Annotated in this window: 73 protein-coding genes (1 of these 73 only partly in view); 29 read left to right on the top strand and 44 right to left on the bottom strand. The window is 37.2% G+C overall.

Annotated features, from left to right (window positions below; all coding sequences use genetic code 11):
* The coding region (locus QUH73_RS14045; RefSeq protein ID WP_289531068.1) for a hypothetical protein at positions 1–455 on the top strand (455 nt) is incomplete at its 5' end.
* Here QUH73_RS14045 and QUH73_RS14040 read toward each other — a convergent pair.
* The 3 genes from QUH73_RS14040 to trhO form a co-directional block, all read right to left on the bottom strand.
* Complete coding sequence (locus tag QUH73_RS14040; RefSeq protein WP_289531067.1) at positions 442–714, bottom strand: hypothetical protein; 273 nt, start codon at positions 712–714, stop codon at positions 442–444. The two genes, QUH73_RS14045 and QUH73_RS14040, sit on opposite strands and share 14 nt — an antisense overlap.
* A gap of 105 nt (positions 715–819) precedes the next feature.
* Entirely contained in the window at positions 820–1770 is a 951-nt protein-coding gene (locus tag QUH73_RS14035) for a tRNA dihydrouridine synthase (RefSeq protein ID WP_289531066.1), read from the bottom strand.
* A gap of 368 nt (positions 1771–2138) precedes the next feature.
* Complete coding sequence (gene trhO / locus QUH73_RS14030) at positions 2139–3191, bottom strand: oxygen-dependent tRNA uridine(34) hydroxylase TrhO (RefSeq protein ID WP_289531065.1); 1053 nt, start codon at positions 3189–3191, stop codon at positions 2139–2141.
* Positions 3192–3336: 145 nt separating this feature from the next.
* Here trhO and QUH73_RS14025 point away from each other — a divergent pair, with 145 nt between their 5' ends.
* Positions 3337–4380: an NAD(P)/FAD-dependent oxidoreductase gene (locus QUH73_RS14025; RefSeq protein WP_124993728.1), complete on the top strand. Its 1044-nt coding sequence runs from the start codon at positions 3337–3339 to the stop codon at positions 4378–4380.
* A 147-nt stretch (positions 4381–4527) separates the two neighbouring features.
* On the opposite strand, the gene QUH73_RS14020 is transcribed toward QUH73_RS14025, so the two are convergent.
* The 3 genes from QUH73_RS14020 to QUH73_RS14010 all read right to left on the bottom strand — a co-directional run bounded on the left by QUH73_RS14020 (position 4528) and on the right by QUH73_RS14010 (position 6960).
* Complete coding sequence (locus QUH73_RS14020; RefSeq protein ID WP_124993727.1) at positions 4528–4974, bottom strand: YhcH/YjgK/YiaL family protein; 447 nt, start codon at positions 4972–4974, stop codon at positions 4528–4530.
* 337 nt (positions 4975–5311) lie between these two features.
* Positions 5312–5470 carry a hypothetical protein gene (locus QUH73_RS14015; protein ID WP_180327202.1) on the bottom strand — a complete coding sequence of 53 codons (159 nt, stop codon included), beginning with the start codon at positions 5468–5470 and terminating at the stop codon, positions 5312–5314.
* Between the two features lie 32 nt (positions 5471–5502).
* Complete coding sequence (locus QUH73_RS14010) at positions 5503–6960, bottom strand: NAD(P)/FAD-dependent oxidoreductase (RefSeq protein ID WP_124993726.1); 1458 nt, start codon at positions 6958–6960, stop codon at positions 5503–5505.
* 589 nt (positions 6961–7549) lie between these two features.
* On the opposite strand from QUH73_RS14010, the gene QUH73_RS14005 reads away from it, so the two are divergent.
* Positions 7550–8596 (top strand): 3-deoxy-7-phosphoheptulonate synthase, encoded by a 1047-nt coding sequence (locus QUH73_RS14005; RefSeq protein WP_289531064.1) that lies wholly within the window; start codon positions 7550–7552, stop codon positions 8594–8596.
* Positions 8597–8655: 59 nt separating this feature from the next.
* Here the strand turns inward: QUH73_RS14005 and QUH73_RS14000 are convergent, their stop codons facing one another.
* From QUH73_RS14000 to QUH73_RS13950, 11 genes are all read right to left on the bottom strand, one after another.
* Positions 8656–8868: a hypothetical protein gene (locus QUH73_RS14000; protein WP_289531063.1), complete on the bottom strand. Its 213-nt coding sequence runs from the start codon at positions 8866–8868 to the stop codon at positions 8656–8658.
* Positions 8869–8889: 21 nt separating this feature from the next.
* Entirely contained in the window at positions 8890–11400 is a 2511-nt protein-coding gene (locus tag QUH73_RS13995; protein ID WP_289531062.1) for a S9 family peptidase, read from the bottom strand.
* 139 nt (positions 11401–11539) lie between these two features.
* A complete protein-coding gene (locus QUH73_RS13990; RefSeq protein WP_289531061.1) occupies positions 11540–12091 on the bottom strand; it encodes a DUF1697 domain-containing protein in 552 nt (183 codons plus the stop codon).
* 40 nt (positions 12092–12131) lie between these two features.
* The gene (locus QUH73_RS13985; protein WP_289531060.1) at positions 12132–12560 is read right to left on the bottom strand and encodes an acyl-CoA thioesterase; all 429 of its coding nucleotides are present in this window, start codon (positions 12558–12560) and stop codon (positions 12132–12134) included.
* Between the two features lie 93 nt (positions 12561–12653).
* Positions 12654–13310, bottom strand: coding sequence for a tetratricopeptide repeat protein (locus QUH73_RS13980; protein ID WP_289531059.1), 657 nt, complete (start codon positions 13308–13310; stop codon positions 12654–12656).
* Complete coding sequence (locus QUH73_RS13975) at positions 13298–14677, bottom strand: hypothetical protein (RefSeq protein WP_289531058.1); 1380 nt, start codon at positions 14675–14677, stop codon at positions 13298–13300. The genes QUH73_RS13980 and QUH73_RS13975 overlap by 13 nt, the downstream gene beginning before the upstream one ends.
* Positions 14653–16875 carry an urea transporter gene (locus QUH73_RS13970; RefSeq protein WP_289531057.1) on the bottom strand — a complete coding sequence of 741 codons (2223 nt, stop codon included), beginning with the start codon at positions 16873–16875 and terminating at the stop codon, positions 14653–14655. Before QUH73_RS13970 ends, QUH73_RS13975 begins: the two co-directional genes overlap by 25 nt.
* Before the next feature lie 2 nt (positions 16876–16877).
* Positions 16878–18224 (bottom strand): alanine racemase, encoded by a 1347-nt coding sequence (locus tag QUH73_RS13965; protein ID WP_289531056.1) that lies wholly within the window; start codon positions 18222–18224, stop codon positions 16878–16880.
* A gap of 59 nt (positions 18225–18283) precedes the next feature.
* A complete protein-coding gene (locus QUH73_RS13960; RefSeq protein WP_289531055.1) occupies positions 18284–19330 on the bottom strand; it encodes an ATP-grasp domain-containing protein in 1047 nt (348 codons plus the stop codon).
* Positions 19331–19492: 162 nt separating this feature from the next.
* Complete coding sequence (locus QUH73_RS13955; protein ID WP_124993719.1) at positions 19493–19735, bottom strand: PqqD family protein; 243 nt, start codon at positions 19733–19735, stop codon at positions 19493–19495.
* Positions 19736–19921: 186 nt separating this feature from the next.
* Positions 19922–20518 (bottom strand): helix-turn-helix domain-containing protein, encoded by a 597-nt coding sequence (locus QUH73_RS13950; protein ID WP_289531054.1) that lies wholly within the window; start codon positions 20516–20518, stop codon positions 19922–19924.
* A 787-nt stretch (positions 20519–21305) separates the two neighbouring features.
* Here QUH73_RS13950 and QUH73_RS13945 point away from each other — a divergent pair.
* Both QUH73_RS13945 and QUH73_RS13940 read left to right on the top strand, forming a co-directional pair.
* Positions 21306–21935 carry an NUDIX hydrolase gene (locus QUH73_RS13945; RefSeq protein ID WP_156196452.1) on the top strand — a complete coding sequence of 210 codons (630 nt, stop codon included), beginning with the start codon at positions 21306–21308 and terminating at the stop codon, positions 21933–21935.
* Between the two features lie 101 nt (positions 21936–22036).
* Positions 22037–22378, top strand: a complete 342-nt coding sequence (locus QUH73_RS13940; protein WP_289531053.1) for a hypothetical protein — start codon at positions 22037–22039, stop codon at positions 22376–22378.
* Between the two features lie 73 nt (positions 22379–22451).
* Here the strand turns inward: QUH73_RS13940 and QUH73_RS13935 are convergent, their stop codons facing one another.
* From QUH73_RS13935 to QUH73_RS13900, 8 genes are all read right to left on the bottom strand, one after another.
* Complete coding sequence (locus QUH73_RS13935; RefSeq protein WP_289531052.1) at positions 22452–22646, bottom strand: hypothetical protein; 195 nt, start codon at positions 22644–22646, stop codon at positions 22452–22454.
* 160 nt (positions 22647–22806) lie between these two features.
* Positions 22807–23787 (bottom strand): chorismate synthase, encoded by a 981-nt coding sequence (locus QUH73_RS13930; RefSeq protein ID WP_289531051.1) that lies wholly within the window; start codon positions 23785–23787, stop codon positions 22807–22809.
* Positions 23788–23840: 53 nt separating this feature from the next.
* The gene (locus QUH73_RS13925) at positions 23841–24290 is read right to left on the bottom strand and encodes a DUF523 domain-containing protein (RefSeq protein WP_289531050.1); all 450 of its coding nucleotides are present in this window, start codon (positions 24288–24290) and stop codon (positions 23841–23843) included.
* Positions 24291–24333: 43 nt separating this feature from the next.
* Entirely contained in the window at positions 24334–25611 is a 1278-nt protein-coding gene (aroA, locus tag QUH73_RS13920; protein WP_289531049.1) for a 3-phosphoshikimate 1-carboxyvinyltransferase, read from the bottom strand.
* A gap of 24 nt (positions 25612–25635) precedes the next feature.
* On the bottom strand, positions 25636–26667 hold the full coding sequence (gene aroB, locus QUH73_RS13915) for a 3-dehydroquinate synthase (protein ID WP_289531048.1): 1032 nt from the start codon (positions 26665–26667) through the stop codon (positions 25636–25638).
* An 82-nt stretch (positions 26668–26749) separates the two neighbouring features.
* Positions 26750–27835, bottom strand: a complete 1086-nt coding sequence (locus tag QUH73_RS13910) for a bifunctional 3-deoxy-7-phosphoheptulonate synthase/chorismate mutase type II (RefSeq protein ID WP_289531047.1) — start codon at positions 27833–27835, stop codon at positions 26750–26752.
* Positions 27836–27905: 70 nt separating this feature from the next.
* The gene (locus QUH73_RS13905) at positions 27906–28790 is read right to left on the bottom strand and encodes a prephenate dehydrogenase (protein WP_289531046.1); all 885 of its coding nucleotides are present in this window, start codon (positions 28788–28790) and stop codon (positions 27906–27908) included.
* Positions 28791–28809: 19 nt separating this feature from the next.
* On the bottom strand, positions 28810–29964 hold the full coding sequence (locus QUH73_RS13900) for a pyridoxal phosphate-dependent aminotransferase (RefSeq protein WP_289531045.1): 1155 nt from the start codon (positions 29962–29964) through the stop codon (positions 28810–28812).
* 945 nt (positions 29965–30909) lie between these two features.
* On the opposite strand from QUH73_RS13900, the gene QUH73_RS13895 reads away from it, so the two are divergent.
* From QUH73_RS13895 to trpA, 7 genes are all read left to right on the top strand, one after another.
* Complete coding sequence (locus tag QUH73_RS13895) at positions 30910–32310, top strand: anthranilate synthase component I family protein (RefSeq protein ID WP_289531044.1); 1401 nt, start codon at positions 30910–30912, stop codon at positions 32308–32310.
* 3 nt (positions 32311–32313) lie between these two features.
* Positions 32314–32883, top strand: coding sequence for an anthranilate synthase component II (locus QUH73_RS13890; protein WP_289531043.1), 570 nt, complete (start codon positions 32314–32316; stop codon positions 32881–32883).
* Between the two features lie 34 nt (positions 32884–32917).
* Positions 32918–33910, top strand: coding sequence for an anthranilate phosphoribosyltransferase (gene trpD / locus QUH73_RS13885; RefSeq protein ID WP_289531042.1), 993 nt, complete (start codon positions 32918–32920; stop codon positions 33908–33910).
* A 2-nt stretch (positions 33911–33912) separates the two neighbouring features.
* On the top strand, positions 33913–34704 hold the full coding sequence (gene trpC / locus QUH73_RS13880; RefSeq protein WP_289531041.1) for an indole-3-glycerol phosphate synthase TrpC: 792 nt from the start codon (positions 33913–33915) through the stop codon (positions 34702–34704).
* Positions 34705–34872: 168 nt separating this feature from the next.
* Positions 34873–35514 carry a phosphoribosylanthranilate isomerase gene (locus QUH73_RS13875; protein WP_289531040.1) on the top strand — a complete coding sequence of 214 codons (642 nt, stop codon included), beginning with the start codon at positions 34873–34875 and terminating at the stop codon, positions 35512–35514.
* Positions 35501–36682, top strand: coding sequence for a tryptophan synthase subunit beta (gene trpB / locus QUH73_RS13870; protein ID WP_289531039.1), 1182 nt, complete (start codon positions 35501–35503; stop codon positions 36680–36682). Before QUH73_RS13875 ends, trpB begins: the two co-directional genes overlap by 14 nt.
* Positions 36683–36793: 111 nt before the next feature.
* Positions 36794–37543 (top strand): tryptophan synthase subunit alpha, encoded by a 750-nt coding sequence (trpA, locus tag QUH73_RS13865; protein WP_289531038.1) that lies wholly within the window; start codon positions 36794–36796, stop codon positions 37541–37543.
* 197 nt (positions 37544–37740) lie between these two features.
* On the opposite strand, the gene nhaD is transcribed toward trpA, so the two are convergent.
* The 11 genes from nhaD to QUH73_RS13810 all read right to left on the bottom strand — a co-directional run bounded on the left by nhaD (position 37741) and on the right by QUH73_RS13810 (position 46281).
* Positions 37741–38997, bottom strand: a complete 1257-nt coding sequence (gene nhaD / locus QUH73_RS13860; protein WP_289531037.1) for a sodium:proton antiporter NhaD — start codon at positions 38995–38997, stop codon at positions 37741–37743.
* A gap of 344 nt (positions 38998–39341) precedes the next feature.
* Entirely contained in the window at positions 39342–40019 is a 678-nt protein-coding gene (locus tag QUH73_RS13855; RefSeq protein WP_289531036.1) for a DUF3575 domain-containing protein, read from the bottom strand.
* Positions 40020–40032: 13 nt separating this feature from the next.
* Positions 40033–40362 (bottom strand): hypothetical protein, encoded by a 330-nt coding sequence (locus tag QUH73_RS13850; RefSeq protein WP_289531035.1) that lies wholly within the window; start codon positions 40360–40362, stop codon positions 40033–40035.
* 42 nt (positions 40363–40404) lie between these two features.
* On the bottom strand, positions 40405–40983 hold the full coding sequence (locus tag QUH73_RS13845) for a hypothetical protein (RefSeq protein ID WP_289531034.1): 579 nt from the start codon (positions 40981–40983) through the stop codon (positions 40405–40407).
* 436 nt (positions 40984–41419) lie between these two features.
* Positions 41420–42754, bottom strand: coding sequence for a MutS-related protein (locus QUH73_RS13840; RefSeq protein ID WP_289531033.1), 1335 nt, complete (start codon positions 42752–42754; stop codon positions 41420–41422).
* A gap of 5 nt (positions 42755–42759) precedes the next feature.
* Positions 42760–43128 carry a hypothetical protein gene (locus tag QUH73_RS13835; RefSeq protein WP_289531032.1) on the bottom strand — a complete coding sequence of 123 codons (369 nt, stop codon included), beginning with the start codon at positions 43126–43128 and terminating at the stop codon, positions 42760–42762.
* A gap of 482 nt (positions 43129–43610) precedes the next feature.
* Positions 43611–43814: a hypothetical protein gene (locus QUH73_RS13830; RefSeq protein ID WP_289531031.1), complete on the bottom strand. Its 204-nt coding sequence runs from the start codon at positions 43812–43814 to the stop codon at positions 43611–43613.
* A 74-nt stretch (positions 43815–43888) separates the two neighbouring features.
* A complete protein-coding gene (locus QUH73_RS13825; protein ID WP_289531030.1) occupies positions 43889–44110 on the bottom strand; it encodes a hypothetical protein in 222 nt (73 codons plus the stop codon).
* Positions 44111–44260: 150 nt separating this feature from the next.
* Positions 44261–44479 carry a hypothetical protein gene (locus QUH73_RS13820; protein WP_289531029.1) on the bottom strand — a complete coding sequence of 73 codons (219 nt, stop codon included), beginning with the start codon at positions 44477–44479 and terminating at the stop codon, positions 44261–44263.
* Between the two features lie 36 nt (positions 44480–44515).
* The gene (locus QUH73_RS13815) at positions 44516–45175 is read right to left on the bottom strand and encodes a hypothetical protein (RefSeq protein WP_124993691.1); all 660 of its coding nucleotides are present in this window, start codon (positions 45173–45175) and stop codon (positions 44516–44518) included.
* A gap of 869 nt (positions 45176–46044) precedes the next feature.
* The gene (locus QUH73_RS13810) at positions 46045–46281 is read right to left on the bottom strand and encodes a hypothetical protein (RefSeq protein ID WP_289531028.1); all 237 of its coding nucleotides are present in this window, start codon (positions 46279–46281) and stop codon (positions 46045–46047) included.
* Positions 46282–46633: 352 nt separating this feature from the next.
* On the opposite strand from QUH73_RS13810, the gene QUH73_RS13805 reads away from it, so the two are divergent.
* The 4 genes from QUH73_RS13805 to glgP all read left to right on the top strand — a co-directional run bounded on the left by QUH73_RS13805 (position 46634) and on the right by glgP (position 55565).
* Positions 46634–48568, top strand: coding sequence for a glycogen debranching enzyme N-terminal domain-containing protein (locus QUH73_RS13805; RefSeq protein WP_289531027.1), 1935 nt, complete (start codon positions 46634–46636; stop codon positions 48566–48568).
* A 6-nt stretch (positions 48569–48574) separates the two neighbouring features.
* Positions 48575–49885 carry a glycosyltransferase gene (locus QUH73_RS13800; protein WP_156196472.1) on the top strand — a complete coding sequence of 437 codons (1311 nt, stop codon included), beginning with the start codon at positions 48575–48577 and terminating at the stop codon, positions 49883–49885.
* 4 nt (positions 49886–49889) lie between these two features.
* Entirely contained in the window at positions 49890–51176 is a 1287-nt protein-coding gene (locus tag QUH73_RS13795; RefSeq protein ID WP_156196473.1) for a glycoside hydrolase family 57 protein, read from the top strand.
* 153 nt (positions 51177–51329) lie between these two features.
* Complete coding sequence (glgP, locus tag QUH73_RS13790; RefSeq protein ID WP_289531026.1) at positions 51330–55565, top strand: alpha-glucan family phosphorylase; 4236 nt, start codon at positions 51330–51332, stop codon at positions 55563–55565.
* Between the two features lie 274 nt (positions 55566–55839).
* Here glgP and QUH73_RS13785 read toward each other — a convergent pair whose 3' ends face one another.
* From QUH73_RS13785 to QUH73_RS13775, 3 genes are all read right to left on the bottom strand, one after another.
* On the bottom strand, positions 55840–56937 hold the full coding sequence (locus QUH73_RS13785) for a methyltransferase (RefSeq protein ID WP_289531025.1): 1098 nt from the start codon (positions 56935–56937) through the stop codon (positions 55840–55842).
* Between the two features lie 165 nt (positions 56938–57102).
* Entirely contained in the window at positions 57103–58803 is a 1701-nt protein-coding gene (locus tag QUH73_RS13780; RefSeq protein ID WP_289531024.1) for an alpha-amylase family glycosyl hydrolase, read from the bottom strand.
* A gap of 2 nt (positions 58804–58805) precedes the next feature.
* A complete protein-coding gene (locus tag QUH73_RS13775) occupies positions 58806–60818 on the bottom strand; it encodes an alpha amylase C-terminal domain-containing protein (RefSeq protein WP_289531023.1) in 2013 nt (670 codons plus the stop codon).
* A 269-nt stretch (positions 60819–61087) separates the two neighbouring features.
* On the opposite strand from QUH73_RS13775, the gene QUH73_RS13770 reads away from it, so the two are divergent.
* The 7 genes from QUH73_RS13770 to modC all read left to right on the top strand — a co-directional run bounded on the left by QUH73_RS13770 (position 61088) and on the right by modC (position 69259).
* A complete protein-coding gene (locus QUH73_RS13770; protein ID WP_289531022.1) occupies positions 61088–63637 on the top strand; it encodes a phosphoenolpyruvate carboxylase in 2550 nt (849 codons plus the stop codon).
* Positions 63638–63732: 95 nt separating this feature from the next.
* The gene (locus QUH73_RS13765; protein ID WP_289531021.1) at positions 63733–64425 is read left to right on the top strand and encodes a hypothetical protein; all 693 of its coding nucleotides are present in this window, start codon (positions 63733–63735) and stop codon (positions 64423–64425) included.
* A gap of 456 nt (positions 64426–64881) precedes the next feature.
* Complete coding sequence (locus QUH73_RS13760) at positions 64882–65514, top strand: Crp/Fnr family transcriptional regulator (RefSeq protein ID WP_289531020.1); 633 nt, start codon at positions 64882–64884, stop codon at positions 65512–65514.
* A gap of 159 nt (positions 65515–65673) precedes the next feature.
* A complete protein-coding gene (locus tag QUH73_RS13755) occupies positions 65674–66327 on the top strand; it encodes a ferric reductase-like transmembrane domain-containing protein (RefSeq protein WP_289531019.1) in 654 nt (217 codons plus the stop codon).
* A 308-nt stretch (positions 66328–66635) separates the two neighbouring features.
* Positions 66636–67415, top strand: coding sequence for a molybdate ABC transporter substrate-binding protein (gene modA / locus QUH73_RS13750; protein ID WP_289531018.1), 780 nt, complete (start codon positions 66636–66638; stop codon positions 67413–67415).
* A gap of 2 nt (positions 67416–67417) precedes the next feature.
* Positions 67418–68113: a molybdate ABC transporter permease subunit gene (modB, locus tag QUH73_RS13745; protein ID WP_289531017.1), complete on the top strand. Its 696-nt coding sequence runs from the start codon at positions 67418–67420 to the stop codon at positions 68111–68113.
* Positions 68114–68164: 51 nt separating this feature from the next.
* Positions 68165–69259 (top strand): molybdenum ABC transporter ATP-binding protein, encoded by a 1095-nt coding sequence (gene modC, locus QUH73_RS13740; protein ID WP_289531016.1) that lies wholly within the window; start codon positions 68165–68167, stop codon positions 69257–69259.
* A 48-nt stretch (positions 69260–69307) separates the two neighbouring features.
* On the opposite strand, the gene QUH73_RS13735 is transcribed toward modC, so the two are convergent.
* Positions 69308–69571 (bottom strand): DUF3820 family protein, encoded by a 264-nt coding sequence (locus QUH73_RS13735; RefSeq protein WP_289531015.1) that lies wholly within the window; start codon positions 69569–69571, stop codon positions 69308–69310.
* Between the two features lie 108 nt (positions 69572–69679).
* Here QUH73_RS13735 and QUH73_RS13730 point away from each other — a divergent pair, with 108 nt between their 5' ends.
* Positions 69680–70174 (top strand): GAF domain-containing protein, encoded by a 495-nt coding sequence (locus QUH73_RS13730; protein ID WP_289531014.1) that lies wholly within the window; start codon positions 69680–69682, stop codon positions 70172–70174.
* Positions 70175–70180: 6 nt separating this feature from the next.
* Here the strand turns inward: QUH73_RS13730 and mnmA are convergent, their stop codons facing one another.
* On the bottom strand, positions 70181–71284 hold the full coding sequence (mnmA, locus tag QUH73_RS13725; RefSeq protein WP_289531013.1) for a tRNA 2-thiouridine(34) synthase MnmA: 1104 nt from the start codon (positions 71282–71284) through the stop codon (positions 70181–70183).
* A 155-nt stretch (positions 71285–71439) separates the two neighbouring features.
* Here mnmA and QUH73_RS13720 point away from each other — a divergent pair, with 155 nt between their 5' ends.
* A complete protein-coding gene (locus tag QUH73_RS13720; RefSeq protein ID WP_289531012.1) occupies positions 71440–73485 on the top strand; it encodes a M13 family metallopeptidase in 2046 nt (681 codons plus the stop codon).
* 302 nt (positions 73486–73787) lie between these two features.
* On the opposite strand, the gene QUH73_RS13715 is transcribed toward QUH73_RS13720, so the two are convergent.
* The gene (locus tag QUH73_RS13715; protein ID WP_289531010.1) at positions 73788–73952 is read right to left on the bottom strand and encodes a hypothetical protein; all 165 of its coding nucleotides are present in this window, start codon (positions 73950–73952) and stop codon (positions 73788–73790) included.
* Positions 73953–74453: 501 nt separating this feature from the next.
* On the opposite strand from QUH73_RS13715, the gene QUH73_RS13710 reads away from it, so the two are divergent.
* From QUH73_RS13710 to QUH73_RS13695, 4 genes are all read left to right on the top strand, one after another.
* Positions 74454–76052 (top strand): MutS-related protein, encoded by a 1599-nt coding sequence (locus QUH73_RS13710; RefSeq protein ID WP_289531009.1) that lies wholly within the window; start codon positions 74454–74456, stop codon positions 76050–76052.
* A 121-nt stretch (positions 76053–76173) separates the two neighbouring features.
* Positions 76174–77193, top strand: a complete 1020-nt coding sequence (locus QUH73_RS13705) for a hypothetical protein (protein ID WP_289531008.1) — start codon at positions 76174–76176, stop codon at positions 77191–77193.
* Positions 77190–79493: a hypothetical protein gene (locus QUH73_RS13700; protein ID WP_289531007.1), complete on the top strand. Its 2304-nt coding sequence runs from the start codon at positions 77190–77192 to the stop codon at positions 79491–79493. Before QUH73_RS13705 ends, QUH73_RS13700 begins: the two co-directional genes overlap by 4 nt.
* Positions 79494–79700: 207 nt before the next feature.
* Entirely contained in the window at positions 79701–80126 is a 426-nt protein-coding gene (locus QUH73_RS13695) for a DUF3859 domain-containing protein (RefSeq protein ID WP_289531006.1), read from the top strand.
* Positions 80127–80238: 112 nt separating this feature from the next.
* Here the strand turns inward: QUH73_RS13695 and purU are convergent, their stop codons facing one another.
* Both purU and QUH73_RS13685 read right to left on the bottom strand, forming a co-directional pair.
* Complete coding sequence (gene purU / locus QUH73_RS13690) at positions 80239–81099, bottom strand: formyltetrahydrofolate deformylase (RefSeq protein WP_289531005.1); 861 nt, start codon at positions 81097–81099, stop codon at positions 80239–80241.
* A gap of 672 nt (positions 81100–81771) precedes the next feature.
* Positions 81772–82280: the final stretch of a 6-phosphofructokinase gene (locus tag QUH73_RS13685; protein WP_289531004.1), read on the bottom strand. Its footprint extends 712 nt past the window's final position; 509 of the gene's 1221 nt are visible here — the last part of the coding sequence; the start codon falls outside the window, past its right edge; it ends in the stop codon at positions 81772–81774.

The raw sequence follows: 82280 nt of genomic DNA, 5'->3' as shown, positions 1-82280 counted from the left end.
CTCCATTAAAATTTCAATACGGATTTAAGTTCTTACAGCTTTTTTTGCCATTTCCGTGCCGAAAGAAACGTTTCGTTGGGAGTACTCTCTGTTTTCCAACCCAACTCCTCATTTGCCGGGTTGTAATTTTATGGAGCACCCTTTCGTCTGTTGGCACTTTGTTCACAATATTATTTTCAAATGGCGTTCATAAGTACCCGCAAGAAGGGAAGATTCTGTTTGTGAACGATTCTCCCATTTTAAGTGGAGATATTCGAAGAACAGAGGGATGCTTAGGTTTATACTATTGCTTGGGAAAACGAATATTTGGGTATAAAGAGTTGTTTTTAGGGGAAGGAGTACTTTTTAGTGTTATTGGGAAGAAATCCAGAAAATCAACAGCGTTTGGTGAGGAGAGAAAAGGATACTGGAAAAAATCCTTCAGATTTCGAAGAGCGGAACTCATTCGAAAATAAAATCAGCAAGACTGAAATTATTTAGTTCAGATCGTCGTAAATTTCTGCTGGTAAGGGAGTAATAAACAGTGTCGGTGCGCAAGGATTCAATGACAGTTTTTTCGTATTCGATGTTGTTAAATGTTTTGCTCTCTATTGCCGGGCGATTGTTCTTTTGGCTGTTTTCTGTTGTGTAATCGGAGTTCTTTCTACTTTCAATGTCGACAAAATGGCAAAGGGTTAATAGAAGAATAATCATTGCTGTGGTAAATGGCTTCATAACTAACTGTTGTATTTTTTGGGCGAATAACTAAGTCTAATTTATTGGTGCTGAAAGGAGCAATGGGTTGCGTAACAAATTAGAATAATTATTCCACTTTACTTTTTAGCTGTTTATTTTGCCAGCCGTAAACTGATTAAGCGCCTCGTAAACTTCTTCTGCATTATTGGTATTCATTAATTCATTACGAAGGGCCGAAGCGCCGGTAAATCCGCTGGTGTAAATCTTAAAGAAACGCCGCAGAATGGCGAAATTCTTCTCACTTCCCCAGGTTGTATCGAAAACGCGGGTGTGCTCTTTCAGTAGGGCCAGCTTTTCGTCCCTGCTCACTTCTCCCTTATCGGGATAAAAGAACCAGGGATTTTTAAAAATGCCACGGCCTGCCATCACGCCATCAACGCCATACTGCGCCACTTTTTGCAGTCCTTCTTCGTACGACTCCACGTCGCCGTTGCCAATTATTTTGATCTGCGGAGCAAGTTGATTTCTTAATTGCACCGCTTTCGCGATTTCGTTCCAATCGGCCAGTCCGTTTGACAGTTGCTTTTGTATGCGTCCGTGAATGGTGAGTGCATCTATCGGCATTCCCAAAAGGTGAGAGATCCACGATTCGGTAACCACCTGCTTAAAACCAATTCGGGTTTTCACGCTCAAAGGCAGATTGGTGGCCTCTTTGGTGGCCAATATAATTTCTTTGGCCAGATCGGGCTGAGCAATCAGAGCTGAACAGCAGCCGTTTTTCACCACATTCTTAACCGGACAGCCCATGTTGATGTCAATGCCGTCAAAGTCGGTTTCCCGGGCAATGTATTGAGCAGTTTTGTAGTATTTCTCCGGATCTTTTCCCCAAATCTGTGCAATTATCTTCACGTTTTTCTGCTTTAGCAAGGCTTTCTCCGAACCGTTAATCCGCAGGCGGTGCTTTACCTTCTCGTGTCCTACGGGATGGCACATGCCGTCAACCGAAGTAAATTCTGAGAATAGAATGTTCAGTTTCCCTTCCTGCGAAGTTTGTAAAACGATCTCGCGAAACGAGGTATCGGTCACGTCTTCCATAGGAGCGAGTGAGAAGCTGGGAGTTGGTATGTTGTGCCAAAAATTCATTCTTGTGATATCAATTATCGACCTGTAAGCGTTCGAAGAACCTGACAGCGTCTTTGTTTTTACTACTTCATCCCGAGGAATCTGTTTCTAACGAAGAGATCCTTCACTTCGTTCAGGATGACGCTTTTTGCTTTCCTTATATTTCGCCGAGCTAACGCACGGCTCAGATGATGGTTTCTTATTACTTGTTGCTTTTTTTGTCATCCCGAGGAATCGAGGAATCTGTTTCTAACGAAGAGATCCTTCACTTCGTTTAGGATGATGCTTTTTGCTTTCCTTATATTTCGCCGAGCTAACGCATGGCTCAGATGATGGTTTCTTTAAACTTGTCCCTTGGAGCTTAATTGCGAAAGTTTCGGTCTGATCCGCTGTCTGTAAATCTGACTTTTACTGTATTTATCGTGAAATTTCGATCGCAAAAGGATGCGCTCTTCCAAGGGCAATTGAATAATTTCAGCACACTCATCGGTACAGCACCCTTTATAATGATCGCGGCATTCGTTGCACTGAATAAAGAGCAAATGGCAATCGTTGTTGGCACAATTGGTGTGAGTATCGCAGGCTTTTCCGCATTGGTGGCACTTGGCAATAACTTCTTCGTTGATGCTTTCGCCCAACCGCTCATCAAACACAAAATTCTTTCCTCTGAATTTAGATTCCAGCCCAAGCTGTTTTATTTCCTGTGCATAGGCAATTATGCCGCCATGCAATTGGTTTACATCTTCGAAACCGTGATGCTTTAAGTAGGCGCTGGCTTTTTCGCAGCGAATTCCTCCGGTGCAGTAAAGTAAAACTTTCCGATCTTTTTTATCCTTCAAATCATCAACCACAATGTCTATTTCCTCGCGAAAGGTGTCGGCATCGGGGCAAATCGCATTTTCGAAATGGCCAACTTCACTTTCGTAATGGTTGCGCATATCTACCACGATAGTATCGGGATGACTTACCTGCTCGTGAAACTCAAGCGGAGAGAGGTGATTTCCCACATTGGTAACATCAAATGCATTGTCGTTCAACCCATCGGCAACAATTTTCGGACGCAGTTTTACTATTAACTTGTAAAACGATTTCCCATCATCTTCAACAGCCCATTTTATGGGCATATCCTGCAATTCCGGCAAGCTGTTTAAGTGAGAAAAGAACTCTTCCAGATGGTGTTCGGGCATGCTCATTTGCGCATTAATCCCTTCGCGGGCAATGTATATTCTACCCTTACCCTTTAATTCGAACCATTTCTGATACAGTTTATCGCGAAACTCTTGTGGATTTTCAATGATCACGTACCGGTAAAATGAAAACGTTTTTCTGCTAAAGTTTTCGTTTTCAAGTTGTTTCTTTAGTTCTTCTTTGCTAAGTTTATTGTGAAGCAGCATTTTGTTATTCTAATTTAGAATTAATAAACTTTGCAAAAGTAATGGTTTTTTACATTCAAACAAGCATGAAAAAGACTGGCAGGGTATAAATAGGACATGTTAGTCTTAAATTACTATGTTTGCAGAATCATTTTAACAAGAATTTATGGAAAAGAAATTTCTGATTGTAGGACAGGGAATAGCAGGATCTTTACTTGCATATGATATGTACAGGGCCGGACTTAATTTTACGATTGTTGCGAGTCCCGATAAAAGTGCTGCTTCCAATGTTGCTGCGGGAATGTATAATCCGGTTGTTTTTAAGCGGCTTACCAAAAGCTGGATGGTGGATGATGTGTTGCCTGTTATGACAAAAATGTATCAGGATTTGGAGAATGACCTGGGACACCGGTTCTTGTTCCCGATGGATATTATAAAGCCTTTAGCGGATAATGAAATCAAAATGTGGGAAGAACGGATGGCAGACGGCAGCTTCTCCGATTATCTTGTGGGGATGGGAAGCAATTCGATTGGGAAAGGCTTTAAGGATTTTGATTCTTATGGACGGGTAACCAACTCCGGCTATCTCCTTTTGGGCAAATTGCTGAAAAAGCTGCATAAGTTTTTTAAATCGAAAGGACTTTTAGTAGAGACAAACTTTAAGTATAAGGATATTGGGTTTATTGATGGGGGGATTACCTGGCATGGATTTTCAGCTGAGACCATTGTTTTTTGTGAAGGACATCACGCTGTTGAAAATCCTTATTTTAAGGGTGTTGGTTTTAACCCGACCAAAGGGGAATTGTTGGAAATTGAGTGCGAAGGTTTATCCGAAGATTATATTTTTAATAAAAACCTATTTGTTATGCCACTTGGGGAGAATCGGTTTAAAATAGGAGCAACCTACGATTGGAAAAATCAGAACGAGGAGATTACCCTCGAAGGCAGAAAGGACTTGATGGGGCGTTTGGATAATTTAATTTCATTGCCCTACACGGTTGTAAATCATTGGGCTGGGATACGTCCAACCGTAATCGATCGTCGTCCGGTTTTAGGAACACATCCGTTTCACAAACATGTGGCAATTTTTAATGGATTGGGTACCAAAGGAGTGATGCTGGCACCTTATTTTGCCCGCGAAATGGTTCGCTTTCTTTCGGTTAACGATTATCCTCTTGCCAAAGAGGTTGATATTAGGCGGTTTTTATAAAATAGAAATCACTTGATCTCAGTTTTGTTTAGTAATCTCTTTGTCAATTTATTTTCCCAGGGAAGAGCCGAAAACAGTTCCATGAAAATGAAATAGCTGTAAGCAGAGATGATATTCTTGCCTACAGCTGCAGATTTTTTCTAAAGATTAGATGCGAATTTTCACAACCAGTTTTTTAACCTTTGAGTTTTCAACATTCTTAATGCAAGGGCAATGAAGATCATCTGGAAAAAAGATGGCAAACATTCCTTCTGTTAGTTCGAAAAGAGTTGAATCGTTTTTATAAAATGCAACATCTTTCTCATTGTTTACTGTATGAGGAATTTGGTTACTTAAAATACTAACACCCATTAATTCTGTTCCCGAAATTACATACTGAATGTCGATGTGTTCGAAATGACTTTCCAATTTGCAATCTTCCAGATTTTTTGTGTTGTACTCCTGAACAAGAGCAAAAACATTTTCTCCGTCAATTTCATATTTCCCCACCTCGGTAGTTAGCAGGTCTGTACTGTTGATGTATTCAAATGCCTTGGCAATTCGCTCACTTACTCCAGCGTAAAGCTGCGAGTTTTCAATTTTATCTATTATCATTTTTCAATTTTTTTCCAAAGTTCGAAATAATCTTGTAATGTAAGTGTTGAATAGAAGTTTTTTTGATGCAGATTTTTTCGCGAATTGGTGCAGATGGAGTAGGCAGAATTGTTTGGAATACAAGATTCTGATAACTGAGATTATGCTTTGTAATGATGATTGATCTGTTGAAATGTGTTTACTGAGAAAAAGAGGGTGTCCGAAAAGTAAAGTTTCCCTTGGAAATGTCATGCTGAGCGAAGTCGAAACATCTGTTATTCAAACATAAAGATTCTTCGGCAAGCTCAGAATGACAATAAAATTGAACTTTTCGGACACCCTCTTTGTACATTTATTGTCAGGAATGCCCCATCACAACAATCCGGATAATCTTCATATTAAGAACAAGGAACCGATAGGTTTGATAGAAGATTTCTTTGCGCCAAAATTTGGTGGTTTTGGTTGGCATTGGGGGATAGGCTTCTTCGTAATAACCCCTTCTTTTTGTAGTATTCATGGTATATCTGTTTTAACAAATTCGACTTTATTTTACTCAGGTAACAACCACCAAAACGGGTATCCTTTAGCTTTGTGCAGAAACATATAATGCATGGTCCATTTTAACCAATGCCCGGCTAATCCGGGTTCTCCCATGGTATATTTAATACTTCGTCCCCATTCAGGATATTTGTCCCAATCCTGCACAATAGGATAAACGGTCATGGTTGCAGCGGAACCTTTGGTCATGCCAAATCCTGCCGATACAATACAAGCAGCACCCATTTTAGCCATCGAAGCTCTGTGTTTTAATTCGTGTTCGCCTTTTTTCACCAAGTTTACAATGTTCAGGGCAACCACTTTACCCGATACGCCCGACGGCATTCCGGTGCGTGGCGGAGCAGGGAAAATGGCCGTTCCGTTTTTGCTCTTCATTGGTTTAGAAATGGAGTGAGGAGGAGCAAATGCAATTCCCGGGGCAAATATGTTTGGATAAGTAGGATTGCGGTATGTTTCGGGCCAATCGGCAGCTTTCCATTCCTCAAAATCTTTTGCGGTGTAATCGGCATCAACTTTGGTGAAGCCGTTGGGAGCAAAAATAGTGGAGGTGATGTCCTCGTTGTTTTTATCGAAGGCTTTTAACCCAACCCCCGAAAAGCCGGGAATCAGCATCGAGAAATCGAATGCAACGGAATTTTTTTCACCATCGAGAGTTTCGTAATTTGCTTTTCCGGGTTCAATTTCAAATACGCCAGCACGTTTAATCCATCTGATTCCGTTTTCAATTAAGAAGGACTCAGCAAACACTTTGGTTGAAGTGATGTAACCGCCACGTTTAATAAAGGCGCCACCCATTCCAAAATCGCCCAATTCGTATTCGTTGGTGATCCAAATCAATTCTGCCAAATGTTCCAGTTTCCGTTTTCTTATTTCGTAGGAAACATTTAAAATGTACTCGAAGGCAGCTCCTTGGCAGGTTGCCATCGAATGGCCTGTTCCAATAAGAAAGGTTTGTTTTTCGCCGGCCTCCATTTTTTTGAAGCAAGCTTGTAGTTTTTCCCATGCATGAATGGCATGATCGCAGGAGCAAACAGATTCTGTATTTTTACCGGGACCTAATCCCGGAGTGCCTTCAAAATTAAGTTTCGGTCCGGTAGCATTTACCAGATAGTCGTAATCCACTTGTTCCGTTTCTCCTTTTTTTTCTGGATCGGTGTATTCAATGCTTACAAATCCTTTGGTAATTTCCTGATTGCCTTCCGGATGAATTGATACTGCTTTGGCTTGCTTAAAGTCGATTTTCCATTTGTCGTATACTTTTTTGAGCTTGAACCTAACCTGATCAACTTTCATTCGTCCGACACCAACCCAAATGTTGGAAGGTATCCACTGGTAATAACTGTTTGGAGAAACAACAACAACTTCGTGTTGTTTTCCAAGCTTTTTTCTGATAAAGGCGGCAGCGGTATGTCCGGAAATACCTGCTCCTAAAACAACGATTTTGGCCATAATTTATTTGAATTTAGGGTGTATTTTGGTAGTATATGATTCAAATACAATTTGTCTAAGAAAAGGAAATGTCAAACATTCAGTTTTCTTTTGTTAATTATCTAATTTAAAGAATAATATTCAGATATCTAGATGTGTTTAGCATTGTTTTAAGTCATTATATGCTGATATATATCAACTTGCATTGCAGAATGTATGAGATGCCTTGCTTTTATTGGGGTTTTATGTCGGATAAATTTTGTTTAGAATCTTTATAAACTTGTGATTGTCTAAAGTAATACCAATTTAATTTCCAAAGTATCTTTAAATAAAATGGTATAATTTCCAGCTTGATCAAGGCAAAAAGTAAAAGATACCTGAGTTAGCTGGTATCTTAGTAAAACAGGATGGAAAAAATCAAGATTCTCATAATTTTTAAATTAAATGCATTACAAATTGACAGGAATTTTGTATCGATAAAATTCTTAATTACATAATATTTCTTCATCTGATTGTATTGTCACACTAAAAATTCACATTCAAAGAAATAAAGCTTATTTTCACAAGCTGTAAGATAATTTTACGATTACTATATAAAAGAGCAAAGAACATGATGGACCCCAGAATAGAGAATCTGAATGTGAGTGAAGAGCAGTCTATTATTACTCCAATAGAACTTAAAGAATTATATCCGCTTAGCGAAAAACACATCGAAACCGTTAATAACGGACAGACTACGATTAAAAATATACTAAATGGCAGTGATAAGAGAATACTTGCTATTGTTGGACCTTGCTCTATTCATGATATTAAATCGGCAAAAGAGTACGCTCAAAAACTGAAAGTGCTGGCTGATGATTTACAAGAGGATTTGTTTATTGTGATGCGGGTTTATTTTGAGAAACCCAGAACCACTGTTGGATGGAAGGGTTTGGTGAATGATCCTTACATGGATAATTCCTGCAGGATTCAGGAGGGTTTAAAGCAGGCTCGGGAGCTTCTGGTGTACATTGCAGAACTTGGACTGCCGGCTGCCGGCGAAGCATTGGATATTGTTACTCCTCAGTATATTCAGGATCTATTTTCGTGGACCGCGATTGGTGCCCGAACTACCGAATCGCAAAGTCACCGAAACATGTCAAGTGGCTTGTCTTCGGTTGTTGGCTTTAAAAACGGTACCGATGGGAATATTGATATTGCCATAAATGCAATACAGGCTGTTGCATCTCCTCATAATTTTGTGAGTGTCAATCCTGAAGGAAAAGTGGCTGTGATTCGTACCTTAGGAAATCCAAACACCCATATCATACTTAGAGGAGGTAAAAAGCCTAATTTTGAAGCAGAATACATTGCTGCGATTGAAAAAAAACTGTCTGATCTGCAAATTGTGCCAAGAATAATGGTCGATTGCAGTCATGCAAACTCTTCTAAAAAAGCCCAAAAACAGGAAATTGTTTTAGCCAGTCTGGCTGAGCAAATTGCCAGAGGGAATGAATCCATTATGGGATTTATGATCGAGAGTCATTTGAATTTTGGCAAACAGAGTATTCCTGATGATCAATCTAAATTAAAATATGGGGTTTCGGTGACTGATGAATGTCTTGATTTTGAATCGACCGAGAGGATATTAAGAGAATTTTGCAGGAAAATAAAATAGTGAATGATGAGCTTATAAAAATCCCGGTATGCAAACTCATACCGGGATTTTTGTTGTTATTAACTTTTAACCCGTTGTTTTATCGGGTTTTGCTTTTTAAAGGCACACCATGTCAGGTAAACTGCACCGGTAAGAATGCATACAACAGATAAACCTTCAAGAAATCCCAATTCGAAATCTGTGAATTGATCCTTCAATTTTCTGCTGATTAAAAGTAATATATTACCAATTCCGAAAAGTGAAAATAGTAGTATTCGTAATGTATTGTTCATTTTGTATGGTTTATGTAATTTCTATTTTTTAGGTTTATCATTTTGCATTTCGATATAATCGGCACTGTTTCTGAAATCGCCAAGTAAATATTTGCAGAAATATTCACCGCGCAGCCAGAAGGAGTATTCGCTCATGTCACCAAATCCGTGACGTTGACCGGGATAAATGAAGAAATCGAATCGTTTGTTTGCTTTTATCAAGGCATTGGCCATTCTAATTGTATTGCCCGGATGCACATTGTTATCGATATCACCGGTAACAATCATCAGTTTTCCTTTCAGGTTTTTAGCCAGGCTTGGATTATCATCAATTTTATAGGTGAAAGTAGTATCTCCCTTTTCAGATATTTCCTCTTTTACACCATGATGAGTTTCACTCCACCAGCGATTGTAGATGTTATTGTCGTGATTTCCGGCAGCGGAAACAGCTACTTTAAAGAAATCAGGGTAAACCAACATGGCAGCTGTAGACATGAATCCACCGCCTGAGTGACCGAAAATTCCCACTTTAGTAATATCAATAAAGTCAAATCTGTCGGCCAATTGTTCCAAACCAACTTTCTTATCTTCCAAACCATAATCTCTTAGGTTGCCATAACCATAGTTGTGGTACCATTTCGAACGGGCAGGGTGACCACCGCGATTGCCGAGAGTTACTACAATAAATCCCAACTGAGCCATACGATCGGCTCTATCCATGCGGGTCGAGAAGCTTTTGTAAACGGCTTCGGTTTGCGGTCCCGGATAAACATAGGTTAAAATTGGATATTTCTTGTTCGGATCAAAATCGAATGGCTTGTACATCACTCCATAAATATCGGTTACACCATCACCGGCTTTTACTTTAAACAGCTCGGGGAATTGATAACCGGTTTCAAATAATCGGGAAAGATCAGTGGCTTCCAAATCGATTAATTTGCTTCCTTTCGAGTTGTATAGTGCCGAAACCGGAGCTGTATTTACTCTTGATGAGTTGTTTACAAAGTAGTGGTTTTGATCATTCAGACTTACATCGTGCGAGAAATTTCCCTTGTTCAAAAGTTTCAATCCTGTACCATCAAAGTTTACACTGTAAAGGTGAGTGTAATATGGATCTTCGTCTTTTTCCCGGGCATTTCCAGTAAAGTAAAGAACTCTGTTTTTTTCATCAATTCCCTGAATTCTATCGCAATGCCAAGGGCCTGATGTAATTTGATTTTTTAGATTTCCTTCCCCGTCGTAAAGGTAAAAATGTGCCCATCCGTCGCGTTCAGACCAATGGATCAGTTCCCTGCCGTTATTTACAAATCCCAATGGTCTGGTTTCGATATAGGTATTTAAACGCTCTTCAATCAAAACTTTCACTTCACCGGTTGAAGTGTTGGCAGTGCAGATATCAACACGTTTCATATCGCGGCTCTGACGCTCGAAATACAATAGATCGCTGCCGGCAGATAACCATTTCGAAAATTGCAAATCATCATCTGCATCCATTTTTTTACGGGGAGCTCTAAGAATCGAAAGAGTCTGATCTTTAAATGCCGAAGCTTTTACTTTAACAGATTTTTTGCTTTCCCAGTCGAAAATCAGAATTTCATATTGAGGAGCTTCTTTTTCTCCCGGCATATGATATTTGTAACTTTCTAGGGTAGGTCGGGGAGAAGCAACCGAGTTGATTACCCAAAGATCTTTTACTTCGCGCTCATCTTCTCTAGTTAGTGCAAACTTTTTTGAGTCTGCCGAGAAAGTTACATAAGCAGCTTTGCGTTTGTCTTTTTCTTCTTCTATTTCTTTATTGGTTTTGCCATAAGTACCACTGCCATAGCTGTAATATTTTACACCATCTGTAGTTAGTTCATGTTCAATAATGGTAGAATCTTTTTCATTCTTTTGAGCTTTTTTATAGTTCTCTGCATCCATCCAGTACAAATTGTGATGTTTTGCAAAAACCACATACTCCTGATTTGGAGCTACCGAAGCCCAATCTTTTTGCTCCAAAGGCTTTTCGAACTCACTCAGTAAATTTAGCTGTTTAGAAGCAATTTGATATTCGAAATGCCAAACTTTGGCAACCATTTTCTTTTTGGCTTTTTGCTTTTTTTCGCCCTCTTTTTCCTCTTCCTGCTTATCACCGTTTTCGTCGTCTTTTTCTTCCTCTTCCACCAGTTTACTTTTCACCTCAAATTGAATCGTTTTTTCATTGTTGATAAATTTCAATTTACTGATATCCAAATGCTCTGCATCGAAAGGATCTGCCGTTAAACGACTCATGTCAGCGGCCATTTTTACTGCATTAAACAGCTCTGATTTTGTGCTGCTTACAGGATCGACCAAATAGTAGAAGTTTCCTTCGGAGGTTTTGTAGTTGTACCAGAATTTTTCACCGTTCTTTAACCAGTGAGGAGTAACACTGGTAGAGAATACGATTTTTTTTAGTCGGTTAGGCGAGAATTTTGCTGCCAATTCATAATTTGCTTTTGCAACAGGAATTTCCTGCGCAAATAAGCCTATTCCTATTGTTAAGAATAGGAGAGTCAATAAATTTCTTTTCATGTTGTTGAGTTATGCTTGTGTTGTTTTAAGACAACGAAAATAGAAATAGGAGCAAGAATAATTGTGATTTTTTCACACTTTTCGATGAGGTGGGTGATTTGCGGGATGTATGATCGAGATCTTGCCGTTTTGTTTAAGGCTATTCCTCCTCTGCCGATAGTTCCAGAAGCTTAAGAGCAGTATTCCAGTTTCGTGTAGTTGCTTTCACTTTTAGTTTCGATTCGAAAAACTGATTGCTGAGTTTCGTTTTGTGATACTGCCCCAGGCAGTAAATAAATACATCTTTATCGATAATTTGAAAACGATCCGGTTCAAAGTTGAACTCACTAAGCGCTTCGCTTAATTCTGCTTTTGGAGTTTCATTGAGGAAGGTGATAAAAAGACTCTCTTTTTCATAAGAATCAGTATACGGATTTGACAGAACTGATTGTTCCCATTCACTTTGCGTTCTCACGATTACAGGAACTTCGAAACCGTATTTCTCCAAAATGGCATCTTCTAATTTTGCTTCAAGTATAGAATTGGAGACGTTTTGATATTCAAAAATTACATTTCCGCTCTGTATGTAGCTGATACAATCTGTAAATCCCAATTCAGAATACAGTTTTTTAAGATCTGCCATCAGAATTTTACGTTTTCCACCCACATTTATTCCTCTTAAAACAGAAATGTATTTTACTCTTTCACTCATAGGGTTTCAGGTTTTTATAGACGACGACTGGATCATGGTGTTATTCGTCATGCATTTGTAATTTAGCCTCTTCGTAAGCTTCCAAAAGGCGCTCCGGAACCAATGAAGGTCTCTGTTTTTCAAGATTGTAAAAGCAACCTGTCTGCTTTCCTTTGCAATGAATTATATCACCGGAAAAGATCTCAAAATCCATTTCCCATTTGCTGGATCCCAGATTTTTAATTTTGCATGTTCCCCGCGGATGATCCTGAATGGTTAACGGAACTTTGTAATGTACTTCGGTTTTAATTAAAATAGGGGAAATATTGGTAGCTATCATTTCATTGTATGGAAAGTGCTTCTCCAAAAACAAATGTCTTAAATCTTCGAACCATCTGATGTATACAATATTACTTACGATTCCCATTGCATCAATATCGTAGGCTTTAATGCCTATTTCCATTTCAACGATCATTAAATCAGTTGTCATTATTTTCGATTGTTAGTGTTTGTTGTTGTGCGGCTAAATCTACATAATCTAAATTGATATCGAAAATATGGATTGGGAATTAAATCGCCTTTTTTACTCCAAAGGGTTTTCCTTTGCCTGACCTAAGAGCTGAAGGCCTTCTAAAGCCGAAGGATCACTTGGGAAATACCATAGACTTTTTTGAAATAAGATGAGAGCCTCTCGGCTTTTGCCCATTCTATAATTGGTCCATGCAAGCATAATGAGTGCATCGTAACCAAAAGGATACAAATCCACTACCTTTTTAAAGTGCTGATGAGCTGTTTCATAGTCTTCCCGTCCATAGAAAATAAGACCTAAGCGATAATTGGCAACAGTTTGGTTGGGGGATATTTTAAGAATTTCTTTGTAGATATTGACAACTTCGTCCCATTTTCCAATGGCGGCTTTGGGTAATACCAATCCAAATTTGGCTTCTTCGGCATAAGGTTTTAAATTAACTGCCCGTTGATAATGAGAAATGGATTCATTAAACAAACCAGCCTGATAGTTGAGCCAGCCTAAACGTAAATTAATTTCATATGAATCCAGATCATATACTACTTTTAGCTGATCTATAGCGTGAGAAAAATCCCCTTCCTTTTCATCTTTATAACTCTCTTCGAATGCCAGGCCTGTAGTCTTAAAATCTTGGCCTGTTGCGCTGTTAAATAGTAGAATGACGAATAGTAAAGAAAATATATTGCGTTTTGATTTTTTTAGAAGTTCCATTTGATTCCTCCGGTTATTGATTGGACATTGATGTTTTGACTATTCAACTCATCATCTATTGTATAATTATTTTTTTCTTTCTGGTTTTGCCAGATCAGGAACAGATTAAGTTTTCCTTTGAATAGATACTGATAAATCGAAAGCTCTTTTCTGTTTTTTACAAGATTAACGCCGTTGAAAACAGAATATCCCTGATTTTCGATCTGTTTATACAAATCGCCAAAAGTATATCCTGCACTTGCCCATGTATTTTTTGCAATTCGAAAGCCTGTTCCTGTTTTCCAGTATTTTCTGTTGTGCCAGCTACTTGTTTGTTCTTTTTCCATTTGATTGGTAAAACTACCGGTTAAGTATAGGTTTGTGTTTCCCAATGGATAATATCGAAGTTCAATTTCTTGCTGCCAACGTGTTTCATTGTTCATTGAAGAATATAGTAAGCCTAAATCAAGTTGTAAATTCGATATTTTTTGCTGCAGACCGAGGTAGGCAATAAAACTGTTTTGTTTGATAGAGTAGGGATAAAGTTCTGTGCCTTCATCAGTAGTTACCGGATCAGATTGATTGCCGCTGCCCCCCGGGCCATTCCCGTTTCCAGCTTTAACCTGAGGTTCAATTGCCGCCACTCCATTCTGAACATTTAGAGGATTGCCGTTTATTTTTGTTGTGAGCCAATGTCCTGCAAGTATCAATTGACTTCCCCAGTTCAATTGAATAATACTTTTTAAGTAGTATTGATTTTGAGTGAGATCCTCGTCGTAAAAGTAACTCTCACTGACAATGGAATTCTTTACATCTACATGACTAAATGCCTGGAATAGTGAAACTTTTTCTCCCAACTGATGATTCAGTCCAATACTATAGTGCAGAAAGTCTTTGCGAACAGTCTGTTCCTGCAATTGATCTGAAGCAATTGCATAATCATCCAATATTTCATGTTTAATTTCTGAATAGATACCGGAAATAACTTTTGTTTTGCCGATGTTATATTTTTCCGATGTAGACCGGGCTAATTTGTTTTGGATGCGTGCAGCATCTTTTTCCTGTCCTCCTAAAAGATATGAGAAGTACAAATATTCTTTTATAATGGCATCTTCGCCATTTTGCAGGTATAACTGATGAAAAAGACCAGCTGATTTCCTGTATTTTTTCAGCTCGTAATTAGCAATTGCCATACGGTATTTTAGATAATAAAAATCAATTCCCTGCTTGTTGGCTTTTTCCCCTTCAAGAATCAATTGTTTCCATTGCCCTTTTTGGAACAGAGCAAAGCTTTCTTTGTCTACCTGGGCAACACTAAGTTTTTTCTGGGAGTTTGCCGATAGACCAAGAAGAATAGCCAGTATTAGTATGCTTGCATGTTTCCACATTTTATTTCGATTAGTTTACCATTTCTAATAATTTTTATCTGAAGAGAAGCACCACTTTCAATCTTGATTTCACTTGTTAGATGTTCTCTTTTGTTCAAATATCCGCACTCTATTTTAGATGAGAGTTCAATTTTTTCGGAGTTGATTCCTTCTTTTTTATTTTGGTATTTTAATTGATAGTTGGATTGCAGATAAATGTAAAAGGGAGCGATGAAATCCTGCAGGAAAAGCTTCCTTGCTCTGAAAACCTGATTCGGAGGAATTTCAGCTATTACATTCAGATCTTGATAATATCCCAAATAAACTTTATAACAGGACAGATAGAGATAGTAGAGTAGAGAGCGTTTATTGCCCAGGTAGTTATGGAATTGTAAAACGTTGGCTTCTACACTAAAAAAAGCTTTTGAATTTGTTTGCAAGCACTGAATGTAAGTGTTTCCAATTGCATCGGACTTGACTTCAAAATCCCAATCTTTTTCTAAAATTACCAGTTTTGAATCGAGACCGGATTCTACTGTTAACGTAAATTTCTGTCCGGCCTGAAATCCCAATGTCTGAGACAATAACGGATGGATTTCTCCCCGTAAAAGTTTTGTATTTGTTGGCGGTTTCGCATACGATTTTAGAATTACATCTTTGTCCAGGCGTTCTATATAATGCGGAAGTGTTACATCCAATGTTGCAGATCCAATATAGGGTGTGGCCTGAAATTGAAAGTGCAGATGAGGGTAGGGTGATCTGCCGGAATTGCCGCACAAGCCTAAAACCTCTCCTTTTTTAACAAGATCTCCTTTTTTTACCTTAAAACTTCCTTCTTTAAAATGGCTCAATTGTGAGAAAAGACTGTGGTTGTGACGAATCACCAGAGAGTTTCCCCAATTTTGATCCAAATTCACCTGTCCAATTTTATTATCAGGAATACCATCCAGAATATTTACAATCTCACCATCTGCCGGGCATAGTATTGTTCGGTTGTAACAGTAGTAATCTTCCACAAAATCGCCATCATTTTTATATTGCTCATCCTGATCATTAAGCATTGAAAAATCCCAGGCATGGCGCCATTCATTCTTATGAGTGTATTCACCATCATGAGCTTGGGTTACCGACCATTCTCCAATAAAAGGAAGTTGAAAATCGGCAACTACATTTGCAGATAAACGTTGAGCATTGCTTTTGAAATAGTACAAATTTTTCTCTGGAGAATTGTGCTGCACCTGCACTTCCTGCAACTTAACACTCGGCTGATACCGCAATTTTAAAATGTAAAGGAAAAGAAGAGTTACCAGATTAAATGGCAGTGCATAAACGGATAATCGGTAAGGGGCAAACCAATGCATGCTGCTGAGTGTTGCTAAAACCACGATTGGCAATAACAGAATAATCCACAGATAAGTATAAGGGGATGGAATTAAGTAGAAAGCCCCAAGAGCAATTGAAGTAAGAATAAAGTTAAAGCCGATAAAAGTATAGCCTAATTCGCTAATGTTTACATCAATAAGGATATAAAAAAAGTAGGCGACATAGAATCCTAAAATGGCGAATGTAAAGGCAATTCGGGAATAAAAAAGCAATCCAATCAGGATCAGTAATCCTGCCAGCCAATTGCTTTGAAAGAAAATAGCTCCCAGCGATTTTAGAAATATAGATACAGATTCATGTATTTCCCAATTTTGAATAAAATGATAGACATTCACCAGTTTTTGACCACCAAGGCTGAATAGTTCGTTGGCCTGATAAATGCCCCGTTCACTAATTCCCAATGAGGTTAAATCACTGCTTGCAAGCATAATCATCCAGATGCCAAGCAAAAAAGGAACACTTAAAAAGGGCAGAGCGTATTTGGCGAGTACACCCTGCAAGAATAAACAGATGAATAAGGTGAGAATGGATGACAGAATCACCAAAACAGCAATTTCGAGTCCCGGCTGAAAATATAAACCGATGCCTAGTCCTACCAACAAACTATTAAATCCATAGCTTCCATCTTTAATGTAGTAGGTTGAGAAACCCATTTTGCCGGCAACTAAATTTGCTGTTAAAATGGAAATCAGACCTGCTGTTCCGGCCCAGGGATCGAAAAAACTAACCACCAAAAGCAGCACAGCAAAGGCTTTGTTTCGTGAGAAAAATACCTGAGCGTAGCTGTTTAGTGTCGCTTCGCCTAAAAATAGTATGTTCTGTTTAAGCTCTTTCATTATTATTTAAGATGTTTCGGAACATTTTCCTGGGCATTAAATTCTTGAAAGCTTTCTTTTTTTCGGATAACGTGTATTTTTCTGTCTTCATCAATTAATAATACAGGAGGACGAAGTTTTATGAATTGCATCCATTGGGTCATGTTATAGGCTCCAATTCTTGGAATTACAATGGCATCGCCCTTTTGAAGCAAAGGAAATTGAATGGCTTCACGAATTATATCAATGTTCATGCACAAAGGTCCGTAAATCGTTGTGTTTTCGGTTTGCTCCGAATTTAATTTCGTAGGCATAACCTCATGTGCGTACCAAAAGGCAGTGAATAACATATTTACTCCAATATCAATAACCGTGGCTCTGCGTCCGTCAACCAAACGCTTGTTTGCCAATACGCTTCCTAATGCATAACCGGCTTCATCAATTAAAGCCCTACCTGTTTCCAGTAGTAAAAGAGGCAGCTTATCGGGAGGCAATTCACTTCCCAGAAGAGCAGAGGTTAGTGCTTCGGCGTAATCATCGAAAGAAGGACATGTATCTGCCCCGGGAAGATAGGCACCTTTCAGTGTGTTCTTTGTCGCAAACCCTCCACCCAAATCGAGGTATTTTATACTGTGGTTAAATTTTCGTTGCAAACGAACGGCCATATCTGCCAATTTACCGGCTGCAATTGCGTAGGCACTAACCGCTGTAATGTATGTGCCCATGTGCGTGTGCAAGCCTACCAATTCCATATGTTCATGCAGCATTATGCGGTTTAGTGCATGCCATGCTTCTCCGTTTTCAAGATTAAATCCAAAACGATCCCATCGTGGATAAATACCTGCATCCAAATTGATGCGCAATGCTACATTTGCTTTTTTATCCAGCTTTTGAGCCAATTCACCCAGAAAATAAAATTCATCCAAACTGTCCAAATGAATCATTGCTCCATCGGTAATTGCTCTTTCTAAATCCTCTTTTGATTTTTCGGGGCCATTAAATATGATCTGATCGCCTGAGATACCGTTTTCGATTGCTTTGGAGTATTCGAAACCGGAAACCACCTCGGCCCATGCTCCCTCTGAGTGAAATATTTTACAAACAGCATTCATGTAATTGGTTTTGTAGGACCATGCAAATTGCACCCGTGGATATCGCGTTGAAAACGCTTTATGAGCGGTTCTGTAGGTTTTCCGGATACAAGGTTCCGATATTACATATACCGGAGAACCAAATTCCTTTAAAATGTCGTGTACTGAATGTTCTTCTATATGACTTAAAGTTGCTGTTTTAGTCTTCATTCCGAATTTATCGGGCATGCCGGCGTTTACTTTATTAAGTATAGGCCTTTCGTAATCCAATTTCTTCATGTGACAGTTTATTAAGTTTTTTCAATTTTTTGATAGCTGTTTGTTTCGGATTGTTTCTTTTACATTTCTCCGGTAACCGATAAGCTTCCGAATTGCGCGATATCCCCAATTAAATCAAAGGAATATCTGATAAACATTTTTCCGACTTCATATTCCAAATAGTTTGGGACATCCATTCCAAAAGCTAGTTTTATGAGAGCTTCAGGAAGATTTTGTCCGGCGGCGACAGCCAAATAGACCCATGCCGGAATTCGTGGATTGATTTCGATCAGGAAATATTCATTCTGATTGGTTTTTATCAGTTCCAATTCCATTCCTCCCCGCCATTTGGTTTGTTTGAGTAAGCTCCTGGTTAAATCAAGCATTTTTTCATCCTTAATGGTAACTCCTCCCCAGGCTTTCCCTTTATCAGTAATGTATTGTTTTCGCATGGGTACTGCACCAACGGTATTTCCTTGTCCGTCGCCTAAAGCGATAACATTTACCTCAGTGCCCCGGATAAATTCCTGAATGATAACAGGCAGGCCCCATTTTGCTGATATTTTATTGAAATGAGTATTTACCTGTTCAGGGGTATAAGCCAAATAAGCATCGTAAAATTTGCCTTTAACAAGTAAGGGATATTCAAAATCTTCTTTCAGTTCATCAATGTCTCTTCTACTGGTAATTGATTTACTTAGCGGAACTTTAATGCCGTATTTTTCGCCGTATTCGTTAAGATTCGCCTTGTGTCGTTCCTCGAACTGCTGCATGGTAGGCAGGAAGGTTCGAATGCCCATTTTCTCAAGTTTTTCCTTCGATTGAATAAAGGTGTACAACTCAGCATCCAGATTGGGAATGATAAAATCCAGATTTTCTTTGGAATTGATGTACTCAATTCGTTCAAGTACAGCCTCTTTTCCTGACGAAGGATAGGGAATCTGATAGGTTTTATCTACCAAATCGCGCATGTAAATTCCCGGCTCCAGATTTTCGTAAGCCAAACCAATTATTCGTACGTCAAAATCTTTGCTTTCTTTTAAACCTCGAATAACCGGTATTCCCGGTCCGGGATTATCGGTATTGTTTAATCCTGTGACTGCGATATTAAATTTTGGTTTCTCCATTTTATACCATTTTGAATAGTTAGTGAGCTATGGCGAGCGAAAACAACCCGGTCTAATGCCGATGGAATTATGTTGAGTATGACGTACCGAACAAAGTGAGCTAATGAACCCCTATGTAATTATCCGTGAATAAATACAACCCACTTATTTATCCAATCGGTATTATCTGTCAAGCAATTCGTTGTGCTGGAGCATTTTTAAGAAATCTTCCATGTTTTTTTCAAGAGTTACCAGATCTACTTCATATCGATCGAGTATTAATTGGTTAATCTTTTCGATATCGTATCCTTCTTTTAAATAGTTTAATATTTCTTTTGCAATAGGATTTACGATAAAGGAGTCTCCCGTTTCAGGATTGAATAAGAATCCGTTTTCACTGACGGCTACGTTTCTTTTTAACTTCATGATTTCGGAATTAATGCATACTTTTTAAAGATTTGTGTGCTTTTTGGGTCTTTATTAAAATAAAGCACGCTAAGTCTTTAAATATCATTGAAAAGGTAGGGAAGTATCAGGTGGTAAATATTACAATATTTCGTAAATAAGTTATAATATTTGGTTTTGCTAAGCAGGGAAGAGTATCCTGAGTGTTTAATACAAGGAGTGTAAGGGTTTTTTATGATCCTCTTGATTTTTTTTGTACTCGCTTACAGATAAGCCGGTAATTTTATGAAATTGGTTGGATAGATATTGAACACTGCTGTAATCCATCAGGAAAGCAATCTCACTTAATGTGTATTCTTCCTGATCAATTAGTTCTTTAATTCGTTCTATTTTATTCAGAATAATAAATCGTTCCAAGGTAATGGATTCGTGGCGCGAAAATAGTTTGGATAATTGCTGGTAGCTTAATCCAAGTTTGCCAACCAAATATTCCGATTTTTGAACAATAGAGTCGGCATTATTCATTTGATGAATCAATTCAATAACGGCTGTTTTAATTCGTTCAACAATTTTTTGCTCATGACTAATTACTAACTCCATACCATTTTCCTGAATGATGGAATTAATTTTTTCCATATCGAGATCATTAGGATTGTAGGTAATTGTAGCCATTCCTAGCCGAATTTTATCGACACGAATTGCATTTTCTTTTAACGACATGCTCAAAATCCGCACACAACAATTGCAAACCATATTCTTAATGTAAATGGTCTCTGTATGCAGTCTGTCATCTTTTTGATGCATGGGCGATTGTTTCAGTACATTTTTCTATTGACCGTACAATCCTCAATATAGCAATAAAATTAATTTTTCGTGAAAGAAATAAGCTTGTAAAAGACAGAAAGATAGGCAGGTCTGTTTTAAACGAAGGAAAGAACCCGGTTTAATGCCGATGCAATCTCAGTGGAATTCTTGAAATTCGATGGATTAAAATTCATCGTTATTATATTTTGTCCTTTCAGGACATTTTGTTTTTCCAGGATTTCACCCATTCTGTGAATGAAAATTTATCTTACAGAAAGCCTTAGCAGGCGGATTGACAAATTCCGAAGGAATGACAAATAGTAACGATGGGATTCATCCCATCGAAGAAGTAGGGACAATAAGTAAGCCCTGAAGGGCGAAGTAAAATAATTATGGGCAATTGTTGGTACATTTCAAATCGACTGCTCTTTTAAGCCCCTTTAGGGGTTTGGGGTAAAGTACGTCACACAAAACACATACTGCCACAGCAAGACTTGGAGTAAAACGATTGATGAGATATTGGTGGGTGGTAAGCAAAAAATATCACCACGGAGTGCACTGAGGTTCACAGAGTTTTTTTGTTTGTTTTTTTCTCTGTGTCTCTTAGTATCCTTTTGAAATACTGTATTTGTCTTTAGGTGGGTATTATGTAATATTTCTCTCTTTTTTGGTTTACTATCTCTGCAAAAAAGAATACCTTAGTTGGGTTTTAGAAAATTACCATACTTATCTGCTTGTTGTGGTTCATTTAGAAAAGACTCGTTGCTAATAATCTAAATTTTAAAAAATGGCTAAACAAACTCCTGACCATTGGTTGACAATTGCTAAAAAGATCAATTCTATTGCACAGTCTGGATTGGCTTTTACCAAAGACAAATATGATAAGGAACGATATGAAGAATTACGCGATTTGAGCATTCAAATTTTTAATAATATCACAGAAATTGATTCAGAAAAACTGGAATTTATTTTTAACCGGGATGTTGGATATCAAACCCCAAAAGTTGGTGTACGAGCAATTATCTTTAAGAATGATAAGATATTATTAGTTAAAGAAATAATGGATAACAAATGGAGTCCACCTGGAGGATATGCAGATAATGGAATGCTGCCAAGTGAAATAGCAATTAATGAAGTCAAAGAAGAATCTGGTTTTGATGTTAAACCGATTAGAATACTTGGGCTAATCGATTATAATAAGCATCAGAATAGACCATTCCCATTTGATATATACCAAATATTTATGGAATGCGAGATTGTTGGAGGAGAAGCGAAAATAGGTTTGGAGACAAGTGATGTAGGTTTCTTTGATATTAATGATTTGCCTGAATTATCAGTACGTCGGGTAACAAAAGATCAGATTTTGAAAATGTATGAATTATATAAAAATCGTAATCTTCAACCAATCTTTGATTGAAAAAATATAAAACGAACCGCAAAAGCTAAATTGCCATGGGCGATGATGAGCAGTTCGAAGTTTAGAGCAATTAGCAAAGAGGGTGTCCAAAAAGGAATGTTTTGTATTGGATTGTTATGTTGAGCGAAGTCGAAACATCTGTTTTTCAAAGTGAAAGATTCTTCGTCCCGATTCATCGGGATCAGAATGACAATAGAACAATACTTTTTGGACACCCTCTTTTTGTTTTAGCTGTGTTCGTATTGGTGGTGGAGAAAGAGGCACCCATCATCAGCAAAGGGGCTGTATTTTTGTCTGAATTGGAAAATGTCAATGTTTATAGGCTTTTCATGATGCTTGTATTTGTTTCGCTTTGGAGCGGAGGTATTTTCGGCATAGCAATAGTATCATTTGTAAGGAGCGGAGGCTTCCCATGCATAGCAATAGTGTCATCTGTAAGGTAGGAAGGCTGTTTTTTGATGGCAAAAGTCCCTTCGCATTGGAGCGGAGGTCTTATTGACATAAAAAAGAAGGTTTTTATCTGTGCGAAGACCACTTTTTTATCAGAAAAGCTGTATCGCAGCAATGCGAAGGGACTTTAGCCACAAAAATAGAACCATCTGTCTGATGCGACGAGGGTTCCGGCATCAGAAAATCGTCATCGTTCTCGCGAGGATAGGGTGCCGGCATCAAGAAAATAGCTTCGCTTTCGAGCGAAAGCTTTATCGGCATAAGAATGGAGTCATCTGCTTGGAGCGACGAGGGTTTCGGCATAAAAAAACAGGCATCGCTTTGTAGCGAAAGCTTCATCGCCTGTATGGTGAGGAAATAAAAGCCCCACAAAGAAAAAAAAATGATCCTTGTGGGGCATGTATTTTTAGTAAAGAGCCGTTTATCTTCTGGCCTTATCTAACAATTTTAAATCAGCCAATGCAATTGCGGCTGCTGCTTCAATAATTACCGGAACACGTAAAGCTATGCAGGCATCGTGACGGCCTTCTATCAGTAAATCCTCCACTTCGCCTTTGGCAAAATTCATGGTTTTCTGATTTCTGCCAATCGATGAGGTTGGCTTTATGGCTACTCGAAATACCAGCTCGTTTCCGTTGGTAATTCCTCCGTTGATTCCTCCCGCATGATTGGTCTCCGTTTTTCCGGTTTCATCAATAAAATTATCGTTGTGTTCCGAGCCTTTCATTTTGGCAGCAGCAAAGCCGGAACCAAATTCAATTCCTTTGGTTGCAGGTATCGCAAAAATAAGATGTGAAATCATCGACTCTACTGAATCGAAGAAGGGTTCGCCGTAACCGATAGGAAGATTATTGGCTCTGCATTCAACAATTCCTCCTACAGAATCGTGCTGAAGCAAGGCATCTTCAACTGCAGCATCAAAATTGCTTTGTCCGCCAACTTCGGTAAGCTTGGCATCGATTTGCACATCACCCAGAATCTTTTTAGCTACTACACCAGCAGCAACTATTCCGAGGGTGATTCTTCCCGAAAAATGACCGCCTCCGGTATAATCGTTGTGTCGGCCAAATTTATGCTGAGCTACAAAATCGGCATGTCCGGGACGCGGACTGTCTAACAGATTGCTGTAGTCTTTCGATTTGGTATTTTTGTTATGGAATAGGATGATTAGTGGGGCACCCGTAGTTTTTCCCTCGAAGGTTCCGCTTAAAATGCTGGGCATATCTGCCTCAATTCTTGGGGTTGTACCTCTTGCGCCAGATTTTCTGCGGCTTATATCGTGCAGAAGATCTTCATCGGTTAGGTCAATTCCTGATGGACATCCGTCGATAGTGATACCAACTCCTTTACCGTGCGATTCTCCAAATATGCTAAGTCTAAATATTCTTCCGAAATTATTCATTTATTATTGTTATTAGTAACCAGTCATTAGTAGTTCGTAAAAATAGCCAATGTTTATTTTTCATTGGTAAGTATCGAATGAAAATTTTCTTCATTCAGTATTTGCACGCCATTATTTGCCAGTATGTTAGCGGTAAATCCGTTTCCTTCTTTGTATTTACCCGTGAAACTGCCGTCATAAATTTTTCCGTATCCGCATGACGGACTGTTGGCTTTTAAAATGACCGTTTTACAATTCAAGGCCTTTGCCACATTCGCGACTATTTCGGCACCCTTGGTAAATTGGGCAGTATAATCATTTTGATCCCGACCAATAACCTTTAATTCGTTATTGATTTTCACTATTTCGCAAGGGATACGTGGTGTAGTAAGACCACCTAAATTTTCCGGACACAGGGCAATGGCTTTGTTTTCAAGAACCAGTTTTTTAATTTCTGGAACTTCGTTGCTTTTGCCATCGTATCTGCATTCGCAACCGGCCAAACAAGCACTGACTATTATCATTTTACAAGTATTTTTTATAATTATTTCTTCTGGTTTATCCGTTTTAAACAAACTGACTGTCGAAATAAAACTGCGCCACACCGCCACCTATTTTTCGTAAATCCGTAAAAAATTCAGGATACGATTTTGCAACACACTCGTGCTGACCTATTTCAATCGGACTTGGTGATGCCAATGCTGTTACGGCCAGTGCCATGGCAATGCGGTGATCATTATTACTTTTTGCCAATCCTCCTTGTACGCTACCGCCGGGAATTATCATTTCATCGTCTTCGATGCGAATTCGAACGCCTAATTTGGCAAATTCTTTTTTTAGAACGATACCCCGATTGCATTCTTTATGCTCTAATCGGTGAACTCCCTTAATTCTGCTTTCTCCCGCACAGTGACAGGCCAAAGCCACCAAAGGAGGGAAGAGATCAGGACTATGTGTGGCATCAAAATCAAAGGCATTTAAAGTTTTTTTCTCAACCGTTAAATTGTTTCCTTCCCATGTAACGGAGGCGCCGCATTTTTGCAAGGCATCCAAAATTGCCTTATCGGCCTGATAAGAATCAGGATTCATGTGTTCCAGTGTTACAATTCCTTTCAACGCTCCGGCAACCAAAAGAGGAGCAGCTGAACTCCAATCAGCTTCAATTGTGTATTCAGTTGGTTGATAAATTTGATTTCCTTTTATCTGAAAGTTCTCGTAATTCTCATGTTCTATTTCAATACCAAAATGCTTTATTAAATCCAGAGTCATGTTGATATAAGGAATGCTTTTTAAATCTTTTACTTTCAGTGTTGTATCTTCTTTTCGCAAAGGCAGAGCCATTAAAAGGCCTGTGAGGAATTGAGATCCAAGCGATCCGTCAATTTTCGCGAAATTACTTTTGTAGCCGCCTTTTATACGAATGGGCAGGAATCCCTTGCCGGGATTTTCACATTCAATACCCAAATTTTCCAATCCTTCAATAATGTTCTGAACGGGTCTTTTTAGGATGCTGCCTGTTCCCGTAATTTCCATTTCTTCCGGCTTCAGAGCAACAATGGGAGAGAACATTCTTAACGAAAGTCCCGATTCTCCAACATGAATGCTTTTGGGAGCTTCGCTTACTTTGGAAGTTATTTCTACCGAATTTTCCTTTTTGGTGACTACCGAACCCATTCGTTGTATGATATCTGTTGCGGCATCAGCATCTTCACATTTGCAGGGATTGTGAATTACAGAGTTTCCGTTAGCCAACATTGCAGCGGCTAAAGCTCTTTGCATCATGCTTTTTGAGGAAGGCGGCGTTAGTCTTCCTTTAATGGTTGAGGATTGAATTCGAACTCTCATAATTTTGGGTATTAATGTGCTTATTTAGGATTTGGCACAAAGTGCAATCACCTTGGTTTTCAGTTCTTCAATAGGAAGGGTAACAATTGTGGCTTCTCCTATTTTTTTGAGTAGAATAAAATCAATGGTCGATCGGTTTTTCTTTTTGTCTTTGATCAGATATTGATTAATCGTGTCGGCAGAAACGTCATGTTCCAGTGGCAATTCAAATTTTTGCAGTAAGTCATCAACTTTTTTCGCATCAGAATTGCTTAGTTCACACAACTCCTGAGACAATTGGCAGGCTAAATTCATCCCAACCGATACGGCTTCGCCATGAGTTAAATCTGAATTATTCTCTATAGCATGACCAATGGTGTGACCGAAATTCAATTTCTTGCGTTCGCATTTTTCAAAGGGATCACCTTCAACAACCTCTGTCTTAATCGAAACAGCTCTGTAAACCAAGTCTTCCATTAAGTTTGGATCTAAATTCAGAAGAGCTTCGCAGTTATCATTCAGGAAATTATACAAGTCTTCATCTTTAATAAAAGCATGCTTAATTACTTCCCCAAATCCACTTCTAACTTCGCGCTTAGGCAAGGTTCGAAGCAAAACCGGATCGCAAATCACAAACTTGGGAGGATTGAAAATACCAATCATGTTCTTCAGTTTGCCAAAATTAATTCCGTTTTTTCCGCCAACACTGGCATCAACCTGAGACAGCAGGGAAGTGCTGATGAAACCAAATTCAAGACCCCGCATAAAAATAGAAGCCACAAAACCTGTCACGTCAGAAACCAAACCACCGCCCATTCCCAACAGAAAACTATTTCGGTCAGCACCTCTTTCAAGCAGTTGACCGATGATTTTTTCGATGGTTTGCCAGTTTTTGTTTCCTTCTCCACAACCCATTACGATATAATCGAACTGGTTGATGAATTCGGAGTAGTGCCGGTAAATGTTCTCATCGCAAATTAGAAAGCATTTTTTCTCCGGCAGGTAGTTCTTAATATTGAGATAAGATTCTCCTACAAAAATACTGCTGTTTTGCTTTTCGATATGTATGGTCTTCATTCTTTTCTGAGTAGTTAGTACATAGCAGTTAGTACATAGCAGTCAGCCAAAATACGAACTGCTACATACCAATTACTACTATCTATGAATTCATAATTTCTTCCTGCTGGTTGATTGATTCCTGATGGATTGCTTTGAATAAGCTATTAATGAATTGTTCACTAAAGCCTTTTTTCTTTCCAATTTCCATACTTTTTTCCAGAATACTTCCCCAACGTTTGTTTTGCAAAACGGTGATGTTGTTTTCTTTTTTGTAATGACCGATTGTTTTGGCTACCTGCATGCGGTTCTCTAATAATTCCAGTAATTTCTGATCGAAATCATCAATTAAATGTCTTAGTTCGCCAAGAGTATTGTCAACCAATTCATTTGGAGCCTCAGGATCACGAAGAACCAAGTTAGCTAAAAGTTCCTGAAGAGCGACCGGGGTTAATTGTTGTTTGGCATCACTCCAGGCTTCTTCGGGTTTGCAATGCGATTCAATTATTAATCCTTCGTAGTTCAAATCCATTGATTTTTGAGCGATTTCTTCAAGTAGGTCACGATCTCCTGTAATGTGACTAGGGTCGCAAAAGATAGGAAGCTGCGGCATTCTTCTTTTCAATTCAATTGGAATTTGCCATTGAGGATCATTTCTGTATTTCAATTTTTGGTAGGTCGAAAATCCACGGTGAATCGCGGCTAATCTTGTTAATCCAACCGCATGAAGTCTTTCGATTGCACCCATCCAAAGCTCCAAATCAGGATTAATTGGATTTTTTACCAAAACAGGAATGTCATGACCGCGTAATGCGTCAGCAATTTCCTGAACAGCAAAAGGATTAACTGTGGTTCTTGCGCCAATCCATAAGATGTCTACACCTGCACCCAAAGCCAGTTCAACGTGACGGGCGTTGGCTACCTCTGTAGCTGTAATCAATCCGAATTCTTCTTTTACTTTTTGCAGCCAGATTAATCCTTTTGCGCCAATTCCTTCAAAGCTGTTTGGACGGGTACGTGGTTTCCAGATTCCTGCGCGGAAAATTGGAATACCTGCAGCTTTAATTCCTCTTGCTGCATCCATCACTTGTTCCTCGGTCTCTGCGCTGCAAGGTCCTGCAATAACCATTGGGCGGGTACTAACGTCAACTGGCCAGCTGCTTAGATCCTTAATTTCCAAATTCTTCATTGTATACTGTTTTTTTTACTCTTTTCTGAGTGATTAAAAATATGGTTTTTTACTTAGATAATATTTTGAACTACTTTTCTGTTTGTAGTATCGTTTCTTTCTCGTTTTTTTCTTTCTGATCAAGAACCCTTCTGATGTCGTTTGCTTCAAATATTAAATCATTAACACCATTCAAATCGTCCTCCTCAATTAAATCTTTAAACTGTTGAAGGGTATTGATGTATTTTTGAAGCACTTTGCCAATGTTTTTCTTGTTTTGCTGAAAAATTGGTGTCCACATTTCGGCCGAACTCTTTGCCAAACGAACAGTAGAATCAAATCCACCACTCGCCAATTCAAAAATATGTTTTTCCGATTTTTCTTTGTGCAATACCGTTAACGATAAAGCGAAAGCACTAATGTGAGATAAATGAGATACGTAAGCCGTTTGTCTGTCATGCACTTCAGCATCCATAAATACACATCTCATTCTCAGGCAATGGAACATTTCTGTTATCAGCTTTACTGCTTTTTTGTTGGAATCTTCGGGATTGCATATAATGGCACATTTTCCATCGAACAATCCTGAATGTGCTGCCTGTGGACCTGAAAATTCAGTTCCCGCCATTGGGTGAGCAGGTACAAACTGATTTCTTTTCGGATGATTTGCAACCGACTCTATCAACTGTTCTTTGGTTGATCCTAAATCGGTAACAATCTGATGATCTATTAGATTCATAATGTTTGGTAATGCTCGTAAGCAAGCATCAACAGGAATCGCTAAAACAACCAGATCCGCTGATTGTACTGCACTTTTTAAATCCTGAATTTCATCAACGAGGCCCAATTTTTTAGCTGCGTGAGCATTGAGAGTATTGTTATCAACCCCAATCACTTTACTGACAAATCCTCTTTTTTTCAAATCAAGAGCTATCGATCCTCCAATTAATCCCAATCCTATTACTGATAGTATCATTGTTTCGAATTTTTCTGTTCTAATTTTCTTTAATTCTATTAATGGCTTCCTCAATTACCGCCTCGCTGCTGCACAATGAAATACGAATGTATTTATCTCCCTGATCTCCAAATATTCCGCCCGGAGTAATAAATACTTTTGATTCCTTAAGAACTTTATCGCTTAGTTCGTAGCCATCCTTGTATTTTTCAGGAATTGCAGCCCAAACAAACATTCCGCCCTGATCTTCCCTAGGAGTACAATCAATCAGATTCATCAGTTTAAAAACCAAATCCCGTCTGATTTTGTATACCTTATTGATGGAGTCGTACCAGCTTTGATCCTGAGCCAATGCTTTAACAGCAGCTTGCTGAACCGGATAAAACATCCCCGAATCCATATTGGTTTTTACTTTCAATACAGGTTCCAGCATTTCCGCTTTTCCGCAAATCATTCCAACTCTCCATCCAGGCATATTGTGCGACTTGCTCAGCGAGTTTAACTCAATGCAGCAATCTTTTGCTCCTTCAATGCTCATAATGCTCATCGGAGAATCGTTAAGAATAAAGCTGTAAGGATTGTCATTAACAATCAATATTTTGTGTTTTCTGCCAAAAGCAACTACTCTTTCGAGTAATTCTTTACTTGCCCGTGCTCCGGTTGGCATATGAGGATAGTTGATCCACATGATTTTCACCTTGCTTAAATCTCTTTTTTCGAGGGCATCGAAATCAGGATGATAATTGTTATCTTCAATCAGTGGATAAGAAACAATTTTTCCACCCAGAAGGTTGGTTACCGATGTGTAGGTGGGATAGGAGGGATTTGGAATTAAAACCTCGTCGCCTTCATTCAAATAAGCCAGTGAAGTAATCATGATTCCTTCCTTAGATCCCATTAAGGGCAATATCTCGTTGGCCGGATCTAAATCTACATGGAAAAAGGTTTTGTACCATTTCGAAAATCCTTCCCGTAAGGCAGGAATTCCCTGATACGATTGGTAACCGTGGCTTTTGGGATGTTCACAGGCATCTTTAAGCATTCCCCAGGTATCTTCTGAGGGAGACATGTCCGGATCACCAATTCCCAGATTGAGAACTTTTACTTCACCTTCGTTTAGTTTTGCTATCTCTTTCAGTTTTACAGAGAAGTAGTACTCTTTAACTCCTTGGGTTCTATTTGCTGGTTGAATCATTATTCTTGTGGTTAAAATTTGGTTCTGTTTCAAAAAAAAAACCTGCTCGCTTGGAACAGGATTTTTGTTATACTTTTTACTTAAAATTAGGTATAAGGCATCCCGCCCGGTTGTTGTTGTGCCAGAAATAAAAATAATAATATCGAAATGCCAATCCTGAATTGTTCATTGTAATTTTTATATGAAAAAGGTCTTACCTGTTGGGCAAGACCTTTAAATGTATCTGTTCGAGTTGTTACATATCAATTCTTGCCCTTATCGTTGTGGATAATAGAAATACCAAAAATAATAAAAGAAAGTACTGAATGATTTCATAGTAATAATCAATTGTTTCATTATTGTCTGCGCCAAATGTATGAATTATTTCTTATCCTGCAAATCTATTTTTTAGAATTAATAAAATGCTAACGTTTGAATTCTATTGGTGTGTTTGGCTGTAGATATAGTAAAATCAAGTGGTTTGAGCTTTTTTTATAAACAATTGAAAAAATATTATAATTTGATTAATTGGGGTAAAATAGGGGGCTTGTAAGATAATTTGAGCTTTTTATATGCAACACCCTATTGTGAATTGGGGTGTGTTGAGTGATGATATGGTTTGAATTGGGTTTGTGTAATTAAAATAAAAAAAAATAACATTGGCTGTAAGTCTTTGTTTTAAAGGAAAAGTTTAACTTATCTCTCTTGGAAGCTGGATAATTTGTGAATTTAGATTTGGAATTTGAATAAATTATTAATTAGATTTGTAGGAAGAAAAAAAAGAAATATGATTGGAATGAATAGCAAATATTGGTGGTGGCACATTTACGAACTCTCAAAACCAGAGCAGAGGTGACCCCCGTATGTGCAAAATTTAGTTCCTAAAATATAGTTAAGAACATAGCAAACGGCCTACTGATACTCAGTAGGCCGTTTTTTTTTGAATCGAATTTAACTAACAACCAAATGATAAAGTTTAAATACCTAAAAAAAGAATTACTTGCCGATGTAATTACTCCGGTGAGTATGTATCTGAAATTGAGAGATCGGTTTCCGGGTGCAATATTGTTGGAGAGTTCGGATTACCACAGTCCTGAAAATGCCAGTTCTTTTATTGCTTTGGAGCCAATTGCCAGCATCACTTTAAAAGATGGGCAATTGATTGAAGAGGTGGAAGGCAAAAAAGAAATTTTTGATGCCAGAGGCAAAGGCAAACGCTTTGTTTCGGGCAAGTTAAAAGATTTTGTGAATCAATTTGATCTGGAAGGAAAGGAAAATGTACCCAAGGCAAATGCACTTTTTGGTTACACAACTTACGATGCAGTTCCTTATTTCGAGGATTTGGATTTTAATTTGGACAAAAAGCAGTCGGGCATTCCGCAAATGTGCTATTCTCTATATCGATTCATCATTGAAGTAAATCATTTCAACAATACATTAAAGATTATTGAATTGGTGAAAAACGGAGATGAGTCCAGAATACGCGAAGTTTCTGATTTGTTGAGAAATAGAAACCTGCCGGCTTTTACTTTTTCGCTGGAAGGTGAGGAGCAATCGAATATGGATGATGAAACCTATAAAAAAATGGTGACTTTGGGTAAGAAGCACTGCAAAAGAGGTGATGTTTTTCAGATTGTTCTTTCCCGTCAGTTTTCACAAGCTTACAAAGGTGATGATTTTAATTTGTACCGCGCTTTGCGGTCAGTTAATCCATCGCCTTACTTGTTTTATTTCGATTACGGATCGTTCCGAATCATGGGATCATCGCCTGAAGCGCAGATTGAAATTAAAAACAAGAAGGCATACATTCATCCAATTGCCGGAACATTCAGAAGAACCGGTGATGCAGTGAAAGATGCTGAACTGGCTAAAGAATTGCTGAAGGACGAAAAAGAGCAGGCAGAACATGTGATGCTGGTCGATTTGGCCAGAAATGATTTGAGCCGTGATGCACAAAATATAAAAGTAGAAACCTTTTGCGAGGTGCAGTATTTTTCACACGTAATTCACTTGGTATCTAAGGTTTCCGGTGAACTTCCCGATGACTACAATCCCTTTCAGTTAATGGGAGATACATTTCCTGCAGGAACCCTGTCGGGAGCTCCTAAATACCGCGCTATGCAGTTGATCGATGAATACGAACCAACGGCAAGAGGTTTTTACGGCGGTTGTATCGGTTCATTGGGATTTAACGGGGAAGTAAATCAGGCAATCATGATTCGAAGCTTTTTAAGTAAGGACAATCAGCTGTATTTTCAGGCCGGAGCTGGAGTGGTTGAAAAATCGAAAGAGGAGAATGAGTTAAACGAAGTGGGTAATAAATTAGCTGCCTTGCGAAAAGCTATGGAATTGGCACAAAATATATAGGATATGAAGATTTTAGTTTTGGATAATTACGATTCCTTCACCTATAATTTGGTGGAATATTTGCGAAAGTTAGGTGCGAAGGACATTGAGGTGCACAGAAACCGGGAAATCGATTTGAAAGAGGTAGCTAAGTTCGATAAGATACTATTGTCGCCAGGACCGGGAATTCCTGACGAAGCAGGCATTTTAAAAGATGTGATCCGCGAATACGCAGCTACTAAATCGATATTAGGCGTTTGTTTGGGAGAACAGGCAATTGCAGAAGTGTTTGGCGGGAGCATTGAGAATTTGGATAAAGTATATCATGGTGTGGCTACTTCGGTTTTTCGGACTGCTGATGATAAAGGTGTTTTGCAGGGAATCGATCAGGAGTTTACGGCAGGAAGATATCATTCATGGAATGTCACGAAAGAGAATTTACCGGATTGTTTACTGGTTACCTGCGAAGATGCAGAGGGACAGATCATGGGAATCCGCCACAAGGAATATGACGTGCAGGGTGTTCAATTTCATCCAGAGTCGGTTTTGACTCCTAATGGACTGAAAATGATTGAAAACTGGTTAAATTCTTAAATCTAATATCTCACATCTCAAATCTAAAAGAACAATGAAAAATATACTTCACCATTTATTTGAACACAAAACCTTAAAAAGAGAGGAAGCGAAACAGGTTTTGATTCAGATTACAAAAGGGAATTTTAACGAATTTCAAATTACGTCCTTCTTAACGGTTTTTATGATGCGAAGCATTACTGTTGAGGAACTAACCGGGTTTCGCGAAGCTCTTCTTGAATTGTGTATTCCTGTTGACTTATCGGAATACAATGGCGTTGATTTGTGCGGAACCGGAGGCGATGGAAAAAACACCTTTAATATTTCAACATTAGCTTCATTTGTAGTTGCCGGTGCCGGCGAAAAAGTAACCAAGCACGGGAATTACGGCGTATCTTCTTTTTGCGGATCGTCTAATGTGATTGAACATTTGGGTTATCAGTTTAAAAATAAGGAAGGAGATTTGAAACGGGATCTGGATGAAGCAGGAATTTGCTTTTTGCACGCTCCTTTATTCAATCCAGCCATGAAAAACATAGCGCCAATCCGTCGCGATTTAGGAGTTCGAACATTTTTCAACATGTTGGGTCCCTTGGTAAATCCATCACGCCCAAAGAATCAGATTGTCGGGGTTTTCGATTTGGAACTGGCCCGTTTGTATCAGTACTTATTGCAGGAAACAGATTCCAGTTATACAATCATTCATGGAATTGATGGGTACGATGAAGTCTCCCTGACAGGGAAAGTGAAATTGATTGGAAACCAAATCGAAGAGCTGTTGGAGCCGGAAGCATTTGGGAAACGGAAATTGAATCCGGAAGAATTGTATGGTGGCGAAACAGTAGAGGAAGCAGGGAAAATCTTTGTCGATATTCTCAAAGGAAAAGGAACTTACGCTCAAAATTCGGTGGTTACTATCAATGCAGGCATGGCAATTCATTGTCTGCATCCCGAAATCAGCAGGGCTGATGCTATTGGTAGAGCCGAAGAAGCTTTGCTTTCGGGAAATTCGTACGAGGTGTTGAAGAAACTGACAAAAGGAAATTAGGCATGAATGCAAAGCAAAATATATTAGACAAGATTGTGCAGCAAAAATTGGCTGAAGTGGCTGTTCAGAAAGAGCAGATGCCCATTTTTCAGTTGATGGAACAGGGTAATTTCAAACGGACTTGTTTTTCAGCCAAAGAGTCGATTGCCAGAACGGGAGCTTCGGGTGTGATTGCAGAATTCAAACGCCAGTCGCCTTCCAAGGGAGTGATTAACGGAACAGCAAAACCGCGGGAAGTGGTGAAATCTTATCAGGTAGCAGGAGCTTCGATGGTTTCGGTACTGACTGATGAGCTGTTTTTTGGTGCAAAGGCAGATGATTTTAGTACGGCCCGCAAGACTCTAAGTATTCCATTACTGCGGAAAGAATTCATAATTGATGCTTATCAGATTTATCAGTCGAAAGCAATGGGAGCAGATGTAATCTTGTTGATTGCAGCTATATTGAGTCCCCAGCGATGCAAGGATTTTGCCTTTATCGCAAAGGATCTGGGTATGGAAGTATTGCTTGAACTGCATGATGAATCGGAATTGGAGCATGTGAACCGATTTGTTGATTTGGTGGGGATCAACAACCGAAATCTGAAAGATTTTTCGGTGGATACAGATCGGTCAATCCGATTGGCAGCTAAATTGCCTGAAGATATGATACGCGTAGCCGAAAGCGGTTTGGATAGTCCTGAGGTTGTGCAAAAGATGAGGGCGAATGGTTTTCAGGCATTTTTAATGGGAGAGCATTTTATGAAACAGGATTCACCGGGCAATGCCTGCAAACAATTCATAGCAGAAATGTAGGGACACGCAATGGCGTTGGAAGATGTCAAAAAAACGGGTAATTGTCATTCTGAGCTTGCCGAAGAATCTAATGGTTTAAGAAACAGATGTTTCGACTTCTCTCAGCATGACATCAATATATTGAAAGTTTTTTTTGATAGCCTGATACATAAAAAAAAATAAAAAACAATGAAAATTAAAGTCTGCGGTCTTCGCGATAAAAGTAATGTTAAGGAGTTGATGGTATTGCCATTAGACTACATGGGCTTTATCTTTTATTCAAAATCTGTACGTTACGTTGGAGACGATTTTGAAGCAGAAATTACGAAGATGATTCCTTTTCATATCCGTAAAGTCGGCGTTTTTGTAAATGAAGCTGCCGAAAAGATTCTGACTTTGGCGAAGAGATATCAACTTGATGCAATTCAGTTGCATGGAGACGAAAGTCCGGAAGAATGTCATCAGATAAAAGAATCTGGTTTAGAGGTGTTTAAAGCCTTTCAGTTGAATGAAGCATTCCAGTTTGAATGCTTGGAAGCCTATCATAAAGCTTGTGATTATTTCCTGTTTGATACAAAATCAGATTCTTATGGTGGAAGCGGTAAAAAGTTCAATTGGCAAATTTTAAAAAAATACAAAGGTGAAACTCCTTTTTTTCTGAGTGGAGGAATTGGAATGGATGACCTTGAGGCAGTAAAAGCCTTTCAACATTCCAGATTATTTGGCTTGGATGTAAATTCAGGATTTGAACAAAGTCCTGCAGTAAAGAATGTGGTGTTAGTAGAAGAGTTTTTAAAATCAGTAAGACAAACTAATGATGAGCAAAAATAAATATGCAGTAAATGAGCGTGGTTACTACGGGCGATTTGGAGGTGCTTATATTCCTGAATTGTTACGTGCAAATGTTGATGAATTACGCGAAAACTACCTGAAGATTATCAATTCGGAGCAGTTTCAGAAAGATTATAAACGTTTGTTGGATAATTACGTGGGCCGGCCAACACCACTGACTAAAGTGGGGAATTTATCGAAGCGTTACGGAACCAATATCTACTTGAAACGCGAAGATTTAACGCATACCGGTGCACATAAAATCAACAATACCGTTGGGCAGATTCTGATCGCCAAATACATGGGCAAAACCCGTATCATTGCAGAGACAGGAGCAGGGCAGCATGGTGTGGCAACGGCTACCGTTTGTGCTTTGTTTGGCTTGGAATGCGTTGTGTACATGGGAGCATTGGATATCGAGCGTCAGGCACCCAATGTGGCTCGAATGAAGATGTTGGGCGCGAAGGTTGTTCCTGCCATTTCGGGCAATCAGACTTTAAAGGATGCTACCAACGAGGCTATCCGCGATTGGATTGCCAACCCGAATTCATTCTACTTGATTGGTTCGGTGGTGGGGCCGCATCCTTATCCAGACATGGTAACCCGGTTGCAGTCGGTTATATCCGAAGAAATTCGCGAACAACTGACCAAAGAGACCGGAAACCCGAATCCTGATTACGTGATTGCCTGTGTGGGTGGAGGAAGTAATGCTGCCGGAGCTTTTTATCATTATCTGGATGAAGAGGATGTAAAATTGGTAGCCGTAGAGGCTTCTGGTTTGGGTGTTAGCAGTGGCGAAACAGCTGCAACCATTACCATTGGCGACATTGGTTTTATTCACGGCAGCAAAACCATGCTGATGCATGATGAAGATGGTCAGATTACGGAACCTTACTCTATTTCGGCAGGTTTGGATTACCCTGGTGTTGGACCTTTACATGCACATTTGGCCGAAACTGGCAGAGCACAATTTCTATCCGTAACCGATCGTGAAGCTTTGGATGCCGCTATGGTATTGGCGCGATCCGAAGGAATTATTCCCGCTCTGGAATCGGCACATGCTTTGGCAGCCCTGGAGCAAATGACCTTTGATAAAGACGATGTGATAGTCGTTAATCTTTCAGGACGAGGCGATAAGGACATGGAGACCTACATAAAAAACATTTAATAATGATGAATTAAGAATTATTAATTAGGAAGTAAGTGAGCAAGGGAAAGATTTGTGGATGAATACAGTTCACTTATCATTTATAACTCATAATTCATAACTTGAAAACATATGAACCGAATAGATCAATTATTTCAAAATAAAGGAAAGGATATCTTATCCATCTATTTTCCTGCCGGATACCCAAACCTGAACGACACCGTACCCAACCTGCAGTTTTTACAGGACAAAGGAGTTGATTTGGTGGAGATAGGAATCCCATTTTCCGATCCTTTGGCCGACGGACCTGTCATTCAGATTGCAGCAAAGCAATCTTTGGATCAGGGAATGAGCCTGAAACTGCTTTTTCAGCAATTAAAAGAAGTTCGAAGCACCATTACCATGCCTTTGATATTAATGGGCTATTGGAATGTGGTTTTTAAATATGGTGTGGATGCTTTCCTGTTGGATTGCCAAAGCTGTGGTATCGACGGGGTGATTCTGCCCGATTTGCCATTGGAAGAGTACGAAGAGGAATTCAAAACAAAGTTTGAGGCGCATGGCGTGTACAATATTTTGCTGGTAACTCCTCAAACTACCAATCAGCGCATGGCGAAAATAGAAAAAGCCGCCAAAGGATTTTTATACATGGTTTCGTCCTCGGCGACAACAGGTGGCGCTTTGGAGCAAAGTACCGAGAGGGAAGATTACTTTAAAAAGGTGGCCAGCTTGGAAATTCCTTCCCTCATCGGATTTGGAATTCACGATAAGGCCAGCTTTCAGCATGCCTCCAGCTTTTCGAACGGAGCAATTATTGGTACTGCTTTTATAAAAGCGCTAACCAGCGGTACGGCTTCCGAATTTGTGGACTCACTATTGTAGCATGAATAAAGAATTTAGCACAAAAGATTAAATAATTGTCATTCTGAGCTTGTCGAAGAATCTGTGTCCTTGAATAACAGATGTTTCGACTTCGCTCAACGTGACGCTTCAAGTGAAACTTTATTTTTCGTACACCCTCCAACATGACCTACAATACTATAAGTCTGCTTAAAATCTCAGCTTGTCAGTAATTGTAGTCAAAGGAGTAATGTATACAAAAAAGCACCCGCCAAATAACCAACAAGTGCTATCCAACTGATTTTTTTCAGATACCAAAAGAAGTCTATTTTCTCGATTCCCATGGCAGCTACACCGGCAGCCGATCCAATAATAAGAATACTACCTCCTGTTCCGGCACAATAAGCAATAAGTTCCCAAAAATAATGGTTAGTGGGAAATACTTGTAAATCGTACATACCCATTGATGCGGCTACCAAGGGTACATTGTCTATGATTGATGAAAGAATACCCAACGACATTGCAATGGTGGTAAGATTACCAACCGATTTGCTAAGTGCAGCAGCAAAACTTGACAGCAGGCCCGTTGATTCAAGAGCCGCAACGGCCAAAAGAATCCCCAAAAAGAATAAAACACTGGGAGTGTCAATTTTTCGTAATGCATTTGTTACAGTTATTTTATGTTCGAATGCTTTGTTTTTGTTTAAAAGTTCGGTTACAATCCACAATACCGATAAGCCTATTAGTATCCCCATAAATGGTGGCAAATGTGTTATGGATTTAAAAATCGGAACAAAAATTAAAGCCGCTATACCTATAAAAAAGACGATTCTTTTCTCGGAATTTAAAATGTTTGATTCATGATTCGAAGGATCAATTCTCTTAAAATCACCTTTCACCATTCGTGAAATTAAAAATAGCGAGACAATCATATTTATCAGACTTGGTAAAAATAATTGATGCATGATGTTAAAAGTTGTAATCTGACCTCCAATCCACAGCATTGTTGTTGTTACATCACCAATAGGAGTCCAGGCTCCTCCTGAATTTGCTGCAATTACAATCATACCAATAAACAACAGCCTTTCATTTTTCTCATTTAATAATTTCCGGGTAAGTGTAACCATCACAATCGTGGTGGTAAGATTATCAAGAGCTGCAGAAAAGAAAAAAGTGATAAAGCTTAAGATCACCAGAAGAATTCGTTTATTGTTTGTTTTAATGAGTTTTGTGATGACATCAAAACCACTGTACGAATCAATTAATTCAACAATTGTCATGGCACCAATCAGGAAAAATATAATTTGCGATATGCTCCCAATGTGTTCAACCAGTTGATGAACGATTTCTTCCGAATCTGATTGAAATAAAATATAAGTTGTCCAAATCACACCTCCTGTAAACAGAGCAATAGCAGCTTTGTTGATTTTAACTTTGCTTTCGAGGGCAATTAATGCATAACCAATGCTAAAAGCGATGAGAATGATCGTGTTCATTGTTATCTTTTTTGTAGTAAGTTAAATCGTGAAAATAAAAGCATAATGTTTACTAATTGACTTACGAATGTACATTATAAAACAGAAAAGTGTATTTGTTTTGGCTGAAAAATAATGCCTTATTTATTTTTTTAACTAAGATCATTTATTGGGTGCATCACAGGCTGGGAGGTGAGTCTGTGCTTTCTCTCTTTGTAAAATACCAGCTTGTCAGGCACTAACCATAAGCGAGCCGTTCATGTTAGGATCAGACTTGATTCGAAATGGATTTTGATCGTAATTTGCTGTAAATCAAAAAAAAAGGATCCTGCCCGGCAAGATCCTTTTTTTAGTTTGTGATGGTTTTAGAAAATAATACCTGCTTTAAAGCCTGCTGTAAGGTGGAAGATTGTTTTGCTTCCCGCCTTTCTTTTCGACAATCCAAATTCCCACTCATCAAAGGATTCAAAACTCTCATCAACATGTGGATTAATAACATTGGAATACTTTACCGTTCGATAGGCAATTCCTCCGCCAACATAAAAATCGAAACTGAATTTGTTGTTGGCAATTATTTTTATACCGGACTTTATGTGTGCACCCATTTTTTGTTTTAGAAAGTCTGCTTTGTCGTAAAGAATAGCTGTTGATGTGCTTTTGGGATAGTAATGATCATCGTAATTGCTGTTTGAAGTTTCGAGGTAAAAAAATTCAATGGCACCATATATCGAGATTACATTATTGGGTTTTAGAAAGTAGTATTTTAGTTCCGGTCTCACTTCCCAAAACTGATAATCCTTTTCCAGATCCGAATCATTTACCCGGTAAAAATTAATCACCGAATTTCCCAAACCAAAATCGAGACTGTAGGCAAATTTATCCGATTGCTGATACTCAACACCCATTCGCAATCGTGGCGTAAAATCCAGCAGTGTTGATGGTGTTGTATGAATTTCAATTGTATGGTCTTTTTCTTTCGGCTGGGAATGTATTTCCGGTGAAAAAAAGAAGAGCAGTAAGACTATGCCAATAAATTTATTCATGAGTGGGAGTCTGTTATATTGTTTTATGCATTCGAGCTTTCTCCTGAACCATCAGTAACAAGCCAATAGCGAATAGAACCGAACCAATAAAAAACAGAGGAGTGGTAAATGTAAAGATATTAACACTTCCTGAAAGAAGGTCTGTATTACCAACTTGAATAAGGTAGGGAATAGCAATGCTCTGAAACAAAGAGCCTAGAAATCTAATTCCAGCACCTACAATCAGAAATATACCAGCAGTACTCTGCTTATAGGTTAAATTTAGGATGCATGCTATTAAAATTATTATTTCAGGAATAATAAACAGCACTCTTTGTAAGATGTTTAGTAATGTATCGTCCATTTTCTTTAAACGTAAATTATTGATTTGTAATTAGATTGTTCTTTATTGCTTGGTTCCGGCTTCTTCAGTAACTGGTGGTAATGATAATTCACAGCTGTTTGCGATGGGATATTCATCACAAGATATCTGCCTGCAGGCATAATCTTCGGGTAAAACGTCTACCCAATAATCATCACCCAAAAGCTTGAAAAAATAGCGATTATCGATATGCTTTTGAAATGCTTCTCTTATTTCAAAATGATAATCATGTTTAGTTGTATTGTCTATGGAATCAGTCGATTCCACTTGTATGTATTTATTAGCCAGATAACGGATGTAGATTGTGTCTTCGCAAAAAAGAATATTTTTCGGTTCTCCACTTCCACCATCCCAAATCACATCACCATTGTCTATTGATAATTTATAAGAGAATTGATGGGTTGTTCCATAATCATGTTTTGTGAAAATACCTATGGCAGTGGTTTCTTCATTGGTCTTTTCGACCATTAAATGTTTTCCGTTTGGTAATAGTTTACTGACTTTGTCAATATTTTTCTCTGAATTATAATTACAGCCACTAAAGAAGGAAATAATTATTAGAGCAAAAAATGCTATTTGTTTGATCTTAAATTTATATCTCATTTTTTGTTTGTGCAGTTGTTTAGTCTTTTACAATCAGCTTTTGTAATGAATGGGTTTATTTTATTAATTGCAAACCACTGTATACTTCCTTTGTTAATTAGCAGTAATAATGATATTTTATGTTCTGCAAAAATAAATTAATGGCCGAATTTATCAAAAGAAAAATAGATAAACAAAATATAGTATTGGATTAATAGAGTAAAGCAGCAGAAGTGTGATAATTTGTATTAAGTATGGATTGGTATGGCTTGTCAGGTTATGACCCGATTTTAACCGTAAAAGAGTTGTTTTATCAGATGAGCTTTGATTGTAATTTGCTGTAAATCACAAAAAAAAAAGATCTTGTCCGGTAAAATCCTTTTTTATTTGTTTGTGGCATGCAATTAGATTATTCTTTATTGCTTCCTTCCATTTTCTTTTGCCGTTGCGAATTTGGTTAATCGTTTACGATCTGATCAATTATTTCCATTATCTTCTCATTTTTTAAAATCGTTACACCCAATCGTTCTGTTGATATTCCATTAATCAATTTGTAATTGTAAATTGGCTTTCCCTCTACTAAGTGCGATTCAAAATATTTAAAATCGACACTGTCCAGCTTTTCAAGTTCCTGAGCAACTTCAACAATATGAGTCGATATAAAAAAGAGACAATCCTTTATTTCCGTGAAGCCTTTGGATACCATTAATGTAGCATCAAAGGCATCTTTAACATTTGTTCCTCTAAATAATTCATCAAAAATGACCAGTACTTTTTTCTTCTTTTTAATCTGTAAGGCAATTTCCTTCACCCTTCTAACTTCGCTGTAATAATGACTGTAGCCTTTATTTATATCATCGGAGATATTAATAGTAGAATACAATCCATTAAACAGAGATACTTTCATTTCTCTGGCAGGTACTGGAAATCCAACGTGAGCAAGATAAACACATAAGCCAATAGCCTTTAATGAAGTCGATTTTCCTGCCATGTTTGCTCCCGAAACAAAACAAAGGTTTTTATGATCTGCCAGCTCAATATCATTCCTTATTGGGGAGGTAATAAATGGGTGAAAAAAGCCATTTATTTTTAAATGAGGTTTGGGTGTTTTTGTTAGAACGGGAAATCCTAATTCTTTAATTTTTGATGTATGCGCAATTGATAAATATGCATCAAGCTGATAGGAGAGTTGTAGAATCCTTTTTATTTCTTCCTTTTTCTGGGATCTGATTAAGAAATCAAATTGATTGATTTGCCGGAAAGTAAATTTCCCTTTCGGGGGATTGATAAACAGCTTGAATTCTGCTGATTTTGTAATGCCTTCAAATTCCAACAATAGATGATTAAAGAATTCAGGCATGTCCGATTTATCGATAGCTTTTAAATAATCAGATAAAATATTCAAATGACTCTTAAGAAACTCAAGTCCTCTAAGGATAATATAATACTCGTTGCTTGGATTTATTTGATACGAAATGCTGGACTCTATCGAATTCAAAAAATTATCTTTTAATATTAGAGTGTTTTGATTTAGATAATACTCAATAAAGTCGAGATATTCATTGTCAAGTTCACACTCAACCGGATTATTACAAATGTATTTTATGGCAGAAATTCTGGCATTTAATTCTTCCAAGTCATTCAAGGGAGTTCGCATCATTTTTTCTAACTCATATCTACCGCCTTGGGTCTTGGTTGAATTGTAAAAGTCAAAGACTGATAAATCTCCTTTAGTTTGAGGGAAAATATTTAGATCAATTAAAGTTTGTTTATCAGTGCCGAATTTTGTCATAGGTCTTAAAAATTATAGGTGTCAAATTCGTTGTATTCGATCCCATTTTGCGAAAAGATGATCTCTACATAACGGATTTGTTCTGCATCATTCTTATTGGTAGTGTCTAGTTTTCTGAAATAGCTTTCATCTACTTTTGAAAACAAACTGTAGCATGTAGAAGAATAAAAGCGCATAAATGGAATTACCGGCACTCCGTATTTTAAACGTTCCGTAAAGTTAAATTTTGAAATGTTTGTAATTGTTATGTCTTGATCCTCATAATACTCTTTCAGTAGCCCATCTATAGCGTTTATGCTTTGTATTTTGGTGTAGAGCATATAAATTAAAAATGCACACACAATTAGAATGAATAGGATGCCGATAATCTCCATTGCTTCATTTTGAGTTTGATAATAAACTTATTCTTTATTGCTTCCTTCCATTTTCTTTTGCCGTTGCGATTTAGTGAACAATTCAGCACGTATCCTAATTATTAGGTTTTAAGTCATTTAACCATTCTATCTTTATACATTTTGAAAATAGCCCAAAGGATTAACACTCCAAAAAATACAATGTTTGCAACTCCGATTACAGTTCCTAAAATAGAATTAGTTGTATTCAATATGTAGATTCCTAATACTATGAATAAGAATGAAAGTCCAAATCTTTTTAAAATATGTAAGAGTTTTTTCATGTTTTCAATTTTTGTTAGTTCCATCGCAATGAATGCCAATATGTCTATTAAGCTAAATTAACTTGCTTATCTAATGTTTCTTCATTTTTACAAATAACTACCTAAATAGCCTATCAAGAGTTACTTTTCCGATAAATCATGATTTTTGTCTCTCCTAATAGATTGTCACGATCTGGAATACTAGACATTGTGTGTGTTTATTCTGTTTTTATAGGCATTTAGAATAAATCCAGATATGGCAATAAATCCAATTACAATAATAAATCGATATTCTTTAAAAGGATTCCAGGAAGTAATATCAGTTAATGCAATAGTCATTACAATCAGCATCATAAACCAAATCAGTATGCATAAAGTCCAAATTATTTTCGTTAATAAATTCATTTCAATCTGTTTATAAATATGTGGTGAATTCTAAGTAAACACAATCATGTCTATTTCAATAATTAATTTTTCGCTTATTCACTAAAAGCCTTCATCTTAACATATGCCATTTTTGCAATAGCCAGAGTTGCCAAAATCTTAAGCATATTTCCAGATGCAGCACCAACAGCAAAACCCAAATTGTAAGGGGCAGAGTTGGCATCGCTAAATGATATGTCGAATGCTGTGAAAATAATAGAAAGTAAAAAGATGCAAAATAGCATCAGGAAAATTCGGAGTGCTTTGTCGTTTTTCATTTTTAGTTTTTTAAGGTTTACTGTTTGGGGTAAATGGTTTTTAATGGTTGATCGGAATTGTTGGTATTTATTTCTTGTGCTAAATTTTTCCCGATGCATCGGGATCAAAGGCCATGATAATTTCGATTTTGTTACCACATATTTGTTTGTCTAATTAGATTTTGAAGCTTCTTTTTCTAATGTTTTTCTAATCTTTTTTAGGTGACTAATTTCAATAGTGCCTATTACAAGACTTGACCAGATGCCAGTCGAAAGTATTAAGTCCCCATATGGGTAGTGCTGTAGTTTAAAAAAAGTTCCAAGCAACATTAAAATACTAGAAATAGCCAATAGGCTATGCATCAATTTGTCAATCTGTTTTTTACTCATAATTTTTAGTTTAGTATTTGGGTTGAATGGTTTTTGTTAGTTTATCGTACTAGTGAGTTTTTTATTAGCTTTTCCTTTTTTGTTCATCCATATCTTCATGGTATATCCCCAAGCAAGGCCACCAATTAACCACAATGGAATTCCTGTTAATAAACTCCTTTGAGTAATTTCAGCTTGATTAATAAGTGGCATTATTAAAATTGTAATTATATACATCAATAGTCCCCAGCTAAGGCCAAACTTCAACCAGTTTTTTGTTGTGTTTTTTTCTTCCCTGAAATCAAGATTCAGGTTTTTATATCTTTCCGGTTGTTTGTTCAACCATTTTTGCTTTAGTGTTTTCGCAAACCAACCCCACAAAGGGAAAGTCACCAGCAGCACCAGTAAGGATGTTAAATTTCGCTGTGCCGGAATTATTTCGGTACACTTGTCGCAATAGAAACCATACCAATTTTTTGCTGCAGTTTTATTTTGAGCTGAATATTTAACAGCAGAATGCAATTCGCCACAGTGCGGACATGGAGTAAACGAGCGCTGAAACAAAGGCTTATTCCCTTCACGTTCTATGAGCATTACCTTAGGCATTGTTTGTCCTAAAAATAAATCACTAATAACTACTCCAGGATTAATAATCCAATGTAAAATTACCGGACTTTTCCAGTCCCATATTTTGTATTTGCTTTTGTCGTATTTCATTATTTATTATTAGGTCAATTTGTTCTCAACTAAAAACATCTTAAACTCTTTAGTATCTCAAAAAGTGCTGTGTTTACTCATTGGCCACCGAATGTAATCATAAAATAGAAATGTGTATTTGTTTTTTCGATAAAAAATGCTTGTTGCAAGTTGTACCATTCAAATTAGGTGATTTTCATAATGATCAGGATAATTTTTAGAAAGGGAGGTGTATTCGTGTTTATTTCCTTTGCAAAAGTGTTTTTAGTCAGCTTTTACAGATGCATTTTTATTTTTTGTCCATAAAAAACTACTTAACTCATAAAATTTGATTGTGTCCAACTGTTTTTCAAAATCCGCAAGAACGAGTGTTTACTGCAACTTCAACTTACTGAATACATAATGATTGGCGTGCACCCGAATAAAAATTCCGTAAAAAGTTTTTTATATTACTAATATAGTTGTTCCCGGCCGGGGCAGTTCAATCGTTCCTAATGATTCACCCCAAATCCCAAAAGCGGCTTTTGGTAGTGTTTATGAAAGTCCTCTTCAGGGGATTTAGGGTAGAGAGTTGGAGTGAAAAAGAAATAATAACAACCCACAACCCACTTGTAGCAATGTGAGTGGCTTTTTTGTATATCGCATACCCATGCAGGTTTGTAGTTCGTAGTTGAAAATTAAGCAACGCAAACCGGCAGGTGTGAGCCCAATAATATTGGATTTGTGGTAGTTGAATGTGTGTGATTGATTTAAATTCTGCAATTTATGTTTGTCTGTTTTTAAATTTGAACAGTTACCAAACAAGCCTCTGTTTTGTTGGTACAAGTCTGAGGCTTTCCGCCACAAGTTTGAAGTATTCCGGCGTAAGTCTGAAGTGTTCCGCCACAAGTCTAATCTTTTCCGCCATAAGTTTGAAGTGTTCCGCCACCGGTCAACCCAAAACTGATGGCGGACAGATAAACCGGAAACAACAAGTGAGAAAGTGGGGAGGAGGAACAAAAAGGAGTGCTTACAAGCAGTGTCCCAACTGCTTCAAGTCTGTCTCCCTTTGTTAAGGGAATCCCGAAAGTTTTCGGACCGAAGAACAGAGGATTTTTTTTATTCAAGAATTGTTTAAGAAAAACCATACAACTCTATTAATTGAAGAAAAAATTCTGCAATAAGGGTAACGTTTTTACTGTGAAATGTTTAAGAAGACAACTTTTCATTAAATATTCAGATTTTGGATCATTTAAAGCATTTATAACGTTGTAAATATATTTTTTTCTGTTCGGCAGCGTTTGCATGAAAAATGATGAAAAAAGAATATGTTAATTGCATTATGAATGAACAGAAAATTCATATTAAAATAATATAAAAAAGGACTGCAAGGCGCTATTATTCGGAATAAAATCGATAACTTTAATGAGAATTCAACAATTTTTTTATGATAAGATGGTTCTCTAACCATTTGTAAATCAATCCTAACATCGTTTGCGTATGGACTACCTCAAGTTTGATAAGGCTCAATTGGTGAATACTGAGTATTCTTTAAAAAAAGAATACATTAGAACCAATCGTGCTGGCTCTTTTGCCAGTTCAACTATTATTAATTGCAATACCCGAAAATATCATGGACTATTAATATGTCCAATAGATCATTTTGGTGGTGATAATCATGTGCTGTTATCCTCTTTGGATGAGACCATAATTCAGCATGATGCACCCTTTAATTTGGGAATCCATAAATTTCCAGGCGAATACAGTCCGAAAGGAAACAAGTATGTGCGTGAATATATCATGGATCCAACTCCAACAATAATATACCGGGTAGGTGGTGTGATTTTAAGAAAGGAATTTCTTTTGGTAGAAAAAGAACAGCGCGTTTTGGTTCGTTACACTTTGCTTGAGGCAAATTCTCCAACGACGATCCGATTACAGCCTTTTCTGGCTTTTAGGAATATTCATTCCTTAACCAAAGCCAATATGGATGCTAATACCAGATCAGAAGTTGTTAATAATGGAGTTAAAATACGTTTGTATCAGGATTTCCCATATTTATATATGCAGACTTCTGTTGAATCAGAGTTTGTTCATGTGCCCGATTGGTATTACAATGTAGAGTACAAGGAAGAAAAGAGAAGAGGATACGATTGCCATGAGGATTTGTTTGTTCCCGGGTATTTTGAGATGAATATAAAAAAGGGAGAATCGATTGTGTTTTCGGCCGGCACAAAAGAGATTTCCCCCAACGCAATATCGAAGCAATTTGCTTCGGAACTAAAGAAGAGGGTGATCCGGGATAGTTTTGAGAATTGTTTGGAAAATTCAGCGGTACAGTTCTTTTCAAAGAATGGTCAGGGAACAGGAATTATTAATGGTTTCCCTTGGTTTAGTACCAGCGAACGAAATACTTATTTGTCCTTGCCGGGATTGACTTTGGCACGTGGTGATGAGAAAACTTTTCTGGAGGTATTTGATAATGCATTTAAGCGGGTTTGCAATCGCTTTTCGAAAGATCCTGCCGTAAACGGAGGAAGGTTTTCTGTTGACGTTCCCTTGTGGGCGTTTTGGACTATGCAAAAATACATTGAAGCCGGAGCAGACAGAAAGGAAATTTGGAAAAAGCACAGCAAAGCGATAAAGGAGATATTGCAGAGCTATAAACATGGATCTAATCTGGCAATTAAGATGCATGACAATGGACTGCTGTGGATCATGGAGCAGGGAGTAACCTGGATGAATGTTAGGAATCATGGGGTATACCTGAATCGTAGAATGGGATATGTTGTAGAGATTAACGCACTTTGGTACAATGCTCTTTGTTTTGCTTTAGAAATGGCTGAAGAAGCCAATGATAAAGATTTTACAGCAGAATGGTCAGGAGTTAAAGAGAATTTGAAAGAATCATTTATTGATACATTTTGGGATGGGAATAAAACTTACCTGTCGGATTATGTAGACGATACACATAAGAGCTGGGCTGTTCGTCCCAACCAGTTATTTGCAGTATCACTTCCTCATTCCTGTCTTTCTGATGATCAGAAGAAAGCTGTTTTGGATATGATTGAAAAAGAGCTGTTGACCTCAAGGGGACTAAGAACACTTTCGCCTAACAGTCATGAGTATATTGGAGTGATTAGGGGCAGCGAGGAAATTAGAAATATGGCATTTCATTACGGATCTGTTTATCCATGGCTTTTTGGACATTTCGCTGAAGCTTATCTGAAATTGTACAAATTAGGAGGAGAGGGAACAATTCGAAGATGGTTGATCGAATTTGAGGATTGTTTGAATGAGCGTGGATTAGGAACGATATCGGAGATTTATGATGGGAATCCCCCGCATTTGCCCAATGAAGCTACCTCATATGCTTTAAGTGTAGCCGAAATTATTCGAGTTAGTAAAATGTTTAACCAATCACCTTTAAAATAGCGGTATATGAAAGTTCTAATGTTTGGGTGGGAGTTTCCACCTCATATTTCCGGCGGATTGGGAACAGCTTGTTACGGATTAACCAAAGGTTTGGCAAAAATTGATGATTTAGACATTGTTTTTGTTGTGCCAAAAGCTCATGGTGACGAGGATCAGAGTACAATGAGCCTGGTTGGAGCCAATTCGGTTACCATCGAACAGGTTCAGTCTCATGTCGAAAAATTTAAATCTCAGCATACTTATCTGGAAGTGGAATCGCAATTGGTTCCTTACAATGATCCGGATGAATATTACACGTTCAGGAGTCAGGATTTATATGGAAAAAACAAGTTTATTAAAGTTGATAAAGATGGGAAACTTGAATTTAGTGGAAAGTATGGTGCCGATCTTATGGAAGAAATCTATAAATACGCGTTTGTAGCTTCATCAATTTCTGCAGATCATGAACATGATGTAATACATGCACATGACTGGCTTTGTTACCCTGCAGGAATAGCCGCAAAAAAGGTATCGGGAAAACCATTGGTAATTCATGTTCATGCCACCGATTTCGACCGAAGCGGAGGAAAGGTCAATCCAAAGGTTTATGAGATTGAAAAAATGGGAATGGATGCCGCCGATAAAATTATTGCTGTGAGTAATTTAACCCGCAATATTGTGATCGAAAAATACGGACAGGATCCTGGTAAGGTTGTTACCGTTTATAATGCTGTTGAACCGGTTTCTTTTGAGGAAAAGCTTAAAATTAAAAAAGGTGTTAAAGAAAAAGTGGTGACTTTTTTAGGCCGGATAACAATGCAGAAGGGGCCTGAATATTTCGTTGAAGCGGCTTATCGGGTTTTGAAAAAAACGGATAATGTTCGATTTGTAATGGCTGGCAATGGTGATATGTTGGAACAGATGGTTGATCGGGCAGCACAATTGGGTATCAGCGATAAGTTTCACTTTACAGGATTTTTAAAGGGAGATGATGTGTTTAAAATGTTCCTTTTAAGTGACGTGTATGTAATGCCTTCTGTATCGGAGCCATTTGGAATATCACCTTTAGAGGCAATGCAATCAAATGTGCCTGTTATTATCTCCAAACAATCCGGCGTGTCCGAAATACTGACACATGCAGTAAAGGTCGATTATTGGGATATCGATGCAATGGCAGATGCCATTTATGGAATTATTAAATACAACGCTCTTTCGGAAGTTTTTAAGGAAGAAGGTAAAGAGGAAGTGGATAATTTGAAGTGGGCCAAAGCGGCTGTCAATGTTCATGATGTCTATGTTTCCGCAATCAAATTATTAGAACCATTAGTAAAAAATTAAGATTATGAAGGCACTTTGTTTATATTTTCAGATTCATCAACCCTTACGTTTAAAAAGATATAGGTTTTTTGATATCGGTAACGATCATTACTACTACGATGATTACACCAATGAGTCGATCATGAGAAAAATTGCAGATGAGTGTTATTTGCCTGCAAACAAGATTGTTTTGGAATTGTTGAAAACCAATAAAGGCAAATTCAAAATTTCATACTCCATTACGGGAATTGCTTTGGATCAGCTCGAGCAATATGCTCCGGAAGTTATTGATACTTTTAAAGATCTGGCCAAAACAGGAGATGTTGAGTTTTTAGCAGAAACGTATTCTCATTCTCTTGCATCATTAATCAATAAGGATGAGTTCATTCAGCAGGTTGCAAGCCATAGTGATAAAATAGAAGCTCTTTTTGGAATTCGGCCATCTGTATTTCGAAACACAGAAATGATTTATTCGGACGAAATTGGAGAAATGGTTTCCAAAATGGGATATAAGGCCATTTTAACAGAAGGAGCGAAGCACATCTTAGGCTGGAAGAGTCCAAATTATTTGTACTGTAACGCAATCAATCCGAAACTAAAAGTTTTAATGCGTAATTACAAACTAAGTGATGATATTTCATTCCGGTTTTCATCTGAAGGATGGAAGGAATGGCCGTTAACAACAACTAAATTTGTTGGATGGTTGAATGAAATGGATGATAAAGAAGATTTGGTGAATATATTTATGGATTATGAAACGTTCGGAGAACATCAGAAGAAGGAATCAGGAATTTTTGAATTCTTAGCCCATCTTCCTCAGGAGGTTATTTTAAAATCGAAATATAAATTTGCCACACCTTCGGAGCTTACTTCTGAATTTCACCCAATTGCGCAGGCACATGTTCCCAATGTAATTTCATGGGCAGATGAAGAGCGTGATTTGTCTGCATGGCTGGGCAATAAACTTCAGGATGAAGCTTTTCGAAAATTATATGCATTGCGTGATGATGTTGCCGTTGTAAATGATGATCGAATTAATAAGGATTGGAAATACCTGCAGGCAAGTGATCATTTCTATTATATGTGTACCAAGTTTGCTTCAGATGGTGATGTGCATTCTTATTTTAATCCTTACAGCTCACCTTACGATGCTTTTATTAATTATATGAATGTGTTAAGTGATTTCCAGATTCGTTTGAAAATTGTAAAAGATGGTTTAGCTGTTGATCCTGAAGAATTGCAATATCAGATTTCACAAAAGGATGAATTAATTGCCAGATATGAAAGAGAATTGAGTGAACTTAAAAACTAATCGTTTAAAATTAAACGATAAACAGGATCAATTAATTAGGAATAAAATACTTTCTGTATAGTAATTAATGGAAAGTATTTTATTGAATTTTAAAGTAGTCAACACTTTAGCTGGGTTTACTGGCTAAAAGTAATTAGTAAGCATATTATGGGTATGAATAATAGGGATTTAACTCCGGATTTTGTATTTGAAGTTAGTTGGGAAGTTTGCAATAAGGTAGGTGGAATTCATACGGTTATTTCTACAAAGGCCTTATCGCTTAAACCAGTGTTTAATGATCGGATCATTTACATTGGGCCGGATTTTAATAAGACTGAACACCGGGAAAAAGAGTTTCAGGAAGACGAAAAACTGTTTCCGGAATGGAGCGCAAAATTGAAAGCGGAAGGCTTATCGGTTCGGATTGGATATTGGAAAATACCGGGAAATCCAATTGTGATTTTAATTGATTTTTCGGGTTTTTTGGCGCGAAAAGACACTATTTACAGTCAGTTGTGGGAAATTTACCGACTGGAGTCATTGTATGGACAGGATGATTATCATGATGCCGCAATGTTTGGTTATGCAAGTGGTAAAGTCATTGAAAGTTTTGTACAGTTTAATGATTTGTCGAAAAATAAAATAGTTGCCCAGTTTCATGAGTGGATGACAGGTGCCGGACTATTGTATTTGAAAGATCAGGCGCCTGATATTTCAACAATTTTCACGACTCATGCAAGTATGCTTGGACGGGTATTGGCCAGCAATTATGAAAACTTGTACGATAATCTGCTTCATTTTAATCCAATTGAAAAGCCAAGACAGTATAATGTTACAGCTAAATGTTCAATGGAAAAATGTGTTGCTTTGGCTGCAGATTGTTCTTCAACAGTGAGTAATATTACAGCAAAGGAGTGCAGGCAATTTCATGGGCGTGCTGTAGATGTTGTGATGCCGAATGGTTTCGAAGATGATTTTGTACCTGATTCGGAACAGCTTGAAATTACCAGACAGGAATCTAAAAAAGAATTCAGGAAAGTAGCCGAATCGCTTCTTGGGTACGAAATAAAGGAGAATACATTGTTTGTAGGAACCGGTGGCCGCTACGAATTTAAAAACAAAGGTCTTGATGTGTTTTTAGAAGCTTTGGCTCAATTGAATGCAAACAAATATTTGGATCGTGATATTGTAGCTTTCTTTATGATTCCGGGAGATCAGCGTGGCCCTCGAAAGGATTTACAGGAGAATTTAGCTAAATATCCGGAAAAAAAGCTTCTGGAAACACCCTATTTAACTCATAAATTGGGTAATGAAGATAAGGATGAGATATTAAAAAAGATCAAGTCTTTGGGTTTTGGTAATGGCGAAGATGAGAGAGTTAAAGTTATTTTTGTGCCAACCTATCTGGATGGAATGGATGGCATATTTAATAAGTCTTATTATGAACTTTTAATGGGACTGGATTTGTCCGTTTTCCCATCTTATTATGAACCTTGGGGATATACTCCAATGGAAAGTGTTGCCTTTAGCGTTCCTACCATTACAACTTCTTTATCAGGATTTGGACAATGGGTTCAGATGATTGGGGAAGCAGATAGAGGTGGCGTTTCTGTTGTGGAACGAAATGACTCCAATAGAAAAGAGGTCGTTGAAAATATTTCTTCTCAGATCTATAATTTTTCAACAAAATCGGAGGATAATGTAATTCGGTGCAGGGAAAATGCAGCCAGCATTGCCAAAAAGGCATTGTGGAAGAATTTTATTGGAAATTATTACAAGGCTTACGAATTAGCAATCAAAAATAATATGAAAAAGGAAAATGAATCGCCTGTGCAGGTTTTGGTTGAAAATCATTTGAATGTACCAAAAAGCAATCAGATAAGTTGGCGGAAATTAATTATTGAGACCAATCTTCCAAAGGAATTACTTGGCTTAGAGGAATTATCTAAAAATTTATGGTGGTGCTGGAATTATAAAGCTATTGACCTTTATGAATCGGTAGATCCTAAGTTATGGCATAATTGCAAAAAGAATCCAATTTTACTACTTAAGCAAGTGTCAAGTGCGCGAATGAAAGAATTGGCGGCTGATGAGTCTTTTATGCAAAGCTATACTGCTGTAATTCAGGAATTCAAAAATTATATGGCCGAAAAACCGGCAGAAGGACAACCTAAAATTGCTTATTTCAGCATGGAGTACGGTTTAAATAATAACCTGAAGATTTATTCCGGTGGATTGGGGATATTAGCGGGCGATTATTTAAAAGAAGCCAGTGACTCAAACGTGGATATGGTTGCGGTTGGTTTTATGTATCGGTTTGGATATTTTACCCAGCGTTTATCTTTAAATGGTGAACAGTTGGTTGAGCTGGACGAACAAAAATTTTCTCAGTTACCAATAAGCAGGGTGAGAGATAGTTCTGGATTTGCAAAAACGATTACCCTTCCTTTGGAAGGAAGAACGGTTACCGCAAAAATATGGAAGGTTGAAGTGGGTAGAATTTCTTTATATCTTTTGGACACTGAAACTGAAATGAATGATGAACGAGACCGTTCTTTAACTGATCAATTATATGGCGGCGATTGGGATTATCGTATTAAACAAGAAATCCTTTTAGGAATGGGTGGTATTAAAACTCTTAAAGTACTTGATATCCATCCTGATTTGTACCATTGTAACGAGGGACATGCTGCTTTTATAAATGTGGAACGATTGATTGATCTGATTTCTGATGGTTATCAATACGGCGAAGCATTGGAAATTGTAAGGGCTTCATCTCTTTTTACCACTCACACACCGGTTCCCGCAGGACACGATACTTTTTCTCCTGATATGATTAAGCATTATCTGTCTTATGTTCCTGAGAAACTGAAATTAGGATGGGATCAATTCCTTGCTTTGGGCAGAGTAAATCCATTGGATTACAACGAGAGATTTTCAATGAGTAATTTGGCCGCAAACACCTCGATGGCGATGAATGGAGTAAGTATGCTTCATGGTAAAATTTCTCAGGAAATGTTTAATAATCTTTATCAGGGATATTTTCCGGAGGAATTGCATATTGGTTATGTAACTAATGGTGTTCATTATCCAAGTTGGACCGCAAAAGAATGGAGAACCTTGCATGAAGAAGAGTTTGATGAAGGATTCTTAAATGATCTGTCGAATAAAGAATATTGGCGAAAAATATACGATGTTGCGGACGAAAAAATCTGGAGCATTAAAAATGTTTTGCGTAAAAAATTGATTGATTTTGCAAAAAATCGTTTTCAAAAAAACTGGATTAAAAGATATGAGGATCCTCGTTCCTTGGTTGACATACTGGATTCGATAGATGAGAATGCGCTTACCATTGGTTTTGCCCGTCGATTCGCTACCTACAAACGTGCTCATTTACTATTTAGTGATTTGGAGCGATTGTCTGAACTGCTAAACAATCCTAAAAAACCAGTGCAATTTATTTTCGCAGGAAAAGCGCATCCTGCAGATAAAGCCGGTCAGGATTTAATTAAACTGATTGTTGATGTTTCCCGTCGTCCGGAATTTGTAGGTAAAATTTTGTTTTTGGAGAATTATGACATGGAACTTGGCCAACGATTGGTTAAAGGTGTTGATATTTGGATGAACACTCCAACACGACCATTGGAAGCTTCCGGAACATCGGGTGAAAAGGCAGTTATGAATGGAGTTCTTAATTTTAGTGTGCTTGATGGATGGTGGTTAGAAGGCTATCGTGAAGGAGCAGGTTGGGCTTTAACAGAAGAAAGAATCTATGATAATCAGTCATTTCAGGATGAGTTAGATGCACAGACAATTTACTCAATGTTCGAAAACGAGATTATTCCTCTTTATTATAAGCGCGACGAGAACAACATTCCGGTTGATTGGATCCAGTACGTTAAAAAGTGTATTGCTGAAATTGCACCAGATTATACCACAAAACGTATGATAGACGATTACAAAGATCGTTTTTACAGTAAAATGTACAAACGCGTCTTAAAATTGAGAGTGAACAATTATGCAATGGCAAAAGAAACTGCGAAATGGAAACAAAAAATTCTTGCTTCATGGGATAAAATTGAAGTGGTTTCTGTTGATGCTCCAAGTACTCCTAAGCACAAATATTTATCGGGTGAAAATTACCATGTAGAAGTTGCACTTGATTTAAAAGATTTGATTGATGAAGATATTTGCGTTGAATTGGTGATAAGAGCTACCATAGATGCTCAAAAACCTGGCCCAATTCGTACAGAACAATTAATTCTTGACCGTAAGGTGGATTCACTGGCCTTCTATCGTTTGGATTTGGTGTTGAATGATCCGGGAATTTTCGATTTTGGATTGAGAATGTATGCCTGTAACTGCAATCTTCCGCATCGTCAGGATTTTAATTACGTGAAATGGATTTAGAATAAAATATGTATGAAAAAAGGCTGTTTCAATTTTGAAACAGCCTTTTTTTGTATTTAGAACTAATGAAATTACTTTCTATTAGCTTTTTTCTCTCTTTTTTCTTCTCTTTTTTCTTTCGCCGTTTTTGTCGATTCCTTTTTAACGTTTTTCTTAGCGTCTTGTGACTTAGCCATGATATTTTAAATTAAAATTAAGTTTCTATTTTTTACTTATAAAGTGTGATTTCAAATTTACGAAATAAATTGGCATTTAATATTTTTTGTGTGTTTGGTTAAAGCAATTTTAATACCCATAGTTCTATCATTTCTTCGTGGCGCCAATTTTGATTTCTTTTTGTGTTCTTTGAAGCTGATCTGACTTTTTTATGCAAAAGCAATTCTTTTTCAAAACGACCGCCTTCAGCCAATTCCTTTTCGATAGGATGACTTTCCTTCTGATTGGTAATTTGTGCCAGATTTGAAAACAAAATTACAACGCGGCCATTACGTCTGGTGTGTTTTTTCGCTTCATCGAAAAAACGTGGGAATAAATCCTTTTCATAGTAGATAGCATTATCAATTCCTTCCGATTTGTTTGATGCCGGCAACCATGGCGGATTGAATACAATTAAATCTGATTTGCTGTCGTTTTGGGCAAATAAATCTCCGAATAAAAGTTCTATTTTCGAGGTCAGTTTACTTTTCTTCAGACTTTGTGTTAAGCCAATAATTGCATTTGGATTGTTATCGGTACCACAAACCTTCTGAAAACCATGCTTCAACAGTTGAAAGCTTAAAATACCAGAGCCAATTCCGACATCAATGGCAGATTTTTTTTCTCCCTTGTAACGTTCCAACCATTTGTCGAATAGTTTTAAATGTTCGAATCGGGTTGGGAAGTAAGTGCCATAGAACGGATGTATTTTTCTGTCAATTACAGGAATGAAAATACCTTTGTCGTACCATTGCCATGAACTGTTTAATCCTTGAACCTGAGAAAATGGCAGCAGGAATTCATTGAAATCGGGATATAGTGTTTCCAACCAGCCAATTTCCGGAGCTTTTCTTACCGAGAGTTTGTTGTTTGTTATGTGCAAAAGTAATTTATGAGAAAGTCCGCGATAAGCTGTGCGCAATTCACGTTGTCCTCTAAATGATTGATCTGTATATTTTTTCTCCAGATGTTTTTTTAACTCACTAAGTACAGCAAGTCCGCTGCTATAGTAATCAACAATTAAAACCGAATAACCTTCAATAAGAGCATCTACAGCATCCATTGGATCCATACGTTTTTTGTAGGGAACCACCTCGATATCTGCAACAATTGGTTCTGGTCTGTTTACTGATATTTTTTGACCTGATATGATCAGCTCTAATTCGTTTTTTAACATTCCTTATTTGTTTTTCGCGTTTAGCAAAACCAAGGTCAAACTCCTAAGCAATGTTTATTTCGCAGTTGATTTTTAAAAATTGTGTAAACGTAGTACAATTACTGATGATATTACGATCTATTCACTCAATTAATTGCAATAACAGCATATAAATCAGTGATTTTTTTAGTTTTTAATTTCGAACAGAAGATATTGATAGCCTGAAATGTTTAGAGACAATCCTTTTTCAGATGCTTCTTCGCAGGTAAACCTATGCTCAGCATTTGATTGTTTATTAACAAAACACAATTCTACCGGACGTGGAATCTTCATTGTTTCCAGTGCATGTGTTGGTATTTTTACTTGCAAATGCTGCGTGTGATCATCGAAATTACAAATCACTAATAGTTTTTGATTCGCGGTATGCCGCAGAAAAGCGTAAACTTTATCCGAATTAAAGATGTTTGAATCCGTGTTTTGCCACATGATATCATAAAATTCACCAAAAACAATAGCGGGAAGTTGTGCGTATTTTAGAATGTCACCATAGGCTGTTTGCAGTTTCTTTTGCTGATCAGATAATAATTCCCCATCAAATTTGCCATGATTCATCCATTTTTGATGTTCGGGTAAGTTCCAGTAATCGAATATGGTAGATCGTCCATCGGATCCACTGTAGCCGGATATTTCCATTCCTGTTTCGGCAAATTCCTGTCCTGAATAAATCATCAAAGGTCCACGGTGCATGCAAAGCGACAGCATCATCCCCGGAAGGGCTTTAATAGGATCGGAAGCAAAATAGGGCGAAGCAATTCTTTGTTCATCATGATTCTCCAGAAACCGAAGCATGTATTCATCCAGATTATTTAAGGATTGCCAGCATTGTGAAATATCTCTTGCTGCACGTTCTCCGCGAATTACTCCTTTAAGAGTGTCATACAAACCTACTTTGTCGTACAAATAATCGAATTTTCCGTTTTTAATATAAGTTTCGTATAAATAAGGATTGTATACTTCGGCAATAAAAAGGAGATCAGGAAATACTGATTTTATTTCGACAATTATCCAATGCCAAAATTCCACGGGTACCATTTCCGCCATATCACATCGGAAACCATTAATTCCTTTTTTTGCCCAATAGAGCAAAATATCTTTCATTTTCAGCCAGGTATCTGGAATTGGATGAAAATGAGTAGAGTGTCCATTCTGATAATCGACACCATAATTTAGCTTAACGGTTTCGTACCAATCGTTTAGTTGCGGATGTGCAGTAAATTGATCATTTCCTGTTGCCTTTGCAGGATATTCCTGATAATCTGTATTGGGAAACCGATTTCTAATTTCATCAGACAGATGCAATTGTTGGTGCGGTAAATAGTAGAAATTATTAGTGGCCGAAAATGCTTTACTGCCATCATCTTCGTCACCAAAATCAAGAATACTTTCCGGTTTTGTATCCGAATGATATTCCCGGGCCAAATGATTGGGAACAAAATCGATAATCACCTTCATATCGTTCTGATGAGTTCTCGCAACAAGATTATGAAACTCCTGCATTCTTTCATTTACGTCCTCAGCCAAATCCGGATTCACATCGTAGTAATCTTTAATTGCATATGGAGAGCCGGCTTTTCCTTTAATCACTAAAGGGTTTCCATCTGGAATTCCAGCATCTGGATATCCTTCAACAATCGCATGCTCGATGATTCCGGTATACCAAATATGGGTAATTCCAAGTTTTTTAATTTCCTGAAGAGCTGTGTTGCTGATATCATTGAACTTTCCGGTTCCATTTTCACTTCGGGAGCCATCAACAACAGGCTTCGTGTTTTTGTTTCCAAATAAACGGGGAAGCAATTGGTATATAATTGGTTTACTAACGCTCATATTTAAAAGATGCTTTTTGATGGAATATACTTGAATACCAGTGCGGTTCTACTTGGTAAATAGAGGTATACCCTGTGGTTTTTCGACATTGTTGCTTCGGGTTTGGAATAGTAAAGATGACTGCCATCCACATGATCGAAGCCACCATATTTTTTCTCGTCTGAATTAAGTACAAGTTGGTATTTACCTGATTTTGCAGGAATTCCGTAATAGGTAAATGATTCGCTTGGATTGAGGTTGAAAACGAAAAGTAAATCTTTTCTCAGAACAGCCAAAACTTGATTTTGCTGATCGGATTGAACACAATTGATATAAGGTTCGTGAATGAATTCCTCTCTGTTTTGCAGTGCGATCATATCCCTGTCAAACTCATTTAGATCTTCGAAACGTAAGAGATGATTGTCGACCAAACTCCATTGGCGTCGGGCATGTTTGTAGGACCAATTGTTTCCTGCGCGGGGAAAATCAATCCATTCCGGATGTCCGAATTCATTTCCCATAAAATTTAGGTAGCCGTTTCCAGAACAGGAAAGGGTCAACAATCGAATCAATTTATGAAGAGCAATTCCACGGTCGACCACCAAGTTTACGCTTGATTTGTCCATGCTGTCATACATTGACTTTTCAATTAAACGGAAAATAAGCGTTTGATCGCCAACCAAAGCCTGATCATGAGATTCTGCATAACTAATGGTTTTTTCTTCGGCTCGCTTATTGGATAATTCGTAGAAGATATTGCCTACATTCCAGTCTTCGTCATGGGTTTCCTTAATCAGTTTGATCCAATAATCGGGAATTCCCATGGCTAATCTAAAATCAAACCCCATTCCTCCATCCTCCAAAGAAGATGCTAAGCCGGGATATCCGCTCATTTCTTCCGCAACACTAATTGCATTGGGATTGTATTCGTGAATCAACTTGTTGGCTAAGCTCAGGTAGCAAATTGCATCCTCATCTTGTCCGCCGTCAAAATACATTTCATAGCTGGTAAAATCTTTCGATAAACCATGATCGTAGTAGAGCATGCTTGTAACACCATCAAAACGATATCCATCGAAATGATATTCTTCCAACCAGTATTTTATATTTGATAACAGAAGGTGAAGGACTTCATTTTTCCCATAATCGTAGCAAAGGGAATCCCATGCTATATGTTCTCTCCGTTCATCGGCATGAAAAAACTGGTATGGCGAACCATCGAAATTACCAATGCCTTCCAGTTCATTTTTTACTGCATGCGAGTGAACGATATCCATAATTACCATGATGCCTAAGGAATGCGCCGCATCAATTAGTTGTTTCAATTCTTCGGGCGTTCCAAAGCGGGATGAAGCTGCGAATAAACTGGAAACATGATATCCAAAAGAACCATAGTACGGATGTTCCTGAATGGCCATCAATTGAATGGTGTTGTATCCGGCCCGGTGAATTCTGGGCAATACGAGTTCACTAAATTCCTTATAAGTACCAACGCTTTCTTTTTCAGTAGCCATTCCAATATGGGCTTCATAAATAAGCGGCGATGTATATTTAATTCTATTGGCATCAAATTTCCATTCAAAAGGTTTTTCGTTTTGCCATACTTGAGCAGAATAAATAAGCGTATCCGGATCTTGTACTACTCGTGTGCACCAAACAGGAATACGTTCTCCTTTTCCTCCCGGCCAATAAATCAGTAATTTATATAAATCAGCTTGTTGCAGTGAAGCTAACGGCAGTTTCAACTCAAAATTGCCATTGGCAATTTTCTCGAATTGATAGTTCGCTTGTTCTTTCCAGTTCGAAAACTCACCAATAAGATACATTTTATCGGCATTTGGCGCCCATTCCCGGATAATCCAATTTTCAGAATCCCGATGGAGACCATAGTAAAGATGGCCGTTGGCAAAGGATGAAAGCGTAGTTTCTGTTAGTTCCTTTTCCTTTTGAGAAGCCGCGTTTAATCTTTTTTGAATCACATATTGATAATCGTACAACATGGGATCCGAGTCAACTATTTTAAGATGTTTAATCATAAGCGATATAAGAGTTCCGGATTAGGAAGTAAGTTGTTGATGCAACAAGTTTAAAGATACAATTTATCTGCTGTAATTATTTTAAAACAGAGTGAAGTTTTTTGAGATTTTTTACTTGCTGATAAAGAGGTTGAATTGTTGTGAATGCAACAGTTCTCTGCTAGCAGCAGTTATTTTTTTTAATAGTTTATCACCTCGTTAATCTCAATCTGTTTTCCTATCTTAATACGATTAATTGATATATATGAACGGGGAAGAAATATAATTATATGAGATCAGAGAAATTCCAAAATGAAGTTGATTTAAAGTACAAATTGTACAACAGTATATTTTTGACACTGCCGTTGGATGGTATTCATAAAACGGGAATTTTAATTCCCATTTTAAAAGAAGAATGCTCTAAGGGATTAGAGACAGGAAAATCACCGGTTGAAATTTTCGATGATTTTTTTGAGAAGCAAACCTCCTTTAAAACTGAAAAGGAAGAATTTGATTTCATGTTTCGGGTGATTCATTACATTGAACGACAGGTGGTTTTGCTGGATGCAGTGGAAGATGCAGTTTTTGATAAAATGAATGATTTAGATGGAGCCGGAAGTTTGAAAACACTAAAATCGAAGATCAAACAAACGGGTAAATCGGAGGGGTTTAAAAAAGATTTGGAGAAATTTGCTGTGCGGGTTGTGTTAACAGCTCATCCTACACAATTTTACCCCAGCACTGTTCTTTCCATTATCAATGATTTAATAAAAGCCATTCAAAAAAGCGATTTACTTCAAATTAAGCTATTGCTCACCCAGTTGGGAAAAACACCGTTTTTTAAGAAGGAACGCCCTACGCCCTATGATGAGGCAAAAAGTTTGAGCTGGTATCTTGAGAATATATTTTATCAATCGGCTTCAGATTTATATTCGGAATTACTGAAAAATGAGGAGTTTTCTAATGAAAAGGCTGGTTCTGTGATCTCGTTTGGCTTTTGGCCGGGAGGCGACCGCGATGGAAACCCTTATGTAAACACCGAAACAACACTGAAAGTTGCTGAAAGACTTCGATATATTTTGTTCTCGAATTATTATAAAGATTTGAGACTTTTGCGCAGGCGATTAAGCTTTAAAGGTGTGCATGAGTTAATTGTTGATTTGGAAGAAAGGGTTCTTACTTCTTTGAATGATAGTGATAAGGGGCCAGGAATTACTCTTGCTGAGATTAATGATTGTTTGAATAAAATTGAGAAAATATTAATTGAGCAACACGATGGTTTCTTTCTTGATTTGTTGAGGAAGTTTCAGAATAAGGTAAAACTGTTCGGGATTTATTTTGCAAATATAGATATCCGACAGGATAGCAGGATTATTGGTAAAGCTTTTGATGTTTTGCGCAAATCTTCTTCGGTATTGGATAAGCAAATTAGAAATACTGCTCTTGAGAGTTTATTTGAAGTAAAAGGATCGGTTAGCTATTTTAAAACAGAAGATGAGGTGAGTAGAGATACGATAAGTGTTTTTCCCACCATAAAAGAGATTCAGGAAAGAAATGGAGAGTTGGCCTGTAATCGATTTATTATCAGTAATTGTCAAACTTCTGTTGATGTGGCCCGGGTTTATGCCATGGCTAAGCTTTGTGCCTGGGAAGACTCTTTACCATTAGATATTGTGCCATTATTCGAAACGATTGATGATTTGTCGAAAGCGGATGATACAATGCGGGAGCTGTTTGAAAATAAGATATACTATCAGCATTTGGTTTCGAGAGGAAAGAAGCAGACCATTATGCTTGGTTTTTCTGACGGAACAAAAGATGGTGGTTACTTTTCAGCAAATTGGAGCATTTATAAAGCAAAAGAAAATATTACCCGATTGGCACGCGAAAAGGGAATTGTAGTTGTCTTTTTTGACGGACGCGGAGGGCCTCCGGCACGGGGAGGAGGGAATACTCACAAATTTTATTCTTCTCTGGGCAATAATATCGAAAATCAGGAAATACAGGTAACCATTCAAGGTCAGACGATTAGTTCGAAGTTTGGAACCAAAGCTTCGGCTAAATATTATCAGGAATTACTGATTACCGCCGGATTGGAAAACCGTTTGTTCGAGGATCAAAGTAAACAATTTTGCACAGAGGACAGAGAAATAATGGAGGCTCTTTCACAATATAGTTTGGAAGAATATCAACGATTTAAATCATCGGATAAGTTTGTGCCTTATCTCGAGAAAATGAGTGCTTTGAAATACTATGGAGAAGCAAAAATAGGTAGTCGCCCCAGTAAACGAAATGCATCAGCGGCGTTAAATTTTGAAGATTTGCGGGCAATTCCTTTTGTAGGAGCCTGGAGTCAAATGAAGCAAAATGTACCCGGTTTTTTTGGTGTTGGAGCATCCATAAAAAGGTTGAAAGAAGAAGGACGAATGGAAGGATGTAAGAGTCTGTATCAGAATTCTCTGTTTTTTAGAACTTTGGTTGAAAATAGTATGCAGTCAATAAGTAAATCTTATTTTTCATTAACACAGTACATGAAAAAAGATGAAGAATTTGGTGAATTTTGGAATTGGATTTATAAGGAATATCAATTAAGTATTGATATGTTATTGGAAGTATCCGGACAAGAGGAGATTATGGAATTATCACTGGAATTAAAGGATTCGATTCATTTGCGGGAAGAGATTGTATTGCCTTTAATATGTATTCAGCAATTTGCGCTGATGAAAATCCGTGAGATGGATTTATCTGGAAATATTGATCAAAATAAATATAATATACTGCAAAACTTGGTTATTCGATCACTTTATGGTAATATTAATGCCAGTAGAAATTCAGCATAAATAAGTTTAAGAAATATTTTCTAAACTAACAATTTTATAAGTCGAATATCGTTTTCTTTGTAATTGAGAAACGAATTAAAACAAAAAGAATCCCAATGAAGTTGTACAAAACATTATTTTCAATCGTTCTTTTCATCTTGTTTTCATCTGCAATATATGCACAGACAACAGAAACTTCTGCCGAAGTAAAAAAAGAAGTGAAGAAGCAGGAGGAGGCTACTACTCCAGAAGTTGTGAAACCTGTCGTAAGAAAGCCTGTAAAAGCTTATCTTGATGAAGGAACCATTAAAGAGCAGTTTGATTATATGATGACAAAATCCAATCGTTACGAGGATTATAAAGTCGTTAAAATCAGCTCTTTAGATAAATTTCAGTCGAATGTTACCGATTCGTTGAATTTAGTAAAAAAGAATTTGTCGGATACAAAATCTTTACTTGAAAATCAAAATACAGAAATTGCTTCTCTAAAAAAAGAATTGCAAACAGTAAAAAATCAATTGGAAGAAACGATTAATTCTAAAGATAGTATGAGTCTGTTGGGAATGCAACTGCCAAAATCGACTTATAATACCATTATGTGGGTTTTTATTTTGGGATCGCTTGCGATTGCCGGTTTGTGCTTCTTTCTATTTAAAAGAAGTAATGTTGTAACAGTAGAAACCAAAGAAACCTTAGAAGATGTACGTGAGGAATTCGATACTCATCGTAAGAATGCTCTTGTACGTGAGCAAAAATTAGCAAGGAAACTTCAGGATGAAGTGATAAAGAATAAGAATTTAGGTTTGTAATAATCTAATTTCATAGAAGTAATAGAGGATCGACTGAACAGTCGATCCTTTTTTTATAAGTCAAGATAACTAGTCCTAAGTGTTTCGAGTTGTTTTTTAATGAAAAAACCTTTTGAAAAGAGCAGCACACCAACAAAAGAAAAACACAAGAGACAGCGCAAATTTGCAATAGAATCCGCAGTAAAATTTATCCTGAGCTCCCAACTCAAAAGCTGATCATCCAAAGGTAAAGTATTACATAATCAATAAATGATATTGAGCTAAGGAGGATTGTTTTTTTTTATGATTTTTTCGTTTACTGTAAAGTTACAGTCGAAGTTACGGGTGTAATAATTGCTTATTGTGAATGTTTTATCATATATTTGTGAGATATATTACATCATTATGTTACTACAGTCTAATACCTCAGTTTTTTCGAATTGTGAAACTTGTACAGACAAATCCTGTGCTGTTCAAATGCTTTCTAGTGATGACTTGTCTTTGTTGAGTGATAACTACCATGAAGTTTCATTTGAGAGGGGAGAGATAATATTGTCGGAAGGTGCTTGGGCCGATCATGTTGTATACCTGCGAAGTGGTCTTGTGAAAGAATATGGAAAGGGGGATCGGCATCAGGAATATATTCTGCAGGTTATTAAGCCTCATTCTTATTTGGGCTTACATTCTATCTTTAGTGACAATATAACTCACTATTCTTACATGGCTTTAACCAATGTAACTGTTTGTTATATCAAGCTTCCTGTTTTTTCAACATTTATTAAAGAAAATGGAAGGTTTGGTTATGAAATATTGTCTTCGGTATGTAATGATAGTGTGAGGAATTATCATCGTTTTATCGATCAGCATCAAAAAAAGATTTTTGGCAAAGTTGCCGATGCTCTTTTGTATTTTTCATGTGTGATTTTTAATTCTCCGAATTTTATTTTGCCACTAAGCCGTAAAGAAATTGCTTGCATGATTGGAACCAGTCGTGAGAGTGTGTCGAAGCAGATTTGCGGTTTTGAATCTGACAAGATCATAAAAATAAATGGTCGTTGTATTTCAATACTGGATATGGATAAACTAAAGCAAATTAGCCGTGTCGGGTAATTCCTTCCTTTTTTTTAATACCTAAATGTTGGTATTTATCGTCTCTTGTTTTTTCCCCATCTTTACTTATTGAAAAGAGCCTAACATGCTGTTTTGGGCTTTTTTTGATTTTATATTACCTCTGGAAAGAGATTCTGCGTTATTAATTTTGAGTTTTATATGAATTGGCTGAAGAAAAACAGGGGATGGATTTTAGTTTGCATCATTGCGTTTGTTCCTTTGTTAAGCTTGTACGAATTGGCAAATTTTAATTTTGAGAATAACAATTATGATTTTCTCATTTTTGATGATTACGAATTATCTCCCGAACTAGCTGAGAAAATGGATGTTGATGCAATACCTGGTATTAAATATGCGATTCATACTACAGGAAAATGGGGCATTCGTTTTCTGATAGCCATTTTAATGTGTACACCTGTACGTATTCTTTTTGGATGGACAAGCAATTTGCGTACCCGTCAGGCAATTGGTATAACAACAGGTGTTTATGCCCTTTTGCATTTTTCTTTTTTTATCAAGTACGAGGGATTTTTAGCCATTTTTAGTGAAGTAAAACTTGTAACCGGATTCTTGGCTGGAATTATTGTATTTGCTTTAATGATTACATCCAATAAAAGGTCTATGAAGTTATTGAAAAAGGCATGGAAAAAACTTCACAAATTGGCTTATGTGGCAGCAGGTTTGGTCGTTTTGCATGTAATACTGCTGGAAGAAGACTGGCTTGTTTATGTTTGTTTATTGGGGCTGGGTTTTATAATTAGATACAAACCAATACGTTCGCGTTTGGAAGAATTACGAATGAAAAAAAACTAACAGGTTTTAGGCTGATTTTTGAATGTTTAGTCTGCAAAAAGCCTGCAGCAATTCCTCTGGTTTTCTTATTAAGAATTTTTCTTCTATCGTAAGTGATAATACCGTTTTGTTCTAACTCATTAAAAGTTAGATGTAAGTGCTTGTCGTGTTGTGGCAGCAAGGTTTGCAATATCTTGATGCGTTAGGTTTGACCGGATTTCACGTTCATCTCCAATTTTAATTCCATGCTCTATCTAATTATGGAAAGCTTTAATCTTAGGAAAAATTGCTATTTTCATGTCTTCAAACCCCAACTAATCTAATGTCTTATGAAATTATTGCTGAAATCGAAGAAACAGTATCTCTTTTTGCTCCTATTTGTTTTTTTACTATCCTGCTCATCTCACAATAAATCCACTAACTCGATTAGTGTTTTTGCGGCAGCAAGCGTTATTGATGTGATGAATGAAATTGCCCAGGAGTTTAAGAAGGAGACAGGAATAAGTGTTCGTCTGAATTTTGCGTCGTCGGGTATATTGGCCAGACAAATTGAAAGTGGTGCTGAGTTCGATTACTATGTTTCGGCCAGCAGGGAGTGGATGCATTATTTGGATTCTTTACAATTGGTTGATCGAAATTCGATTCGGAGCCTGGTTGAAAATAGAATGGTGGCTATTGTACCCATCGAGAATACAGATTTGTATCTGGATTCTGTTTCGATAGTTAATTTCCCCGATTTATTCAAAGGTCGAATTTCCATTGGCGATCCTGCTCATGTTCCAGCAGGTAAGTATGCCAGGCAAATCATGATAAACAATTCATGGGAAAATAAATTTGCCAAACGAATATTACCTGCTAAGGATGTTAGAGATGCCCTTTTTATGGTTGAGATGGGAGAGGTTGAAATGGGGATGGTATATTTATCAGATGCAAAGAAATCTAAAAAAGTGAGAACAGTTTATGAATTTGCTGTGACAGATTGTGATCCAATACTTTATTTCGGTGCAGGCAAAATAAATTCAGATAAAAAACTGGAGGCATTCGTTGCCTTTTTAAATGAGGATAAAGCCAAATCTATTTGGGAAAAAAATAGTTTTAAAATAGACTAATTATGGAGCATTGGTTCGTATTTTCGGAAACAGAAATGAGTGCAATCGGTCTTTCTTTTAAAGTGGCTTTGTGGTGTGCTGTTTTGGTTTTACCCATTGCTGTTTTGATGGGCTGGTGGCTGGCCCGTAAAACTTTTCGGGGAAAATCTTTAATTGAAGGATTTATAAATTTACCCTTGGTTTTACCACCTGTTGCTACAGGTTTTATTCTGTTGCTTTTATTAGGAACAAAAGGACTGATTGGTCACTGGTTGAACGAATTGCTCGGAATCAGAATTGCCTTTACTTATTATGCTGCGGTAATCGCTTCTATGATTGTTTCTTTTCCATTGGCTGTGCGTGCCATTCGACTTTCCATTGAAATGGTTGATCCTGGATTTGAAGAAGCCGCGAGAACTTTGGGAGCCAGTACTTTTCAAAGTTTTGTTAGAGTGACTTTACCTTTGGCATTGCCAGGTATTATCAGTGGTTTTGTACTCTCATTTGCAAGATCATTGGGTGAATTTGGCGCCACCATTATATTTGCAGGAAATATTTCCGGTGAAACTCAAACCATTCCATTGGCTTTGTTCAATCAGATTCAAATGCCTGGTATGGAAAGTTCGGCATTTAGATTGCTTCTGGTTGCAGTGCTTTTTTCCTTTTTGGCCATGGCTTTTTCTGAATATTTAGTGAAAAAATTACACAAGCGGAACTAAGTTTGAGAATCCTATTGTGAGAATTAGTTCTAATTTAATAATCAATTGTTTATGCACGCTTTGTCGGCACATTTAAAACGTAGTAAGGGTGATTTTTCTCTGGATATTGAAGTGGATTTTATTCAAGGAATTACGGGAATCTTTGGGCCGTCGGGGGCAGGAAAAACAACTTTAATGCACTTATTGGTTGGTTTAGAGAAGCCCGATGAAGGATTCTTGAAAATAGAAGAAACTACGATGGTAGATACTTTTAAAAATATTTATGAACCAGCCCGAAATCGTAAAGTTGGATATGTGTTTCAGGAAGGAAGATTGTTTCCGCACATGAATGTTCGAAAAAATTTACTTTTTGCAGCAAAGTACATCCCGAAAGGGAAACAAGTAATAGAATTTACCGAACTGGTCAATTTGCTGGAACTAAATAATTTGCTTGAAAAACGACCCGGACAATTATCAGGAGGAGAGAAGCAAAGGGTAGCCATAGGGCGTGCCTTGCTTAGTTCTCCCAAGCTTTTGCTGATGGATGAACCCTTTTCATCGTTGGATGTGAAGTTGCGCAGGCAGATTATTCCTTATCTGATAAAGATCAATCGAAAATTTAACATCCCCATGCTTGTTGTAAGTCATGATTTGCCTGATTTACTAAGTTTGACCCGGGAGTTGTTTTTGCTCAAAAACGGACGCGTTCTTGGGCATGGAAACTATCTTGATTTGATTGAGCAGGAGAATATGCTTGATGTAATGCGGGGTGCCGGTTTAATGAATGTAATTCAATTTAGGGTTGAAGCTCACGATAAGAAAAACGGATTAACTATTTTATCGAACAAAGACGCGAGTGAAGAAATAAGCATTGAGAGAGAAATGGTTTTGGATTGTTGCCAAATTGGCGATGAAATGAATGTGTCGCTTCGTCCCGAGGACATTGCCTTAACATTGGAGGAAATTCCCAATATTTCTATTCGAAATCAGTTGCCCGGAACGATTGTAAAAGTGATTCAAAAAGAGAATCGCAACTATTGTCTTGTTGATGTTGGCTTTAAATTATTGATTTCGATCACTCACGCTTCCCTTTTAAAAATGGAACTTTCCGAGGGGAAAAAAGTTTGGTGTTTGTTTAAATCGATGGCCTTGCAAACAAATACCTAAAAGGAATTAGAAATTAAGAATTGCAAAATTAAATTTTGTACTCATTGCTCATTGGTATTTTTTGCAAAGCGGACGCAACATTCCCTCTAATCCGTTTAGTTTTATTTCGTACATGGATGCAAGCATTTCGCCTAATTTCCCTGGAGGAAAACCTTTTTGTCTGTACCAAACCAAATAAGGCTCAGGAATATCAATTAGATATCTTCCTTTGTATTTTCCATAGGGCATTCTCATTCGAATTAATTTGATTAACTCTTCGTTCATTAAATCCCCATCTATATTGTCCATATCTTTTTGTAGATTGTTTTGCACAAAGATATTTTAGAATTTATTATAATAAGAAAATTATGCATCAAATTTACTATTGACATTCTGTTTAATTTTTCCATAACTTTACTAATGACTTTTAAACGGATAGAGATGAATGCAATAGAAAAACAATATATAGATCTGAATATTTTGTTGAAGTGGCAGGACAAAATTGATCTGCTGGAGGATTTGTTGAAGGTGTCAGCGATTCTGATTATGAAACTGCATCCTCACGAGTTGGAAGTATTAGTTAGTTCCCAAAACGAGAACAACCCATACTTGATAGGAGATAGAGGAGAATTAAGTATTGGTTCCTACTGCGATTCGGTTGTTGCCGGCAAAACCAAAGTTCACATTAAGGATGCTGCTGAAGATGATTTATGGAAAGATAAAATGACGTATAACAGCGGAATGTCCTGCTATCTTGGAATGCCAATTTTTTATCCGAATGAGGAATTATTCGGGACGCTCTGTGTGTTGAATAAGGAATGCAGAGAGTTTGATGATTTGGATCATAAATTGGTCGATCATTTCAAGGAAAGTATCGAATCAGATTTGGTTATTGATGAGCAGAATGATATCATTCGTAATTCTTCAATTTATTAACCTGAACTATTCGGCAAAACCACCACCTATCAATTTATCGCCAATATAGAACGCCACGGGTTGTCCGGGTGCAATAGCCCACGCCGGATCTTCCAGTTTCACCTCCAGTTCTGTATCGTTGTTAATTTGCAGACTGCTGTATTTTTGTGGATTTCGGCCCAAACCCCGCACAATGGTGCTGATGTTCGGTAATTTACTATCCTCAATATCATTAAAATAATAATTGGAAACTTTTAAATTCATTTTGTTCAGGTCATCTTTCTTTTCCAGGATAAGGGTGTTGGTGCCGGCATCAATCCGGCTTACCATCAAACCTGATTTTTCTTTCAGTTCCAGACCCCGTTTCTGACCGATTGTGTAGTAGGGATATCCATCGTGCCAGCCTAAATGATTGCCTTTTGTGTCGGTTACTTTTCCACGGCCTATTTTTTGATCCAAATCAGGAATCATCTCCTGTAAAAAATCACGGTAATCCATACGATCCATAAAACAGATCCCCATGCTTTCTTTCTTTTTTGCCACTTCTTCGAAACCAAAATCCCCGGCTATTTCCCGAACTTCTGTTTTGGTAAATTTTCCAAGCGGAGTAAGGGTTCTCGACAAAATATCCTGTCCTAAATTCCATAGAAAATACGATTGGTCTTTTGCCGGATCTTTGCCTTTGTAGATATAATAACCGTTGGACTCTTTACAAATCTGAATGTAATGCCCTGTAGCTATAAATTCGCAGTTTAATTCATTGGCTTTTTCCAAAAGCAATTTCCATTTTAACTGGGGATTGCACTGAATACAAGGACTTGGAGTTCGGCCTGCCATATATTCATCCAAAAAGAATTGAATAATGGTATCACGAAATTCTCTGCGTGCATCAATCACATGATGTTCGAGACCCAACTGCTGTGCCAGCTTTTGAGCATCAACAATAAAATCGGGCAGTGGATCACCAGGATTAAAGGAATTATCTGTACTAAAAAACCAAAGAGAAACACCAATAACATGGTAACCTTGTTTCTTTAGAATCATGGCTGTTACCGACGAATCGGTTCCTCCGCTCATTCCCAATACTACTCTGGCTTTTTTGTCCATCTCCTCGTTCATATAATTCTCCATTTTGTCATCCGATGCAAAAATATCTCTTTAAAAGCTGATAACAAAATAAGTCTTGTCGGGCGAATCATAATGATTATCGAAAAAATAGGAGGGTTTTGCGGCTTTTTCCTATTTTTGGGCTAAATAAAACAAGTATTAACAACAAATCGCATAAAATGAACATTAAAAGATTGTCAGGTGGAATTCTGAGCGCAGGTTTGGCTCTTTCCATTATGGTAGGATGTGCTGAAAAGGCGCCAAAAGGTGCAGGAGTACTAAAAAAAGAAGACATGAACCTTGCAGTAAATCCAGGTGATGACTTTTTTGAATATGCCAATGGAACCTGGATGAAAAATACTCCAATTCCAGCAGATAGAAGTCGATACGGAGCTTTCGATATTTTAGGGGAAAGTGCTAATGGTGCTGTACATGATTTGTTGGAAGAAGCAGCAAAAACAGAAAATGCCGAAGCAGGAAGTAATCTGAAAAAGATTCAGGATTTCTACGCAACGGGTATGGATGTTGAAAAAATTAATTCTGTTGGAATTAAACCATTGCTGTCCGAATTTGAAAGAATTGCGGCTGTTTCGAATCCTGTTGATTTGCGTCACACTTTGGTTCACCTGCATAAAATGGGCATAAGTACTTTGTTTGGTGCTGGTGTTGAGCAGGACATGAAAAACACAACTGTTAATCGTATGTATTTGTCTGAAGATGGTATTTCCTTACCGGATCGTGATTACTATACAGCAGATAACGAAACGAGCGCGAACATTCGTGTTGAGTTTGTGAAGCACATAGCTAAGATGTTCGAATTGATTGGTGAAAATGCAGAAGCTGCAAAAACAAATGCGGAAACAATTATGAAATTTGAGACCCGCATGGCGACTAAATTCAATACTAATCTGGAAAACAGAAATTATCCAGCCATGTACAACCCTAAAACAGTTGAAGAATTGGCTGCAGAATATCCAAATTTCGATTGGGCTGCCTATTTCAAAGAAATTGGTGCTGATATTAAAGAGTATGTAATTGTTACTCACCCAAAATACACTGCAGAGTTAAATAAGATGTTGGCAGATGAAAAACTGGAAGACATTAAATTGTACTTGAAATGGAGAGTTCTTGATGAATCGGCCGGTTATTTAAACACTGAGCTTGAGAAGCAAAACTTTGCCTTTTTTGGAACAGTTCTTTCGGGAACAAAAGAGCAGCTGCCACGATGGAGACGTATGTCATCGGCAACAGGTGCAGTATTGGGCGAAGCTATTGGTCAATTGTATGTTGAGAAATATTTCCCTGCAGAAGCAAAAGAAAGAATGATTGAATTGGTTAACAATCTGAAAACTGTTTTGCGTGGAAGAATTGAGAAGTTGGATTGGATGAGTGAAGACACCAAAAAAGAGGCATTGGCAAAATTGGATGCTTTTGGGGTGAAAATTGGTTATCCTGATAAATGGGAAGATTATTCGAAACTGGAAGTTGGTACCGATTCGTATGTGCAGAACATGTGGAGAGCTTCCGAATTTGAGTACGAGAAAAATATTAAAAAATTAGGAGAGCCTGTTGATACTAAGAAATGGGGCATGACTCCGCAAACTGTAAATGCATACTATCACCCAATGTTGAACGAAGTGGTATTTCCGGCTGCAATACTTCAACCTCCTTTCTTTTATAAAGATGGTGACGATGCTGTAAACTACGGAGCAATTGGTGTGGTAATTGGTCACGAAATGACTCACGGCTTTGATGATTCGGGTCGCCGTTTCGATAAGGAAGGAAACATGAGAGACTGGTGGACTGAAGAAGACACAGATAAATTCAATGCAAAAGCACAGAAACTAGTCGATCAGTTTGATGGGTTTAAGCCATTTGATGATGTTCATGTTGACGGTAAATTAACATTGGGTGAAAACATTGCCGATTATGGTGGATTAACAATTGCTTTGGAAGCCTACAAAATGTCGTTAAAGGGAAAAACACCTGCTGATGTGGATGGTTTTAACAACATGCAGCGTTTCTTCCTTTCTTATTCAAAAGTGTGGAGAGGAAATGTAAGAGATACTTACCTAAGAAAATTGATTAAAGAAGATGTTCACTCACCAGGAAAATACCGTGTGAATGGTGGCTTGTTCAATATTCCAGAATTCTACACTACTTTTAATATTGGTTCTGAATCTCCTTTGTACCGTACCGAAGAGCAAAGAGCTAAAATTTGGTAAGAATGGAAATTAGTACAAAGTAATAGTAATTGGACTGATTTACTTGATGTATAAAAACACAAACCGTCTCGGGAAACTGAGGCGGTTTTTTTGTTTGAATTCATTTCGACGAGGATGAACTCCCCATTTTTCTAGCAAAAATATACTTCTACGGCCGGTTCTCTATTATTTTGCAGTAAGTTAAGAGTTCGGATAGTTCTGATTGCAGCAATCTAACTGTTCATATTGCCTTCCACAAGGCTGTTTGTTCTAAATTTCTCATGAAAATTTGATTTCATAAGCGTAAAATGCAAGTTTGTCTCTCATTTTGCTTTCGCAGATGCGTTTTTTACAAATTCCACACCTGATATTTTAATTACAGATGCGTGAAAAAGGCAATTGTCCTTCGATTTTACGCCAACAAGGCCTTCGAACACAATTTTGACCTTTAATTTGGCATCAACAGCCTTGTTGAAGATCTTTTTCACATGTGAAATTTGCTTTGCAGCTCCGTTCGCCTAAAATTCACACTTAGTTTTCTGTTTACAGATGGGAAAGCCTAAATGTAAGATCTTAAATTAATGTTTTATTATGATTGAAATTGTTTATGATAATTATAAAGATTTGTTAGCTTTGGGATTGTTAAACTAATTATCAAAAAAAAACAACAAAGCTGACAGGTTTAATGAAGCAAAATGGGAAACCAAAACGGTCAGCATCAGCAAGACCTGACAGCGTTAAAAAAGAAGAAAGATTGATCTTATAACTAGCTTATGCAAGTAACAGAGTCTTTAGAATTAAGCCCACCAAAATCAGGAGAGATTCAGTTCTTGAATGGTTTTGCAACAGGGAGAATTTTGAATATTGTCACAAGCAATCTTTACAAGTTGATGAAATAGAGGAGTGGTTGGGAATTTAATACAAATAAACGCTGACAGGTTCAAGGATGCTGTCGGGTTTAAAACAGAAGGATATAATTTACACACAATATGATTTTCAACCAAAAGAAAAAACAAGCAGAACAATTAAAAGCCTCCTTTGGGAAGCTGAAAGATAAATCGTACAATTTTGAATTAATAGAGAAGTATTTTCGGAATAAAGACCATTCAGCATCTTTTCAGGAACTTTCTGATAAAACTTGTAACGATCTTGATTTTGATGAGTTGTTTATGTTCCTGGATCGGACAAATTCAAAAGTTGGACAACAATACCTGTATAACAGATTGAGAGTGATTCCTATTGATTCTAAAAATGTTGAATTGGACGAAGAGTTGATCAATCAATTTGCAACTGATTCTAATTTTCGACTTCAGATTCAAACCGAACTAACGAAACTAAATCATCGGGAGGCTTATTACATTTCAGCTTTATTTCAGGAAGGGTATTTAGAGCCGCCAAAATGGTTTTTTGTGATGAGATTGCTATCCTTTACCAGTATTTTATCTGTCCTTCTTTTGCCTTTTAATTTAAAAATATTTTTTGTTTTAGGAAGTGTTTTTATTATTAACATCTGCTTTCATTTGTGGAACAAAAGAAACTTATCGAGCTATTCTGACTCCATTCCTCAGCTCCTGATCCTTAAACGAGTTGCAAATAAACTGTTTCAAACTAAGAATTTAAAAAAGATTAATCCCCTATTGAATGAATCGATTCAAGCAATTAATCAGATTAGAAACAGAATGCTCATCTTTAAATTGGAATCGAAAATTGAAGGTGATTTCCAAGTGATATTTTGGTCTTTTTTGGAGCTTTTTAAAATACTATTCTTACTGGAGCCATTGCTTTTGTTTGGTGTATTAAAACGTTTAGACATCCGAAGAGAGGAAATTGAGAAAGTCTACTCGTTTGTTGGGCGAATAGATGCTTTGGTTTCCATCGCTTCGCTAAGAAATGGCTTAGAAGTAAATTGTATTCCTGAAATATGCGAAGAGAATATCCGAATTGTTGGAGATCAAATTTATCATCCTTTAATTATTGACTGCGTTGCAAATAATATCGTTGTGAACGGCAAATCGATATTGCTTACTGGCTCCAACATGTCGGGCAAAACATCATTTATTCGTACCATAGGTCTCAATGTAATTGCGGGTCTTACGATTAATACCTGCTTTGCTGAAGCGATGGTGATTCCACGAGTTCGTATCTACTCTGCAATCCGCATTAGCGACGATTTAATGAATGATAAGAGTTATTACTTCGAAGAGGTTCTCACTATTAAAGATATGATTGGCAAGTCGTGCAATGGAAAAGCCAATTTGTATTTACTTGATGAAATATTTAAGGGAACCAATACTGTTGAACGGATTTCTGCTGGGAAAGCTGTATTGACTTCATTGGCAAAAAACGAGAACATCGTTTTTGTATCTACTCACGATATCGAATTAACCGATTTGTTGGAGAAGGAGTATGATTTGTATCACTTTAGTGAAATTATAAGCGACAAATCGGTGGCTTTTGACTACAAATTGAAGGACGGAAAGCTAAAAAACAGAAATGCAATCAGGATACTTGAAATAAATGATTTTCCGGAGCTGGTAATTAAGGAGGCGATGGCATTAGCAGAAAAATTAGATCGAAATAGGCTTTGAAGTTAAATAGTTTCGCTATTATTTGAGCAATAAAGTGATAAAGTTCGGCATTATGATGATTCATAATTAAGTAAAATTACTATTTTTGTTCAATTTCTATAAAAATATAAATCTGTAAATTTTGAAAGTGAAAACTCATTTGTTGTCAGGCTTGTTATTGCTTCTTATAACAACCTCCTGTTCTCAAAAAGATACCGCAAAGAAGGAAATCTCTTTTTATCATTGGAAATCGAAAGCTGAATTTAATAGTCAATATCAGGAATCTTTAAAGAGTGCAAATGCAAATAAAATCTATCTGCATTATTTTGATATAATATCGGAGCACGAACCCAATTGGTATGATGATGGTATTGTTCCAACTTATGTATTGAAAAGTGTTGCAAAGGAGTACAAGGAGTTTGAAATTGTTCCGGTTGTATACATTACCAATAGAGTTTTTCAGGTATCAAATCTGGAAATACAGAAATTATCCAATAGGATAAGAGATTTGGTGAATCAGATCAGTTTGAAACATTTTAACAAGAAGATTGCCCAAATTCAAATTGATTGTGATTGGACAGAAAGCACCAAATACGCTTATTTTGAATTGTTGGAAAACTTAGGTGAAGAATTTGATTTAGATGTGACCATTCGTTTGCATCAAATTAAATTTAAAGAAAGAACAGGAATTCCTCCTGTGAAGAAAGGTACATTAATGTTGTATAACGTTGGGGACTTAAAAGATATGAATCAGAATTCCATTCTGCAAAATAGCATTGTGAAGCAGTACATCGATTCTGAAACCAAATATCCTTTGCCTTTGAATATTGCTTTGCCTCTTTTCTCGCAAACAGTGATTAAGAATAAGGATAATGAAATTAAAATTATTAAAAATGCAGAGAGAACAAAATTTAAAAACGATCCGCATTTTAAACAAGTTGATGTGAAAAATTTTCAGGTGGTAAAGGATACGCTCTGCAAGGGGTTTTATTTGAGTGAAGGTTATGAAATCAAATTGGAAGAATTGTCTGTTGCTGAAATTGTGAATTCGTACCAAACAATAAAAGAAAGCAAACTAATTACGAACGGGATTATATTTTATCATATGGATGAAAAATCTCTTTCGAATATCAATCTTAGCGAATTAGTCGAGAAATTATGAAGAGTATTTTAACTGGTTTATTAGTATTTATATCATCTGCAGTATTTGCATGTGGTGGAGGTGATTGGGAAGGAATGTGGTTTTATAACTTGTTTGTACAAACAAATATTTCAGCCAAAGAGTTCTATCCTTTTTTAAGGGATGATTACAATGCCTTTTATGGAGAAAATTCTTATTCAGAATCCAAAGAACCTGAATATCCTGAAGGGAATGTAAAATTGTGGAAAGAGATTCTTACAGGTTGGAGTACCGAAGAAATTGAAATGGCAATTTACAAGCCTGAAGATTTTAATTGGACCAATAAGGATTCTGAAACAGAAAAGAGAGCGAAACTCTATGTAGATTTTGCCCAAGAGTGCAGTGAAGCATTTAGTTATAGAACCAGAAGGAACTCATGGGATTACGATGAGATTTTAGAGGAGAAGGATGTGGATAGGGAAGCTTTACTTGAAAAGGCAAATTCATTGTTGAGTAGTGAGACTGACCCGCAATTACAAGCGCGTTACTACTATCAAATTATTCGCATTATGCATTATTCGAAAGCATGGGGTGAAGCCATAGGCTTTTATGAAGCAAAAGTTGAAAATACAATACAAAAAAATGAGATTTACTATTATATTTTAGATCAAGTTGCCGGTTGTTATTATTCTACCGAAAATTATGAGAAGGCAGCCTACCTGTTCACAAAAATAGTGAGTAATAGTATCGATAGAAAAAAATCTGCATTTGTAAGTTTCAATTTTTGTACCTCTTTTGAGGCTGAAGGACGGTCTTTTGTAAATGGAATTGAAGATGAAAAAGATTTACTCCTGATAACAAGTTTGCGTAATTTCTCCAATGAGACTGATAATATTAATAAGTTTATTGGGTTGGATGCTAATGATAGAAGAGTTGAGCTTTTATTTATGCGTGCATTAAATAATGTTGAACGTGATGTGTGGCCTAAAAGTATTGGTGTAGGAGAGAGCAGACTGCCTAATTTAGAAGAGGGGCAGGATTACAACGAATTATTAAATATTGCCGAACTGCAGCTTTCTAATCAGAAGGTGAAAAATACTGATTTCTGGAGAATGGCCAGTTCGTATTTGTCTTTTATCAGGAAAGACGTAAATGAAGCAAAAAGAAAACTGGAAGCAGTAAAATCATTTGCAGATCAGAAAAAGATTCTGTCAATAGTTTATGAAGTTTTTTCATGGGAGAATATTTCCATTGAAAATGAGAACTTTATTTCTCAAGTGCTGTCAAAATATCCTAATAAAGGCACTTGGCCTGTTGATTTTAATTCAGATCTAAAGAGTTTTATTAAAGCTAAAATTGCCGGTATTTACTATGCAAACAATCAAATAGCAAAAGCATTTCTCGTTCATAACCAATTGGAATCGGGTGGAGGTATTAGTTCTTTAGAGCTGTTAGATGCTTTGGAGGCTTTTTATAATAAACCTAATAAAAGTGTTTACGAAAAAGAACTTTTGGAGAATAAGAGGAGTAACGACAAGTTTATTGATTATCTGAATTATCAGAAAGGGATTTATTATTTGTATCATAAAAATGCAGAAGCAGCATTGGAGTATTTTGGTAAGAGTACCAATTTGAGTGGCACGATATCGTTATCAAATAAAATATTTAGTAATAATATCATAGAATGTTTTTCCTGCGATGAAGAGGAAGTGATGGATGATGAAGTTTATAAAGCAGATTTGTTCTCTTTTATTAAACCAAACTTTTCTATTTCTGATTTGGCTGTTTATTTGATTGAATTGGAAAAGCTAACCGCTAACGAAAAACAGTGGAAAGCCAAATTGGCGAACTATTTATTAGCAAATTATTACTATAATATCTCAAATACAGGATATTACAGAGGGGCTTTAATTGGTGATTCCAATTGTTGTGATTATAATTACATTCACTATACGAGTGATCATTATCAATCCAGTGAAAACGGCGCTGATATTATTGCAAACAGAAAAGGGTTCAACCTTTCGGATATCACTTCCTACAACAAAACTTATTTTGGGCTAAGTGAAATTTCTATTGAGTTTTATCAGCGTGTAATTGAATTATCAACTGATAAGGAATTAAATGCCCGATGTCTTTATTTAATGGCAAAATGTGAATTGAATACCTATTACAATGAGGGAGGTGATGATACTTTTAAAGTTAATTTTAGTAAGTATAATGAATTGGAATTACCGAACTATAAAAGTTTTAAAACCCTGAAGGATAATTATTCAGATACAAAATTTCATGAAATGATTATCAATCATTGCAGCTATTTTAGATTGTATAGTTCAACCCACTAGTAGGGACGTGTATTCGCGCTAACTATAAACAAGCAACCTTAAATTTTAAAGTTGCTTGTTTTGTATCCTATTGTTTTAAAATAAACGAATATTGGCTCCGAACACTTTTTCTTGAAGCCCACTCTGATTAGGAGTTGTGACAAAAAAAACTGTAGTTTTGCTGTTCTCATTCAAAGTGAGGCTATCAATCAGTTTAAAACAACGATAATGAATATAAAAATAGTTGATTACGGAATTTGTAAAGCGATAGGAGAGACGAAGAAAGACATTGTTCCGGGTAGTACAACAGGATACTTTTTGCATTCTGACGATATGGAGTTTGTGGAAAAAACCGATGTTATTCATCCTACGGTAGGTTTGAGTTTTGGAATAAGTTATCAATTCGAAATTAATTCAGAGGAAGCGGAACTTGTTGATTTTGTGTGCAGGATTAGACATCCTAAATTGGTGAATCCAATTAGTAAGGAACAATTTATGGAAACCGTGGAAGAAAAAGATAGCTATACTGATGAGTTAGGTTATGACTTCTACACGTTTGAATTAGACTGGGAAATGCAATTTGGGGAATGGATTTTTGAGATTATCTATGGTGACAAGATAATGTGCAGCCAGACATTTATTTTGAGAGAATAAAGCAAATGGATGCACTTGGGACTCTTACTTTAAGTGGGGCTTCCAATACAAATAAACGAATGCTCATCCGAACTATATTCAGATGAGCATTTTGCATTTGTACTAATTGCCTTTAAAAAACAATCGTACGGGTACCATCTACAATAATGCGGTGTTCCGATTTGTAAGCAAGAGCACGGGCGAGTACAATACGTTCCAAATCGCGACCTTTACGGATCAAATCTTTAATGGTATCCTTGTGTGTAATACGCATAATATCCTGCTCAATAATTGGTCCTTCGTCCAGATCTTCGGTTACAAAGTGACTGGTTGCTCCAATCATTTTAACACCGCGTTCATAAGCTTGTTTGTATGGGTTTCCTCCAACAAATCCAGGTAAAAAGGAGTGGTGTATGTTGATAATTCTATTTTTGAACTCACGAATAAAGTTTGGTGATAAAACCTGCATGTAGCGGGCTAACACTACCAAATCGATATTGTGTTCTCTTAGTAAGGCAATTTCTTTGGCTTCCTGCTCCGGTTTGGTTTCTTTTGTTATCGGAAAAACATGGTATGGAATTCCGGCAGCATCGGCAATGGGTTTCAAATCCGGGTGATTGGAAATGATCAAAGGAATCTCGATATCGTACTCGCTCATGTTGTAGCGCCACAGAATTTCCTGAAGACAATGGTCGTATTTCGAAACGAAAATGGCCACGCGTTGCTTTTGATTCGAAAACTCAATTCTCCAATGTGCATCAAATTCTTTGGCAAGTGGTTCAAAAGTTTCGTGAAGCTTTGAAGCAGGTATCGACGAGTTGGCCATGTTCCAGGCAATTCGCAAAGAGAAAAACTGCTGGTTTTGGTTTACATGCTCATCCAAATCGATGATGTTCCCACCTGTTTCGTATATAAATTGAGTGATTTTGGCTACAATTCCGTTTTTATCAGGACAAGTGAAGAGTAAAAATGCATTTACATTATTTTCTGACATAATCGTTTCATTGGTACCGGAATTACGAGTTCCGTACATTAATATTCAAGTTACTAATTTGCCTCAATATGGAACGAAATTGTCCGTTAGGTAAGTGGTGTGTGATGCAAAAGTAGGAAAATTGGAGAATTATTAATTAAGAATTACTAATTGTTTACAACAAAATAAGTCATTTTAGCTCTGTATTCTTTGATTACATGAAAAAGTTGCAAATCTCTTTGAGGAGAGAGATAGAGTGAGGTGATTTTTTCGATTTCCTTAGCTTCCCTTTGTAGTTAAAGCTTTTATAATTTAGAGGATACAATAACCCCGGAGTAATACCAAATTAACATCAAAACATGCCTTATAAAATGTTTCTTTTCAGCTATATCTTCGTTAAAAAAGATGCATCGTAACATGGCTATGCTTTACTTTTTTGCCTCGATACAGCTAAAAATTAATTCATTTTAATTAAAGTCCATTTTGAAATTAAATTGGTATAATAAGTCAGCTATTGCTAAATTACCCCGGGCAAATATTGTTCGAGCTCTTTGACTCAATTGTGTTCTTTTATCTTTAAACTTTTTGCTTTAGTGCTGAGATCCCTCGCATCATTGGGAAGACTGGGGCTTGTGCCTTGTTCCTTTACACTTGGAACTTCTTTCTTGTACCTTTCTCCTTTAACCTTAAGGTTTACTCCCAATTCAAAATTTTAGTGAAAATATAGTTTTCTGCATCAGGAAGATATGCTTTTGCTGCTTCAACATCTTCAGCAGTAAGGTAATGCAGGCTGTAGTTCAAAACAGATTGCACGCGCTGACTGTTCACATCAACCAATCGTGGTTTCACCTTTCCGTTTTCGTCTTCTACATCTTTTAGAAACAGAGGAGACGCATCGCCTACAGGATCAACAGTCACCATACATTTCGAATGACCTTGCTTGAACAAAGTGTAAACCCCATTGCCCAATAAGGTGCAAAGACTAAGATCAAAACCGATTGGTCTGCAGCAACGGATCTCAAATCCCAGTTCAACCGGACGGGTTCCGATGTTCAGATTGTAGGTTTTCATTTTACGCTGAATTACCATGTTGAAAACATGCGCTTTGCTTACGTTGAACAATTCCGGATGTCCGTGAGCATCGTAGGTGAAATTAACGCCTGTGCTTTTGATTTCTTCATCGCTCATAAAATGGAAAACTC

The sequence above is a fragment of the Labilibaculum sp. K2S genome (genome assembly GCF_030372765.1).
In the GTDB taxonomy this organism is placed as follows: Bacteria; Bacteroidota; Bacteroidia; order Bacteroidales; family Marinifilaceae; genus Labilibaculum.
Note: the sequence above shows the minus strand (reverse complement) of the source record. Positions and strands in the feature narration are given on the sequence as shown.

What these genes read in the sequence shown, in the direction of transcription:
- QUH73_RS14040 (WP_289531067.1), bottom strand. Translation starts at nt 714, where the DNA reads ATGAAGCCATTTACCACAGCAATGATTATTCTTCTATTAACCCTTTGC.
- QUH73_RS14035 (WP_289531066.1), bottom strand. Translation starts at nt 1,770, where the DNA reads ATGGAAGACGTGACCGATACCTCGTTTCGCGAGATCGTTTTACAAACT.
- trhO (WP_289531065.1), bottom strand. Translation starts at nt 3,191, where the DNA reads ATGCTGCTTCACAATAAACTTAGCAAAGAAGAACTAAAGAAACAACTT.
- QUH73_RS14025 (WP_124993728.1), top strand. Translation starts at nt 3,337, where the DNA reads ATGGAAAAGAAATTTCTGATTGTAGGACAGGGAATAGCAGGATCTTTA.
- QUH73_RS14020 (WP_124993727.1), bottom strand. Translation starts at nt 4,974, where the DNA reads ATGATAATAGATAAAATTGAAAACTCGCAGCTTTACGCTGGAGTAAGT.
- QUH73_RS14015 (WP_180327202.1), bottom strand. Translation starts at nt 5,470, where the DNA reads ATGAATACTACAAAAAGAAGGGGTTATTACGAAGAAGCCTATCCCCCA.
- QUH73_RS14010 (WP_124993726.1), bottom strand. Translation starts at nt 6,960, where the DNA reads ATGGCCAAAATCGTTGTTTTAGGAGCAGGTATTTCCGGACATACCGCT.
- QUH73_RS14005 (WP_289531064.1), top strand. Translation starts at nt 7,550, where the DNA reads ATGATGGACCCCAGAATAGAGAATCTGAATGTGAGTGAAGAGCAGTCT.
- QUH73_RS14000 (WP_289531063.1), bottom strand. Translation starts at nt 8,868, where the DNA reads ATGAACAATACATTACGAATACTACTATTTTCACTTTTCGGAATTGGT.
- QUH73_RS13995 (WP_289531062.1), bottom strand. Translation starts at nt 11,400, where the DNA reads ATGAAAAGAAATTTATTGACTCTCCTATTCTTAACAATAGGAATAGGC.
- QUH73_RS13990 (WP_289531061.1), bottom strand. Translation starts at nt 12,091, where the DNA reads ATGAGTGAAAGAGTAAAATACATTTCTGTTTTAAGAGGAATAAATGTG.
- QUH73_RS13985 (WP_289531060.1), bottom strand. Translation starts at nt 12,560, where the DNA reads ATGACAACTGATTTAATGATCGTTGAAATGGAAATAGGCATTAAAGCC.
- QUH73_RS13980 (WP_289531059.1), bottom strand. Translation starts at nt 13,310, where the DNA reads ATGGAACTTCTAAAAAAATCAAAACGCAATATATTTTCTTTACTATTC.
- QUH73_RS13975 (WP_289531058.1), bottom strand. Translation starts at nt 14,677, where the DNA reads ATGTGGAAACATGCAAGCATACTAATACTGGCTATTCTTCTTGGTCTA.
- QUH73_RS13970 (WP_289531057.1), bottom strand. Translation starts at nt 16,875, where the DNA reads ATGAAAGAGCTTAAACAGAACATACTATTTTTAGGCGAAGCGACACTA.
- QUH73_RS13965 (WP_289531056.1), bottom strand. Translation starts at nt 18,224, where the DNA reads ATGAAGAAATTGGATTACGAAAGGCCTATACTTAATAAAGTAAACGCC.
- QUH73_RS13960 (WP_289531055.1), bottom strand. Translation starts at nt 19,330, where the DNA reads ATGGAGAAACCAAAATTTAATATCGCAGTCACAGGATTAAACAATACC.
- QUH73_RS13955 (WP_124993719.1), bottom strand. Translation starts at nt 19,735, where the DNA reads ATGAAGTTAAAAAGAAACGTAGCCGTCAGTGAAAACGGATTCTTATTC.
- QUH73_RS13950 (WP_289531054.1), bottom strand. Translation starts at nt 20,518, where the DNA reads ATGCATCAAAAAGATGACAGACTGCATACAGAGACCATTTACATTAAG.
- QUH73_RS13945 (WP_156196452.1), top strand. Translation starts at nt 21,306, where the DNA reads ATGGCTAAACAAACTCCTGACCATTGGTTGACAATTGCTAAAAAGATC.
- QUH73_RS13935 (WP_289531052.1), bottom strand. Translation starts at nt 22,646, where the DNA reads ATGCCGATAAAGCTTTCGCTCGAAAGCGAAGCTATTTTCTTGATGCCG.
- QUH73_RS13930 (WP_289531051.1), bottom strand. Translation starts at nt 23,787, where the DNA reads ATGAATAATTTCGGAAGAATATTTAGACTTAGCATATTTGGAGAATCG.
- QUH73_RS13925 (WP_289531050.1), bottom strand. Translation starts at nt 24,290, where the DNA reads ATGATAATAGTCAGTGCTTGTTTGGCCGGTTGCGAATGCAGATACGAT.
- aroA (WP_289531049.1), bottom strand. Translation starts at nt 25,611, where the DNA reads ATGAGAGTTCGAATTCAATCCTCAACCATTAAAGGAAGACTAACGCCG.
- aroB (WP_289531048.1), bottom strand. Translation starts at nt 26,667, where the DNA reads ATGAAGACCATACATATCGAAAAGCAAAACAGCAGTATTTTTGTAGGA.
- QUH73_RS13910 (WP_289531047.1), bottom strand. Translation starts at nt 27,835, where the DNA reads ATGAAGAATTTGGAAATTAAGGATCTAAGCAGCTGGCCAGTTGACGTT.
- QUH73_RS13905 (WP_289531046.1), bottom strand. Translation starts at nt 28,790, where the DNA reads ATGATACTATCAGTAATAGGATTGGGATTAATTGGAGGATCGATAGCT.
- QUH73_RS13900 (WP_289531045.1), bottom strand. Translation starts at nt 29,964, where the DNA reads ATGATTCAACCAGCAAATAGAACCCAAGGAGTTAAAGAGTACTACTTC.
- QUH73_RS13895 (WP_289531044.1), top strand. Translation starts at nt 30,910, where the DNA reads ATGATAAAGTTTAAATACCTAAAAAAAGAATTACTTGCCGATGTAATT.
- QUH73_RS13890 (WP_289531043.1), top strand. Translation starts at nt 32,314, where the DNA reads ATGAAGATTTTAGTTTTGGATAATTACGATTCCTTCACCTATAATTTG.
- trpD (WP_289531042.1), top strand. Translation starts at nt 32,918, where the DNA reads ATGAAAAATATACTTCACCATTTATTTGAACACAAAACCTTAAAAAGA.
- trpC (WP_289531041.1), top strand. Translation starts at nt 33,913, where the DNA reads ATGAATGCAAAGCAAAATATATTAGACAAGATTGTGCAGCAAAAATTG.
- QUH73_RS13875 (WP_289531040.1), top strand. Translation starts at nt 34,873, where the DNA reads ATGAAAATTAAAGTCTGCGGTCTTCGCGATAAAAGTAATGTTAAGGAG.
- trpB (WP_289531039.1), top strand. Translation starts at nt 35,501, where the DNA reads ATGAGCAAAAATAAATATGCAGTAAATGAGCGTGGTTACTACGGGCGA.
- trpA (WP_289531038.1), top strand. Translation starts at nt 36,794, where the DNA reads ATGAACCGAATAGATCAATTATTTCAAAATAAAGGAAAGGATATCTTA.
- nhaD (WP_289531037.1), bottom strand. Translation starts at nt 38,997, where the DNA reads ATGAACACGATCATTCTCATCGCTTTTAGCATTGGTTATGCATTAATT.
- QUH73_RS13855 (WP_289531036.1), bottom strand. Translation starts at nt 40,019, where the DNA reads ATGAATAAATTTATTGGCATAGTCTTACTGCTCTTCTTTTTTTCACCG.
- QUH73_RS13850 (WP_289531035.1), bottom strand. Translation starts at nt 40,362, where the DNA reads ATGGACGATACATTACTAAACATCTTACAAAGAGTGCTGTTTATTATT.
- QUH73_RS13845 (WP_289531034.1), bottom strand. Translation starts at nt 40,983, where the DNA reads ATGAGATATAAATTTAAGATCAAACAAATAGCATTTTTTGCTCTAATA.
- QUH73_RS13840 (WP_289531033.1), bottom strand. Translation starts at nt 42,754, where the DNA reads ATGACAAAATTCGGCACTGATAAACAAACTTTAATTGATCTAAATATT.
- QUH73_RS13835 (WP_289531032.1), bottom strand. Translation starts at nt 43,128, where the DNA reads ATGGAGATTATCGGCATCCTATTCATTCTAATTGTGTGTGCATTTTTA.
- QUH73_RS13830 (WP_289531031.1), bottom strand. Translation starts at nt 43,814, where the DNA reads ATGAATTTATTAACGAAAATAATTTGGACTTTATGCATACTGATTTGG.
- QUH73_RS13825 (WP_289531030.1), bottom strand. Translation starts at nt 44,110, where the DNA reads ATGAAAAACGACAAAGCACTCCGAATTTTCCTGATGCTATTTTGCATC.
- QUH73_RS13820 (WP_289531029.1), bottom strand. Translation starts at nt 44,479, where the DNA reads ATGAGTAAAAAACAGATTGACAAATTGATGCATAGCCTATTGGCTATT.
- QUH73_RS13815 (WP_124993691.1), bottom strand. Translation starts at nt 45,175, where the DNA reads ATGAAATACGACAAAAGCAAATACAAAATATGGGACTGGAAAAGTCCG.
- QUH73_RS13810 (WP_289531028.1), bottom strand. Translation starts at nt 46,281, where the DNA reads ATGGTTTTTCTTAAACAATTCTTGAATAAAAAAAATCCTCTGTTCTTC.
- QUH73_RS13805 (WP_289531027.1), top strand. Translation starts at nt 46,634, where the DNA reads ATGGACTACCTCAAGTTTGATAAGGCTCAATTGGTGAATACTGAGTAT.
- QUH73_RS13800 (WP_156196472.1), top strand. Translation starts at nt 48,575, where the DNA reads ATGAAAGTTCTAATGTTTGGGTGGGAGTTTCCACCTCATATTTCCGGC.
- QUH73_RS13795 (WP_156196473.1), top strand. Translation starts at nt 49,890, where the DNA reads ATGAAGGCACTTTGTTTATATTTTCAGATTCATCAACCCTTACGTTTA.
- glgP (WP_289531026.1), top strand. Translation starts at nt 51,330, where the DNA reads ATGAATAATAGGGATTTAACTCCGGATTTTGTATTTGAAGTTAGTTGG.
- QUH73_RS13785 (WP_289531025.1), bottom strand. Translation starts at nt 56,937, where the DNA reads ATGTTAAAAAACGAATTAGAGCTGATCATATCAGGTCAAAAAATATCA.
- QUH73_RS13780 (WP_289531024.1), bottom strand. Translation starts at nt 58,803, where the DNA reads ATGAGCGTTAGTAAACCAATTATATACCAATTGCTTCCCCGTTTATTT.
- QUH73_RS13775 (WP_289531023.1), bottom strand. Translation starts at nt 60,818, where the DNA reads ATGATTAAACATCTTAAAATAGTTGACTCGGATCCCATGTTGTACGAT.
- QUH73_RS13770 (WP_289531022.1), top strand. Translation starts at nt 61,088, where the DNA reads ATGAGATCAGAGAAATTCCAAAATGAAGTTGATTTAAAGTACAAATTG.
- QUH73_RS13765 (WP_289531021.1), top strand. Translation starts at nt 63,733, where the DNA reads ATGAAGTTGTACAAAACATTATTTTCAATCGTTCTTTTCATCTTGTTT.
- QUH73_RS13760 (WP_289531020.1), top strand. Translation starts at nt 64,882, where the DNA reads ATGCTTTCTAGTGATGACTTGTCTTTGTTGAGTGATAACTACCATGAA.
- QUH73_RS13755 (WP_289531019.1), top strand. Translation starts at nt 65,674, where the DNA reads ATGAATTGGCTGAAGAAAAACAGGGGATGGATTTTAGTTTGCATCATT.
- modA (WP_289531018.1), top strand. Translation starts at nt 66,636, where the DNA reads ATGAAATTATTGCTGAAATCGAAGAAACAGTATCTCTTTTTGCTCCTA.
- modB (WP_289531017.1), top strand. Translation starts at nt 67,418, where the DNA reads ATGGAGCATTGGTTCGTATTTTCGGAAACAGAAATGAGTGCAATCGGT.
- modC (WP_289531016.1), top strand. Translation starts at nt 68,165, where the DNA reads ATGCACGCTTTGTCGGCACATTTAAAACGTAGTAAGGGTGATTTTTCT.
- QUH73_RS13730 (WP_289531014.1), top strand. Translation starts at nt 69,680, where the DNA reads ATGAATGCAATAGAAAAACAATATATAGATCTGAATATTTTGTTGAAG.
- mnmA (WP_289531013.1), bottom strand. Translation starts at nt 71,284, where the DNA reads ATGGAGAATTATATGAACGAGGAGATGGACAAAAAAGCCAGAGTAGTA.
- QUH73_RS13720 (WP_289531012.1), top strand. Translation starts at nt 71,440, where the DNA reads ATGAACATTAAAAGATTGTCAGGTGGAATTCTGAGCGCAGGTTTGGCT.
- QUH73_RS13710 (WP_289531009.1), top strand. Translation starts at nt 74,454, where the DNA reads ATGATTTTCAACCAAAAGAAAAAACAAGCAGAACAATTAAAAGCCTCC.
- QUH73_RS13700 (WP_289531007.1), top strand. Translation starts at nt 77,190, where the DNA reads ATGAAGAGTATTTTAACTGGTTTATTAGTATTTATATCATCTGCAGTA.
- QUH73_RS13695 (WP_289531006.1), top strand. Translation starts at nt 79,701, where the DNA reads ATGAATATAAAAATAGTTGATTACGGAATTTGTAAAGCGATAGGAGAG.
- purU (WP_289531005.1), bottom strand. Translation starts at nt 81,099, where the DNA reads ATGTCAGAAAATAATGTAAATGCATTTTTACTCTTCACTTGTCCTGAT.